The sequence below is a fragment of the Pseudomonas sp. 3MAES_34.3B genome, from assembly GCF_058145875.1.
Window position 1 is genome coordinate 4323748 of sequence record NZ_CM176960.1, and the last position, 114254, is coordinate 4438001.

100 protein-coding genes, 1 tRNA gene and 6 pseudogenes (2 of these 107 only partly in view) are annotated in these 114254 nt (G+C 60.7%); 49 read left to right on the forward strand and 58 right to left on the reverse strand.

Translation table 11 applies throughout. The features are described from left to right. The 5 genes in view from secF to queA are tightly spaced (at most 59 nt apart) and all read right to left on the reverse strand, a layout consistent with a single transcriptional unit that may run on beyond the window. A protein-coding gene (gene secF / locus AC3Z8Y_RS19230) for a protein translocase subunit SecF (protein WP_490087163.1) crosses the window boundary here: on the reverse strand, nt 1-536 show its 5' portion. The gene continues 376 nt to the left of window position 1, outside the view; the window shows 536 of its 912 coding nt (coding positions 1-536); its start codon is at nt 534-536; its stop codon lies off the left edge, out of view. Between the two features lie 10 nt (nt 537-546). Further along, on the reverse strand, nt 547-2415 hold the full coding sequence (secD, locus tag AC3Z8Y_RS19235; protein ID WP_490087164.1) for a protein translocase subunit SecD: 1869 nt from the start codon (nt 2413-2415) through the stop codon (nt 547-549). Between the two features lie 59 nt (nt 2416-2474). Then, the gene (yajC, locus tag AC3Z8Y_RS19240; RefSeq protein WP_181111334.1) at nt 2475-2810 is read right to left on the reverse strand and encodes a preprotein translocase subunit YajC; all 336 of its coding nucleotides are present in this window, start codon (nt 2808-2810) and stop codon (nt 2475-2477) included. Nucleotides 2811-2839: 29 nt separating this feature from the next. Continuing rightward, a complete protein-coding gene (gene tgt / locus AC3Z8Y_RS19245; protein ID WP_181111759.1) occupies nt 2840-3964 on the reverse strand; it encodes a tRNA guanosine(34) transglycosylase Tgt in 1125 nt (374 codons plus the stop codon). A 14-nt stretch (nt 3965-3978) separates the two neighbouring features. Then, nucleotides 3979-5043, reverse strand: coding sequence for a tRNA preQ1(34) S-adenosylmethionine ribosyltransferase-isomerase QueA (gene queA, locus AC3Z8Y_RS19250; protein ID WP_490087165.1), 1065 nt, complete (start codon nt 5041-5043; stop codon nt 3979-3981). A gap of 112 nt (nt 5044-5155) precedes the next feature. Here queA and AC3Z8Y_RS19255 point away from each other — a divergent pair. The 4 genes from AC3Z8Y_RS19255 to AC3Z8Y_RS19270 all read left to right on the forward strand — a co-directional run bounded on the left by AC3Z8Y_RS19255 (nt 5156) and on the right by AC3Z8Y_RS19270 (nt 6691). Next, a tRNA-Leu gene (locus AC3Z8Y_RS19255) sits at nt 5156-5240 on the forward strand. Nucleotides 5241-5457: 217 nt separating this feature from the next. Continuing rightward, on the forward strand, nt 5458-5703 hold the full coding sequence (locus AC3Z8Y_RS19260) for a type II toxin-antitoxin system Phd/YefM family antitoxin (protein ID WP_225772051.1): 246 nt from the start codon (nt 5458-5460) through the stop codon (nt 5701-5703). After that, the gene (locus AC3Z8Y_RS19265; protein ID WP_490087166.1) at nt 5700-6086 is read left to right on the forward strand and encodes a type II toxin-antitoxin system VapC family toxin; all 387 of its coding nucleotides are present in this window, start codon (nt 5700-5702) and stop codon (nt 6084-6086) included. Before AC3Z8Y_RS19260 ends, AC3Z8Y_RS19265 begins: the two co-directional genes overlap by 4 nt. A 155-nt stretch (nt 6087-6241) precedes the next feature. Next, entirely contained in the window at nt 6242-6691 is a 450-nt protein-coding gene (locus tag AC3Z8Y_RS19270) for a globin domain-containing protein (RefSeq protein ID WP_490087167.1), read from the forward strand. 22 nt (nt 6692-6713) lie between these two features. Here AC3Z8Y_RS19270 and AC3Z8Y_RS19275 read toward each other — a convergent pair whose 3' ends face one another. Then, nucleotides 6714-8015, reverse strand: coding sequence for an MFS transporter (locus AC3Z8Y_RS19275; RefSeq protein WP_181111329.1), 1302 nt, complete (start codon nt 8013-8015; stop codon nt 6714-6716). A gap of 164 nt (nt 8016-8179) precedes the next feature. On the opposite strand from AC3Z8Y_RS19275, the gene AC3Z8Y_RS19280 reads away from it, so the two are divergent. The 8 genes from AC3Z8Y_RS19280 (at nt 8180) to csgH (ending at nt 14859) form a co-directional block, all read left to right on the forward strand. Next, entirely contained in the window at nt 8180-9286 is a 1107-nt protein-coding gene (locus AC3Z8Y_RS19280) for a sugar diacid recognition domain-containing protein (RefSeq protein ID WP_490087168.1), read from the forward strand. A gap of 91 nt (nt 9287-9377) precedes the next feature. Then, on the forward strand, nt 9378-10517 hold the full coding sequence (locus AC3Z8Y_RS19285; RefSeq protein WP_490087169.1) for a glycerate kinase: 1140 nt from the start codon (nt 9378-9380) through the stop codon (nt 10515-10517). A 278-nt stretch (nt 10518-10795) separates the two neighbouring features. Next, nucleotides 10796-11239, forward strand: a complete 444-nt coding sequence (locus AC3Z8Y_RS19290; protein WP_490087170.1) for a CsgE family curli-type amyloid fiber assembly protein — start codon at nt 10796-10798, stop codon at nt 11237-11239. 11 nt (nt 11240-11250) lie between these two features. Next, nucleotides 11251-11676: a curli assembly protein CsgF gene (locus AC3Z8Y_RS19295; protein ID WP_490087171.1), complete on the forward strand. Its 426-nt coding sequence runs from the start codon at nt 11251-11253 to the stop codon at nt 11674-11676. A gap of 132 nt (nt 11677-11808) precedes the next feature. Continuing rightward, a complete protein-coding gene (locus AC3Z8Y_RS19300; protein ID WP_490087172.1) occupies nt 11809-13107 on the forward strand; it encodes a beta strand repeat-containing protein in 1299 nt (432 codons plus the stop codon). Nucleotides 13108-13158: 51 nt separating this feature from the next. Next, nucleotides 13159-14058: a CsgG/HfaB family protein gene (locus AC3Z8Y_RS19305; RefSeq protein WP_490087173.1), complete on the forward strand. Its 900-nt coding sequence runs from the start codon at nt 13159-13161 to the stop codon at nt 14056-14058. Then, nucleotides 14042-14557: a curlin-associated protein gene (locus tag AC3Z8Y_RS19310; RefSeq protein ID WP_490087174.1), complete on the forward strand. Its 516-nt coding sequence runs from the start codon at nt 14042-14044 to the stop codon at nt 14555-14557. The genes AC3Z8Y_RS19305 and AC3Z8Y_RS19310 overlap by 17 nt, the downstream gene beginning before the upstream one ends. Nucleotides 14558-14562: 5 nt before the next feature. Beyond that, nucleotides 14563-14859, forward strand: coding sequence for a curli-like amyloid fiber formation chaperone CsgH (gene csgH / locus AC3Z8Y_RS19315; RefSeq protein ID WP_490087175.1), 297 nt, complete (start codon nt 14563-14565; stop codon nt 14857-14859). Nucleotides 14860-14941: 82 nt separating this feature from the next. Here csgH and AC3Z8Y_RS19320 read toward each other — a convergent pair whose 3' ends face one another. From AC3Z8Y_RS19320 to AC3Z8Y_RS19345, 6 genes are all read right to left on the reverse strand, one after another. Beyond that, on the reverse strand, nt 14942-16003 hold the full coding sequence (locus AC3Z8Y_RS19320) for an SDR family oxidoreductase (protein ID WP_490087176.1): 1062 nt from the start codon (nt 16001-16003) through the stop codon (nt 14942-14944). A 69-nt stretch (nt 16004-16072) separates the two neighbouring features. Beyond that, on the reverse strand, nt 16073-18394 hold the full coding sequence (locus AC3Z8Y_RS19325; RefSeq protein ID WP_490087177.1) for a glycosyl hydrolase family 65 domain-containing protein: 2322 nt from the start codon (nt 18392-18394) through the stop codon (nt 16073-16075). Next, entirely contained in the window at nt 18387-19343 is a 957-nt protein-coding gene (locus AC3Z8Y_RS19330; RefSeq protein ID WP_490087178.1) for a PfkB family carbohydrate kinase, read from the reverse strand. Before AC3Z8Y_RS19330 ends, AC3Z8Y_RS19325 begins: the two co-directional genes overlap by 8 nt. 67 nt (nt 19344-19410) lie before the next feature. After that, entirely contained in the window at nt 19411-20340 is a 930-nt protein-coding gene (locus AC3Z8Y_RS19335) for a DMT family transporter (protein WP_490087179.1), read from the reverse strand. 102 nt (nt 20341-20442) lie between these two features. Next, complete coding sequence (locus AC3Z8Y_RS19340; RefSeq protein WP_181111316.1) at nt 20443-20871, reverse strand: hypothetical protein; 429 nt, start codon at nt 20869-20871, stop codon at nt 20443-20445. A gap of 140 nt (nt 20872-21011) precedes the next feature. Next, nucleotides 21012-23822 carry a patatin-like phospholipase family protein gene (locus AC3Z8Y_RS19345; RefSeq protein WP_490087180.1) on the reverse strand — a complete coding sequence of 937 codons (2811 nt, stop codon included), beginning with the start codon at nt 23820-23822 and terminating at the stop codon, nt 21012-21014. 317 nt (nt 23823-24139) lie between these two features. Between AC3Z8Y_RS19345 and AC3Z8Y_RS19350 the strand changes: the two genes are divergently transcribed. Further along, on the forward strand, nt 24140-24793 hold the full coding sequence (locus tag AC3Z8Y_RS19350) for a polysaccharide lyase family 7 protein (protein WP_490087181.1): 654 nt from the start codon (nt 24140-24142) through the stop codon (nt 24791-24793). 48 nt (nt 24794-24841) lie between these two features. On the opposite strand, the gene AC3Z8Y_RS19355 is transcribed toward AC3Z8Y_RS19350, so the two are convergent. After that, nucleotides 24842-25681 carry a copper resistance protein B gene (locus AC3Z8Y_RS19355; RefSeq protein ID WP_490087182.1) on the reverse strand — a complete coding sequence of 280 codons (840 nt, stop codon included), beginning with the start codon at nt 25679-25681 and terminating at the stop codon, nt 24842-24844. Continuing rightward, nucleotides 25671-27377, reverse strand: coding sequence for a copper resistance system multicopper oxidase (locus AC3Z8Y_RS19360; protein WP_490087183.1), 1707 nt, complete (start codon nt 27375-27377; stop codon nt 25671-25673). The genes AC3Z8Y_RS19355 and AC3Z8Y_RS19360 overlap by 11 nt, the downstream gene beginning before the upstream one ends. 219 nt (nt 27378-27596) lie before the next feature. Here AC3Z8Y_RS19360 and AC3Z8Y_RS19365 point away from each other — a divergent pair, with 219 nt between their 5' ends. The 8 genes from AC3Z8Y_RS19365 (at nt 27597) to AC3Z8Y_RS19400 (ending at nt 34080) form a co-directional block, all read left to right on the forward strand. Further along, nucleotides 27597-28508 carry a TauD/TfdA dioxygenase family protein gene (locus tag AC3Z8Y_RS19365; protein ID WP_490087184.1) on the forward strand — a complete coding sequence of 304 codons (912 nt, stop codon included), beginning with the start codon at nt 27597-27599 and terminating at the stop codon, nt 28506-28508. Between the two features lie 22 nt (nt 28509-28530). Continuing rightward, nucleotides 28531-29655 (forward strand): ABC transporter substrate-binding protein, encoded by a 1125-nt coding sequence (locus AC3Z8Y_RS19370; RefSeq protein ID WP_490087185.1) that lies wholly within the window; start codon nt 28531-28533, stop codon nt 29653-29655. Continuing rightward, nucleotides 29642-30472 (forward strand): ABC transporter permease, encoded by an 831-nt coding sequence (locus tag AC3Z8Y_RS19375; protein ID WP_490087186.1) that lies wholly within the window; start codon nt 29642-29644, stop codon nt 30470-30472. Before AC3Z8Y_RS19370 ends, AC3Z8Y_RS19375 begins: the two co-directional genes overlap by 14 nt. After that, nucleotides 30469-31251 (forward strand): ABC transporter permease, encoded by a 783-nt coding sequence (locus AC3Z8Y_RS19380; protein ID WP_490087187.1) that lies wholly within the window; start codon nt 30469-30471, stop codon nt 31249-31251. Before AC3Z8Y_RS19375 ends, AC3Z8Y_RS19380 begins: the two co-directional genes overlap by 4 nt. Nucleotides 31252-31271: 20 nt before the next feature. Next, nucleotides 31272-32042, forward strand: coding sequence for an ABC transporter ATP-binding protein (locus tag AC3Z8Y_RS19385; RefSeq protein WP_490087188.1), 771 nt, complete (start codon nt 31272-31274; stop codon nt 32040-32042). A gap of 109 nt (nt 32043-32151) precedes the next feature. Then, on the forward strand, nt 32152-32850 hold the full coding sequence (locus tag AC3Z8Y_RS19390) for an AzlC family ABC transporter permease (protein ID WP_490087189.1): 699 nt from the start codon (nt 32152-32154) through the stop codon (nt 32848-32850). Continuing rightward, nucleotides 32850-33161, forward strand: a complete 312-nt coding sequence (locus tag AC3Z8Y_RS19395) for an AzlD domain-containing protein (RefSeq protein ID WP_490090049.1) — start codon at nt 32850-32852, stop codon at nt 33159-33161. The genes AC3Z8Y_RS19390 and AC3Z8Y_RS19395 overlap by 1 nt, the downstream gene beginning before the upstream one ends. A gap of 94 nt (nt 33162-33255) precedes the next feature. Next, nucleotides 33256-34080 carry an HDOD domain-containing protein gene (locus AC3Z8Y_RS19400; protein ID WP_490087190.1) on the forward strand — a complete coding sequence of 275 codons (825 nt, stop codon included), beginning with the start codon at nt 33256-33258 and terminating at the stop codon, nt 34078-34080. Between the two features lie 6 nt (nt 34081-34086). Here AC3Z8Y_RS19400 and AC3Z8Y_RS19405 read toward each other — a convergent pair whose 3' ends face one another. Both AC3Z8Y_RS19405 and AC3Z8Y_RS19410 read right to left on the reverse strand, forming a co-directional pair. Beyond that, entirely contained in the window at nt 34087-35013 is a 927-nt protein-coding gene (locus AC3Z8Y_RS19405; protein ID WP_490087191.1) for an iron-sulfur-binding ferredoxin reductase, read from the reverse strand. Beyond that, entirely contained in the window at nt 35006-36112 is a 1107-nt protein-coding gene (locus AC3Z8Y_RS19410) for a GGDEF domain-containing protein (RefSeq protein ID WP_490087192.1), read from the reverse strand. Before AC3Z8Y_RS19410 ends, AC3Z8Y_RS19405 begins: the two co-directional genes overlap by 8 nt. Before the next feature lie 331 nt (nt 36113-36443). Here AC3Z8Y_RS19410 and AC3Z8Y_RS19415 point away from each other — a divergent pair, with 331 nt between their 5' ends. Both AC3Z8Y_RS19415 and ilvA read left to right on the forward strand, forming a co-directional pair. Further along, complete coding sequence (locus AC3Z8Y_RS19415; protein WP_490087193.1) at nt 36444-37967, forward strand: fumarate hydratase; 1524 nt, start codon at nt 36444-36446, stop codon at nt 37965-37967. Nucleotides 37968-38284: 317 nt separating this feature from the next. Then, nucleotides 38285-39787, forward strand: a complete 1503-nt coding sequence (gene ilvA, locus AC3Z8Y_RS19420) for a threonine ammonia-lyase, biosynthetic (protein WP_490090050.1) — start codon at nt 38285-38287, stop codon at nt 39785-39787. A gap of 160 nt (nt 39788-39947) precedes the next feature. Here ilvA and AC3Z8Y_RS19425 read toward each other — a convergent pair whose 3' ends face one another. The 3 genes from AC3Z8Y_RS19425 to AC3Z8Y_RS19435 form a co-directional block, all read right to left on the reverse strand. Then, complete coding sequence (locus AC3Z8Y_RS19425; RefSeq protein WP_490087194.1) at nt 39948-44075, reverse strand: CheR family methyltransferase; 4128 nt, start codon at nt 44073-44075, stop codon at nt 39948-39950. A gap of 256 nt (nt 44076-44331) precedes the next feature. Next, nucleotides 44332-45483 carry a lactonase family protein gene (locus AC3Z8Y_RS19430; RefSeq protein ID WP_490087195.1) on the reverse strand — a complete coding sequence of 384 codons (1152 nt, stop codon included), beginning with the start codon at nt 45481-45483 and terminating at the stop codon, nt 44332-44334. A 213-nt stretch (nt 45484-45696) separates the two neighbouring features. After that, nucleotides 45697-47001, reverse strand: coding sequence for an MFS transporter (locus tag AC3Z8Y_RS19435; protein WP_490087196.1), 1305 nt, complete (start codon nt 46999-47001; stop codon nt 45697-45699). A 367-nt stretch (nt 47002-47368) separates the two neighbouring features. Here AC3Z8Y_RS19435 and AC3Z8Y_RS19440 point away from each other — a divergent pair, with 367 nt between their 5' ends. Beyond that, complete coding sequence (locus tag AC3Z8Y_RS19440) at nt 47369-48289, forward strand: helix-turn-helix domain-containing protein (RefSeq protein ID WP_490087197.1); 921 nt, start codon at nt 47369-47371, stop codon at nt 48287-48289. Between the two features lie 504 nt (nt 48290-48793). Continuing rightward, nucleotides 48794-49783, forward strand: a complete 990-nt coding sequence (locus AC3Z8Y_RS19445; protein ID WP_490087198.1) for a hypothetical protein — start codon at nt 48794-48796, stop codon at nt 49781-49783. A gap of 192 nt (nt 49784-49975) precedes the next feature. On the opposite strand, the gene AC3Z8Y_RS19450 is transcribed toward AC3Z8Y_RS19445, so the two are convergent. From AC3Z8Y_RS19450 to AC3Z8Y_RS19495, 10 genes are all read right to left on the reverse strand, one after another. After that, nucleotides 49976-51862 carry a hypothetical protein gene (locus tag AC3Z8Y_RS19450; RefSeq protein WP_490087199.1) on the reverse strand — a complete coding sequence of 629 codons (1887 nt, stop codon included), beginning with the start codon at nt 51860-51862 and terminating at the stop codon, nt 49976-49978. A gap of 193 nt (nt 51863-52055) precedes the next feature. Beyond that, nucleotides 52056-53042, reverse strand: a complete 987-nt coding sequence (locus AC3Z8Y_RS19455; protein WP_490087200.1) for a DODA-type extradiol aromatic ring-opening family dioxygenase — start codon at nt 53040-53042, stop codon at nt 52056-52058. 73 nt (nt 53043-53115) lie between these two features. Next, nucleotides 53116-54381 carry an MFS transporter gene (locus AC3Z8Y_RS19460; RefSeq protein ID WP_490087201.1) on the reverse strand — a complete coding sequence of 422 codons (1266 nt, stop codon included), beginning with the start codon at nt 54379-54381 and terminating at the stop codon, nt 53116-53118. A gap of 337 nt (nt 54382-54718) precedes the next feature. Then, the gene (locus AC3Z8Y_RS19465) at nt 54719-56284 is read right to left on the reverse strand and encodes a phosphoenolpyruvate carboxykinase (RefSeq protein ID WP_490087202.1); all 1566 of its coding nucleotides are present in this window, start codon (nt 56282-56284) and stop codon (nt 54719-54721) included. 58 nt (nt 56285-56342) lie between these two features. Next, on the reverse strand, nt 56343-57221 hold the full coding sequence (locus tag AC3Z8Y_RS19470) for a substrate-binding domain-containing protein (protein WP_490087203.1): 879 nt from the start codon (nt 57219-57221) through the stop codon (nt 56343-56345). Between the two features lie 28 nt (nt 57222-57249). After that, nucleotides 57250-58800, reverse strand: a complete 1551-nt coding sequence (locus tag AC3Z8Y_RS19475) for an acetolactate synthase large subunit (RefSeq protein ID WP_490087204.1) — start codon at nt 58798-58800, stop codon at nt 57250-57252. 4 nt (nt 58801-58804) lie between these two features. Continuing rightward, nucleotides 58805-59662: an HpcH/HpaI aldolase family protein gene (locus AC3Z8Y_RS19480; protein WP_490087205.1), complete on the reverse strand. Its 858-nt coding sequence runs from the start codon at nt 59660-59662 to the stop codon at nt 58805-58807. Nucleotides 59663-59691: 29 nt separating this feature from the next. Next, nucleotides 59692-60537: an amidohydrolase family protein gene (locus AC3Z8Y_RS19485; RefSeq protein WP_490087206.1), complete on the reverse strand. Its 846-nt coding sequence runs from the start codon at nt 60535-60537 to the stop codon at nt 59692-59694. 14 nt (nt 60538-60551) lie between these two features. Further along, on the reverse strand, nt 60552-61577 hold the full coding sequence (locus tag AC3Z8Y_RS19490; RefSeq protein ID WP_490087207.1) for an amidohydrolase family protein: 1026 nt from the start codon (nt 61575-61577) through the stop codon (nt 60552-60554). Between the two features lie 17 nt (nt 61578-61594). Beyond that, entirely contained in the window at nt 61595-62554 is a 960-nt protein-coding gene (locus AC3Z8Y_RS19495) for an ABC transporter substrate-binding protein (RefSeq protein WP_490087208.1), read from the reverse strand. Between the two features lie 246 nt (nt 62555-62800). Between AC3Z8Y_RS19495 and AC3Z8Y_RS19500 the strand changes: the two genes are divergently transcribed. Then, nucleotides 62801-63760 carry a LysR substrate-binding domain-containing protein gene (locus tag AC3Z8Y_RS19500; protein ID WP_490087209.1) on the forward strand — a complete coding sequence of 320 codons (960 nt, stop codon included), beginning with the start codon at nt 62801-62803 and terminating at the stop codon, nt 63758-63760. Nucleotides 63761-63897: 137 nt separating this feature from the next. Here AC3Z8Y_RS19500 and AC3Z8Y_RS19505 read toward each other — a convergent pair whose 3' ends face one another. The 3 genes and pseudogenes from AC3Z8Y_RS19505 to AC3Z8Y_RS19515 all read right to left on the reverse strand — a co-directional run. Beyond that, nucleotides 63898-64893, reverse strand: coding sequence for a LysR substrate-binding domain-containing protein (locus tag AC3Z8Y_RS19505; RefSeq protein WP_490087210.1), 996 nt, complete (start codon nt 64891-64893; stop codon nt 63898-63900). Nucleotides 64894-65240: 347 nt separating this feature from the next. Next, nucleotides 65241-65636, reverse strand: a complete 396-nt coding sequence (locus AC3Z8Y_RS19510) for a hemagglutinin repeat-containing protein (protein WP_490090051.1) — start codon at nt 65634-65636, stop codon at nt 65241-65243. 7 nt (nt 65637-65643) lie between these two features. Then, nucleotides 65644-66102 (reverse strand): annotated as a pseudogene (locus AC3Z8Y_RS19515) (hemagglutinin repeat-containing protein); the annotation flags it as partial. Nucleotides 66103-66610: 508 nt separating this feature from the next. On the opposite strand from AC3Z8Y_RS19515, the gene AC3Z8Y_RS19520 reads away from it, so the two are divergent. Both AC3Z8Y_RS19520 and AC3Z8Y_RS19525 read left to right on the forward strand, forming a co-directional pair. Next, nucleotides 66611-66904 carry a DUF1484 family protein gene (locus AC3Z8Y_RS19520; protein ID WP_490087211.1) on the forward strand — a complete coding sequence of 98 codons (294 nt, stop codon included), beginning with the start codon at nt 66611-66613 and terminating at the stop codon, nt 66902-66904. A gap of 106 nt (nt 66905-67010) precedes the next feature. Further along, nucleotides 67011-67136: pseudogene (locus AC3Z8Y_RS19525) on the forward strand (IS30 family transposase); the annotation flags it as partial. Between the two features lie 295 nt (nt 67137-67431). Here AC3Z8Y_RS19525 and AC3Z8Y_RS19530 read toward each other — a convergent pair. Beyond that, entirely contained in the window at nt 67432-67788 is a 357-nt protein-coding gene (locus AC3Z8Y_RS19530) for an immunity 8 family protein (protein WP_490087212.1), read from the reverse strand. Beyond that, nucleotides 67788-70661: pseudogene (locus AC3Z8Y_RS19535) on the reverse strand (DUF637 domain-containing protein); the annotation flags it as partial. The pseudogene AC3Z8Y_RS19535 and the gene AC3Z8Y_RS19530, both read right to left, overlap by 1 nt. A gap of 14 nt (nt 70662-70675) precedes the next feature. Here AC3Z8Y_RS19535 and AC3Z8Y_RS19540 point away from each other — a divergent pair. Beyond that, nucleotides 70676-71079, forward strand: a pseudogene (locus AC3Z8Y_RS19540) (DDE-type integrase/transposase/recombinase); the annotation flags it as partial. A 94-nt stretch (nt 71080-71173) separates the two neighbouring features. Here AC3Z8Y_RS19540 and AC3Z8Y_RS19545 read toward each other — a convergent pair. The 10 genes and pseudogenes from AC3Z8Y_RS19545 to AC3Z8Y_RS19590 all read right to left on the reverse strand — a co-directional run. After that, nucleotides 71174-71650, reverse strand: a complete 477-nt coding sequence (locus AC3Z8Y_RS19545) for an Imm42 family immunity protein (protein WP_490087213.1) — start codon at nt 71648-71650, stop codon at nt 71174-71176. After that, nucleotides 71647-74277 (reverse strand): annotated as a pseudogene (locus AC3Z8Y_RS19550) (DUF637 domain-containing protein); the annotation flags it as partial. The pseudogene AC3Z8Y_RS19550 and the gene AC3Z8Y_RS19545, both read right to left, overlap by 4 nt. Nucleotides 74278-74485: 208 nt before the next feature. Next, entirely contained in the window at nt 74486-74944 is a 459-nt protein-coding gene (locus AC3Z8Y_RS19555; protein ID WP_490087214.1) for a DUF4279 domain-containing protein, read from the reverse strand. A 351-nt stretch (nt 74945-75295) separates the two neighbouring features. Continuing rightward, nucleotides 75296-75553 (reverse strand): hypothetical protein, encoded by a 258-nt coding sequence (locus AC3Z8Y_RS19560; protein WP_490087215.1) that lies wholly within the window; start codon nt 75551-75553, stop codon nt 75296-75298. Nucleotides 75554-75915: 362 nt separating this feature from the next. Beyond that, complete coding sequence (locus AC3Z8Y_RS19565; RefSeq protein ID WP_490087216.1) at nt 75916-76305, reverse strand: hypothetical protein; 390 nt, start codon at nt 76303-76305, stop codon at nt 75916-75918. 372 nt (nt 76306-76677) lie between these two features. After that, nucleotides 76678-76905: a hypothetical protein gene (locus AC3Z8Y_RS19570; protein ID WP_490087217.1), complete on the reverse strand. Its 228-nt coding sequence runs from the start codon at nt 76903-76905 to the stop codon at nt 76678-76680. Continuing rightward, nucleotides 76889-78025: a hypothetical protein gene (locus AC3Z8Y_RS19575; protein ID WP_490087218.1), complete on the reverse strand. Its 1137-nt coding sequence runs from the start codon at nt 78023-78025 to the stop codon at nt 76889-76891. The genes AC3Z8Y_RS19570 and AC3Z8Y_RS19575 overlap by 17 nt, the downstream gene beginning before the upstream one ends. Nucleotides 78026-78137: 112 nt before the next feature. Continuing rightward, complete coding sequence (locus AC3Z8Y_RS19580; RefSeq protein ID WP_225771987.1) at nt 78138-78653, reverse strand: hypothetical protein; 516 nt, start codon at nt 78651-78653, stop codon at nt 78138-78140. Beyond that, entirely contained in the window at nt 78650-80020 is a 1371-nt protein-coding gene (locus AC3Z8Y_RS19585; RefSeq protein WP_490090052.1) for a polymorphic toxin type 43 domain-containing protein, read from the reverse strand. The genes AC3Z8Y_RS19580 and AC3Z8Y_RS19585 overlap by 4 nt, the downstream gene beginning before the upstream one ends. A 230-nt stretch (nt 80021-80250) precedes the next feature. Then, nucleotides 80251-80690, reverse strand: a pseudogene (locus AC3Z8Y_RS19590) (POTRA domain-containing protein); the annotation flags it as partial. 238 nt (nt 80691-80928) lie between these two features. On the opposite strand from AC3Z8Y_RS19590, the gene AC3Z8Y_RS19595 reads away from it, so the two are divergent. Genes AC3Z8Y_RS19595 through AC3Z8Y_RS19625 form a run of 7 tightly spaced genes read left to right on the forward strand, consistent with a single transcriptional unit; the run spans nt 80929 to nt 87005 of the window. Then, nucleotides 80929-81669, forward strand: a complete 741-nt coding sequence (locus AC3Z8Y_RS19595; RefSeq protein WP_490087219.1) for an SDR family NAD(P)-dependent oxidoreductase — start codon at nt 80929-80931, stop codon at nt 81667-81669. Nucleotides 81670-81674: 5 nt separating this feature from the next. Continuing rightward, on the forward strand, nt 81675-82871 hold the full coding sequence (locus AC3Z8Y_RS19600; protein WP_490087220.1) for a hypothetical protein: 1197 nt from the start codon (nt 81675-81677) through the stop codon (nt 82869-82871). Beyond that, nucleotides 82871-84109 (forward strand): hypothetical protein, encoded by a 1239-nt coding sequence (locus tag AC3Z8Y_RS19605; RefSeq protein WP_490087221.1) that lies wholly within the window; start codon nt 82871-82873, stop codon nt 84107-84109. The genes AC3Z8Y_RS19600 and AC3Z8Y_RS19605 overlap by 1 nt, the downstream gene beginning before the upstream one ends. A 1-nt stretch (nt 84110) precedes the next feature. Then, on the forward strand, nt 84111-84827 hold the full coding sequence (locus AC3Z8Y_RS19610; RefSeq protein WP_490087222.1) for a 2OG-Fe(II) oxygenase: 717 nt from the start codon (nt 84111-84113) through the stop codon (nt 84825-84827). Nucleotides 84828-84882: 55 nt separating this feature from the next. Further along, nucleotides 84883-85794 carry a DMT family transporter gene (locus tag AC3Z8Y_RS19615; RefSeq protein WP_490087223.1) on the forward strand — a complete coding sequence of 304 codons (912 nt, stop codon included), beginning with the start codon at nt 84883-84885 and terminating at the stop codon, nt 85792-85794. A gap of 55 nt (nt 85795-85849) precedes the next feature. After that, a complete protein-coding gene (locus tag AC3Z8Y_RS19620) occupies nt 85850-86644 on the forward strand; it encodes a class I SAM-dependent methyltransferase (RefSeq protein ID WP_490087224.1) in 795 nt (264 codons plus the stop codon). Between the two features lie 25 nt (nt 86645-86669). Next, nucleotides 86670-87005 (forward strand): hypothetical protein, encoded by a 336-nt coding sequence (locus AC3Z8Y_RS19625; protein WP_490087225.1) that lies wholly within the window; start codon nt 86670-86672, stop codon nt 87003-87005. Between the two features lie 10 nt (nt 87006-87015). Here AC3Z8Y_RS19625 and AC3Z8Y_RS19630 read toward each other — a convergent pair whose 3' ends face one another. Next, nucleotides 87016-88431 carry an aminotransferase-like domain-containing protein gene (locus AC3Z8Y_RS19630; RefSeq protein WP_490087226.1) on the reverse strand — a complete coding sequence of 472 codons (1416 nt, stop codon included), beginning with the start codon at nt 88429-88431 and terminating at the stop codon, nt 87016-87018. A 217-nt stretch (nt 88432-88648) separates the two neighbouring features. On the opposite strand from AC3Z8Y_RS19630, the gene AC3Z8Y_RS19635 reads away from it, so the two are divergent. From AC3Z8Y_RS19635 to AC3Z8Y_RS19645, 3 genes are all read left to right on the forward strand, one after another. Continuing rightward, nucleotides 88649-89575: a LysR substrate-binding domain-containing protein gene (locus AC3Z8Y_RS19635; RefSeq protein ID WP_490087227.1), complete on the forward strand. Its 927-nt coding sequence runs from the start codon at nt 88649-88651 to the stop codon at nt 89573-89575. Nucleotides 89576-89679: 104 nt separating this feature from the next. Continuing rightward, on the forward strand, nt 89680-91044 hold the full coding sequence (locus AC3Z8Y_RS19640; RefSeq protein ID WP_490087228.1) for a metal-dependent hydrolase family protein: 1365 nt from the start codon (nt 89680-89682) through the stop codon (nt 91042-91044). Further along, nucleotides 91041-91478 (forward strand): GlcG/HbpS family heme-binding protein, encoded by a 438-nt coding sequence (locus AC3Z8Y_RS19645; protein ID WP_490087229.1) that lies wholly within the window; start codon nt 91041-91043, stop codon nt 91476-91478. Before AC3Z8Y_RS19640 ends, AC3Z8Y_RS19645 begins: the two co-directional genes overlap by 4 nt. Nucleotides 91479-91568: 90 nt before the next feature. Here the strand turns inward: AC3Z8Y_RS19645 and AC3Z8Y_RS19650 are convergent, their stop codons facing one another. The 5 genes from AC3Z8Y_RS19650 to AC3Z8Y_RS19670 all read right to left on the reverse strand — a co-directional run bounded on the left by AC3Z8Y_RS19650 (nt 91569) and on the right by AC3Z8Y_RS19670 (nt 96218). Then, entirely contained in the window at nt 91569-92495 is a 927-nt protein-coding gene (locus tag AC3Z8Y_RS19650) for a LysR family transcriptional regulator (RefSeq protein ID WP_490087230.1), read from the reverse strand. Between the two features lie 120 nt (nt 92496-92615). Continuing rightward, nucleotides 92616-93197 carry a DJ-1/PfpI family protein gene (locus tag AC3Z8Y_RS19655; RefSeq protein WP_490090053.1) on the reverse strand — a complete coding sequence of 194 codons (582 nt, stop codon included), beginning with the start codon at nt 93195-93197 and terminating at the stop codon, nt 92616-92618. A 60-nt stretch (nt 93198-93257) separates the two neighbouring features. Beyond that, entirely contained in the window at nt 93258-94415 is a 1158-nt protein-coding gene (locus AC3Z8Y_RS19660; protein WP_490087231.1) for a phospholipase D-like domain-containing protein, read from the reverse strand. A gap of 177 nt (nt 94416-94592) precedes the next feature. Continuing rightward, complete coding sequence (locus AC3Z8Y_RS19665; RefSeq protein WP_490087232.1) at nt 94593-95474, reverse strand: acyl-CoA dehydrogenase middle domain-containing protein; 882 nt, start codon at nt 95472-95474, stop codon at nt 94593-94595. A gap of 156 nt (nt 95475-95630) precedes the next feature. Next, a complete protein-coding gene (locus AC3Z8Y_RS19670; RefSeq protein WP_490087233.1) occupies nt 95631-96218 on the reverse strand; it encodes an acyl carrier protein phosphodiesterase in 588 nt (195 codons plus the stop codon). A 143-nt stretch (nt 96219-96361) separates the two neighbouring features. Between AC3Z8Y_RS19670 and AC3Z8Y_RS19675 the strand changes: the two genes are divergently transcribed. The 3 genes from AC3Z8Y_RS19675 to AC3Z8Y_RS19685 are packed head-to-tail and all read left to right on the forward strand — an operon-like array spanning nt 96362 to nt 98907. Then, the gene (locus AC3Z8Y_RS19675; RefSeq protein ID WP_181115284.1) at nt 96362-96664 is read left to right on the forward strand and encodes an ArsR/SmtB family transcription factor; all 303 of its coding nucleotides are present in this window, start codon (nt 96362-96364) and stop codon (nt 96662-96664) included. 13 nt (nt 96665-96677) lie between these two features. Further along, entirely contained in the window at nt 96678-97844 is a 1167-nt protein-coding gene (locus AC3Z8Y_RS19680; protein ID WP_490087234.1) for an MFS transporter, read from the forward strand. A 13-nt stretch (nt 97845-97857) separates the two neighbouring features. Next, a complete protein-coding gene (locus AC3Z8Y_RS19685; protein WP_490087235.1) occupies nt 97858-98907 on the forward strand; it encodes an alkene reductase in 1050 nt (349 codons plus the stop codon). A gap of 27 nt (nt 98908-98934) precedes the next feature. Here the strand turns inward: AC3Z8Y_RS19685 and AC3Z8Y_RS19690 are convergent, their stop codons facing one another. The 3 genes from AC3Z8Y_RS19690 to AC3Z8Y_RS19700 form a co-directional block, all read right to left on the reverse strand. Beyond that, nucleotides 98935-99783, reverse strand: a complete 849-nt coding sequence (locus tag AC3Z8Y_RS19690; protein ID WP_490087236.1) for an ATPase — start codon at nt 99781-99783, stop codon at nt 98935-98937. A gap of 75 nt (nt 99784-99858) precedes the next feature. Next, nucleotides 99859-100863 carry an NAD-dependent epimerase/dehydratase family protein gene (locus tag AC3Z8Y_RS19695; RefSeq protein WP_490087237.1) on the reverse strand — a complete coding sequence of 335 codons (1005 nt, stop codon included), beginning with the start codon at nt 100861-100863 and terminating at the stop codon, nt 99859-99861. A gap of 10 nt (nt 100864-100873) precedes the next feature. Next, the gene (locus AC3Z8Y_RS19700) at nt 100874-101794 is read right to left on the reverse strand and encodes a LysR family transcriptional regulator ArgP (protein WP_490087238.1); all 921 of its coding nucleotides are present in this window, start codon (nt 101792-101794) and stop codon (nt 100874-100876) included. Between the two features lie 87 nt (nt 101795-101881). Here AC3Z8Y_RS19700 and AC3Z8Y_RS19705 point away from each other — a divergent pair, with 87 nt between their 5' ends. From AC3Z8Y_RS19705 to AC3Z8Y_RS19735, 7 genes are all read left to right on the forward strand, one after another. Further along, nucleotides 101882-102478: a LysE/ArgO family amino acid transporter gene (locus AC3Z8Y_RS19705; protein WP_181115296.1), complete on the forward strand. Its 597-nt coding sequence runs from the start codon at nt 101882-101884 to the stop codon at nt 102476-102478. Nucleotides 102479-102648: 170 nt separating this feature from the next. Further along, nucleotides 102649-103245: a superoxide dismutase gene (locus AC3Z8Y_RS19710; RefSeq protein ID WP_181119485.1), complete on the forward strand. Its 597-nt coding sequence runs from the start codon at nt 102649-102651 to the stop codon at nt 103243-103245. A gap of 283 nt (nt 103246-103528) precedes the next feature. Then, nucleotides 103529-105580: a putative bifunctional diguanylate cyclase/phosphodiesterase gene (locus tag AC3Z8Y_RS19715; RefSeq protein ID WP_490087239.1), complete on the forward strand. Its 2052-nt coding sequence runs from the start codon at nt 103529-103531 to the stop codon at nt 105578-105580. A 126-nt stretch (nt 105581-105706) separates the two neighbouring features. Continuing rightward, the gene (locus AC3Z8Y_RS19720; RefSeq protein WP_490087240.1) at nt 105707-107041 is read left to right on the forward strand and encodes an imelysin family protein; all 1335 of its coding nucleotides are present in this window, start codon (nt 105707-105709) and stop codon (nt 107039-107041) included. 110 nt (nt 107042-107151) lie between these two features. Continuing rightward, nucleotides 107152-108585, forward strand: a complete 1434-nt coding sequence (locus tag AC3Z8Y_RS19725) for a di-heme oxidoreductase family protein (protein ID WP_490087241.1) — start codon at nt 107152-107154, stop codon at nt 108583-108585. Nucleotides 108586-108615: 30 nt separating this feature from the next. Continuing rightward, nucleotides 108616-109680: an imelysin family protein gene (locus AC3Z8Y_RS19730; RefSeq protein WP_490087242.1), complete on the forward strand. Its 1065-nt coding sequence runs from the start codon at nt 108616-108618 to the stop codon at nt 109678-109680. A gap of 1 nt (nt 109681) precedes the next feature. Further along, nucleotides 109682-110782 carry a DUF1513 domain-containing protein gene (locus AC3Z8Y_RS19735; protein ID WP_490087243.1) on the forward strand — a complete coding sequence of 367 codons (1101 nt, stop codon included), beginning with the start codon at nt 109682-109684 and terminating at the stop codon, nt 110780-110782. A gap of 61 nt (nt 110783-110843) precedes the next feature. Here the strand turns inward: AC3Z8Y_RS19735 and AC3Z8Y_RS19740 are convergent, their stop codons facing one another. The 5 genes from AC3Z8Y_RS19740 to AC3Z8Y_RS19760 all read right to left on the reverse strand — a co-directional run. After that, a complete protein-coding gene (locus tag AC3Z8Y_RS19740; RefSeq protein WP_490087244.1) occupies nt 110844-111074 on the reverse strand; it encodes a hypothetical protein in 231 nt (76 codons plus the stop codon). After that, the gene (locus AC3Z8Y_RS19745; RefSeq protein WP_490087245.1) at nt 111071-111793 is read right to left on the reverse strand and encodes a lipopolysaccharide kinase InaA family protein; all 723 of its coding nucleotides are present in this window, start codon (nt 111791-111793) and stop codon (nt 111071-111073) included. The genes AC3Z8Y_RS19740 and AC3Z8Y_RS19745 overlap by 4 nt, the downstream gene beginning before the upstream one ends. A gap of 5 nt (nt 111794-111798) precedes the next feature. Further along, nucleotides 111799-112479 (reverse strand): class I SAM-dependent methyltransferase, encoded by a 681-nt coding sequence (locus AC3Z8Y_RS19750; protein ID WP_490087246.1) that lies wholly within the window; start codon nt 112477-112479, stop codon nt 111799-111801. 144 nt (nt 112480-112623) lie between these two features. Further along, the gene (locus AC3Z8Y_RS19755) at nt 112624-113904 is read right to left on the reverse strand and encodes a sensor histidine kinase (RefSeq protein ID WP_490087247.1); all 1281 of its coding nucleotides are present in this window, start codon (nt 113902-113904) and stop codon (nt 112624-112626) included. Beyond that, a protein-coding gene (locus tag AC3Z8Y_RS19760; RefSeq protein ID WP_181115312.1) for a response regulator transcription factor crosses the window boundary here: on the reverse strand, nt 113894-114254 show its 3' portion. It continues 323 nt past the right edge of the window; the window shows 361 of its 684 coding nt (coding positions 324-684); its start codon lies off the right edge, out of view; it ends in the stop codon at nt 113894-113896. Before AC3Z8Y_RS19760 ends, AC3Z8Y_RS19755 begins: the two co-directional genes overlap by 11 nt.

Sequence of the window (114254 nt, forward strand, 5' to 3'; positions counted from 1 at the left end):
AAGGTGATCTGGAAGAACGACAGGATGCCCAGGGTGACCACCACGTCGTGGATCAGGGACACGATCGCACCCACGGCGAACTTCCACTGGAAGCGGAATGCCAGGTAGATCAGTACCCCGCCCAGCGCCAGCAGCATGCCCAGGCCGCCCTGGTCGCGCAGCTCCTCACCTACTTGCGGCCCCACGAACTCGACGCGCTTGACCGTGGCCGGGTTGTCCCCGCTCACCTTGCGCAGCGCATCGGCGACTTCGGTACCCAGTTTCGGGTCTTCGCCAGGCATGCGCACCAGTACGTCGGTGGCCGCGCCGAAGCTTTGCACGATCGCTTCGTGGAAACCGGCGTCGGCCAGTTCCGAGCGCAGCCCGCCCAGTTCCACCGGCTTCTCGTAGGTCAGCTCGATGAGCGTACCCCCGGTGAAGTCCAGGCCGAAATTCAGCCCCTTGTAGAACCAGCTGAACAACGCCAGCACCGTAAGGAACAGCGTGACGGCGAACGCGAGATTGCGAACGCCCATGAAGTTGATGGTCTTTTTCATGGCAGTGGCCTCAAATCCACAGCTTCTTGACGTCACGGCCGCCGTAGATCAGGTTGATCATCGCGCGGGTTACCATGATGGCAGTGAACATCGAAGTAAAGATCCCGAGGGACATGGTCACGGCAAAGCCTTTAACCGGCCCGGTACCCATGGCGAACAGGATCGCGCCTACCAGCAGGCTGGTAAGGTTGGCATCCACAATCGCCGTATAGGCACGGTTGAAACCCTCGTGAATGGCCCGCTGCACGCTCATGCCAGCGGCAATTTCCTCGCGGATACGGGAGAAGATCAGCACGTTGGCGTCCACGGCCATGCCCATGGTGAGCACGATACCGGCGATGCCCGGCAGGGTCAGCGTAGCCCCCAGCAGCGACATCAGCGCCAGCAGCATGACCATGTTGAAGGCCAGCGCCACGGTGGCGATCAACCCGAAGAAGCGGTAGATCGCGATGATGAACAGCGACACGAAGAGCATGCCCCACAACGCAGCATGGATACCCTTGGTGATGTTGTCCGCGCCCAGGCTTGGGCCGATGGTGCGCTCTTCAGCGAAGTACATCGGGGCGGCCAGGCCACCGGCGCGCAGCAGCAGCGCCAGTTCCGAGGATTCGCCCTGGCCATCGAGGCCAGTGATGCGGAACTGGCTGCCCAGCGGCGACTGGATGGTCGCCAGGCTGATGATCTTCTTCTCTTCAGTAAAGGTTGGAACCGCCACTTCCTGCTCGACACCATCCACGGTCTGCTTGACGTATTTGGTGGTCGGCTTCTGCTCGATGAAGATCACCGCCATGCCACGGCCCACGTTACTGCGGGTGGCGCGGCTCATCAGGTCACCGCCATGGCCATCGAGGCGAATGTTCACCTGCGGGCGGCCATGCTCGTCATAGCTGGCCTGAGCGTCCGTCACCTGGTCACCGGTGATGATCAGGCCACGCTCGACCGAGGCTGGAGGGCGGTTGCCTTCGCGGAATTCGAACTGTTCGGTAGTGGCGCGGCTATCGTCGGGGCCAGCAGCCAGGCGGAATTCCAGGTTGGCGGTTTTACCAAGGATACGCTTGGCTTCGGCGGTGTCCTGCACGCCCGGAAGCTCGACCACGATGCGGTTGGCGCCCTGGCGCTGTACCAGCGGCTCGGCAACGCCCAGCTCGTTCACACGGTTGCGAACAGTGGTGAGGTTCTGCTTGATGGCGTAGTCGCGGATTTCCGACACCTTGGCCTGGGTGAGGGCCAGGCGCAGCACGGCCAGCTCGCCACGCTCGGTAGTGGTAAGGTCGAAATCGGTGAAATTCTTGCGCACCAGGTCGCGTGCCTGATCGCGGGTAGCGTCGTCACTGAAGCCAAGCATGATGCCGCCATCCTGCTGTGGCAGGCTGCGATAGCGCACCTTCTCCTTGCGCAGGAGGGTTTTGACTTCGCCTTCGTACACCTTCATGCGGGCGTCGAGGGCTTTGTCCATGTCCACTTCCAGCAGGAAGTGCACACCACCGGAAAGGTCCAGGCCGAGCTTCATCGGGCTCGCGCCCAGGTTACGCAGCCACTGGGGCGTGGTGCGCGCCAGGTTCACCGCCACCACGTAGTCGTCGCCCATGACCTTGCGGACGATGTCCTTGGCCGGCAACTGATCTTCCTGGCGGGTAAGGCGCAGCAGGCCACCCTTGCCGTTATCGGCCAGGCTTGCGGCCTTGACCTGGATACCAGCATCGCTCAGCGCTTTGCTGGCCTTGTCCAGATCGGCCTGGCCGACCTGCAGTGCGGTGCTTGCACCGGACAACTGGACAGCCGGGTCATCCGGGTAGAGGTTGGGTGCGGAATAAATAAAGCCGACCGCGAGTACCGCCACGATCAGAATGTATTTCCACAGAGGGTATTTGTTCAGCATCACGCCGCCCGTTCAAACGCGGGGCACGTTGCGCGCCCCGCCAAGGTAGAAGACTTGGATCAGATCGCTTTCAGCGTGCCCTTGGGCAGGGTTGCGGCAATCGCACCTTTCTGGAACTTCAGTTCGACGGTGTCGGACACTTCCAGCACCACGAAATCATCACTGACTTTGGTGATCTTGCCGGCGATACCGCCAGTGGTGACCACTTCGTCGCCTTTCTGCAGGCCGCCGAGCAGGTTCTTCTGCTCTTTGGCACGCTTGGCCTGTGGCCGCCAGATCATGAAGTAGAAGATGACCAGAAAGCCGACCAGGAAAATCCATTCGAAACCAGAACCGACAGGGCCGGCAGCCGGTGCAGCTGCGTCCGCGTAGGCGGCGGGGATCAGAAAGCTCATTCAGCGCTCCATTCGACGTGAATCGTCAATTATTGAATTGGGTCCAGAGGCGGCACGGGAAGCCCGCGCCGGGCATAGAAGGCGTCGACAAAGGCGGCCAATTTACCCTGTTGGATAGCCTCGCGCAAACCAGCCATCAAGCGCTGATAATGGCGCAAGTTATGGATGGTATTGAGCATGCTACTCAGCATTTCGCCGCACTTGTCCAAGTGGTGGAGGTAAGCGCGGGAGAAGTTTTTGCAGGTGTAGCAATCGCAAGTTGGGTCCAGCGACGAGGTATCGTGACGATGAACCGCGTTGCGGATCTTCAGTACACCAGTATCGATGAACAAGTGCCCGTTGCGCGCATTGCGGGTTGGCATCACGCAGTCGAACATGTCGACGCCTCGGCGCACACCCTCAACGAGGTCCTCGGGTTTGCCAACCCCCATAAGGTAACGAGGTTTGTCTGCTGGCAAATGGCCGGGCAAGTAGTCCAGCACCTTGATCATTTCTTCCTTGGGCTCTCCCACCGACAGGCCACCGATGGCCAGGCCGTCGAAGCCGATTTTCTCGAGGCCTTCGAGGGAGCGCAGGCGAAGGTCCTGGTGCATGCCGCCCTGCACGATACCGAACAGCGCCGCGGTGTTGTCGCCGTGAGCATCCTTGGAACGTTGCGCCCAGCGCAGCGACAGCTCCATGGAAGTGCGGGCCACGTCATGGGTGGCCGGGTAAGGCGTGCACTCGTCGAAGATCATCACGATGTCCGAGCCCAGGTCACGCTGCACCTGCATCGACTCTTCCGGCCCCATGAACACCTTGGAACCGTCCACAGGCGAGGCGAACGTCACGCCTTCTTCCTTGATTTTGCGCATGGCGCCCAGGCTGAACACCTGGAAGCCGCCGGAATCGGTGAGGATCGGGCCTTTCCATTGGGTGAACTCGTGCAGCCCACCGTGCGCCTTGACCACTTCCATGCCGGGGCGCAACCACAGGTGGAAGGTGTTGCCCAGAATGATCTCGGCCCCGGTGGCCTCGATGTCCCGGGGCAGCATGCCCTTGACCGTGCCGTAGGTGCCCACCGGCATGAACGCCGGAGTTTCCACGGTGCCACGGGGGAAAGTCAGGCGGCCGCGACGGGCCTTGCCGTCGGTGGCCAGCAATTCGAACTGCATACGGCAGGTACGGGTCATGGATGATCCTCGACGGCGCTGCCCTGAGGACCTTCCGGCGCCGGATTGCGGGTGATGAACATGGCATCACCGTAACTGAAGAAGCGGTACTCCCCGGCAATGGCGGCGGCATAGGCCGCCATGGTCTGGGGATAACCGGCGAACGCGGAAACCAGCATCAGCAGTGTGGATTCCGGCAAATGGAAATTGGTGACCAGCGCGTCGACCACATGGAACGGCCGGCCGGGGTAAAGGAAGATGTCGGTATCGCCACTGAACGGCTTGAGCTCGCCATCCCGCGCGGCGCTCTCCAGCGAGCGCACGCTGGTTGTACCTACCGCGATCACCCGCCCTCCCCTCGCCTTGCAGGCCTTTACGGCCTCCACCACCTCGGCGCTCACTTGAAGCCACTCTTTATGCATGGTGTGGTCTTCGATCCGCTCCACGCGCACCGGCTGGAACGTACCCGCGCCCACGTGCAGGGTCACAAAGGTAGTTTCTACGCCTTTGGCACGAATCGCCTCCAGCAAGGGCTCATCGAAATGCAGCCCGGCCGTAGGCGCGGCCACAGCACCGGCGTGCTGCGCGTACACGGTTTGATACCGCTCGCGGTCAGCGCTTTCATCCGGGCGGTCGATGTAGGGTGGCAGCGGCATATGCCCTACCTGCTCCAGCAGCGGGAGCACGGGCTGGTCAAATTGCAGCTCGAACAACGTATCGTGCCGGGCCACCATGGTCGCCTGCCCGCCGCCGTCTATAAGGAGGGTGGTGCCAGGCTTGGGCGCCTTGCTGGCGCGCACATGGGCCAGCACTTCGCGCAGGCCGGTTACGCGCTCTACGAGTATCTCGACCTTGCCGCCGCTGGCCTTCTGGCCAAACAGCCGCGCGGGAATCACCCGGGTGTTGTTGAACACCATCAGGTCGCCTGGGCGCACGTATTCCAGCAGATCGGCAAACTGCCGATGGGCCAGGTTACCCGTAGAGCCGTCGAGCACCAGCAACCGGCTGGCACGCCGTTCCGCCAGCGGATGGCGGGCGATCAGGGCATCGGGAAGGTCAAAGGAAAAATCAGCGACACGCATGTTGGGGCACGAAGGATCAGCAGGGCCGGAAAGTCTAGCGGAATTATGCGTTTATGACCATGAAAGCTGATTGACCAACGGTCGAGACGTCTCTATACTTCGCCGCCAGCAAGCCCTGATGGCGGAATTGGTAGACGCGGCGGATTCAAAATCCGTTTTCGAAAGGAGTGGGAGTTCGAGTCTCCCTCGGGGCACCAAACAGCAACACCTCCGAGCGATGAGTCGCTCGGATCGAAAAACCGGCCCTTGAGCCGGTTTTTTTGTGCCTGGAATTGGGTTTAGCGCGCCGTCTCCCGGGCGACGGCAGAATGACCAATTTATCGTTACAGATAGTCGCCACTCTCCCGCATCCATCCCAGCTATAGCTTAGTCGGAAATCCGTCTAAGCTATGGATCTAGCCGAGGAAACGGACTATGCCTGCGGATACCTACGGCATTCATGCCGCCAAAACACATTTGTCACAGCTGGTCGAGGACGCACTCGCCGGGCGCGAAGTCATCATCGCTCGCAATGGCCAACCTTTGATTCGCCTGGAGGTAATCGCCGATGTCCGGCCGAAGAAGCCACGTATCGGCGGATTGAAAGGCCGTACGTTCGATGACGTTGCGTTCGATACGATGAGCGAGGAAATAGCCGACCTGTTCGAGGGGAAAGCGTGAAGTACCTGCTCGACACTCACTTGCTCGCCTGGGCAATGATCGACTCACCCAAACTCTCGAACCGCGCCCGCGCCATCATTATAGAACCCTCGAATACACTTTATTTCAGCGTCGTGAGCCTATGGGAGCTTGCCATCAAAGGCCGTGTTGAACAGGTCGGCATAAGCGCCGCTGAGTTGCGAGAAGAACTGCTCGCAGCCGGCTACGAGGAGCTACCCATAATCGCTGCCCACACCTTGGGAGTCGCAACCCTCCCACCGATACACCGCGACCCCTTCGACCGGCTGTTGATTGCTACAGCCGCCAGCTACATGGGGGGAATGACCTTGCCCACCCATGACGCAACGGTCGCACAATACGCTTCCACGATTGTTCACGTCTGACATTGCGCAGGCAAGGCGAAGCCCTGCCCTCGCGCAAAACGCTCCAAAGCAGAACGTTGCAAACAGTGGGGCCAGGCCAGCCATCCCACACACGCTCGCGCATGGCATGACCCATGCCCTACACTCACAGGGCCGTACTGATAAGGAAGCCCCTGATGAGCGAACCACTCACCCCTCAAACCATAACGATCATCAAATCCACAGCGCCCGCCCTGCAAAAGCATGGGGTAGAGATCACAACCCGCATGTACGAGCGCCTGTTTGTCGATCCCGAGGTAAAAGCCCTGTTCGACGAAGCCGCGCAAAAGTCCGGCGAGCAGCCCAAGCGCCTGGCTGCTGCCATTCTGGCGTTCGCCAATAACGTGGACCGGCTGGACGTGATCCAGAGCGCGGTGGATAACATCTGCTCCCGTCATGTGGCCACGCATGTGAAAGCCGAACATTATCCCGCTGTTGCGAATGCCTTGTTGCCTGCCATCAAGGACGTGCTCGGCGAAGCCGCCACCGACGATATCCTCCAGGCCTGGGGCCAGGCGTATTGGTACCTGGCCAATGTGATGATCGAGCGGGAAAAAGCCCTGTACGAGAAGGCTGGCGAAGCTTGACCGGCCCTGTGCTGAAGGTGCCCTACCGCTGCAACCCCCGCGTCATCCTCAGCGCCAGCACGCTCCCCGCCGCGATCACTGCAGCCAGCAGGTACAACGCCATGTCGGTGGAGCCGGTAGTGTCTTTCACAAAGCCCACGATGTAGGGGCTGAGGAAGCCTGCCATCTGCCCCATGGAGTTGATCAGCGCGAGCCCGCCCGCCGCCGCGCCGGCGCTGAGCATGGCAGTAGGCACGGGCCAGAACATCGGCAGGCCGGTCAGCGCGCCCATGGTGGCAATGGTAAGGCCCAGGATCGCGATGGCTGGCGTGGCAGTGAAGTTCACGGCAATCAGCAAGCCCACAGCGCCCATCAGCATCGGTACCGCCAAGTGCCAGCGGCGCTCCTTGCGCAGGTCCGCGGAACGGCCGACCAGCAGCATGAAGACGGCCGCGAGCAGATACGGGATCGCACTGAGCCAGCCGATGACCAGGTTATCGGCGAAACCGAGGTTCTTGATGATCGAAGGCAGCCAGAAGTTGATCGCGTATACGCCGCTCTGGATACAGAAGTAAATCAGCCCGAACGCCCAGATGGCGGGGTTTCGAAACACTTCCTGGAGGGCGCTCTTCTCGGTTTTCGGCTTGTTCGCCAGATCCAGGGCTTGATCCGCTTCCAGCACGCTGCGCTCGTGAGCGGTAAGCCAGCGGGCGCTGGCGAAGTTGTCACTCAAGAGGAAATACGCCAGTACCCCCAGCACTACCGTAGGGATGCCTTGCAACAGGAACATCCATTGCCAGCCCGAAAGCCCGCCCTGCCCGGCCGCGAAGTGATTGAGAATCCAGCCGGAAAATGGGCTGCCCAACAAGCCCGATACCGGGATTGCGGACATGAACAACGCCATGATCCGCCCACGGCGGAACGTAGGGAACCACTGCGAAAGGTACAGCACCACGCCAGGGAAGAAGCCAGCCTCAGCCGCCCCTGTGAAAAGGCGCAAGGTATAGAAATGGGTAGGCGTAGAAACGAACAGCAGGCAGGTAGACAACGTGCCCCACACGATCATCATCAAGGCGATCCAGCGGCGCGGCCCGAATCGCGTGAGCGCCAGGTTGCTCGGCACACCGCACAGCACGTAACCGATGAAGAAAATCCCGGCGCCCAGGCCGTAGACAGTTTCGCTGAATTTCAAATCGTCGAGCATCTGCAGCTTGGCAAAGCCAACGTTCACCCGGTCGAGGTAGTTGAACAGGTAGCAGATGAAAATAAACGGGATGAGCCGCAAGGTAACGCGCTTGTACACGGCGTTCTTGGTGTCATCGTTGGGGGCGGCGCTCTGTGACATGGCGTTCTCTCTTTATTATGTTTTTTCGCACTGCGAGGGTAACGTTAGTGGCCCCCTGAGTCTCGACCACACCGTACGGGCGTGTCTTTGTGCGTGTGCACAGCGATCGGCGCACCGGGCTGTGCTCTGGAACAATCCACCCTACTCGCTACAAGGGACCTGCCATGTTTGAACTCGATCACGACCTCGCCCAGGAAATCGTCGATCGCACCATGGCCATCCTGCCCTCCAATGTGAACGTAATGGACAGCCAGGGCTTGATCCTGGGCAGTGGTGAAGCCGGCCGCATCAACACCCGGCATGAAGGGGCACAGCTTGTTCTGGCCAATGCTCGTGTGGTGGAGATCGACGAGCAGACCGCCCGGCAGCTCAAGGGTGTACAGCCGGGCATCAACCTGCCGCTGATGCACGACGACCAGTTGATCGGTGTACTCGGCATCACCGGTGAGCCTGAATTATTGCGCACCTACGCGGCGCTGGTACGAATGGCCGCTGAAATGCTGGTGAGCCAGCGGCACCAGCAAGCCGAGCAGCACTGGCGCAAGCGACGCTGTGAGGATGTACTGGCGTTGTTGCTGGCAGAGCAAGGCGACTCGCCGCGCCTGCTGGACGAAGCGCGGCAACTGGGCCTTAAACCGGATCTGGGCCGTACCCCCTACCTGTTCGAACTGGGCGCAGGGCAGACCGCCGATGCGTTGTGCGCTTGGCTCTCGGCGCGTTACCCCGACAGCTGGTGCATCAGCGTGGGGCCATTTTCCCTCCTGTGGTGCCGGCCTGCCGCAGTGGCGGTAGATACCCCACGCCTGCTAGGCAAACTCGCGGGCCAAGGCTGGGCCATTGCGCGGGTCGCGGTGGGCTGCCCTACAGACGGGCTGAACGGTGTGCGCCGGGGCTATCGCCAGGTGAGCGACCTGCTCGGCTATGGCCGAGACGTAATGCCCCATACGCGTGTACTCCCGCTTACCCGTTACCGTTTGCCTGCCATGCTGTGGCGCTATCGCAGCGAGGATGGCCTCGACGATCTGGTGCACCCGTTGCGCAAGCTTTCAGCCGAAGATGCCAGCGGCCAGTTGCTGGCGACGCTGCGCAGTTGGTGCGAGCACGAAGGGCAGAGCCAGGCATGTGCCCAGGCAATGGGCATCCATCGCAACAGCCTGCGGTATCGAATGGACCGCATTGCCGAAGTCAGTGGGATGGACCCGTCAACACTCAGCGGCATGTCCAGCCTGTACCTGGGCCTGCAATTGCTACCTCAGGGTTTGTACAAATGAACAACGCGCCTCACCTCAGGGTTGTGCAACCGACCGGCGTTATCGGGCGGACCAACTGGCAGCATGGGGGGCATAACAACAGGAGACGCCCATGAAAATCATCATCGCCCCAGACTCATTCAAGGACAGCCTGAGCGCCGCGGATGTAGCCGAGGCCATTGCGCAAGGCCTGGCGCAGGTTTGGCCAGAGGCTGACCTGGTTCAGCTGCCCATGGCCGATGGTGGTGAGGGGACGGTGGAGTCGGTGCTCTCGGCCTGCGACGGCCAATGGCGAAGCCAGCCCGTACAAGGCCCGTTGGGCACAACCGTACAGGCACGCTGGGGCTGGCTGGCAGCAAGCCGCACAGCGATCATCGAAATGGCCGAAGCCAGTGGCTTGCAACTGTTGACGCGCGAGCAGCGTGACGCCTGCACCACCAGCACCTACGGTACCGGTGAACTGATCCGCGCCGCACTCGACGCCGGCGCGCACCGCATCATTCTCGCGATCGGTGGCAGCGCTACCAATGATGGCGGCGCCGGGGCGATGCAGGCCCTCGGTGTAAAACTGCTCGATACCCAAGGCGACCCACTGCCGCGTGGCGGGCTGGCGCTGGCGAAACTGGCCCGTATCAATCTGGAACACATGGACACCCGCCTTTCCCAAGTGCGTTTCGAGATCGCGGCCGACGTGAATAACCCGCTGTGCGGGCCTCACGGCGCTTCCGCGATCTTTGGCCCACAAAAAGGCGCCAGTCCTGAACAGGTAGAGCTGCTTGACGCCGCGCTCAGCCACTTCGCCGAACACTGTGCCAAGGTACTTCCCAGAGATGTACGCGACGAGCCCGGCAGCGGCGCCGCCGGTGGCCTGGGGTTCGCGGCAAAGGCGTTCCTGGAGGCGCAGTTTCGGCCTGGTGTTGACGTGGTGGCCGAGCTGGTCGAGCTGGAACAGGCGATAGTAGGGGCGGACCTGGTTATTACCGGCGAGGGCCGCTTCGACACTCAGACCCTTCGTGGCAAAACACCGTTCGGGGTAGCGCAAGTTGCTCAACGGCACCATGTACCGGTTGTGGTAATTGCTGGCACACTTGGCGAGGGTTACGAGCAAATGTACCACCATGGTGTCGATGCGGCGTTCAGCCTGCTGCCCGGGCCAATGACACTTGAACAAGCCTGCCACGAAGCCCCTCGATTATTACGTGAGCGGGCCAGAGATATAGCGCGAACATGGCAACTTGCGGCGCAACGATAAGGCTTCAATCTGTAGCAGCAACGCTTGCGTGCGACAACGCGCTGCACGGTTCTTATATAAGTCAGACGATTATTTGGTATAGCTCGCGAATAAAAATCAAGTTCAGGTTCGCGGGCGTTGCCCGCTCCTACAATTCTCAAAATCCTGCGCTCAGAGGCTCGATTGCCGCACTGATTTCTGACGCCAATAGAATGTCAATAAATATTTTTCACCGATAGTGGCACATCACCACTATTTGTCTGTAGAGTGTATCAACACTTCCACAAACAGCTGCGAACATGAAGTACGCCAACCTGCCATGGACGATGCTGCTGGCCTTTTTTACCGTGGCTACAGCGGTTGCAGATACCAGCGTGAGCACCACTCAAAGCCTTTCCCAGCACCCGGCATTAAACCATGCCGAGGTGGCGGGCCTGGTGGTGGGGCAAACTGTTACCCAGAACGGCCGGGCTTTCTATGACAGTTTCGCCACCGCCTGGGCCGAGAAAGACGAAAGCGGTCGCTTTACCGTCACCGTGATCGAACGGCCCACCGCCCGCCTCGGTAGCCAGATGTTCGTGGACTACGGCAACCGCCGGATCGTACAGGTGTTCCTGCCGCCCAACCGCGCTTTGATACCCGCGCTGGGCGCCGATGCTGCAGCCCAGGTGTTCCAGGCCATTCTTGATTACCAGCTGGCACAATTTTTCGGCGACCCGGACATGGGGCGCGATGAGCTATGAAAGGACTCCCCATGCACCGTTTACCTGCTGTTCTGCTGAGCCTGGCGATAGCGCCGTTTGTATCGAACAGCGTACAAGCCAGCGAGCTGACCTATGTGCCCGTGAACCCTTCGTTCGGCGGCAACCCGTTGAACGGGCCCGTACTGCTCAACCAGGCCACTGCGCAAAACAAGTTCACGGAACACTCTTCTTCGTCGAGTTCAGCAGCCCAAAGCACGCTGTCGCAATTCAACAGCATGCTGCAAAGCGCGATCATGAGCCGGGTATCTTCTGCAGTCACTTCCAGCATTGTTGGTACCGACGGGAAACTTACGCCTGGCGTAGTTGAAACCACCGACTTCACCATTTCGATCACGAATATTTCGGCGGGCGTACTGCAAATTACCACGACCGACAAAACAACCGGCCAAAGTACTTCGTTCCAGATCAATCAGTAAGCCTGCGTCTTTTCTAAAGCGTTTGCTGTAAACCTTGCTGTAGAACCTGTTGCACTTACGTGTGCAACGTGCGGGTGCGTTTGCCTGCGCAAAACCAAAACATATAACTAAACCGGGAAAAGGAATATCTCCATGCTCGCACGTAAATCGCTCATCGCTGTTGCCGTAATGGCTGCTCTGTCGGGTACCGCTTTCGCCGGTAACGGCACCGTCAACACCAACCAGAATGGCTCCAGCAACGCCACCACCATCGGCCAAGCCGGTTCGATCAACTCCACCGTGAACGTGATCCAGAACGGCAAGGGCAACACCGCTGGTACCGCAGGCAAGGCTGTTAGCCAGGCATCGAGCGACAGCACCCTGAGCATCACCCAGCTGAACGACTCCAACACTGCCGCTGCCAGCCAGACTGGCAACCAGAACACCGGCAGCATCGCTCAGACCGGCGGTACTTCGAATGGCGGCTGGGGCGCCCCTCGCGTTGACAACCGCCAGTCGGCCGATCTGAGCCAGGCAGGCGCCTGGAACAACGGCAGCATCTCTCAGATCGCCAACACTGGCGGTACCAGCGCTACCCTGTCCCAGGACGGCACCGGCAACACCGGCGCGGTCGTTCAGGAAGCTTCGGCCAAGAGCGCCGCCAAGCTGACCCAGAAAAACGACCAGAACCAGGGTTACATTACCCAGAAGAACAACACCAACGCCAACGCCACCTTGAGCCAGGCGGGTAACAACAACCTGGGCGCCATCACCCAGACCAACACCACCGACGCTACCGCTACCGTGAGCCAGGCTGGCAACCAGAACAAGGCCTGGGCTACCCAGACCAACCTGGTGGGCACCTCCACCAAGGCCGCAGTCGCCCAGGACGGTACCAGCAACACCGCTACCGTAAACCAGGACTGGAGCTTCTACAGCAACGCTACCGTTACCCAGAGCGGCACCGCCAACTCGGGTACCGTTTACCAGTACAACGCTGACTTCAGCAATGCCGCCCTGACCCAGACCGGTGCCAACAACACCGGCTACCTGAGCCAGAAAGACGCAGTCAGCGGCAAGCTCACCGCCAAGCAGAACGGCAACTACAACACCGTCACTGCCACCCAGAAAGGCGAAAACCTGACCGCCAGCATCAGCCAGACCGGCACCAGCAACACTGTGAGCAGCAGCCAGAACGGCAACCGCCTTGGCGCTGACATCACCCAGAGCGGCAACGACAACACCGTCGCCAGCACCCAGACCGGCAGCTACAACGAAGAAACCCTGCTGCAAACCGCCGGTAGCAACAACCTGATCACCGTCAACCAGAGCGGCGCAGGCACCTACGGCAACGCCAACGCTGCCAACGTGACCCAGACCGGCAGCTTCCTGACCGCCAACGTCGTTCAGACCGGCGGCGCAGGCAACACCGCGACCATCTCCCAGCGTTAATCCAGGTTGTACCCCGCCGGTTCGCCGGCGGGGCTTTTTCGGAGCAAGACCATGCGCGCCCGCTCGCTTTCATTGATGATTTTCGCCGCGGTAATACTGGCTGGCTGTGCCACTTCGCGCCCGGCGGGCACCATTTCTCCGGCGACCCTTTCGCCACCGACACACAGCACGCGCGACCTTGCGCAACTGCCTCCGCCCGCGGGCCTTATTTCCGTTGCGGTATACGGCATGCGTGACCAGACCGGCCAATACAAACCGTCGCCGGACAGTTCGTTTTCTACATCGGTAACCCAAGGCGCCGCGTCGCTGCTGGTTACCGCGCTGCGCGATTCGCACTGGTTCAAACCGGTGGAACGCGAAAACCTGCAAGACCTGCTCACCGAGCGCAAGATCATCCGCGCCCTTGAGCAGCCGCAGGACAAGGCCCAGGTGCAACTGCCACCGCTGCGCCCGGCCAACCTGATCATCGAGGGCGCGATCGTCGCCTACGAAAGCAACGTGCGCACCGGTGGTATCGGCGTGCGTTACCTGGGCATCGGCCCTTCGGACCTCTACCGCCAGGACCAGGTGACCATCAACCTGCGCGCGGTGGACATTCGCAGCGGCGAGATCATCCAGAGCGTCACCACCACCAAAACCGTGTTTTCCATTCAGCTGGATTTCGGCGTGTTCAAGTTCGTGTCGTTGCGCCACTTGCTGGAAGTGGAAACCGGCTTGTCGCGTAACGAACCTGTGCAGCAATGCGTGCGTGAAGCCATCGAAGCGGGCCTGATCCATTTGATCGCCCAGGGCGCGCGGGACGGCAGCTGGCACTTGAAAGACCCGACCCAACTCGATCAGCCACTGCTGCAAGGGTATCTGCGCGCCTATGACGAGCAGACCATGAACCTGCCGATCAGCGCCGCCGATCAAGGCACCTTCAAAGGAATGAATGATGTGCAACGTCCGTAGACCGCGCTGGATGGGGTTGGCTGCCGCGTTACTGCTTGCCAGCGCGCTGGGCAGCCATGCCGCCGACCTGGTACCCGAAGCTCGCTATGCCGGGATCGCGCCGGCGGGCAGCCGCGTCGACCTGTCTCAGATCGGCACCAACAACCGTGCCACTGTGGACCAGAGCGGTACCCGCCAACGGTTGGTGCAGGTTCAAAGCGGCACCGCCAACGTTGCCTCCATCAGCCAGAGCGGTAACTACAACGCCGCCATCGCTCAGCAATCGGGTTACGGCAACGTGCTGGACCTGACCCAGAGCGGCTACAACAACCAGGCCGCCGTGGTGCAGGCCGGCACCGCCAACCAGGCGAACGTGGTACAAAGCGGCGCCTACAACCAGGCGTATGTGGGCCAGTACGGGCAAGGCAACCAGGCCAACGTGAGCCAGAACGGCTTCGGCGGCACGGTGATCGTGAACCAGTACGGCAATAACATGAACGCTACCGTGACCCAGCAGTGAGCCCGATGATCGACTTTTCCCAGCTGGCCGTGTTCATCGATACCCAGCGCGACGGCGCCGCCATGATCATCAGCCCACACATTGAAAACCCCACCCCGCTCAACCTGCGCTATCGCATGACGATCAGCCAGCAAAGCGCTGGCGGCACCTCCAATGTGAACCAGCAGGGCGAGATTGAAACCGGCGTGGTGCCCTCCTCCGTGCGGCTGAGCCTGCCCGCGGGGGCTACCTGCACGGTGCACCTGGAAGTGCTCCAGGGCGATGTGATGGTCAAGGCCCTGGATCAGCGCTGCGACCCGTAGAACGCTCCTTACCTTGTAGGCGCAGGCGCAAGCCTGCGGATTCCCAGGCTCCGCTTGGTCCTACAGGTCTTAGAGGTTCAAGTCAGGGAATGAGCTTCAATTCACGCAAGCGCTCGAACACGTCGAAGAACGCGTCATCACTGGCCTGATAAGCCAGGAAGCCCAGCCGGCGGCTCTTGGACATATCCGTCACCACTTCGATTGGCCGGCCAAGGTCGGCATCGGTGTGCCAGGGCGAGGTCAGCCGGGTGATGTCGGCTTCGGCCAGCCCGTACTGCTGCGCCATGGCCTTCCATACCGGCGCATCGTCAGCCATTTGCTGCTCGAGCGGCTGCACGGTGCCGTCGAACGGCGCGGCCTCGACGCCAAACCACTCTGCCAGCCGGGGCCACATCCATTTCCAGCGGAACACGTCGCCATTGACGATATTGAACGCTTCGTTGGCGGCGGCCGGCGTGGTGGATGCCCATAGCAGTTGGCGGGCCAACTGGCGAGCGTCGGTCATGTCGGTGAGGCTGTTCCACTGCACCTCGGATCCTGGGAAGCGGAAGGGCCGGCCCGTGTGGCGGCAGATGCTGGCGTACACCGCCAACGTGGTTGCCATGTTCATGGCATTGCCCACCGCCACGCCGGTAACGGTATGTGGCCGGTGGACGCTCCAGGTGAAGCCGTCCTTCTCGGCGGCGGCGTACACTTCGTCTTCCTGGGCATAGTAAAAGTTATCGACGTCAAGCCGTGGCTGCTCCTCGCGGAATGGCGTTTGCGGCAGGGTGCCTTTGCCATAGGCCTCGAAGGGCCCGAGGTAATGCTTGAGGCCCGTCACCAGAGCCACATGGCGAACACTGCCCGCCGGACGCAACGCCTCCAGCAGGTTGCGCACCATGGCGGCATTGACCTTGATATTTTCCGCCTCGGTTGCCTGGCGAGACCAGGTGGTAATAAATACGTGAGTAGGCGCCTGGCCTGCGAGGGCGCGGCTGAGGTCGGCGGGGGCCATCAGGTTGGCGGCAACCGGGGTGAACCCATCACGTGCCTGTGGCTGGCGCGCCAGCCCTGCGACATTCCAGCCTTCGCTGATCAACAGATCGGTAATGGCGCTGCCAACGATACCGCTGGCGCCCACCACTAGTGCTTGATTTGCCATGCTAGGTTCCTCTATCAAAATCACGCCACGGCCTTGGCCGTAGCTGTTGAACGATCCGGCTGGCCATGCTCATAGGGGATAGCGCGCGTGCCATACCTGCCCCGGTGCCAGTTGGGTTCGGCCCTGGTGGTGAACGAGCGTAATGGCCTGGCCTGCATCGCGCTGCAGCTGCACCTGCAACCGATCGCCATCCCAGGCAACCTCCAGCCATTGCCCGCGATAACGAAGTTTGAGCGTCACCGGGCCAAGCTCCACAGGAATTGCCGGAAATACATGCAGCCCGTCCAATGCCGGGCGCAGCCCCAGATAGTGGCGCTGCAGTACGTCCAATGCGCCCGCCATGGCCGCCAGGTGCACGCCCTCAAGGGTGCCACTGCTGGCGCTGGATTCCAGGTCAGTTGCCAGGCACTGGCGGAAAAATGCCCAGGATTGCGCCATGTCCACATGCGCCATGGCACCGGCGCACACGGTATGGGACAAGCTGGATTCATGAGAGATTCGCGACAGGTGATACTCCACGGCTTCACGGCCGTTCTCCTCGGGCACGGGGTACCCAAGGTGGGCGATCAGTTCGCGGATTTCCTGAGGCGGGAACAGGTGCAACAGCATCAGGGTGTCCGCCTGCTTGGTGATCTGATAACGGTCGGTGCTGTCGCCCTTGGCCTCAAGCATCCAGTCCAGCCGGGGGTGCTCGCCATCGAACCAGTCAGCCGGCGGCATCAGCAACTGATCGAAGCCTTCGAACTGCCCTATTACCCCCGGTGCCACAATCGGTAAAAAGAGTGTGTGGCTGACCTCATGCCAATGTGCAAGCTCGCCCTCGGTAACCCCCAGCCGCGCGCACAAGTCGGTAGCGGCAGGCTGTTCCAATTCGGCCAGCACCTGCGCGGCACGCCGCAGCGACCAGGCTGCCATCAAGTTGGTGTAGCTGTTGTTATCCAGCCCAGCCTCAGCCGCCTCGGGGTAGCGGTTGTGGTACTCATCAGGGCCGATCACGCCCTCGATCACGTAACGCCCACGGGCTGCGTTCCATCGCGCCATGCTGGCCCAGCAACGCGCCACCTCGAGGATTATTTCCCCCGCCATGCCCGCCAGCAGGTCGCGATCCCCGGTCGCCAGGAACAACAGCCAGGCGTCGTACGCGATGGCAGCACCTATGTGGTACTGCCGCCACGTGGGATCTTCTACCCAATGGCCAGACAGCGGATAAAACAGCCAGGGCGGCGTCTGCTCCTGGCCACTTGAAGCGCTGCGCCAGGGGTACAACGCACCTGAGAGGCCGACTGCCTTTGCACGCTGGCGGGCAGCTTCAAGGCGGCGATAGCGATACATGAGAAGGTTTTGAGCGCGATCTGGAAAATGGCTCGCCAGGAACGGGAAGGCGAACAGTTCGTCCCAGAAAATCTGCCCGTGATAGCCCTCTTGCCAGCCCCTGGCGGGAAAGCCCAGATCCCGCCCCAAGCTGAGCGGCGTCACTGTTTGCAGGATATGGGCCAGCGCAAAATCAAGCGGCCGCTGCAGTTCAGGGTGCGCAACGCACACCCGAGCGGCGTCCCAGGGTTGCTGCCAGGCGTTGCTATGCGCGGCTTGCAACTGGCCGAAATCACCCGTGGGCAAATAGCGGCTGAACGCTTCGAGGTCCGCAGCACCCGGCTGCACGCGTATGTGCTTTTCAATGATCAATGCCCCGCTGGCCGGCCACTCGAGCCACGCCTCACGCACGTCGGGCGGGCCTTGCCAGCGCAGCGGCACGCTGGCACCGGTGTAGCAGGCCAGCGTGACCGCCTCCCCGCTCGCCAGGCGCGCGCGCACTGCACTGTGCCCTGCTTCGCTGACCCAGCGCTCATCGGTGCTCAGCCGCGGGCCTTCATAGGCGTGGTTGCGCTCGATCAATTCATTGGCGCGCAGATGCAAGGTGCTGCGCAGCCATACCCCAGCAGGCGGCGATGGGCAGGTGAGGCTCCAACGCAATGCGATCAGGTCGGGCGCTGCGTGGCTGACGAAACGGCATTCCTCGATGCGTAGCTCATACGCCCCGAGCGAGGCGCTGAACTGGCGGCTGAGTTCACAGGTAGCCATTTCGTAGGCCTGACGATAACTGCCGCATGGATTATCCATCCATTGCTGACGGTCCAGAGAAAGGCTCAAGCCCAAAGGATCTGGCAGGTTTACCAACGCCTCTACCCGGCAGCGCTCGCCATTCACCTCGCGCTCGGCGTTGTCGTAAAAGCCGGCCAGGTACAAACCCGGGTAGCCGGGCGATGGCGCCTGCATGGCTGCGAGCTCCGGAGCAGCGCCGCGCAGGCTCAGCACACCGTTGCTGAGGGTAAACAACGCTTCGCGGCGGCGCTCGTCGGCCGGGTCGTAATGCTCGAAAACGATGTCAGTCATGCAGGCGCCTTATGCGTGGTCGCAGGGTTTGAGCCAATGCCATAACCGCTTCCCTGCCCTGATAGGCCGGTTGCGAACCGAAGGCTGCAACGGCCAGGTTGGCCGCGGCGCTGCCCCACAGTGCCGCCTCGACCGCTGGCTGGCCTTCGAGCAGCGCAATGGCGAAGGTGCCGGTGAACGCATCTCCCGCCCCGGTGGCATCAACGGCGGGCCGGCCAGAAGACGGCACGGCGTAGACGCCCTCGGCGCACGCCAGGAGGCAGCCGCCATCGGGCATTTTCACCACGCCAATCTGCGCGCCCAGGCCTTTCAGCGCCTCGGCTGCGCTGGCAGCGTCCGCCTCGCTATGGATGGAATGGCCCAGCAACGCGGCGGCTTCTTCCAGGTTCGGGGTAAGCGCTGTTACCTGAGGCATGAGCCCCCGCTCCAGGCGCTCAGGGAATGAGGGGTCGACCACTACGGGCATTGCTCGCGCGTGCGCCGCCGTGACGGCCAGGCGAACAATGTGGGCAGGCACTTCGTAATTGAGTACCAGCAAGGCCTGGGAGGGTGCTTCGGCAATGGCTGACAACACACGCTGTTGCGCCATCTCATCCCAGGCGTCGTTGGCTTCGTTCGCCAGAATGATCTGCTTCTTGCCGTTCGCAGGCACCGCAATCATCGATACCGCGGTGCCCGCGCCGGTGGCATGGGTAACCCCGTCCAGCAGCACACCGGCCTTACGCAGCGGGCCGAGGGCCTGATCCGCCAGGTCATCCGCGCCTACCCGCCCGAGCAAAAGGCTGCGATGGCCGAACAAGGCGCCCAGGTACGCCGTATTCGCCGCCTTGCCACCGCTCAGCCGCTGAAGGCCTTCGGCGAGGAGTGTTTCCTGGCTACCCGGTGCCTGCGACAAGCGCACCTGAAAGTCAGCATTGATACTGCCCAGGCTCAACAACGTCCGCGGCATGGGAGAGGCTCCGTTCAGGGGATACATACCTGACTGTCACGGAGCCGCAGCGGTTCGGCCGGGTTTGTTAACGGATGTTTGAGCGCGGGCCCGTCGCCCGGCGGCGCAAGTATTCGTGACCATTCACCAACAGGATGCCGGCCATTACCAGCACCGCCCCGACCACAAAGGCCGGCTCCAGCGGCTCGCCCAGCAGCACCACGCCAAACACCACACCGAACAGGGGGGTCATGAATGACAATACGCCCACCCGGGACGCCAGGTAATTGCCCAGCAACCAGAACCACGCCAGAAAGCTGCCGAAGGACACCACCAGCGTTTGGAACGTGAGGCTGACGACCGCAATCGGGGTGGGGTTGAAGTGGGCTTGCCCGGTGAACAGGCTGGCCGCGAACAGCAGAACAAAGGCCCCGACCAGCTGGTACAGCAACACCAGTGAGACCTTCGCGGTCGCCAGGCGGGTGCAGCGCGCGGTCAGGGTGGTAGCAGCCCATGCAACGGCGCCAAGCAAACCCAAGGCATCGCCCCATAGCTGTTGCCCACCGCCGCTCTCGAAAAGCTTCCCCGAAAAGGCCACGGCCGTGCCGGCGAACGCGACAAGAATCCCCAGCCACTGCACGGCATTGAGCCGCTCATGTGGGAGCAAGTAATGCAAACCAAGGGCAGCGAAGATCGGCGCGGTGTAGAGAAACACCACCATGTGAGAGGCCGTGGTGTAGCGCAGCCCCTCCCCGACCAGCAGAAACTCCAGCGCGAACAACCCGCCCACCGCCAGGCCGGGCCGCCACGACCCAGGCACGGTATGCCGCCATTCACGCCGCAGCGTCATCAGCAGTATCACCAGCAGGGCTGCACCGCCTGAACGCAGCGCCAGTTGAAACAGAGGAGCCACGTCCGGGGCTGCGGCTTTCAAGGTAACCTGCTGGAAGCCCCAGATCGCGCAGAGCACGGCCATTAGCCCAACAGCGCGACCATCGACGGGTTTAGCGGCTTGCATAACAAAACGTTCCAACACAAAAGGGGGAACGATTATGCGGGCCGCCGCGCCGATGTACAGGGCAGAACACGGATGCCGAGGCCCAGTACCTGCTACCAGGGGTCAGAGAGCGGAATACTTGTCGTCGACCTTGCGCTTTTCCAGGGTGTAACGCTTGAGGTCGATCTCTTCCCCAGCCAGCTGGTTATCCAACCGGTTCATGTCCGCCTGACGCAGCGCCCGAACGTGAGCGCGAGTAGCCTGGTAGTTGATGGCTTCGGCGCCATCGTAGCCGCTTACCGGGTCCCACAGCACCGACAGCGGCCAGAACAGCAGGTTGACCACCCCAAACCCATACGAGCGCGCGTAGAAGGAGCCGCCGCCGGGCAGCAGGCCCAACCCGGCGGCGAGCCCCGGGTTCTTTTCTTCAACCACGAGGTTTTCCGCGCGGTAATGGTCCAGCTCAGCTTTTTGCGCCGAGTTCAAGGGTGTGGCACAACCCGCCAGCATTCCCAGCAGCGGTACGGCAGCCCACAGGTAAAACTTTGACATCCGAGACTCCAGTTACGATTCCATGTCCCAGGGCCGTCATGGCCCGGGGCGCGTATCCTAACCAATACAATCGCCTGATGGCCAATCGCCAACACTGTTTTTGTAACTGGATCACATCCCACGCCTGTACTGCTACAGCCTTACCCTCCGTTCGGGTGCGCCCCCAGGTACTCCCACAAGGCCTTGGCCACCGAATGTTGAGTGTCGCTTCGCCCACCGAACAGCGTTTGGCCAATATGCAGGCCCAGTTGCCGATAGCTTTCGAACTGGGCCTCGTCGAAGAACTGGTCAGCGGTGCTTTCGTTGGGGAACGTAGAGCTGAGGGCGGCGTAGTTGTAGACGTCCGCCGGCAAGCCTTCGATCAGCCGAGGCTTGAGCAACAACACCCGTGCCTGGAACCGCCGCTCGCCGTCTTCACCTACATGCCAGGCATTGAGCAGCACCGCACAGCGACGGTCGTGGCCTTCCACAGGCTTTTTGAAGTCGCATGGGTTGGCAAAGTACGGTGCGAGGATGGCGTTGTCGCGTACGCGGCTATCGACTTCAAGCTCCACGGCCTGGTCGATACGCGCCAGGCGGATGAGATTCGCAAGGTCGTCGAAACGGTAATCGGGATCACAGCCATTGTCGCAGCCAACGATCAGCTCGATGTCCCTGCGGGTGCGGAGCAATTCGTACACAGCGGTATTTTCAAAATGGCCGCCATCGGACAGGTATTGGTACTCCCGGCGCAGGCCATGGAAGTGGGCAGTCATTTCGTACATCAGGTAGGTCTGGGTCTTGAAACCTCTGGACAGCCACAGCGAAGCGGTTTGCCGCGCAGGGGCGTCCCCAGGGCGGAGGTTTTCGCCACCAGGGGTGCGCTCGGCGAACGCGCTGGGCCACCAGGTGCCCAGGCGGATATTGGCCAGCCCCAACGCCAGTGATGTGCCCAGGCTGGTCGCGCGGCCCAGGCCCGTGGTGAACGCGGCGCCAGAGGTGCCGATCCAGTAGGACACACTCAACGGCTGGTTCAGCTCGCTGAGTATCGGCCGAGGCGCCAGCCGTTGGCGGTACACACCATCCAGGATAAAGCTGGCACCGCCGCCCTGGCTTGCACCGGGGATGCCGGGCGCCACGCACAGGGGCTTGCCTTTGCGGTCCCGCTGCACCAGTTGTTCGGCAGGGTCCACGGTAATGTTCAAGGTGACGTTGATCAGGTGCAGCGGCGCGCAATGAGCCGCGTAGAACTCGTCCAACTGCAAGTCGTCGCCCTTGATCGCATCGGTCACGCTCAGCAAAGGGTTGCCACGCTGGCCCGCGTATCGAAAGCGCAGGCCGTTGGACGCGCCAAGGTAGGCACGGGCCAGGCGGCTGGAGTAAAAGCTTTGAAGCGACGACAGATTGATGAAACCCATGAACTGCCCGGTGCAAATGGCCAACAGCAGTGCACCCAACGCCAGCGCGGCGAGGCACCACGCCGCAGTGGTATACCCGAAGGGCAGCGCCTCGGCTTGTGCCCAATAAACGATCAGGTCCCAGAGCACTGCAACGAACAACAGGATGGCCACACCCGCCACGCCGGCGATTATCCCCAGTGGCAACTTACTGACCCAGCCAGGCAGCGCCTTGTCGTCGGTGAAGCTGGCGATCTTGCGTACCAGCGCGATCAACGCCGGGCCGATAACGGCCAACGAGAGCTGCCCCAGGTTCAATCCCAGTAGCGCGCGGTACGCGGCTGCGGTGAGGCTGTCCACCGTGGCCAATAACACCAGCCCGAGCACAACAATCAGGTGCTGCGCCAGGCTACGGGTAATCTGGATGCGATAGTTGCGCACGCTGTTGTCGGCGCCATCGTTATGCGCGCGCTTGGGCAGCGTGAGCGCCTGGAATCCAAAGGCGAGCAACGATAACCACAACACACCGCTGATAAGCCCCAAGGCAGAGCCGAAACTGCTAGGCCAACCCAGAGGCGCCGAGCCTGCGGCCACGCCTCCAGTGACTGCGGCAACGATCAGCATGGCCACGCTGCCCCAATTTACCAGGCGCACCGGCTCGCTCACGCTATCACGGGGGCAGGCAAGCCAATAGGCCGCCAGCAACGGCAATACGGCGGCAAAGGCCCATAGCAGCGGCAGCCACCACAGCGCATTCCCCAAGGGCAGCGCATGGCTGGTGGCTATACCCGGGCAGGTCGCCAACGGTACCAATTGGGCCTCAGTGGCCAAGGGGCACAGCGCGAAAGGCCCCGGCAAATCGGCAAGCACCGCCGAGCAGAAGCCGCCATCGGTCGCCAGCGGTACAGCCAGGGATTGGCACAACGGCCCGGCAATGCCCAACTTCAACAGCGCCACCACGGCCAACAGGCACAGCAGCGGCATGCCGATCACAAAGTGCACCGACAGCAAATTGCGCAGGGTGGTGGCGAGCACGTAGAAGATGTCCCCTGCCCCGGCAGGCGACAGGTACCGGCCGTTTTCCCGCAGCCAGCCCAGCGGGCCTCTACCCGCGGGGCCGCGCGCATAGTCGCGGGAGGAATGGATACGCTCTGGCGGTTCGAAGTCGAGCACTTCGTAGGCTTGGTCCGCCGCTGCCCGGGGGGTCTGCGACGGGTGCAGGGTGCTTTCACCTTTGCCCATTTCCCGTTGGCTCAACCGGCCGGGGATGAACAGGCTGGTAAAGAACGCACCGATATAGCCGCCGCCGCTGACGGTCGACAAATAATCGAAGTAGGGCAGCAAGCGGGCGGCCGGCCCCGAGGAAGCTCCGTTGGAGCGGTTAGCCGGTGCGGGTGCGCGGGTCAGCGCCTGAAGTACGCCCAATGAAAAGGTCGCGCTGCGAATACCGCCCCCCGACAGCGCCAATGCCCAGTTGCGACCTTCGGCCGGCAACTCGAGTTGCTCGCGGCGCACATCCACACGTTTCTGTTCGGCATCGTATTGAGGATGCGTGGGCGCGGTTCTGTCGATCATCGTGATCCCTCACAGGCACCCGAAGGCAACCGGTGCCTGGGTTCAAGGGCGAATGATACCTGCCAAGTGCCAGGTAAGTGGCTATTTAGTGGCACTTTTTTCAGGCAGGTGTACCGCGCAACGGCGGCTGTGCCAGAGAGCGTAGCCCCGCCGCCTGGCTTTGCCACAGGCGCGTAACGGCCACGGTTGCGCTAGCTCACCCAGCCGCCGAACGGTCATCAAGCTGGCCGATTAACAGCAGATAGCCAGTTATCGCCTTTCGGATCCTGCGGTATTCGACAAAGGCCCTACTCACTCATTTTATGCGGATGGCCACTATGATCGATCTAAGCGTTTGGGACCTTATCCTGCCTGTTGGCGCCCCGGCTCAGGAGGTCGCGGCGGCCAGGCTCAGCACGTTCAGCAACCCGTATTTTCAGAACACCGGCGGCACGCTTGTATTCTGGGCACCTGTGACGGGTTCGCAATCGGGCAGCAGCCACTATCCCCGCAGTGAAATGCGTGAAGTGAACAAAAGTGGCAGCCAGCGCAACTGGAAGTGGAACAGCGGCACCAATGCCATCAGCGGCAAGGTTGCAGTGACCCAGGTGCCGTCGGAAGGCAAGGTGATCGTGGCGCAGATCCACGCGAAGGATGCAGACTCTCCCCTGCTCAAACTGCAATACCGCTTCGCCAAGGGCGTCGGCAACGTGGACATCACGTGGCGCACCAAACCGGGCGACGACAAATCGCCGATCATTTACACCTTCAAGAATGTGCCGTTGGGCCAGCCTTTCACCTACAACATTCAAATGGCCAACACCGGCGTGCTCACCGCGACCGTCAACGGCGTAGTTACCAAGGTGACCCTGGACAGCAAGTGGAAACCTTATTCGTTCTTCTTCAAGGCCGGCAACTACACCCTGGACCACAGCGGCTACACCACCGAAGGCGGGCGCGTGACCTATTACGAGTTGCAGACGAAGCATTGATCTTCGCCCTTATTTGCGAGCTACGCCTTCGGCTCCCACACGATAAGGTCAGTACCACAGCCTCACGCCTACCACCAGGCGGGCTTCCTGGGCGTCGTCGCCTTCTTCGCGGACATAATCGGCGGTGCGGCCGTAGCTTTTGGTCCAGTTCACACCAATGTACGGCGCCACCTCGGGGATGATTTCGTAGCGAAGGCGCAGCCCGGCTTCCAGTGTGGACAAACCACTGCCCTGCTGGCGCACGGGGTCGTTGCGGCTGAAGAAATTTGCTTCCATACGCGGTTGCAGGATAAGCGAGCTGGTGAGCGGCAGGTCGTAATCGCCCTCCAGGCGCAGCGACGACTGGCTGTTTTCCCCCAGGTACAGGGTGGCTTCGGTGTCCAGGTCTGCCAAGGGCTCGCCCTGAATGCCAAACGCCGCCCAGGTTTGCGGTGATTCGGGTTTGAAATCCTGGCGCACGCCACCGACTACCGTCCACCACGGCGTAACCGCATGGCCATACAAGGCTTGCAGCTCGGCGTTCTCGGTATGGCCGTTGGTGCGTTCCCCCTGGGAGCGCAGCCACAAGCGGTCGGTATCGCCCCCTACCCAGCCTTCGGCATCCCAAGCCAGCGCGGTGCCTTCGTCGGCCTTCTGGTACTCCAGCCGGTCGAACAGCCAATAGGCGTGCAGGTCGCTGTCGTGCAGCGCATGGCCCGTGACCTCGGGAAAAGCGGCCGCGCGCTCCTCGGCGGTCGGGGCTGGCAGAGCGGGCGGGGTAGCTGGCGTGGCGGTCGATGGCGGGCCTTGGTTCATGCTGCCGTGGTCCATCCCGGGCATGTCCTCCATGGCCAGCGCAGGGGCGGCACACAAGCCCAGTATCAGCGCAAACAAGGCCTTATTCATCAACGCGCACCTCGCGGAACATGCCCGCTTCCATGTGATAGAGCATGTGACAGTGATAGGCCCAGCGGCCTAGCGCATCGGCGCTTACCCGGTAGCTGCGGCGCGTGCCGGGGGGTACGTCGATGGTGTGCTTGCGCACCAGAAATTCCCCTTCTTCGTCTTCAAGGTCGCTCCACATGCCATGAAGGTGGATGGGATGCGCCATCATGGTGTCGTTGACCAGTACAATGCGCACGCGCTCGCCGTATGTGAGCCGGATGGGTTCAGCATCACTTGCTTTTACGCCGTCGAATGCCCAAACGAATTTGTCCATGTGCCCGGTGAGGTGCAGCTCCAGTGTGCGGCTGGGCTCACGCCCATCCGGGTCGGCGAAGGTGCTGCGCAGGTCGGCGTAAGTGAGCACACGGCGGCCGTTGTCACGCAGGCCGATACCCGGGTCGGTCAGCCGAGGGGTAGGCGCCATGGCTTGCATATCCACCAGCGGGTTGCCCTGCTCCGTCGCAGGATGCCGTGGTTGCGTAGCCTGAGCCATGTTCATGCCGGCGTGCCCGCCATGCTCCATGCCCGCCATGGCGCCGTGGCCCATGCCCATGTCGGCCATGCCCAGCACCACAGCGGCATCCAGCTCAGGCACTGGCGCCGCCACACCGGGGCGGGTGCCTAGCGTTGCACGGGCATAGCCGCTGCGGTCCATAGCCTGGGCGAACACGGTGTAGGGCCCTTCTGCTTCGGGCTGCACCAGCACATCGAGTGTTTCAGCCACGGCAATGCGGAACTCGTCCACGCTCACCGGCTGCACGGGCTGGCCGTCGGCCGCGACCACGGTCATCTTCAGCCCGGGAATGCGCACGTCGAAGTAGGTCATCGCCGAGCCATTGATAAAGCGCAGCCGCAGCGGCTGGCCGGGAGCGAACAGGGCGGTGAAGTTGTCGTCGGGCGCCCGGCCGTTCACCAGGTAGGTGTAAGCCTGGCCGGTAACGTCCGCGAGGTCTGTAGGGTCCATGCGCATCCGTGCCCACATCCAGCGTTCGCGCAGGGTATTGCCCAGGCCTTGCTCCCCCGCATCGTGAAAGAAATCACCCAGGGTGCGCTGGTTCTGGTTGTAATAGCCGGGCTGTTTTTTCAATCGGGCAAAGATTCGGGCCGGATCCTCGTCGGTCCAGTCGGTGAGCATCATTACCTGTTCCCGAACGCGCGGCTGGGTGGCCTCCCGGGGCTCGATCACCAGCGGCCCGTATACGCCGATCTGCTCCTGAAAGCCGGAATGGCTGTGATACCAGTAGGTGCCGTGCTGGCGGACCTTGAAGCGGTATTCGTACATGCCTCCCGGCGCGATGCCGTGAAAGCTCAACCCGGGCACGCCGTCCATGTTGGCCGGCAGCACGATGCCATGCCAGTGAAGCGACGTGGGTTCATCAAGGCGGTTGTGTACGCGCAGGGTCACGGTGTCCCCTTCGCGCCAGCGCAACAACGGCCCAGGCAAGCCGCCATTGATGGTAAGCGCGCGGCGCTGTTGACCGCCCAGCGTCACCTGCTGCTGCTCGATGAACAGGTCAAAGGTATCGCCGCTGAGCTCTGTGAGGCCGGTAGCGAGGGCCGGTGCCGCCCACCCCGGCGTGCGCCACGCACCGGCATACCCGGCTACGCCCAAGGCCGCGAGGCTTTTAACAAAGGTTCTTCTGTCAGGGCGGTAAGGCATCAAGGGGGTCCTGTGAGCGTTGGTGCACGGCGGCAATCTGGGATCAGCGCTTATCTGAGCATTAAATAGTGCCAAGGTTGCGCCTCGGTGTAACAGCGAATTACTGCTGCCGGGTCTAACGATAGAACCGCCCATGGCCATATGGATATGAACAATCGGCCTTGGAACCCCATCCTGTTATGCACATAACCTAGGGTCACCCACCACAGGAGTGACGAAATGGCTATAAGCATACAACCGGTTGCAGGCAAGCTTGGCGCACAGGTTTCGGGGGTGACCCTCAGCGGCGATCTGGGTGCAGAGGCGTTCAGCGAAATCCACCAGGCCCTGCTCCGTCACAAAGTGCTGTTTTTCCGCGACCAGGCGCTGACTGATAGCGAGCAGGAACGCTTTTCCCGCCTGTTTGGCGAACAGGTACCCCACCCCACCGTGCGCTCCGCTGGCGATACCCACGCGGTACTCAACCTGGATTCGAAGGAAGCCCGCGCCAATTCCTGGCACACCGACGTGACCTTCGTGACGGACTTCCCCAAAATTTCGATCTTGCGGGGCGTGGTGATTCCGCCTTACGGCGGCGATACCGTGTGGGCCAATACGGCCACCGCCTACGAGGCCCTGCCGGCCCCGCTGCGGCAACTGGCAGACACCCTCTGGGCCGTGCACAGCAACCTGTACGACTACGTGGCCCCGCAGCATGCCACCGAGGCAGCCCTCAAGCGGTACCGCGAAGAATTCACTGCGCAAGAATACGAAACCGAGCACCCGCTGGTGCATGTGCACCCCGAAACCGGTGAACGCGCGCTATTGCTCGGGCACTTCGTGAAGCACTTCAAAGGGGTGAGCAAAGCCGACTCCAAACATTTGTTCGAGCTGTTCCATCAACGCATCACCGACCTGAACAACACCGTGCGCTGGCGCTGGCAGGCCGGCGATGTGGCCATCTGGGACAACCGCGCTACCCAGCATATTGCCGTCAATGATTACGGCGATGCCCAGCGCATCGTGCGCCGCACCACCATTGCCGGTGACATCCCCGTCAGCATCGACGGCCAGCACAGCCGCGCGCTCAAGCCGAACCCACACGCACGCTCGCCACGCACCGAAGCCGACAAAAAACACCTGGCAGCCTGATCGCAAGCAAGGAGGAGGCACCATGGCAACGCACACTTCAGGATTATTGTCCCGCTTGACCGCGCTGGCGCTGGCAATGGGGGTGGGCATGGGGATGGCCCACGCCGACGTATTGCGCATCGGTGTGGCCAGCGCGGGGGGCGGCGATCCGGTGACCTTTGGCGCGTCCAGCCTGAGCATCGCTCGCAACCAGCAACTACTGGAAAAAGCCTTCGAAGGCACGGGCACCGAAGTGCAGTGGTTCTTCTTCAAAGGTGCGGGGCCGGCGGTGAACGAGGCATTGTCCAACCAGCAGATCGACTTTGCATACGAAGGCGACCTGCCACAAGTGGTGGCCCGGGCCAATGGCCTGGACACTCGCCTGCTGGCCGCAATCGGGACGCGCTCCAACGTGTACGTGGCCGTGCCCAAGGGCTCGGACATCCATACGCTGGCGGACCTCAAGGGCAAGAAGGTAGCGATTTTCCGCGGAACGAACGGCCATCTGGTAGCGATCAACGTGTTAGCCACCCAGGGCCTCACCGAGCGTGACTTGAAAGTGATCAACCTCGACAACGGCAGCACCCAGGCCGCGCTAGCCGCCAAAGGCGTGGATGCCGCGTTCGGTGGCTTTGAGCTGTTCAAGCTGCGAGACCAGGGCCTGGTGGACATCATTTATGACAATGCCGAGCAAGACCCGCGCTTCACCCGGCAAACCGCCCTGCTGGTACGCGCCGCTTACGAGAAGGAGCACGCCGCCGAAGTACAGAAGGTAGTGGATACATTGGTGGACGCCGCGCGTTGGTCCAGCCAGCCTGAGAATCAGCAAGCGGTGTTCGAGGAGTGGGCCAAATCGGGGGCGCCGCTAGCTTCGTGGGAAGCGGACTACCGTGGGCAGTCAGTGAAAACCCGGCTGTCACCGCTGCTCGATGGGTTTGTAAGGGACCGCTACCAGGCCGTGGCGGACCAGGCCTACAAGGAAAAGCTCATACGCAGGCCGGTAAGCGTAGAGGGCTGGTTCGAGCCCCGTTACCTCGACGCGGCCCTGAAAGCCAAGGGGCTGCAAGGCTTCTGGACGGCCTGGGCGCCAGATGGCAAGCAGGCTGAAAGCACTGCCGCTACCGCGAGCGCCCCGGCGCCCAAGGAGGCCAGCCATGAGCCAGGCTAGCGTTCACACGGCTGAGCTCCCCGCAGCCAGCGCACTGGATCGCCCCACACGCGCCCTGCGCCAATGGCGCGTTGGCCACCACGCATTGCCATGGCTGTTGCCTATTGCCTTGCTGGCGGTATGGCAAATGGGCGTGACGCAGGGGTGGGTGTCCGAACAAGTGCTGCCAGCGCCGCGTTACGTCTGGGAAACCCTGGCCGACCTGGTGCGCAGCGGGGACTTGTGGGTAAACGCCAGTGCCAGCCTGCAGCGCGTGTTGGTCGGCTTTGCTGCAGGAGCGGTGCTTGGGCTGTCGCTGGGCGCGGCGATGGGGCTATGGAAGCCCGCGCGCGACTATCTGCTGCCCACGTTCAACCTGCTGGTGCAGATACCCGTGCTGGGTTGGCTGCCATTCGCACTGCTGCTGTTCGGGATCGGCGAGCCGCTCAAATATGCATTGATCGCCAAGGCCGCGCTGGTACCGGTCACGCTGGCCACGCTGCAAGCCTTCGCTCAGGCACCGCCGCGGCTGCTGGAAGTAGGCCAGGCGTATGGTTTCAGCCGCCGCCAGCTGCTGTTCCATGTGGTGCTGCCGGCGGCTATCAGGCCGCTGTTCACCGGGCTGCGGTTGGGGTTCACCAAAGCCTGGCTGTCGCTGGTGGTGGTTGAGCTTGTGGCGTCCAGCGAAGGCCTGGGTTACCTGATCGTGTACGGCCGCCAGCTGTTCCAGCTGGACCTGGTAATGGCCGCCGTGGTTGTGGTGGGCGCCGTGGGCTTGTTGATCGACCGTGGTTTGGATGTGCTCGAACGCCGTATTACCCGAGGGCAACCGACATGAGCAGCCTGGCGCAGCCATTACCTTCGAACAGCGGCAGGCAGCGCGGCTGGGTAGTGCCTATCGCCGCCATCGGCCTGTGGTGGCTGGCGTGCAGCCAGGGCTGGAGTGATTCGCCCTTGCTGGTATCGCCCGAGCAGGTCGCCAACACGGCGTGGGCCGAACTAAGCAGCGGCCGCCTGGCAAGGGCCTTGGCCGCCAGCCTGGCGCGCGACCTCAGCGGCTTCGCCATCGGTACAGCCGGCGGGCTGGCGCTGGGCGCGCTGCTGGGCCTTTCTGCCTTGGCGCAACGTTTGGTGGGCCCCAGCTTCAACACCTTCAAGCAGGTATCGCTGTTTGCGTGGATACCGCTCATTTCCGTGTGGTTCGGCCTGGGTGATGTGGCCAAAGTGGTGTTCCTGTCCCTTGCTGCGCTGGTACCCGTAGCGGTAAACACCCGGGATGGTTTGCGAAAAGTGTCGCCAGCACTGCTGGAGGTCGCCCGTGTGTACGGCTATACCCGCTGGCAAACTTTGGTGGAGGTCCGCTTGCCCGCGGCGCTGCCCTCCATTTTTACCGGCCTGTATCTGGGCTTGATCTATTCATGGCTTGCAACCATCGGCGCGGAATACCTGCTGGTGTCCGGCGAAGGGATTGGTAACACCCTGATCGATGGCAGCGAGCACTTTCGCATGGACCTGGTGCTGTTCGGCATGGTGGTGATCGGCAGCGTGGGCTGGGCGCTGAATGCCTTGGCCCGGCTGGCCGAACGGCGGTTGAGCCGGCGCTTCGGCAATCTGTGATTCAAACGAGGGAACGCCCGATGCAAAGCAATAGCCTGGTCCTGGACCACGTCAGCAAGCAGTTTGACAATCCGCAACGCCCCGGCGAGGCGCTGCGGGTGCTGGAGAACATCCATCTGGATATCCGCGCCGGCGAATTCGTGAGCATCGTGGGGGCCAGCGGCTGCGGTAAGTCCACCCTCCTGCGCTTGATGCTGGGGCTCGATACCACCTTTGAGGGGCAGATCCTGCTCGATTGCCGCCCGATTCGTGGTACAGGCCTGGAACGCGGCATCGTGTTCCAGGATCACCGCCTGTTCCCCTGGCTAACCGTAAGGGAAAACATCGCGGTGGGGCTGAAGAACTCGCCGCTGTCAGCCGGGGAAAAAGCCGACGCGGTTCGCGAACACCTGGAGTTGGTAGGCCTGGAAGCGTTCGCCGAAGCCTACCCGCAGCAAATTTCCGGCGGCATGGCGCAACGGGTCGCGATTGCCCGGGGGCTGGTAAACCGCCCGTCTGTATTGTTGCTGGACGAACCCTTCGGCGCGCTCGACGCCCTCACTCGCACCCGTTTGCAGAACGAACTGGAAAAGATCTGGGCGAAAGAGCGCATCACCATGGTGCTGGTAACGCACGATGTGGACGAAGCCGTATTCCTGGGTGACCGCGTAGTGGTGATGCAGCCCAACCCGGGGCGCATCCGGCGCGTACTGAACATCGAACTGCCCCGCCCGCGCAACCGCAGCGACAGCGGCTTCATCAGGCTGCGGGATGACCTCCTCAGCGATTTCATCGCCCCGGGCCAGGCCTGAAGGGCTTGCCCGCAGTAAGCGTTAACCCAACGCTTCACTCATCCGGCCGAGACAACCCGCGCGGGAACTGACATCCTTGGCAGCTCATTTTTTTGCATGACTGCCTCGTATGCCAGTGCCCGCCACCCATCGCCCCGCGTTCATGCGCGGCGCCGTTGCTGTCCTTCCTCTTTCCTTGGCCTGCCTGCCCTGGGGGTTGCTGGCCGGTTCGCTGGCAGTGGACGCCGGCCTTACGCCGCTGCAGAGCCAAGGGCTGTCCACCATCGTGTTCGCCGGCGCCGCCCAACTGGTTGCCATCGGTATGTTCAAGGGGGGTGCGGGGGCGCTGTCGATCCTGATCACTACCCTGCTGCTGACCTCGCAGCACCTGCTCTATGGGATGCACATGCGGCCACGGGTGGCGCCCTTGAAGGCGCCGTGGCGCATGGGGCTGGGCTTTCTGCTCACGGACGAACTGTTTGCGCTGACCAGCCAGCAAACACCTGAGCACTTCCAGCGCTGGTACGCCCTGGGTGCGGGGTTGACGTTTTATGTGGCCTGGAACCTCTGCACATTGGCCGGCATCGTGTTGGGCAAGAGCATCCCTGGGCTGGAACACCTGGGCCTGGACTTTTCCATCGCGGCTACTTTCATTGCCCTGATCACACCCGTGGTGCGTTCGATACCGGCCGCGGTCTGTGTGGCGGTAGCACTGGTGTGCTCCGTGCTGTTCAGCCTGTGGCAGCTCGAAAGTGCCTTGGTACTGGCCGGGCTGAGCGCGATGGCGGCCGGCTATACCTGCAAGCAGGTCATGGAGCGTGGGCAATGATGGTATGGATGGTCATCTTCGGCATGGGCGCGGTGCTGTTCTTCAACCGCTATGTGTTTCTTGAGCCCCGCTTGCCGGTGCGCCTGGGCCGCCGTGCGCAGGATTTTCTCGGCTTCGCCGTTCCAGGCATGCTCACCGCCATTTGTGGGCCGATCGTGTTCATGCCCGAGCATCAGCTTAACCTGTCCCTCACCAATCCCTACCTACTGGCCGGGCTGTGTACGGTGGGGCTGATGCTGGTTGCCCGTAGCGTGCTTACCAGCGTAGTACTGGGCATGGCGGTGTTTTATGGGCTGCGCGCCTGGCTGTAAGGTGGATTGAACCCCCACGCGGTGAACAGGACGAACCCAAAGGTGTGAAATATTGCCTATCGTTGTGGGAATCGTCGTAGAAGAGGTGGGTGCCATGGAAATCGAAAAGCTGTTCGCTCAGCTGCACAGTTTGCCCAGTATTCCGAAGGTAGCGCAGGACCTGATCGCTCAGTTCGATAATCCATCGTCGAGCCTTGAAGCCATTGCGCGCAACATCGAGAAGGACCCGGTCATTTCGGCAAAGATCCTCCGGCTGGCCAATACAGCGCGCTTCAAGGGCGCGCGGGAATCCACCAGCATCGAAGACGCCGCCATGCGCCTGGGTTTCAACACCATGCGTACCCTGGTGCTGGCCAGCGCCGTCACCGGTGCGTTCAGCGCGCCGCCGTCGTTCAATCTTAAGGGGTTCTGGCTCAAGAGCTTCCAGGTGGCGAGTATCGCCCGCGTGCTCGCCAGGCAGGGCGGCCAGGATGCGGAGGTCGCCTTCACGTGTGGTTTGATGCACAACATCGGCGAATTGCTGATCCAGACCGGCGCGCCAGAAATGGTCGACCGGCTCAACACGCGCCGCTCAACCACCTCGCCAGCCCATGCCGCAGATGAAACCCTGCAACTGGGCTTCGGCTATCCCGAAGTGGGCGCCGAACTGGCCAAGCGCTGGAACCTTCCCAAGCAGATCCAGGACGGTATCGCCTTCCAGGCGCGGCCGCAGCAGGCCCCTGGCAACGCTCCGCTGCCGCTGCTGGTTGCCCAGGCGGGCGAGGTAAGCGATCAGCTGCAGAAATACGGTGGCCCCACGCCCGAAGCCAAGGCGGAGCTGAACGGCGAGCTGATGAAAGGTGTGGACCTGGACCTGCTGTTCGACGCCCTGCCCGCAGTGCTGGAGGCCGACAAGGCGTTTGCTGAGCTGTTGAACTGACGCCTTCTAGCCCAGGTTTTTCTCGAAGGTGTCGGTGAACAGTTGATTGCGGGGGAGCCCGGCCATGAACAAGCGCCGGCTGATGGCCTGGACCATGGCCGGGGCACCACAGGCCAGCGCGATGGTCTGCCGGGTGGGGCGCAGATCTGTAAGCTGCGCATCGGTGTCGCGTAAATCCACCTTAAGGTTCGGATGCAGCGCGGCCAGTGCGTTCAGCTCGGCCGAAAGGTAGTGGCTGCCCTCGCCCGCCATGTGCACCACGTGAATGGGCCCGCTGTGATGGTGGTTCAGGGCAGACCGCAGCACGGCCCACAGTGGCGCCAAACCGGTACCGCTGCCCACCAACCACAGGGGCCGCATTTCCCACGCGAGGTCGTAATGCAATGGCCCGCCCAGCACTTCTCCCAGCCGCAGGCAGTCGCCTTCTTTGAACTGGCGGGCGCGGTCGGCGAATGCGCCGGGCCGGCTGCATTGGATGTGGAACTCCAGCCACGGTGCCTCTTGGGGCAAGCTGGCGATTGAATAAGGCCGCGCGATGCCGTCTTCGGTCCATAGCACCACATGCTGGCCAGGCTGGTAGCGTACCGCGCGATGCGGCACTACCCGCAGGCGCAACACCAGGTCGCCGTGCCAGCTGACTTCGCTGACTCGAGCCTCTACGCCATCGAGCTTCGGGTCATACGGCACTACCTCGAGATCGCCAACCATCCGGCACTGGCAGGCCAGGCGCCAGCCCATGGCGCGCTCGTGGGCTGGCAGCGCGTCGGGGCGCTGGTCGTCGGGCTGGCCGGCCACGCAACGTACCCGGCATGTGTGGCAATGCCCGGCATGGCAACTGGAGGGCACAGCAACGCCGTTGCGGTTCAAGGCATCCAGCAAGGAGGCCCCCGCCGGGACTTCCCAACGCCGGTTACCCACGGTCAGCTCAGGCATCCACGCACTCCCACGCGGCCACGCACCGGTTACGCCCTGCGCGCTTGGCCTGGTAAAGGGCATTGTCGGCGCGCTGCAAGGCGTCGTCCAACCTGTCGCCCTCGGTGAGCAGGGTCATGCCGGCGCACAGGCTCAAGCTGGTTGCGCCGCCCTCGGCCGGCGGCGTGGCGGCGAACGCCAGGCGCAGGCGTTCACAGCACAGGGTCAGGCGCTCGGCATCTGAATCGAGCATTAGCAACACGAACTCTTCGCCACCGTAGCGTGCCAGCACATCGCCTTCGCGCAGGCAGGCCGCAGCCACCTGGGCAAACCCCTGCAACACAGCGTCACCCGCGGCATGGCCATGTACGTCATTGATGCGTTTGAAATGGTCCAGGTCGATCAGTGCCAGGCCGTGGGTGTGACCAGGGCGCAGGGCCTGCAGCTCCCGGGAGGCGAGGCGCAGGAAATGCCGCCGATTGAACAGGCCCGTCAGTTCGTCTGTCGCTACCAGGTCTTCGAGCTGGCGCATCATTCCACGCAAGGTGTCCTGGTGAGCCTGCAGCGCAAAACGCCGCTGGCGCATGCGTTGCCGGGAGGCTTGAACGTAGTTGGCATATAAGCAAAGCCAGAACAGCACGATAAACAAGACTGCCGCTTGAATGGCCACCAGGCCCGGGTCCAGCGGCCTGCCCTCACCTGCCTCATAAAGGGCCAGGCCGATAAAGCTAAGGAACACCAATGCCGCACATCGCAGGAACACCGCCCGCGGCAAATGGAACAGGCCAAACATCAGCGGCACCACGTAAATCATCATGAACGGCCCGCGGGCATTGTCCAGGTGATAGAGCAGCCAGGTTTGCCAGGCGATACCCAGCCAGATCTGCGCCTCGGTGAGGCTGGGGTCGGCGAAGCGCAGGTTACGGCGAGTAAAGAACACCGCACCCAGCAGCGCCTGGCTCGCCAGCACGAGCACACCGCCCACTACCACCGTCTGGGTAGTGCCCATGAAATAGCCGCCCAGAAAGGCAACGCCCACCAGCACCAGCATCATGAGATAGCTGCTGGCCGCCAGAAGGAACCGCTTCACGAAGAGCTTTTGAAGATTATGTTCGGTCACTCGTTGACTCACCGTACTCATCGGGATCCCATCCCTTACCACAGATATGGCAAGGTGCCACTTTAGTGACCTGAACGGAAAATGACCATCGTAATTTTATCCGCCCGATGATCGACCACGCGTGCACCCTGATCGGTACAGCCGCCGAATACCGCACGGGATCATTCATTCGCGGCTGTACCACCGCCCCGGCCAAGGTATACTGCCGCGCCTTTTATTGGCCCCCGCCTGCCCTTGTCGATACCCGCAGCTGTGGGTAACGCCTGGAGAGGTCGCCCCGCGTGCCCTGCGCGTGGCTATGAATGTTCCCGTGTCAAAGAGGAGCGCGCCCGTGACCGTGATCAAGCAAGACGACCTCATTCAGAGTGTCGCCGATGCCCTGCAGTACATTTCCTATTACCACCCCGTCGATTTCATTCAGGCGATGAACGAAGCCTACCTGCGCGAGGAGTCCCCCGCCGCACGTGACTCCATCGCTCAGATTTTGATCAACTCCCGCATGTGCGCCACCGGCCACCGCCCGATCTGCCAGGACACCGGCATCGTGACGGTGTTCGTGCGCGTGGGCATGGACGTGCGCTGGGATGGCGCCACCATGAGCGTGGACGACATGATCAACGAGGGTGTACGCAGGGCCTACAACCTGCCGGAAAACGTGCTGCGCGCCTCGATCCTGGCCGACCCGGCCGGCAGCCGCAAGAACACCAAGGACAACACCCCGGCGGTGATCCACTACTCCATCGTGCCGGGTAACACCGTTGAAGTGGATGTAGCAGCCAAGGGCGGCGGTTCCGAGAACAAGTCGAAAATGGCCATGCTCAACCCGTCCGACTCGATCGTGGACTGGGTGCTGAAAACCGTTCCCACCATGGGCGCCGGCTGGTGCCCGCCTGGCATGCTGGGCATCGGCATCGGCGGCACGGCTGAAAAAGCCGCGGTCATGGCCAAGGAAGTGTTGATGGACCCCATCGACATCCATGAGCTCAAGGCCCGTGGCCCGCAGAACCGCCTCGAGGAAATGCGCCTGGAGCTGTTCGAGAAGGTTAACCAGCTGGGCATCGGCGCCCAGGGCCTGGGTGGCCTGACCACCGTGCTGGACGTGAAAATCATGGATTACCCCACCCACGCAGCCTCGCTGCCGGTGTGCATGATCCCCAACTGCGCCGCCACCCGCCACGCCCATTTCGTGCTCGACGGCACCGGCCCGGCCTCGCTGGAAGCGCCACCCCTGGACGCCTACCCGGAAATCGTCTGGGAAGCTGGCCCGTCGGCCCGCCGCGTAAACCTGAACACTGTCACTCCCGAAGACGTGCAAAGCTGGAAGCCAGGCGAAACCCTGCTGCTCAACGGCAAGATGCTCACCGGGCGTGACGCAGCGCACAAGCGCATGGTCGACATGCTCAACAAGGGCGAGTCGCTGCCGGTGGACCTCAAGGGCCGCTTCATCTACTACGTGGGCCCGGTCGATCCGGTTCGCGAAGAAGTAGTCGGCCCCGCTGGCCCCACCACCGCCACCCGGATGGACAAGTTCACCCGGCAGATCCTGGACCAGACCGGCCTGCTGGGCATGATCGGCAAATCCGAGCGCGGCCCTACCGCGATCGACGCGATCAAGGACTACAAGGCGGTGTACCTGATGGCCGTGGGCGGCGCTGCCTACCTGGTGGCGCAAGCCATCAAGGGCGCCCGCGTGGTGGCCTTCGAGGAACTGGGCATGGAAGCGATCTACGAGTTCGACGTGAAGGACATGCCTGTCACGGTCGCGGTCGATAGCCAGGGCGAGTCGGTGCACATCACCGGCCCGGCGATCTGGCAGAACAAGATCGCTGAAAGCCTGGCGGTCGAGGTTCGCTGAGGAAGACGAGCCCGGCCATGTGCCGGGCTCGTTCTTTAGCTTGACGGAACATATCGCGGCAGCCTAGATTCCTTGCCATGCAACAATTTCCCCTGAACGCCGCCATTATTATTACCGCCATTCCAGCACTGGCGGGCTAGCGTTCATCTGCACCCCACCCGCCCACGAGGCGGGTTGTTCACTGTCTCCGGGCCCACTTACCGAGAGACAGCATGCCCAGCCACAGCGCCTCCAATCACAGCCCCGCCCGCACACCTGCCGAGCAAGCCGTTGCCGCCGTTACCCAGGGCAGCCTGGATACGCTCCTGCGTGCCTACATGACGCGCATTCTATCGGCGCCGGTGTATGACGTGGCTATCGAAACACCGCTACACGCCGCGCCTGCCCTGTCCGCCGCACTGGGCAATCAGGTGCTGCTCAAGCGCGAAGACCTTCAACCGGTGTTCTCCTTCAAGCTACGGGGGGCTTATACGCGGCTGTCTCGCCTAAGCCCGGAGCAGCGAGCGGCGGGTGTGATTGCTGCGTCAGCCGGTAACCACGCTCAAGGGCTGGCTTTGGCGGCACAGAAGCTGGGGGTAAAATGCCAAGTGGTGATGCCGGTGACCACGCCCGATGTGAAGATCGAGGGCGTTCGTAGCCGTGGCGGCGAGGCCATTCTCCACGGCGATGCGTTCCCTCAGGCCCTCGCCCATGCGTTGAACCTGGCTCAAACCCACGGCTATACCTTTGTGCCGCCGTTCGACGATCCGGATGTGATCGCCGGCCAGGGCACCGTCGCGATGGAAATGCTTCGTCAGCATCAGGGCCGCCTGGACGCCATCTTTGTACCGGTCGGCGGCGGCAGCCTGATCGCTGGCGTGGCAGCGTACGTAAAATATCTACGGCCAGACGTGCGAATCATTGGCGTGGAGCCGCACGATTCGAATTGCCTTCAACAGGCGCTGGCTGCGGGTGAGCCGGTGGTGCTGTCAGAAGTGGGGCTGTTCGCGGATGGCGTAGCGGTGGCGCGGATCGGCGAGCACAACTTCGAGCTCTGCCAGCACTTGGTTGATGAAGTGATCACTGTCAGCGCGGACGAAATCTGCGCGGCGATCAAAGATGTGTATGACGAAACACGTGCCATCTGCGAGCCTGCCGGCGCGCTGGCAGTGGCGGGGCTGAAACGGTATGTAGCGCGCGATGGCTGCCGAGGTGAGGTGTTGGTGGCGATCAACTCCGGTGCCAATATCAACTTCAGCCGCCTGCGCCATGTGGCCGAACGTGCCGCACTTGGGGAAGGGCGCGAGGCGCTGCTGGCGGTCACCCTCGAGGAGCGACCCGGGAGTTTACGAGCGTTCTGCGAGGTACTGGGCAAGCGCCAGATCACCGAATTCAATTACCGCTGCCAGGGGCGTACGCACGGGCAGATTTTCCTTGGCGTACAAACCGACCCAGCCCTGGCGCCCCGCTCGGCCTTGTTGGCCCAGCTGGCAGGGCACGGTTACCCTGTGCTGGACATGACCGATAACGAACTGGCCAAACTTCACCTGCGCCATACCGTGGGCGGCCGCGCCCCAGCCGGGCTGCAAGAGCGGCTGTACCGGCTGACCTTCCCCGAGCGCCCCGGGGCCTTGGGTGCTTTCCTCAATGCGCTCGACCCCCGCCTCAATATCACGCTGTTCCACTACCGCAACCATGGCGCGGACGCTGGCCGTGTGCTGTTGGGGCTGGAACTGGGTGAAGGGTGCGATGCGCAAGCCATTGACCGGCTGTTGAGCGACTGCGGATGCCCCTTTACCGATGAAAGCGACAACCCGGCGTATCGGTTGTTTATTGGGTGAGTCGCCAGCATCGCAGCAATTCGCGACATGCTTGGCTAGAACCTGTAGGAGCGGGCCAAGCCCGCGAACATGCCTGAATCCACCTTGGCCCATCTGCCGGTTCGCCAGCTTCGCTGGCTCCTACACGAAACTGGCCACTGCATCGCGGACCATTACCGGATTACGTCTCCTCGCGCTGCCCCTGGTGAATCTCGCTCAGCAGGCTCAACAACTGGTCGAACGCCACCGGTTTGCCTAACCGGTGGTCGAAGGTCACACCGGCATCGGTATCCGGCACGTGTGCTTCCCCGTATCCGCTCAAGGCAATAGCGACCGTGGATTCCCAGGCAGGCAGGCCACGTAACGCTTTCAGCAGGTCGTAACCCGATAGCCCAGGCATGCCGAGGTCGGAAATGATCACGTGTGCCTGGGCCGTACGGGCCCATTCAAGGGCGGCGGTCGGCTCGCTGAAGGCCTGCACCGTGGCCTCCTCCATTTCAATCAGTTCGCGCATTACATCCAGCACTTCGGCGGAATCGTCCACCAGCAACACATTCAAACCTGCCAGCGAGGCACGTTCGTTAAACGTTGGCTCAGTGGCAGGCCCAAATTCATGCTCAACCAAGGGCAGCGTTACGGTAAACGTGGAACCGTGGCCAAGGCCCGCCGAGTCCACGGCCACCGAGCCTGCGAATGCCTTTGCAAGCTGGCTGACAAGGGACAAGCCGATACCCAGCCCCTGGCGTTCGCGCCAGCCGCGTGGCCCTTTGGCTTGGCCAAACAGGTCGAAAATCTTTTCCTGGCTGGCAGGTTCGATGCCAATGCCATCGTCGATCACTTGCAGCCGAGCGCTGTTGTTATCCCGGGCGAGTACGAGCTTGATAGACCCGTGATCATTGGTGAACTTGAGCGCGTTGCTGATCAGGTTCCAGATGATCTGCTCCAGTCGGGTGATGTCTGCGTTCACGATCAACCGCTCATGCGTACATTCGATCGACACGAAGCGCTTTTCGATTGAGCGCGCCGCCAAGGCGTGGATGTCCTTGAGTACGTGGCAGAGGTCGAGCGGTTTGCAATCAAGGTTGAGCTTGCCCGTTTGTACTCTGGCAACGTCTAGCAGGTCGTCGATGATCCTGGCCTGGCCTTTTACCGCTTCGCGAATCGTGCGAATCGCCCTTACGGTTGCGCTGTTTTCGTTGGCGGCCAGCCGGTGCAGCAAGTCGATATTGAGCTGTATCAAGTTCAGCGGGTGTTTGAGCTCGTGCGACATCACCGCAAAAAACTCGTCCTTGAGCTGATTGCTCAGTTTGGTCTCCTGGAGCATCTGCCGCTGCTCCTCACTGACACGCTGCTGGCCTGTGAGGTCCTTGGCGATTTTCACGAAGCCTTGCAGGCTTTCCCCCTGCAGCAGGGTGACTTCGCCGATGCAGTACATGCGGCTGCCGTCCTTGCGCAAATGCCAGCGCTCATCCTCGCCACGGCCTTCGGCTCTGGCAGCGGCCAGCTCAGCCTGTGGCGCGCCTGCGGCACGGTCCTCAGGGGTGTAGATAAAGTCGAAATAGCGCCCTTCCGCTTCGCTGCGCGCATAGCCGAACATCAGCTCTGCGCCGCGGTACCAGTCGGTGACTACGCCGTTTTCGTCCAGAATGAAAATCGCGTAATCGCGGGTGCTCTCTGCTACCAGGCGAAGGCGTTCCTCACCCGCGCGGAATTGCTGCTCGATGGCGCGGCGCTTGGTGATGTCGATGAAGGTCAGAACCGTGCCGTGAATCTGGTTCTCGCTCGAGCGATATGGCAGCAGCCGCGCAATGTACCAATGATCATCGGAACTGCTGACTTCCCGCTCGATGACAGAGAGCGTACGGAACACTTCTTCTGCGTCCTCGGCCAGGTTCGGGTAATTCAGCCGATGGGTGATATCCAGCAGGGAACGCCCGGTGTCCACCGGGATCATGCTGAAGATATCGGTGGCCCGAGGGGTAAACCATTTGATGCGCATGCCGCGGTCCACGAACACCGTGGCAATATCCGTGGAGGCAATCAGGTTGGTGAGGTAGTCATTGACCTTGTCGGTCTCTTCGACCTTCATCTTCAGTTCATGGTTTACGGTCAGCAATTCCTCGTTGATCGACTGCAGTTCTTCCTTGCTGGTCTCAAGCTCTTCGGTGGCGGAGCGCAATTCTTCGTTGACCGCCTGCATCTCCTCGTTGGAGGCTTTCAATTCCTCGCTCGAAACTTCCGAGTGCTCGATCGTTTCCTGCAACTGGCCCTTGGTGCGTTGCAGCTCGCGCTCCAGGTTGGCAATGATGGTGTTCTCGGCGTAATCCGCGGACGCCAGGTGCAAGGTATCTTCAACCGCCTCGGCGTGGCGGAACTGGATAAACGTGTACTCCGCGTCGGTTTCGTCGTCCCGATAGGGCTCTATCGCGATTTGTATAAGCCGGTCTTCCCCGGCTTCGCTCACTCGAACGGCCCGGGAAACGACGGGCTCCTGATTTTGCTGAACCTGGAACAGCGTTGTGCGCAGTTCGAGACGCAGCGAAGGCAATATCAGCAGCAACAGGCTGCGCGTTGGCTCGCCGCCTACATGGCGCAGGTAGCGCCCGGCGCCTTCGGTCATGTGAAGGATTTCGCCACCGGTGTCCACGATCACGCTGGGCGGCGCGTACTTTTCCACCGCGCGGCGATGAACGTCCTTGAACAGATGCCGGCGCGCTGGAGCTTCTTCGGACGCCTGCATCACGTTGGCGCGCACGTAGGCGGAGCGCGGCATGATGGCTGAGCGACGGAGGCTGCCAGATACTGGCCGAGCCCTGAAAATGCGGTTTTTCTTGTCCACCGGGGTGAACAGCTCCGGGCAGGAATCGGCGGATTCCGACGTGCCGAGGAACAGATAGCCACCGGGGCGCAAAGCGAAGTGGAAGGTTTGAAGGATTTCGCGCTGCACGTCCCGGCTGAGGTAGATCAGCAGGTTACGGCACGTAATGAGGTCGATCTGCGAGAACGGTGGGTCACTGAGCAGGCTGTGGTTGGCAAACAGAATACGCTCGCGTATTTCCTTGCGTACCCGATACCGCTCGCCTTCTTTCAAAAAGTACTGCCGCAACTGAGCGGGTGGTACGTCGGTCACGATGGCTTCCGGATAGGTGGCCCCTCGCGCAATGGAAATGGCGCGTTCGTCGATGTCAGTGGCGAACACTTGCATCTTCCCGCCATGCCCTTCCGTTTCCATCATGTCGGTGATGACCATCGCCAGCGAATACGCTTCTTCGCCAGTGGAGCACCCCGCACTCCATACGCGCAGCTCCTCGGCCGGATCTTTTTCGAGCGACGCTTTGATCATGCCGGGCAACACGTCACGTTCCAGCGCTTCGAACGCTTCCCTGTCCCGGAAGAAATTGGTCACGCCGATCAGCATGTCGCCGAGCAACGCCTTCGCTTCGTCGCCGTGGTTAAGCAAGAAGTTGTAATACGCCTCAAGGTTCGGCTGCGCGGTCACCTGCAAGCGCCGTTCGATACGTCGCAAAATGGTCGCGCGTTTGTAGTGCCTGAAGTCGTGGCCCGTGGCTGCGCGCAAATGAATCAGAATGTCGTGAATGAAGTGCTCATCCACGCGAGCATCCGGACTCTCGCCTTTCACAACAGGTTGGTCGTCCGCGTCTGTACTTGGGGGCAAACGGATCTGCTGGGAGTTCTTCCATATCGAAAGCAGTTTCTCGGGCATCTCGACAACGGGCAGAATGAAGTCCACTGCCCCCGTTTCAATGGCCGCGCGCGGCATGCCGTTGTACTCGGCGTCCTCCGGCGTTTGCGCAAAGGTAACGCCCCCCTCCTCCTTGATGCGCGTAAGCCCCACCGCACCGTCCGACCCTGCTCCAGAGAGCACAATGCAAAAGGCATTTTCCTGGTGGGCTTCGGCCAGGTCTCGGAAGAACAGGTCGATAGCCACATGACCACCGCGCCGGGGCGGAGACGGCAGCACGTCAAGGCAACCATCCACCATGATCAGATGCTGCGCCGGGGCAATCACGTACACGTGGTTCGGCTCGATATGCACACGCCCGGTGACCTGCTGAACCGGCATGCCGGTGGATTCCTGGATAATCCTGTCGGCAATGCTCTGGTGGTGCGGCGATAGGTGCAGTACCACTGCGAACGCCATGCCCGGATCTTTCGGCATTTGCGAGAAAAACGCCTTCACCGCCTGCAAACCGCCAGCGGACGCGCCTATGCCCACCAAGGGAAACGGTAAACCGCTGGCCTTGGTGCGCGGCGTTTTTTCCGAGGTACTTTCCGATTCTGCTGCCATTGCCGGTGCTATCCATTCGAAGGTGCGCCAGCCGTGACACAGCGCAGAAATTCCAGGAACGTCATTATAGTGGACCCAGGCGCGATAGGGTTCGATCCGCTGGGGGTGGTTGTTTTGGTCGGGGGTGGAGGTGCCGCTGGGTTGTGCGGTCGGGGGTGCGCCAAGGGAGGGAGGGATGGCGGAGGGCGAAGGTTAGTGCTCGGGATGTTCTGATATCGCGGCTAGGCTGGCAGATCGCTACGCACCTACCCGCTGACTAGTATTTGCCCGAGCTCACGAAATGGGCAAATACCGGCTCCGGGATAGCTGCTTCGAAACCGCTCGGCGCGAGCTCACCTGTTCGATTATCGATCTTGAAGGAGGTCACATTATCGGACTTGAGGTTGGCAACAATCAGCCAATGACCGTCAGGGCCGATAGACAATTCCCAAGGATACTTACCGCCCGAGCTGATACGTTGGACTGGTTCAAGGCATGAACCTTGAACGATCCGATAAACCACCAGCGTATCCGTGCCTCGATCGGCCACATACAGGAATTTCTCGTTGGGGCCGATTTTCATCGATGCAGCGCTTTTTGGCCCTGTAAATCCAGCAGGGAACGTATCAACCGAGGCGCCGTAACTTACAGTTTTCGTTTCTGGCTGCCAGGTCAGGCATTGCACCTGCGCCGAGAGCTCGGATAGAAGGAACCCGTGCCGTCCATCCTTTTGAAATTCAATCCCTCTAGGCCCGGTGCCTGGTGCCATTTGAACAAATGGCGTTACGCCCTGGGTCAACTGTTTATCCTTGCCGGTCAGCTGGTATATGAAAATCCTGTCAGCCCCTAGATCGGGCACTAGCACGTCGTTTGTATTTTTCACTAACGCGATGCTGTGAGCGTGAGCCTTTGTCTGCCTGGGCGTTGGCCCTTGCCCGAAGTCCGCGAGCACCGAGCTCACTGGCTGAACCTTACCGTCGGCTGAAATAGGTAAAACCGCAACCTGACCGCCGCCATAATTGGCCACAACAAGGCTGTTATGGGATTTATCGTAGACCATGTGGGTAGGGCCACTACCACCGGATGCAACGCGATTGAGTTCCGTTAACGCACCAGACTGTTGATCCATACCGAACGCTACCACCTCGCCATTCGCACCGCCGTCATTTCCAACTTCACTAACACTGTATAAATGATGACCGCCAGGATCTTGAACAAACCAGGTGGGCCGCACCACCTTTGCCGCTTTTCGTGTATTTGAGAAACTGCCATTTCCGAGATTGAAGGCGGCGCTATAAATATAATCTCCATGAGTTCCAAAATAGACCCATGCCGTGCCATTACTTTTAGGGGCCGCAAAAATCAAAGAGTCGCAGAGCGCGAATAAAAACAAGCCAAAAAAAATACCTTTCAGAGCATCCCTACCCATTACCCTTACCTCCTACCAATTATTATAATTATAATTTTAACGCCCAGGCTTTTCGAGCTATCCTCTGCGCCTGACAAGCGTACCCGGATATTGTCGATGCGACACTTGAGTGTCCATTGAAAAAAGCTACCCATGGGTTGAGCGGATGGTTAACCCAAGGCAAAGGCTACCGGTACGGCGCCGCGGAGCATCACGCATGAGCGCGCATCGACCCTATGCCTGGCTACTTTTCAAGGCTGTGCCCATGGGTGATGTTGCTTCGTCAGGCTCATTGATCTTCGGCGCCCACTTGCGCCTCATCAAAACAATCGTGCTGGCTGCACCTAGAAACAGAAAAACGAAAATCGCAAGCATCGGCAGCGTATAGCTGTGGCCGATATACAAAAGCCAGCCCGACAGGCTGGCAGACACGCCGCCCGCGAGGCTTGTCGCAACCTGTTGAAGCCCGGTGTTCAAGCCGGTGGCCTGCTTCGGGATCAGCGTCAACTTCACCAGCGCGAGGTTGTTTGTGGTAACCAGCCCTACCAACGTCAGGGAAAGCACATTCCAGAACAGTGCCATCGATACGGTCGACGCATAAGCGCCACACAGCGTTGTCATACCCCCGATGAAGCCCACCACCATGAAGGACTTGCGCACCGTGACCGCGTCGTATCCGCGCATGATCAACCTGTCAGCCGCCCACCCGCTAAGGCCGGCCGCGATCGCGACGCCACAAAAGCTCAGGGCGGTATAAAGGCCCGCCTGCGTTAACGAAAGCCCACGTTGCTCGACAAGGTAGGCAGGCATCCATGTCATACAGAAGAAAACAAAGTAGGCGTAGCAGAAGTTCGTAATCAGCCCGCCCCACACCACCGGGCTCACAAGCAGGTTGCGCAGTGGCACCGTTGCGGCATATTTCTTTCTTTTTAGTAACTCAGTGCGATCCGGGAAGTCGTTCCGAACCATCAGGAACCAGGGCATCAGCCACACCAGGCCGGCCAGCCCCGTCACGATAAACATGAGTTTCCAGGATGTTCCTGCGATAAGCCATGCCGCCAGGGGCGCACCCAGTGCCGGCCCCGCCTTGCCGCCAACCGCATAGATGGCCAACGCAGAACCCTTCTGCGTTTCCTCGAAGCGATCTGCTATGTATCGATACGTCGCCGGGACCACCACTGCTTCGGCTGCCCCGATGATGACGCGCACTACAAGCAGCGCGCCGAGCGAATCCACCAGGCCGGTGGCCGCCGCCGCTACGCACCAGAGAAAAAAGCATATTGCGTACGGCCACTTCACGCCATAGCGGTCAACCAGCCATCCCATCGGTAGTTGTAAAATGCCGTACACCCAGAAAACAGATGAACCTAACCAGCCCATCTCGATATGGGTTAGCGAAAATTCCCTGACAAACTTAGGGTCCGCTATCGCGGCCGACATGCTTGATCGATCCGTCCACGCAATCATCAATCCGAATGCGAGTAGAACGACCACGCCCCAGCGGTTTTCCGGGCGTACCGCCTTCTGGATAATATCCACTACTGCCTCTCACACCTGCTTTTTAATTGTTGTTATCCCGACTTCCCGTCGCACCCTCTCCGCCAGGTATGAACATCGAGTCGTTTAGGTTTTTGCGGTTTCGTGTGTCAAGCCAAGTACATGGCTGCATGAGGGCTCGGTGAAAATCATCAACCTGCTCTGGCTCGCAGTCCAGTGAGTTTTGCGTAACTTTTGTTAACCAAATGGTAAAACAGCAACGCTTGTCTGCAGGATCTGACGGCCTATCAGCGCGCGGGACCGACTGACGCCATCCGATCGATGAAATAGGTTTACGTTCTGCACAAGGCTGTGATTTGCTAATCGGCCTTCACCGGGTGAACACGTTGATCTTCGCCAAGGGGACTTTATGACGCACAGTTCGAATACAAAATATCGACACGAGTCAAACACCAAAGGCAAGCTCAAAACGGTACCGAAGGTCCGTTTGTATGTGGAGCGGCGCGAGGAAGAAGAGAAATGGTTTGTCAACATCGGCCACGTTACCGAGCGCGGCCGCTGGCGAACCGAACCTCACTCACATCCAGGGTACGGCCAGATTATCTTCGTTCGCAGCGGCCACGGTGTCATGAACCTTGAAGGTTCGAGCGTCCCGTTCGAGGGGCCCTGTGTGCTGCTGCTGCCCACAGAATGTGTGCATGGGCTCGATTATGAAAGCGACGTGGACAGGTGGGTCGTGACAATCGAGGTGTCCTATCTGAGCCAGCTCTATGCTCGCCTCCACGAATTCATTCAACTGTGGTCCCTGCCCCGGATGATCACGTTTCCGTCAATGGCTGGCACCGCAACTGAATTCTTCTCTCTCATCACGCGACTGGCGCAGGAACTGGAGTCCAAGACGTTCGGTCATGTGGTGGCAGCAGAAGCCCTGTTGACGCAGCTTTTTCTGATGCTGGTCCGGCGCACCCGCCTCGATCAGCCTGACGATGGCGGCGCCTCTCGCAATGAGACCTGCCTGGCAGAACGCTATCGAGAACTCATCAATCAGCATTACTCGCAAAACCTGCCACTGCATGACTACGCATCGATGATGGGCGTGTCCCTGGTGCAGTTGCGCGCGGCTTGCGTGGCAGCAACCGGGCAAAGCCCGACGAAGATGATTCACGCGCGCATCATCACCGAAGCGAAACGGAATTTGATTTTTGGCGAAATGTCCATCGAACAGATTGCCTTTGGGCTGGGCTTTTCGGATGCCGCGTACTTCACGCGCTTTTTCCGCAGGGAGGTGGGTGAGACCCCAAGCCAATTCCGCACGACGACTCGAGAATAGCCTCAACCTACCAAACAAGTTGCGAAGCGGGCGTGTCAGCGACAGTTAGCACCTCGACAAACCCACCGCCGTACCCTTGCATCCCGTTCGCGCCCCGCGCGCGAACCCATCTGCAATCGCGAAAGACATCCATCTAGCAACGTCCCGCAAAAAATGCCAGCGAATCTCACTTTTGTGTAAAGGCAGGCGCCTGGGCACCCAATAGTATTCCCTCCACGCACCGTAAAAGAATACCGGATTGATCAGCTAGTTGCCCTCGGTGCGACCGAATCAAGAGTGGAAAACGACCACGCCTGGCCGATGAACATAAGTCCGATCTCGACGGAGGCACAAATAACATTCAACTAACACACAGCGACAAGCTGGCACTTCCTGACCTTCTGCTTCATTGGTGCGCCGGCCGGCTTCACTGCTGCGCACGGGGAATCTGGCTTCCATCACACAGACAAAAAAGTCGAGCGAAACGTGTTCTATAAAAACAAAAAAATCTATACGGATGGAAACATGAAAAAAATTTCTAAACCGTTGCCCAAGCTGTTTCTCGGCATGGCTATGGTCTGTTGCTTTAACGAATGTGGTCACGCTCAGGAGGTTATTGATGCGCCCACGACTTCCGCTTCGCCACAGGCCAAACCGGCCCAACAGGTTCCGGAAAATACCAACGTGCCACACGCTTTTCCGGACCTTGCGAAGGTAGCCGAACAGGTCGGTGCGCCTCCGGTGTCGTGGAACGACACGTTTATCGGCTACCGCGTAGGTCACAACTTCCACTTCCCGGGTGTTCCCGACAAGATCAAGCAGGATATTGGTTACCTCACCACGACCGGTGGCTTCAGGTATGGCAGCTACGCGTTCAACGTTGATTACCGTGTGTCCGACTCGGCGAACCCGGAAGCCGGCGGCCCGAGCAACGGGGGTGCGCAAGAGGTTTATAGCGTGGGTCGCGTTACTGCGAGCGCCAGCAAGATTTTTGGCAAGCAGATAGACTTTGGCGTGATTCGCGATGTAGGCCTGACCGGTGGTTATGAATTCGGGACAAAGAACGATGCCTACGCCCAGCGAGCCCGTATGCTCGTCCTGGGTGCAACAGTCGAGTTCGCACTGCCGCGCGGGTTCTGGAACTTGACCGCTGGGGTGCGGACGGAAAGCAACCATAACGGTATTGTTGGCGTGGACGTGGATTACGACGCCGCCTGGCACATCGAGAGTTCATGGCTCTATCCGTTCCGCGTAGGCCCGGTGCCGATGATATTCCGTGGTTTTGCAACCAGCACAGGGCCTAAAGGCAGAGACGGTTTTGGCGTTAAAACGACGACCGAATACCTCGCGCGCGCTACGTTGTTGGCAGACGTCGGCTCCTTCGCCGGCCATCCGCGGACGTTCTATGCGGGCGTCGGTTACGAATACTGGAAGAACATGTTCGGCACGCCGAGTGATGAAGCGGTCAACACCAGGACGTCGACGCCGATGTTGCAGTTTGAAGCCCATTTTTAATCGATCGGTGCCGTAAGCCAGCCTATTGGCGACGCCTTGAGTGGGTCGCCAATAGTCGTTTTAGAGATAGCATTTTCCTCTTGCCATTACCGTCAAGCGTGTTGCGTTTGCGCTCAGCGCCCCATCCCCGACGCAGCAAAAAGGCGCCATGCTTTCGCACGGCGCCTTGATTACATCCCACTGAAAACAGGCCTACTCATTCGGCACGTACAGCGGCATCGAATCTTCCCACAGCGTATCGGAAATCCCATGCTGGTCGGAGCCATCGGCATTCATCACCCAGTTCTGGCCATCAGGCTGGAACGTGTTGTCGTACAGCGCGAGTTCATCGCGAAAACCATACACACCCGAGCTATAGGCGATACGACCGTCATACAGCCACACCGCGTGCCCCTGGTTCGCACCCGGTGTGGTAAGGCGCGTTACGCCCGTGCCATCCGGTTTGATCGTGTACACGTCGTAATGGAACTTGTTCGGATCGGTCGGGTTGATTTCCTTGCGCGTAAAGACAATTTTGCTGCCATCCGGCGACCAGTCCGGCAGGTTGTCCGCTTCGGTCGTCAGCTCCGTTGTCTGGCGGGTATCCACATCCAGAATGCGCAGGCCTTGTACCTTCGGGCTCCATACGCGGTACACGATCTTCTTGCCGTCCGGCGAGTAGCTGGGGAAGCCCGCATTGATCGAATCATCCGTCAGGATTTCTGGCTTGCCGTCCATGCTGCCGTCGGCCTTGATACGTGCAATGCGGCCCGGCCCCATGCCACGCGTGAAGAACCAGTCGCCAAGGCCGAACGCCACCCACTCGCGATTCGGCGACCACGTTGGCTGGAACGCGCCTGCCAGGCCCTTCTGGACCATGTCCGGAGCCAAGCCGCTGTTAGCCGGATCGTAAATGCGCTGGTAACCGCTGAAATCAGGATTGATGATGGCAATCGAGGAGCCCATCGCTTTTTCCGTGTACACCAACTTCTTGCGATCGGCCGACAATTGGGGGAACACGTCGATGTAACGGTAGTTCCACGCAGGGTCGAAGCTGAACAGCGGCGTGCCATTGGGATGTGCCGGCCGCATCGTGATCTTTTCGTAGACTACCTGGGTACCGTCGGCCGAATAGTGCGGCGAGCGGATGCCAGTATTTGCGGTCGAGCGGGACGTACCTGCGGTGGTGTATAAGCCTTCCGCTTCGCCCCCCTTCACATGATAGGCGACGTTGGTGTCCGAGATATATTGCGGGAACACCTTGAGGCCTGGCGTGGAGGTGAGCGAGGTGCGCGACAGATTGGACAGATCAACCGACTGGATCTGCGAGTCGACCTTGTTGATCAACTCCGGGCGGTGCGCGCCCCAGGTGGATTCCACCGGAGTTTCATAAAACGCGACGCGTTTGCCATCGGGCGACCATGTCGGCGAGCCCTCGTCAAAGCCGGGGTTGCTGGCAATCTTCTTCCAGCCCGAGCCATCGGGATGAATGATATAAATGCTGCTTTCCTGCGTGCGCTCCCAGCCAACCGGTAGATTGTGACCGCGCCATTCGGACCCGATATCGGAAGACAGCGCGATCCACTTGCCATCCGGCGACCACGTTGGCCGGAAGAAGCTGTGCGGTTTGTTCGGATCGAACTTGATATCGCCGGTAACGTTCTTCAGTGCGCCGGTCGCGATGTTGAGCGTCCAGATGTTGGTGGTGCCAAACGCGTCTTTGCCGCGGCGCGACGAGACGAATGCAATCACGTCAGGATCGGTCGGCGAAAAGACGGCCGCGTCGTCAACGGCGATGTGATCGGTCAGCCTTTTCAGGTCGGTGCCGTCCACTTTCACGCGATATAGGTTGGCTTCGCCGAGGCCGTCCCGCTCTGACGTGAAAACGACCCACTGGCCATTTTTCGAGAAAGACGCGTGATAATCGAAGCCCGGCGTTTGCAGCAGCTTGTGCTCGCCGGTACCGTCGGCATTCGACACATACAAGTCGGAAGTCACAGGGCCCAAGCGGTTTACCAATGCCGTGCCTTGCGTCGCAGTTGCAGCGTGTGCGCTTGCCGAAATGACAATCCAGGTGCCCCAAATGGCTGAATAAGCCATGACCCTTTTTATAGGCGAGTTCAAATACACAGCCAATGCCTCCGTTATTATGCTTGGTTGAGCGGGGTACAACACCCGCTCAACGGCCACCTGCGTCGCTGTCCAGCCAACGCGTTGTATGTTCCTTTCCTTATTGCGACGCTTTGCCCAATACCACTTTTGCTGAGCCACTGCGGTAGTTGGCCGAGGCTGTTTAGCGGTCGGGCTGCCAGTACATGAAGCCCATGCCTTCGCCCGTTCCTGCCGGCGTTCGCCAGCACGGTACGTAATCGACCAGCGTCATCTGCGCGCCGGTCTCCTGCACGGCCTTCATCACGCTCACATACAACTTGATTTCCGAAGTGCCCGACTGATATGAACGTTCGTCCACCGACGCCAGCCCTTCGTAGTCGTACTCGGCCAGCATTTTCATGATGCGCTGGTCGAACTCTTCGTCGTTGACGAAGTGCGACAGGCCGCCAGACGCAAAGATGCCCACACGAACGTCATCGGGCCACGCGGTGATGGCGTCGCGCAAAACTCGGCCAAATTCGATGCAGCGCGACATCGACGGCTGCGTCGGCGGGTAGAAGCAGTTCATGATGATGGGCACATGCGGCGGTGGGTTGTCCGACATGATCTGGTGGTACACAAAACTGTAGGCATGCGGCACTACCGGATACTCCGGCGGCGGCTTCATCCACACGTTGGTGGGCCATGCAAACAGATCGGTAAGGTCAAAGTTCTCGCGCTGGAAATACTCGATCAGATACTTCGCCAACCCCGGGTGACAGTAATGGGTAACGTGGTGATCGGGGGCGTAGACCGAACGCTGCGGCGGACCGTTATGCACCTCTTCGCCGCTATAGATGGCGATCGATGGCGAAAAATCAGTGAAGATTTCCTTCTGGTCCTTGCCCAGGATGATGGCCACGTCGATCTTCGCATCGCGATAAGCCTGCGCCATGACGTCCAGCGCCTTGCGGCAGCGACCGGCGCGCTCGGTACGTTCTTCCAAGGTGAGGTATGGCGCAAAAGCCGCGCCGCGATGGTCCTCCAGTTCCGGGTAGGTCCAGGTGCGATTGCGGAACCACAGTTCGGGGTTATTGCGATCGCGCTCCCCATTTGTCAACCAGTCCTCTGGGGCCTGTCCAAGCATGCCGCTATGCGGCACAGCCATTCCGAATACAATCTTTGCCATTAAATTAATGCCCCGTTCTTTATTTGTTCTGGCCAGCCCCGGCCAGTGTTGAATTCGCCAGCGATGCTGTGTGCTACGCGCTGCGCAGCTGCCCACGTGGCTCGCTGATTTTGGGTGCCCATTCGGGGCGATACAGGACGATGGTCGCGAACGCGCCTATCAGCAGAAACACCAGAATGACTTTCATCGGCAGGTCATAGCTGCCACTGGACTGCAATAGCCATCCCGAAAGGCCAGCCGCCACGCCGCCGGCAAGGCTTGTCGCGAGCTGCTGCACGCCAGTCACCAGCCCGACCATCTGCTTGGGGATCAACGTCATGCGCGACAAAACAAGGTTATTGGCCGTGGTCAGGCCCAGGCACGAAAGGGAAAAGATGTTCCAGAAAAGTGCCATGTTCTGCGTGGGCGCATAGGCGCCGAGCAACACGGTACAGGCGAGCGTAAAACCGGAAACAACGAAGGCCTTGCGTACCCGCACGGCGTTGTAGCCCCGTGCAATGATCCGGTCTGCTGCCCAGCCCGCCAGCACCGCAAACACGGCAATGCCGACGAAGCTGAGGAACGTGTATAGCCCCGACTTGGATATCGACAAGCCACGTTGTTCGACCAGATACGCTGGCATCCAGGTCATGCAGTAGAATGCGAAGTAGCCATAGCAGAAGTTGGTAATCAGCCCGCCCCAGATTACCGGGCTGCTTAGAATTCCGTGAAGGCTCACTGTGCGCGCCTGCTCCATTGATTTGGACAGTTGGCTCCTGGACGGAAAGTCATTGCGTACGGTCAAAAACCAAGGGATAAGCCACAACAAGCCGACCATGCCGGTGGCGATGAACATCACTTTCCAGGAATAACTCACAATCAACAAAGCGGCTACAGGGGCACCAATGGCTGGGCCCAGCTTGTTGCCCATGGCGAGCAGGCCGGCAGCGAGGCCGTGGCGGCTCTCATCAAAATTATTGCGTATCCAGCGGTAACTGGCGGGAATAACGATAGCCTCGGACACCCCGATAAGTAACCGCAGCGCGATCAGGCTTTCCAGTGTATGTACGGCGCCCAACAACATCGTAAAAATGCACCACGATCCGAAGGACACCGCATACGGCCATTTCACGCCATAGCGATCGGCCACCCAGCCCATCGGGACCTGGAACAGCCCGTATGACCAGAAGAAGGCCGAGTTGAGCCAGCCGCGATCCAGGCTGTTCAATTGAAAGTATTCGACGAAGGCGGGATCCGCCATCGCAGAAGAAATACTGGTGCGGTCAACGTAGGAAATAAGGACGCCCAGCGCAAGCAGTGCGAGCACGGCCCAGCGGGATCTACTTGTCAGGATTTGCATTGTTTTTATTAACCTGTGAGCGATTGTGTCCACCTCCTGTGCGCTGTAGCGCGCCGACCGGAGGCCCCTTAGCCCGGCTTATGCAAGGGCGGGATATAACGCTTCTTTCCTTAACACCCTATTCTCCTGAATGATTGAAAGGGGGGCGCCGACGTATCACGTCATGGCTTACCGGCATGGTTTGCATTATTTCTGGAATCGACAGGCATGGCCCTACACAAAAATCACTTTCACCGGTACTTTTCCATTCGCCGCAGCAGGTCATGAAAGTGAGTAAAAACGCACCAGGATCACGCCCCAAGGATGCCTGAGCCTGGTGGTATTGACGGTCTGGACCTTAGTACTCAGGCCACCCCGACAGGCTCGGCCCCGCCGCAGTAATACGTTCATCAACACCGCTGAACTGGGTGAAATTATTGATGAACTGCCGGGCCAGATTCCTGGCAGTGGCGTCGAACGCGTTCTTGTCTGCCCAGGTATTGCGCGGATTGAGCAGCCGGGTGTCGACACCAGGAACCGCCTTCGGAACCGACAGGTTAAGGCCCGGCAGATGCTCGGTCTCAACCTCTGCCAGGGCCCCGCTCTGAATCGCAGCGATGATCCGGCGCGTTGTCGGAATACTGAAGCGTTCGCCAGTGCCATAGGGGCCGCCGGTCCAGCCAGTGTTGACCAGATAGATCCGCGAGCCGAATGCTTCAATGCGTTTGATCAGCAAGTCGGCGTATTCACGCGCTGGGCGCGGCAAAAACGCTGCACCAAAGCAGGTGGAGAACGTGGACTTGATACCACCGCCTGAACCCATTTCGGTGGAACCCACCAGCGCCGTATAACCCGATAGGTAGTGATACGCCGCCGCGTCCTTGCTCAGGATCGATACAGGCGGCAGCACGCCGGACAGGTCGCAGGTGAGGAAAATGATCGCCTGTGGTTCGCCAGCCAGGTTTGCCTTGGTACGTTTTCCGACGTGCTCCAGCGGGTAAGCGCACCGGCCATTTTCCGTCAGGCTGGTATCGGCGTAATCGGCGGTTCGGGTATCACTCAACACCACGTTCTCGACGAGGGCCCCAAAACGTATGGCATCCCAAATGATCGGTTCGTTCTTGCGGCTCAGGTCGATGGTCTTCGCGTAGCACCCGCCTTCCAGGTTGAACACCACCCCCTCGCCCCAGCCATGCTCGTCGTCACCGATCAGGTAGCGGTCAGGGTCTGCCGATAGCGTGGTTTTGCCGGTACCGGACAAACCGAAGAACAGGGTGGTGCTGCCATCGTCACCCACGTTGGCGGAGCAATGCATCGGCAGCACTTCATTTCTCGGCAGCAGGAAGTTCTGCACCGAGAACATGGCTTTCTTCATTTCACCGGCGTACTGCATGCCGGCGATCAGCACTTTGCGCTTGGCAAAGTTGAGGATCACACAACCTTCGCTTCGGGTGCCGTCCCGCTCAGGAACGCATTGGAAACCCGCAACGTTGAGGATCTGCCACTCGTCCTTGGCCTTGGGGTTATAGACCTCAGGGTGAATGAACAGGTTTTGCCCGAAGAGGTTCTGCCAGGCGGTCTGCGTGGTCATGACCACCGGCAGGTAGTGGTCCGGATCCGCGCCCACATGAACCCTCGAGACAAACTGCTCGCAACCGGCCAGGTAGCCCTCCACCCGGTCCCAGAGCGCATCGAACGTGTCCGCATCAAAAGAGCGGTTGATGGTGCCCCAATCGATTTCATCGCTTGTGCCCGGTTCCTTCACGATGAAACGGTCCTGCGGCGAACGCCCGGTGCGCTCGCCTGTGGTTACGACCAGGGCCCCGGAGTCGGCGAGCTGGCCTTCACCACGCTCGATCGCTTTTTCAATCAGTAGAGCGCGGCTCAGATTGATGTGTACAGCACACTTATTTACTGCGGTCATTTCGGCATCCCTTGGCACTACGCTTTGCTCTATCGACTGATGGATCGCCCGGCAGCGTTTATCCCAAGCTGCCGGTCACGTCGTCGAACAGTTCGTCAACCGACATGGCGCGTGGAATGATCTTCTGGTCGAGTGCCCAGTCGATGGCGGTTTGCAGCCCCTTGCGGTTGGCCTCAAGGCCCAGCGGCGGGAACACCGCAGGAACACCGCCTTCGGTAAGCGCGCGGCTCTCGGCGATCATCCGGTAGATCTCCTTCACGGCCTCGGGGTGTTGCCTGGAGACTTCCTGGTGAATGGCAAACATATGGTTGATTGGCACAAAGCCTTCGCGTTCGTACCAGGCCTTGGCGGCGTTATGCGCATCGGGTACCAGTGTGCGTACGCGTGGATCCTTGGGCATGTCTTCGCCGAGCAACGCCGCGTCGAGTTCACCGTCGAGCATCATCTGCGGAATGTTGGAACCCGCCGGCAGGCGAACGCAGTTGGCCGGATCATGGTACTCAGCCAGGTGGCCGTCGCCGAGGGTCATCCAGGTGACCTTGTCGAGGTCCACGCCGTACTCATGGCGCAGCACGCCGCGAATCCATAAGGCGGTAGTTTGCGAATAGGTGCGCACCCCTACTCGCTTGCCTTCGATGTCCTTCGGGTCAAGGTGCCCGAAATCGATGTTGAACCCGGCACAGTGGTGCTGGAAGCGCCCCGATATCGGCGCGGGTAACAGGACGTAAGGTTTGCCGTAGGCCTTGGCCTGCAGGAACGTAACGATGGCCAGCTCACCGGCATCGAACGTGTTCTCGCGCACCATGGCCTTGAAGCCGTTGTGCGCCGGGGTGGGGCCGCAGTAGTCGAGCGTGACGAGGTCGGACGTCACCCGTCCATCTTTCATCGCCTTGGTGACCGGATAATCAGCCAGGTTTGTGCGCAGGGTCAGCGCCATGGGAAGCTCCTTCGAATTCTGGACGGGTTCAGAGTTTGACTTCGATCAGGCAAGGGCCCGGCTCTCGGGTCGAATTGGCCATGGCCTTGTAGAAACCTTCGGCGGTGTCCACGGCGATGCTGGGCACCCCCATGCTTTTGGCCATGGCCTGCCAATCGATGCTCGGGCGGTCGATGTCGATCATCGATAACGCGCGCTCCCCAGGCGTTCCGGCACCCATGTTGGCGTACTCGGCCTTGAGAATGGCGTAGGTGTTGTTGGCGAAGATGATCGTCGTGACGTTCAGGTTTTCGCGAGCTTGGGTCCACAGCGACTGGATCGTGTACATCGCGCTGCCATCGCCGACCATGCAGAACACCCGGCGCTCCGGGCAGGCCAGCGCCGCGCCGGTAGCCACAGGCGTGGCGTAGCCGATGGACCCGCCCATGTTATTGATGAGGTCGTGCGGCTGCGCCCCGATGGTCAGCCCGATGGACTCGCGGCCCGTGGTCAGCGACTCGTCCACCAGGATGCAATGCTCGGGCATGGCAGCTGCCAGTGCGTGGGCAATGCTCGTGGGGTTGAGCGCGCCGGTTGGCACTGCAGTCTGGATACGCGGCTGCAGAATCGGGGACACATTGCTGGCCCCCAGCGCCTGAAGCAACATGTCAAAAGCGAGTTCGCTGTCCTCGTCCGCTTCGACGAGTTCATGTACCAGCGTACCTTGCGCCTTGAGCAGGCTCGGCTTGTCGGGGTAAGCGAAGAAAGCCACAGGCTCCCGCGTCTCGACCGTGACAATGTGCTTGAAGTCCTTGAGGAACGCCATGGCCTGTGAAACGGCGTAAGGAATGCGCGAGATGGGCACGAAACCCGCGCCGCGCTCGATACGTGCGGTGAAGAACTGCGAGCCCAATTGAGCCCCGGTGGCCGCGGCTACACGACCGGCCTTCTCCAGCGCCCCGCCCCGCGTGGCCTTGTTGGCGAGGATGATCAGTGTCGGCTCACCCGAGCGCAGTACGCGAGCGATATGCTCGACGCGTTCGGCGCTCGGTGCCTTGCGCCTGGTTTCCACAGATGGTGGTAGCACAGGGGCTGCGCCGGCCTGCTGCCACGACGCGTCGCCTGGCAGGATCAGGGTGGCAATCTGCCCGGGATGCTCGCTGGCCTTGGCCACGGCCTGGGCGGTGTCCCAGGCGATGGAATCGGCCGACCCTGCACGCCGCACCCAGTGACTCAGCGGGCGCGCCAGGCCTTCGATGTCGGAGGTCAACGGCGGGTCGTACTTGAGATGCGACGCGGAATGTTCGCCGATGATGTTGACCATGCCCGACGAGGCGCGCTTGGCGTTGTGGATGTTAGCCAGGCCGTTGGCCAGGCCAGGCCCCAGATGCAGAAGCGTGGAGGCTGGCGTGTCCTTCATCCGGTACCAGCCGTCGGCAGCGCCGGTGGCTACACCTTCGAACAGGCACAGCACGCTGCGCATCTGCGGGTTTCCACCGAGCGCTGCAAGGAAATGCATCTCCGACGTACCCGGGTTGGCAAAGCAAATGTCCACGCCCTGATCGATCAGGGTCGCGACGAGGCTTTCAGCGCCGTTCATCGCATCAGTACCCCGCCAGTTCGCGAGCCTGGCCAACCACACCGTAGGAGCGTTTGGGTGCCGACAGCAGCACGCGGTAGCCCTCGTCGAGCAGGCGGCGATGGTTGTTGGCCGTCACATGCGGGTTGCCGACGATAACGTCGTGCTTGCGGCAGGTTTCGACGATACGACGCATCGCGTCCTGGACTTCCGGGTGCTCGTACTGGCGTGGGAAGCCCAGTTCCTGGCTGAGGTCGCCTTCGCCGATCAGGATGAAACCGATGCCCGGTACGTTGGCAAGAATATCGTCTAGGTTTTCGATGGCCTGAGTGCTCTCGCACATCAGGCCCACCACGATTTCGCCCTGTGGCGCCAGCGGCCAGACGTCGGCCTTCTCGTAATACTCGGCCATCGTCAGGCCCCAATAACGCGCTGCGTTGGCCGGGCCGTCGCCGCGTACGCCCTTTGGCTCGTAAAGCGCCGCGCCCTTGGGCCGGGCATAACGGCAGGAGGCGACAGCGTTGTAGGCCTGCTCGACGGTGGCCACGTGCGGCCAGATCACGCCATAGCAGCCGCGATCCAATACCTGCTTGGCAAAGGTCTGGTTCATCTCGATGCCGTTCGCCGGGATGCGCGCGATCGGCGTCACCCGTGGCGCCACCGAGCCTGATTCGGCGATCTGCTTGCGGTTCAGCATGTATTGCAAGGCGTCGCCCAGGGCGCTGACATCGTACGGGTTGTGCTCCATCTCGTAGACGATGCCGTCGTACGGGGCGTCGCTCATTTCTATGGCGGTCTGCTTGTCCAGCTTGGCGAAGGCCATGTAGGCGGGCTGGCCAGCCTCGAATGCGCGGATGATGCTGTTCAGACGTGTGTTGCTCATGTTCACTTCCTCATGAAAGGGGGTCAGCCTCAGCGCAATGCCGGGTACAGCGTTTGCGCGGTCTTGCCGAAGATCCAGTTGCGATCTTCGTCGGTGAGGCACGCCAGCCCCTTCTGAGCAGTCGCTAGAATTTCCTTGAGGGTGCCGGGCGAGGTGGGGAAGTTTGAGCCCCAGGCCATGCGCTGTGCCCCGAACGCTTCAACGACCCGGGGGAAGAAGGTCTCGGCGCTGGCCTTGTCCTTTTCCACATCGCCGAAGATGCGCGGCGTCAGCTTCAGGTAGATGTTGGGCAGGTCGGCGAGCGCGAACAGGCCGGCGGCGTTGGCATAGGGCGGGCCGTCGAGTACGTCCGGGCGGCCCAGGTGGTCGAGGATGATGTTTACCCCGGGGAATTTCTCGGCAAGCATGCGCACATACGGCAAGCCGGTCGGGCCGGTCTGGATGCACATCGGCACGTTCAGCTCCGCGAGCATTTCCCAGGCCTTGAACGACCTGGGATCATCGAGCTCGCTGGGGTCGAAGTCCTTGGTGGAGCCGCCGGTGAAGATGCGCAGGCCGGCGAGGCCCTTGTCGACCCAGGATCTGATTACCGCTGGCACGTCGTCGGCCAGCATATCCACGGAGCCAACGGCGACGAGCCGATCCTTGTACTGGTTGCAGCCATCGACCACGTAGCTATTGTCGAACCCGTAGGTCGTCGACGAGTGCACCACGGCGGCTTTGGCCACGCCAGCTTCGTCCATGGCCTGGACCAGCGTTTCGACGGTGCTCGGCCGCTCTTGCGACCAGTCTGAACGCTTGCCGAACAGCGGTGCGGGCCGGTAGCGCGTCTCGTCGTCCGAGATGATGTGAGGGTGGATATCGATAATGTTCATAGTCTGCCCCTGCCTTACTTGCCTTTGGCCTTCAGATGCTTGTCGAGGCGCGGGTACACGCGCCGAACGTTGCCTTCAAAGATGGCGTGACGGTCCGCATCGGAGAGCGCCGTGCAGGCATCCAGATACCGCTTGGTATCGTCGAAGTACTGATCGGTGTCCGGGTCCCTGCCGCGTACGGCACCGACCATTTCCGAGCCGAACAGCACATTGCTGGTGGGCACGACCTTGGTCAGCAACTCGACGCCCGGGTGGTGGTAAACACAGGTGTCGAAGAAGATGTTATCCAGCAGGCCTTCGAGCGGCCGCTTGGCGATTTCCAGCGACATGCCGCGATAGCGACCCCAGTGGTAGGGCACGGCGCCGCCGCCATGCGGGATCACCAAGCGCAGGGTCGGAAAATCCTTGAACAGGTCGCTTTGCAGCAGCTGCATGAAAACCGAGGTGTCGGCATTGAGGTAATGCGCACCGGTGCCGTGGTGGCAGGGGTTGCAGGAGGCAGCGACGTGGACCATGGCAGGTACATCCAGGTCGCACATTGCCTCGTAAAGCGGGTACCACTCGCGATCGGTAATAGGCGTGCCGGTCCAGTAGCCGCCGCTCGGATCAGGGTTCAGGTTGCAGCCCACGAAGCCCATCTCCTCTACGCAGCGACGCAGCTCGGCAATGGAGTTCTTCGGGGGCGCGAGTGGCGACTGCGGCAACTGGCAGACCGGCACGAAGTTGTCGGGATAGATGTCGCAGACACGGCGCACAAGATCGTTGGAGACCTCTGCCCATTCCAGGCTAGTGCGTTCGTTGCCCAGGTGGTGACTCATCAGGCCGGCGATCGGTGAGAACAGTGTGAGGTCGCCGCCGCGTTCTTTTTGCAGGCGCAACTGACCGTTGCCGACGCCCTCGCGGATCTGGTCGTCGGTCACATGGGCGCCAGACAGCGGCGGCGCGTTGAGCGGGTTGTCGGCGGCCTCGATCTGTTTGGCGCGCCAGTCACGGAACGAAGCGGGTACGGTCGTGAAATGACCGTGGCAATCAATGATCATAATCTGCTCCGGAAAATTCAGGCCTGGGGATCTACGAACAGCTCGTCCATGGACATGCGACGCGGTGTCAGGCCCTGCTCAAAGGCTGTCGACTCCAGTGCCTCGATGGTCTTGCGGTTGGCTTCGATGCCGTAAGGGAGCGGGTCGTGGCCGACAACTTTGCGCAGTTCGAGATACTTCTTATCGGTCTCGCTGGTGGCATCGCCGCTATCGAGCCGGGCGAGGTAGGCCTGCTTGGCTTTCTCGAAGGCGTCATAAATGGACTTGGCCACCCACGGGTGCTCGGCAAGGATCGAGTCCTTGACCACGATGGTGCCGTGCATGGGGTACACGCCGGTGCGTGCGTAGTATTCAGCTTCGATTTCAGCTGCATTCGGGAAGAGATCGGGATAGTCGGCCTCCACTTCCTTCCAGCCGTCTGTAGGGTTGCCGGTGCGGCCGATACCGGCCGCGGCGCCAAACCCTGCAGCCAGTTCGCCATCAGCCATCATGTCGGCCAGTGGGCGGGTGGCGTGGATAACGTTGGAGGGCAGCTTGAGCTGCGTCACATGCTCTTCGTCGTCGACGACCCAGGTAACCTTGCTCGAATCGAGGCCGAACTCGTCCATCAGCACCTGACGGGTCCACACGCCGGTGGTCACGGAGTAGGCACGCACGCCGACCTTCTTGCCTTCAAGATCCTTCGGTACCTTGATACCGGCATCCGGGCGGACCAGCAGGCCTGAATGGTGGAAGCGACGCACGACGAAAATCGGCAGGGCTACGAAGGGTGCACCATAGGCGCGGGCGATAATGTAGGTGGTGGGGGCGATTTCGCAGACATCGAATTCGACATCGCGGACCATGCGACGGAAAGCGGCAATCTGCGGCTTCACCGTTATAAATTCGGCATCCACGCCCTCGATCTTGATGGCGCCGCTGCGGATCGCTGCAGTGTGTGGATGGTCGGCGATAGCAATCTTGAGATGAACTGACATTGATCTTTCCCGAGTGGTGATTTTTGTAAAACGACTACTTGCAGAGGTACGGTTCAGCCGCTGCAGGGGAGTAGCGCCAAGGTCTCTGCGGGCCTTGAAGGGCAACTGGGTATCTACCGGGTTTTACATCATGGAAATCTGGATCACCGGTGGACGCATTCGTAGGGTGCACGCGAGTTGCTCACCGGTCGATTGAGTAAAAATGGGTTAGGCTTAACGAAACGGTAAAGCCACTGAGGAGCACGCATGGCGGAGTTCGACTGGTACCTGCAGGTCAACCTGAAGGCGCGGCACTTGCGCCTGCTGGTGGCGATCGACACGTACCGCAACCTGACCCAGGTGGCCGAGGTCACTCATGTGAGCGTACCTGCCGTGTCGAAGTCATTGACCGAGCTCGAACGAGGCCTCGGGCTCGCCCTGTTTTCACGCACCACGCAGGGCTTGATGCCCACACCCTATGGCGACTGCCTGATTCGGCACGCGCGATCCATGTTGACGGTGCTGCATGACGCCCGCGACCAGCTCAAGGCTTTGAGTTCGGGGGCCGAGGGCAAGATCCGCATCGGCATGCTGCCCGCCTCGGCCTCGGTGCTGCTGCCCCAGGCGCTGAACCTGCTAAAGCAACGCTCGCCCAGTACCAATGTGACGATCATCGAGGGTACGTCAGAGTCGTTGCTGCCCGAGCTGTGGCAGGGCCGCCTCGATCTGGTGGTAGGCCGCCTGCCACCCCCGGATACGCTCGGCAGCTTCGAGGAAAAAGAACTGCTCGAGGAGCCGGTGGTGCTGATGACGGGCCGTCACCATCCGCTTGCCCGAAAGAACACCCTGCAATGGCTCGACCTTTGCGCCTATCCCTGGATCCTGCCGCCGCCCGGCTCACTGCTACGCGATCCGCTGGAGCGGGTGTTGGAAGCGAATGACGTACCACTGAGCAGCAACTACATCGAGACGCTCTCGATTCACGTCGTCCGCGAGCACCTGCGAGTTTCTGATTCCATCGCAATAATGGCGGTGTCGATCGCCAGTGATCCCGTGCAACCACTTCATGTGCTGCCGTTGAGCCTGCCTCGATTGGTTCGCCCGGTCGGCGTGCTGTGGAATCGCAACCGCGGCCTCACACCCAGTGCTCAACTGATGGTCCAGTACCTGGAAGAAACTGCCCGGCAGCAGTTGGCGCGTCTCGGCGAGCTTTCACACGCGCAGTAGCGCCCTGCTAGATCGGAGCCACAGCGCCCTGCTCCGGTTAACGTGGGAATCACTTGGCCAAATGTCGGTATTGCACCGACGCCATGTTGTTAACCAGGCGCTTAAACCTAGGTAGCTTCAGCGAAAAAAAGGAGCGCTCAGCTTGCGTCAGTTGGTAGCCGGGTGCGCCTGGCTTTGGTCGAGGATGACGTAGCGGCGAGGCCCGGGAGCAGTTGCTCTGCGGCCCCTTGTAGACACGAAACCATGAGTTGAGCACTGGGTGTGAGGCCACGGTTACGGTTCCACAACACGCCGGTCGGGCGCAGTAGCCTGGGAAGGCTTAATGGAAGTTTATGGAAAGGTTGTACAGGATCATTGGCCAGTGACTCGGCCATGACCGCGATGAAATCCGATACTTGGAGATGTGCACGCACAACGTGAATCGAGAGCGTCTCGATATAGTTGTTGCTGAGGGGTACATCATTCGCTTCAAGCGCGCGCTCCAGCGGATCGCGCAGAATCGAACCCGGTGGTGGCAAAATCCAGGGGTAGGCGCAAAGGTCCAGCCAGTCCAGGGTTTTCTTTCGAGCAAGTGGATGATGACGGCCCGTCATCAGTACCACCGGCTCCTCGAGCAGTTCCTGCTCCTCGAAGCTACCAAGGGTATCCGGGGGCGGCAAGCGACCTACAACCAGATCGAGACGGCCCTGCCACAGCTCTGGCAGCAACGACTCGGTCGTGCCTTCGACCACCGTCACATTGGTGCCCGGCGATTGCTGCTTGAGCAAACTCAACGCCTGCGGCACCAGCACCGAAGCGGAAGCAGGCAACATGCCGATGCGCACTTTGCCTTCGGCTCCCGAGGTCAGGCCCTTCAGTTCATCGCGGGCCTGGTGCAGGATCCCTAACATTGTTCGCGCATGCCGAATGAGACATTCGCCGTACGGCGTGGGCATCAAGCCCCGTGTAGTGCGTGAAAACAAAGCCAGCCCGAGCCCCCGCTCGAGTTCCGCCAGTGACTTCGACACGGCAGGCACGGTGACATGGGTGACCTCCGCCACTTGAGTCAGATTGCGGTACGTGTCGATAGCCATGAGAAGGCGCAAGTGTCGCGCCTTCAGGTTGATCTGCAAATACCAGTCGAGACGTTTCACCTTGTGTACCTCAGCCGTTTGAGCTTTCTTCAAATCAGCGCATGAATGGGCCCGGCAGGAGCCGCCAGCTTTTTTCAGCGAGGAGGCATGGCAACGAAGTATCGAGCGCCGGGTACGGCTGGGCTGCGCAAGGAAAGGTTGGTGTTGAAGGTGTTGGTGGCGATGGTTGGCCTCCTCTTCTTGGCGCTTTCCGCAAGAGGGCGCGTTGGAATTTTGCGCAGGTATCGCTGCCGTATCCATTGAGAAAAAAGTAAATACGCTTGAGTGAATGGTTAAGGGCAACCATTTCATCAGCCGGGTTGGTGGTAGTGAGCGTTATGAAAATTTTTGCCGACACCTCGCGCGGTTCAGTACGCACACCCTGCCCTTGCCTGTATAGCTCGGCTACTGCCGCCGCCACTGCTGTTTTTGCCGCTAAGCGTTGGCGTATCGGCAGATGCAAGTAGCAGGACGTCACGCTTCGCATCCAGCGAAATATCGCGCCCTGCTTTCACTTGCGTGCCTTGCAGCAGGATATCGCCCTCAGCCCCCTGGTTGCCCGTGGCGGTAATGCCCACATCGCGCCCGGCGGTCAACGTCCCCGCTTGGTTGGTCGTCTGCTTCTGAAGCTGCTGGGATTGGGAATGCTGCGAGCCCAGCGAAAGGCTGACGCCCCAATAGCTGCCGTCTCCGCCAATGGCGCCGTTGGCATCGGCCAATTGAGCCGCCTGCCAGGCCTGGTAGCTGCTAAGGCCCGCCTTGATTACCGTCATCGCGCTTGGCTTCACGCTGGCTGGCAATAACATTGAGGCTGCGGCCGGCCTGTACGCTCAGATCACGGCCTGCGGTTACCGTGGAGCCAAGCTGGATGATGTCGCTGCTGTTGTGTTTGCTATTGAGGTACAGGCTGTTGGCGACCTCCGTGGACGCGATGTTCACGTCGCGGCCCGCGCTGAGCGTGAGGTCCCGGCCGGTTTGCAGCACGATGCCAAGGTTGCTGATGTCACGCCCGGCCGACACGCTCAGGTCGTTGGCGGCCTCGATGCGGGCAGCGCTGTCGGCGTAATCCTTGTGCAACTGGCCGCGCGCGGTACTGTCGAGCGCAACGTTGCTGCGTTCGTTGATCACATCCCCACTGACCGCCGTGGCGCTGACATCCCGCCCGGCGATAATCCCGCCGGCCTTGTTGGTAATCGTGTTACCTGCGAGCAGGCCCAGCCGGTTGCCGACTTGCTGGATACTTGAACTGATCCTCGCTAGTGGACGGCCGAGGACCCACCTGTGCCGCGACTGCAGGAGTCGCTTGCGAGGCAAAGCCTGAGCCAGTACCCTTCGCCTGTCGCTGTCAATCCAGCGACCGGGTTTGGCGACCCGGACATGCAAAGGCGCACCAGCGCCCACCGACCGTGAACACAGGCGCTTTTTTTGTGCCCGGCGTTATACGTTATGGCGGCTGTGCGCGGGAGACCTTCAGGTCTGCCGGGTTCCTTTGCCCCGGTTCGCCAACCTGCGTACAGCTGCCACCCTCTCGTTTGGCGACGAGCTGTGGCAGCTCTAATAGCAAAGGAGCTTTATCCATGCACGCCCTTAATCCGCCTACGCTTCGCCCAGCCGAATTTCATCGCACGACGCTTGCTGGCATATACGCAAACTTCTCGTCCAAGTCGGGGATGAACGGATACACCACCAGCCCTCAAGGCGTTTACAACAGGTTCCCTGCGAACGCCGAGGACGCGAAATGACGCCGCTCTCGCAGATTCAAAACACCATGACGGACGTACTACACATTGCTCCTTCGCTTTTGAAAGATGCCATTGGTGCAGAGGTTGGGCCCATGCGTGAATCCGTCAGCCAGGTAGAGCAAGCGAGGCAGCAGCTGAACGCCATCGAATGCGCAATGAAGCTGGTACTTCAACTGCTGGAGGCCGCAGACAACAAGCCCTTGATGAGCGATGACCTGCACTGCCTGTTATCACCGCTGGGGGAAAACCTTTCAAAAGTGATTGCCGGACTGGACACTGTCTTGGGATGACGGCCGTTTTAATCGGAGTGCTTACTTAACGGTTGCCCTGAGAGAGCAGCGACCGCGCAGGGTGCCGGCGGTGGTCGGGCCCTGCTGGCGGTGAGCGTTTCCCACAGATCTGGACGTTGTTGCGTATCGACTGAACATTCGCCCTCGCAAGCGCTTCGATTTCAAATGCCCGATCAAGGTAATCACCGAGGTGATGGGCATGTATCATGATTCACCCCCATTAACTCAGTGACAGTGTTGCACTCGGTTTCTGCAACCGCCCTGCATTGCTGGCGGCTGAGGTAAGCGCTGCGGCAGCTGCAGCTGCAGCATTAGCCCAGCCCGCCGATACGCCTGCCGACGCTGCTGCCCAGACTGAAATCGGTTATCAAGGCATTGCTCGATGGCATGATCCTCAAGTACCTGGCATCGCGGATTATGGGAACAGCCAGCAACAGCCAAGCGAGTAGCTAAGTGGAAAGGCTAACGCAGATAAAATAACACCCGCTCAGGACCGGTGCCAGGCGTGCATATCTTATATATGTTAACTATGGTTCGTAATCTTCAAACTCCCACGCCCCAATACGAGATAGTTTCTGAGCTACATCCCAAAACTCCTTTCCCGAGCAACCATCAACGTAGTTTGAAATCTCTTTAACTATCAGATCCTTGTCGTATTCAAAAATAATCAACATATGCCGCCCCCATACAGCTTCCCGGGAGCAGTACTTGCTTTTAATCCAATCGGGAGTACATACCAGTATCTGAAATAGATGCCCCCCCTCTTGATCATCAGGCCCAATTTGAACCGTCAGCCAGATTCCAAAGCATTGTTCGTCATCGGGCCAGTATTGGTCAAAAGCAATGGCATCGTTTAGATCGATTGATTTTATGACTGCTTTCATTAGTCCGTAACACTCAAGTGGCCATTACCAATAACTTTTCCATCTTGCAACGTCTGAAAGTTAGCCTGCACCCCTGTTGGATTATATTGAGCAGGGGTATTAGGTTTTGCCGTTGGGGGTCTGTACACACGGGCTCCGTCGGCACTAATTAAGCCTCCAGGAACGCCCGAAATAGGTCTAGCACCGGCACCCACCCATATCTGACCGAGGCTGTCAGCCTCAGCGGCGGAGCCAGTACCTATCGAGAAATTCGGATTTCTCGTTCCGCTGCCGTTCACAGCAGCAGCTAATCTTGAGTCCTGGGCCGCAATATTGCTCAGATTTTCTTGTATCAGTTGATCCTTCAGCTTTGGATACAAGGCCGCATTTTCAGCGCCAGAGCTAGTAGCTGCCTCTTTTGCACCCTGTCCCTCCAACCAGTAAGCATACGCCTTCTCAGCCCCGCTCGCCTCAACCGCAGCCGCCGCTTCTTTTACTGCCCCGGCAACGACCCCAACGGGAGCCATCAGGCCGCCAAGAAGAATGCCCGTTCCCTGCTGGTAAGTCTGCTCCAGTGTAGCTCTTGCGGTAAGCGCCCGGTCAATGAGGGTGAACTTGTAGCTGTCACACACGGAGGTTGGACACTGCAGCTCGCCCAAGACAGACAAACCTGCCTGAACCTGCACCAGCAGGTCCTTCGCTCGAATGGGACCTACAGTTTCCAGAGCATCTGTCAAATTGTGCTGGCTGAGCTGGTCATAGCTCGTATCACCATATTTCGCCGTCCAGGTATTCCGGAAGCATTCGTCGCTTTTGCAGGCGTTCATATCGCCTACAAAATCCTTCATGTCCGAATGGTTGAGGAAGTTGTACTGAGTGGCATTTTTGGCTATCCAGGCGCCGGCTTCCACCGCTTTGGCGTCACCGCCAACCACTGCCGCCGAGAGCAGCCCAACCAGCTGCGATGCGGAGGTCAACAGGAGGTCGCGCTGTTCCGGTGAAAGTTGCGTGACACCACGGCGCAGTTGAGTAGCGAGTGCCTCATTCGCGCCTGCCGCTACTGCTCCAGACAAGAAATCGCTCCCAGACGCCTCGGCCAATACACCGCCTATCAAGGCGTGCAGAGCGATTTTGCCGACACCTCCGTCAGCCAAATTCAGCCCGCCAGCGGCATTGAAGCTGGTAGCCGCTGCGGTGTTCAGAAGCGAGGTGGTAAGGGCATCGCCAAAGCTCGCGTTCATGCCCAGCGCTTTGCTTAAGGCGGCCGACGTGGTGTTTTGCAACATCTGACTCGCAGCGAATCGGCCTACGTTTTCCACGCTGCTAAGGTCGATCGTTATCTTCCCAGTCAGCGGGTCGGTGTGCGTTGCGGTCAGCCCATCGAACACGCCTGCGGTCAGGCCTGCCGTGATGGCACTGACCGCATAGCCTTTGAGCGCGTCACTGGAAGTCGTGTCCTTGAACACCGCACCCAAGTCACCCTTGTTGCTGATGAAGCTGCTAGCCGCGTTGGTCGCCGCGCCAGTTGCAACGGCCGCACCACCGGCGGCGACCACGGTCCCTGCACCCGACAGCGCACTCATGGCTGCAGGCCCAACGAATACGGCCATCACAATCGCCAACGCCAACTGCGCACCCGCCCCTAACCCCGACTGGCTGTACTTGAAGGAGTCGTGAATCTCCTTCACCTGCCGCCAATCCACATCCCCCCGCTTCTCAGCGTCCTTCAGCCACGCCAGCTGCGGGTCGGCCTTCACCATCGCATCGATCGCCTGGCTCACCGTCTGCTGGTTCACCTGCTTCACGTCGATGTGCAGCCCGTTCACCGCATTGATCGCCACGTCCCCTTTGGCCACCAGCTCACTCTGGCGCAGGGTTTCGTCGGTGTTGCCTTTGCCCTTGGCGCTGGTCCAGGCCAGGCTGCTGTTGCTCTTCTCGTGGCTCTCCTGATGCAGGTCTTTCACGCCTTCGAAGGCAATGGCGCCGCCGCTGTTGAGGGTCAGGTCCTTGCCGCTGTCGAGCTTGGCGGCCTGGTAGGTCTGGTTGCCGCCGCTGACCAGCAGCAGGTCGGCGCCGGTCTTGATCGCGCTACCGATGTTAGTGACTTGGGTCACTTCGTCGCGCTTGGTTTTCTTCGCGCCGAAGTGGCCTTTTTTCTTCTTGCTGTAAAGCGAGTAGTCGCTGTCCTGGGCGGCGAGCAGGTCCAGTTTGCCCCCGGCCACAAGGTAAGCTTCGTCATTCGCGGCGAGGCGGCTGGAGGTGATGGTTATGTCCTGGCCGACACTCGCTGCCAACGAGCCGCCCGCTGTGATCGTGCTTCCTACTTGGCTTACATGGTCTTCCTGTCGGGTGACCTTTTTGCTCTTGGAAAGCGAGTGCTCCTCATCCGCCGCCGAGCTGATCGCGAGATTCCCGGTTGCCGCCAGCGCGATATCGCGCTTGGCCTCCAGCTGGCTGGCAATAACATTGAGGCTGCGGCCGGCCTGTACGCTCAGATCACGACCTGCGGTTACCGTCGAGCCAAGCTGGGTGATGTCGCTGCTGTTGTGTTTGCTATTGAGGTACAGGCTGTTGGCTACCTCGGTGGACGCGATGATCACGTCACGGCCTGCGCTGAGCGTGAGGTCCCGCCCGGTTTCCAGCACGCTGCCACGGTTGCTGATGTCACGCCCGGCCGACACGCTCAGGTCATTGGCGGCCTCGATGCGAGCGGCGCTGTCGGCAAAATCGCGTTGTTCGGTCCTGGTCCCAACACCGCTCTGGTGCGTAGTGACAGTGCGCTCGTTAAGCACGTCACCATTGACTGCGCTCACGCTGACGTCTCGCCCGGCAATGATGCCGCCGGCCTTGTTGGTAATGGTGTTCACAGCCAGCAGGTCCAGGCGAGTGCCGGCCTAGATCAGGCCGGTTAGGCTGGGCGTTCTCAGCCAAGCCTGACGCTGACCTGGTGATCAAGGTATTGGATATGGCCTATGAGCAGCGTGGCCGGCCTCAAAGTGTGCTGTTTCACAGCGATCAGGGCAGCCAATACGGGAGCCGGAGTTTCCGCCAGAGACTATGGCGATACCGCTTCACACAGAGCATGAGTCGGCGCGGCAACTGCCATGATAATGCTCCGATGGAGCGGCTGTTTCGCAGCCTAAAAACTGAATGGATACCGATGGTGGGCTACATGAGGCTGCGCCGGCGAAGCAGGGTATCGGTCGGTTCCTGATGGAACGGTACAACTGGCGGCGACCGCATCAGTTCAACGAAGGCTTGGCGCCTGCCATTGCCGAGGAAAAACTTAACATAGTGTCCGGGATCAGGTGACCACTACATAAATTCCTGATCTGTCCGCTGACAGTAGAAGCTATTTAATCGTTAACTTAAAAAGGATATTTCTCAAATGCTTTTTAAAATAAAGCTATAGCCAGCCCAAATCTTTTTCAAGTATTTTTTTTAAGCTTGAAGCTACTGCATAGAGTGTTCCGCCGGGAAGTGAAACACTCTCTATGCTTTCGCCATTATTCATGGTCCATACAAAAATCTCCGAATCAGCGCACCCCATCCAGTAAGCATGACATCCCACATCCGACATCGAAGTAGATGTCAGATCATAGACCCCGTCGATATAATTCAAACCATCCCCAAATAAGTAGTCATTAGTGGTTTTATAGATATATTCGGCGCTCAATTTTTTCTCACTACTTGAAGCGACAATATTCTCCAGCTTTACATAACAAGCCAAAGTCACCCTAAGCTCTGTTACATCAATAAGTTCAGGCAGTCTTATTCCATTTATGTAGATTGAAAAGACACCATTTCTCCAAAAATCGTCAGAATTCCATTCGTTAACCGCATCAAACTGAATTGCGAATTTAAATGGATCGCCAATAATCACTTTATTTTTACCCCTAGAGCCTTTTGGATAGAGTTCGGAACCTGGACAGCTTTCAATGGGTTATTTATGTCGCCGGAGCTACCGTTCCAATGATACTCGCCATTCGTGCCTGTAAAACGGTGGATATCGCCATTAGAGTCAACAGCGAACCTGACGTCCTTATTAGCATAAGCCTGGCCGCTAGGGATAGAATTTTCGAAAAGCGAAACCGAATTCAGGGGCTCTATCCCTGCATTTGGTCGATTACCCGGCTGACCAAGAGTATGTTTGGGGTTGGATTTGTAGTTTAAGCCATTTGATGCTATTACTGGCTCAAGACTTGGTACCTTACCAGTTCCTGGTACTACCTTCTGGCGTACTATCCCAAATCCCATGGTTGCTAGCGTGACTGCTTCTTTGGTCAGAGAAGCAGCATGCTCTGGCGACATACCAAATTCAGATACGAGATAGTCTGCCACGGTATCTGCCTGATGCCCTGCAGCTACCTGAGCAAGCGCATTCTGGAGGCCATCATTCTCAGCAATCAGCTGATTCAACATGTTCCGAATCGCGGGTGAAGCATTATCCATCTCTGCTCGGAATAGTTGCGTATCGGCTTGGGCTTTGGCGACCATTTCAGATACAGATGCGCAGGCATTTGGATCTTTACTACAGTTGATAAAAGCCTGCTCTGTTTGTTTGCTGCTTAGCTCATGATAACTCTCATACTTAATTTGAGCGCATGCTTGATCACTGCCACAATTAAGCAGGTCCCTGGCGGCTCGATCAAGATCTGAATGGCTGAGGTAGTTGTACTGTGTTGCGCTTGCCGCAATGTTGGCCGCAATTACCGGATCGCCGCCGGTGACCACGGCGGATAGCACGCCCACCAGCTGAGACATCGCTAATAGATTGGCTTGTGCTTGCTGAGATCCTTGTGCCTGTGGGTCATAGTTCGCAGGCAATACCAAGCTCGCAAGATACTGCACCATGGCCTCGTTGGCGCCACCTGCCACTGCGCCAGTCTGGAAATCCCCACCCATTGCCATGGACTTTAGGCCGCCGAGCAGTGCATGAGCTGCTACCTTGGTTGGGCTGCCGTCAGCCAAGGTGGTATTCCCGAGCTTATTAGCCGCAATAGCACCGCCAATATCGATCGCCGCCCCTAGCAGGCTGTCCGCAAGATTCTTCTGTAGGCTCCCTCCATTGATAGCTGTTTGGACCAGACTATCGGCTCCTGCCTTGACAATCACTTGACCGGCGCTATTCAAATCAAATTTAAGCGCAGTGGGGTCATAACCAAGGGTACCGGCTATCCCTCCTGTCAGGCCGGATACGAGGTAACCCCTCAAGCTCGATGAGCTTGTGGTGTCTTTTAGGATAGTTCCGAGATCACCTTTGTTGCTGATCGTGCTATTTGCAGCCGTTGTCTCGACCGCGACAAGTGCTGCATTAGCAAAACTTGCAGTGAAACTGCTGGTTGCGCCAACCAGGCTGGCACCAGCACCTCCAGTCAGTGCCGCTAGCGCAATCGCCAACGCCAACTGCGCACCAGCCCCTAACCCTGACTGGCTGTACTTGAAGGAGTCATGAATCTCCTTCACCTGCCGCCAATCCACATCCCCCCGCTTCTCGGCGTCCTTCAACCAGGCCAGCTGCGGGTCGGCCTTCACCATCGCATCGATCGCCTGGCTTACCGTCTGCTGGTTCACCTGCTTCACGTCGATGTGCAGCCCGTTCACCGCATTGATCGCCACGTCCCCTTTGGCCACCAACTCACTCTGGCGCAGGGTTTCGTCGGTGTTGCCTTTGCCCTTGGCGCTGGTCCAAGCCAGGCTGCTGTTGCTCTTCTCGTGGCTCTCCTGATGCAGGTCTTTCACACCTTCAAAGGCAATGGCGCCGCCGCTGTTGAGGGTCAGGTCCTTGCCGCTGTCGAGCTTGGCGGCCTGGTAGGTCTGGTTGCCGCCGCTGACCAGCAGCAGGTCGGCGCCGGTCTTGATCGCGCTACCGATGTTAGTGACTTGGGTCACTTCGTCGCGCTTGGTTTTCTTCGCGCCGAAGTGGCCTTTTTTCTTCTTGCTGTAAAGCGAGTAGTCGCTGTCCTGGGCGGCGAGCAGGTCCAGTTTGCCCCCGGCCACAAGGTAAGCTTCGTCATTCGCGGCGAGGCGGCTGGAGGTGATGGTTATGTCCTGGCCGGCACTCGCCGCCAGGCTGCCACCGGCAGTGACCGTGCTGCCCACCTGGCTTACATGATCTTCCTGGCGGGTGACCTTTTTGCTCTTCGAAAGCGAGTGCTCCTCATCCGCCGCAGAGCTGATCGCGAGATTCCCGGTTGCCGCCAGCGTGATATCGCGCTTGGCCTCCAGCTGGCTGGCAATAACGTTGAGGTCGCGGCCGGCCTGTACGCTCAGACCACGACCTGCGGTTACCGTCGAGCCAAGCTGGGTAATGTCGCTGCTGTTGTGTTTGCTATTGAGGTACAGGCTGTTGGCGACCTCGGTGGACGCGATGATCACGTCTCGGCCCGCGCTGAGCGTCAGGTCCCGGCCGGTTTGCAGCACGCTGCCAAGGTTGCTGATGTCACGCCCGGCCGACACGCTCAGGTCGTTGGCGGCCTCGAGGCGGGCAGCGCTGTCGGCGTAGTCCTTGTGCAACTGGCCGCGCGCGGTACTCTTCGGAAGATGTACCCCGACCCATAGAAGTTGGGATTTTCGTTCCACTGCCGTCCACAGCAGCAGCTAATGTTGAGTCCTGACCCGCGATATTGCTCAGGCTTTCTTGTATTAGGTGATCCTTCAGCTGGAAATACAAAGCCGCATTTTCGCCGCCGGAGCTAACACCTCCCTTTTGAACCCTCTAATTTTCGGCAAAATAAACATCAAAGGACAACTCTAAATCCAGATCCGCCAAGGCGCGCATTTGCTCCGGCCAAAGTACCGGGCCGCCGTGCCCTAACAAAGAAAACCATACACATTTCAAGGTAACTTTAACATCATCCATCTCTTGAATTTTACTTAGTGATTCACGGTGCGGATAAATAGTTTCGACCAGCCAATCGATATGCTCTCTGATATCTTTAGAGGATATGTGACCTTCAGTAGACAAGAACCACATCGAGTTTTTTACTTCCCTGGTAACCCCCCGACTATTTGTAACCTTTTCCCCAGCAACATTTGCGACTGTAGGCTGAATCTGCAAAAGCTTAGTAATTTTGTCCGGATGACATTCTCCGGAAAAAATCATTAGCCTGACATAGCACTCAGCGCAGGTTTCATAATCTGATGCTACAGGTGTAATTCTGGCTTTCACACTCATGGCAGATAATCCCTAATATTCCCGATAACCTCGCCAGTCTTACCTACATAATCACCATTATCTAGTATTCAACCGTGAAAATTGTTAGGCAGTTTGCCGGCATCGGCTTTTAGTGCCTCAAGCGCTCTACCCCATTCACACGGAGTTAGGCTCTCACCAAAATATTCATTCAAGCCGTTGGCTGTGCTTTTGTTTAGGGTGTTGCCCCCTGTTTGCAAAACATTAGGTACTCGGCCGGACGCACCCACACTGGAAGGAACAGGTAATGGTAGCCCTTAATCGTCAACCCATCTCCCATTAATGAGCTGATTACCTTTTGCACCAACCAAAGAGCCAAAAAATTACGAAGCTCTAACGACCTTGACCACGACCTCTGTTGACCGCATCCAGAAGCAGTTCTAGCTCAAGGCCATAACCATTCGGCTCGAAGCTTTCCTCTATTCCATTTATCAAAAATTCATTAGAAATCAACTCACAAAGCTCATCCACCTCACTTGATGATAATGAACTATTAAGTAATTTCTCAGCCAGTGCCAGTTGGTACTCTCCTGCCATAAAGCACAACGCCAATAAAAGCTGTAATTGGGCGCTTGTTAAGAGGCTACTCATTTACCGATCCCCGTAGCTGATTTTCCCAAACCGGTGACAACTTTACCTTCAGCATTGACCACTATGACTGCATCCGTCCCCGTATACCTAAATGCTGGACCGTACTTTGAAGGGACATATTCAATCTTTAGAGGACTAAACCAAGCTCCATTGAGTGCTGACTGGCTTACACCAATGCCACCATCCCTTCCTGCAAATTGCTCAAATGCGTGATTTGAATAGCTAGTGATCTGTGTAGGTGCCCTTGCTCCGGCCGCCTGCTCAGCAACCATTTGCGTTTTGAGTCTAGCAGCATTAGCTGCACTGCTTGCTCCTGAGTCAGGAATAGAGGGAATGCCTTTTGCACCAAGCTGACTGACCCTTTATTTTTCATAACCTCGCCACATATCATTTAAAACAATTAACACCCTAGAATAAATCAGCAACTGAACTTCAAAAACCACAACACTCTCCGAAAGATGAATTCCCAAAGGAATTGAAATATTCAAATTCTGGTTCGCCGAAGCCTGCGAAAACACCGCCGCAGATAGATGACTAGTAATTTTTAATATATCAGAATAAAGAGCACCAACATTTTTTCCTTTAAACTTTATAGCTACGCCTTTTTCAAAAATCTTTAAGGTACAGCCATCTAAATAAATTTCATATACCCCCTGACCCAGTTCGGGGTCACTACTAAGATATATATAGCCTCCATAACCAGACACATTGAGGCTTTTCAGAAGCTTGCTCACCGAATTTGGATGGCTCACTACTTTAGCCCCTTCAAAAAATCTCTAAGTCCTTCTTTGGTAGCCGGAAAACTAAAAGAGAATTTCTCGCCCACTTTCCCGGCCCCTAATGCTGCGCCTTCCTCTGACGCATAATAACCTTTAAGGGTGACTGTCTTGGCTCCTCGAGACTGAGTGTATTCTAGGAGTTTTTTAAGCGGCCCAACTAATTCTGAAGCTCCGTCCGGACCATAGCCCATAAAACCTTTCGATGTACCTACAGCAAGTCGTCAAATATAACCTCACCGGCCTTCATCGTCACTTTCGGGGAGTATATGGTTCCGACCCCGTTAGCAGCATCAAATGAAACCTTCCCAAGATCGGTCGCCACAGGCAAGGTTGCTTTTGCACCATCTAAATGTTCAAAACCTTAACATACAGTTCATCAGTACCTACAAAACAGATAGCTCCTTGCTTTTCGAGACCAGTTAACTGCTGCATTACATAACTACTATTTGCGATCTCTTTGCTTGGAAATAACAAGACAAATTTATCTTTAGACCACAAAGTCATTCCCTCATCAAAGAATCGCTCTAACCCTCTGAAGGCAACCTCCCAATCATGTTTATTTTCCACGGTCATAAAGCACCTTCCCGGTATTGGTATCAATCACCTTATTCACGAGGATCGGTTTTGTGGTAACCGCCTGAGTTGCTCCGCCAGGTCCAAATTGCGGAAAATCTGTAGTGATAGGTTCAAGATGATCAGCTTTGCCCCATTGCCCTTGAGGAATCTTAACGTCATCCAATATTTGTTTTGTATCAAATTCAATTTTAATCGCAGCATCATGCGGAACCTGCAATTTTCCAGCGGCCCCCGAGCCAAGGTTATCAAAAGAAATATAAGTGCCTCGGCCGTTCGCGGGGATTGTGCCCGAGGAGAGCAAGTCTTGGAGGTACGGGGCATCAGACGAAACATACCTATATCCTGTTGAGGGAATAGTCTCCCCAGATGCTTTGGTGTAAAAATCAGGGAGCTCCTTAGCACCTTTTGCACCATTACCGCCAATATACCCAGGAGCGTCCTCAGAAAAGGGCTTGTTGGAGGTCACCGCGTTACCGCTGGATATTTTTCCCCAGCCTCCAGTAAGAATGACATTCCCTAAGCTGACAAGCATATCTGCTTTTTCAGCAACGCTCAAAATTCGACCTGCCGCGCGATCCATCCAGGACGTTTGCTCGTTCCACTCAGCTATGTACGCTTGCTGGGCTGGCGTCAGTGTGCCATCTCGAATGCTGAGTGCCAGGCTAATCTGAGCGTCCGTGGCGAACGTAGCACCCCACTGGTCTACTCCGGCTGCAGGTATTGCTTTCTTGCTTGGGTCACCCGTCAGCAGGCCAACCATGTCATGGGAAATGGAACGTTTAAATACTTTCAACAACTCCTGCGCGGTGGGGTCGTCCATCGCAATGGTATTAGCTGTTATACCATCCCTACACTCCTGGGTAGGGCAAGCGACAAGCAACGCAGACCTCTGCGTGGATAGGGTTTCATACTCCGAAATCAAACCTCTGACTTTGCTTTCAGAACATTCACCGCTAGCCCGGCACGCCTTCAGGTCAGAAAGCAATTTCTCAGCAGTCGGATGATCCAAACTGTTGAATTTAGTCGCTTGGCTGGAAACCCATCCTGCAATCGCCTGATCTTTGGTCGACCCTCCCGCGGCCGCAGCCACCGATAAGCCTATCAATTGTGACGTCATGGCCAAAAGCTGATCGTGGGCGTCGCCGGCGAAAATCTTGTCCCCTACAGAAGCGACAAATGCTTCGTTAGCACCCGCCGCCGGGGCCCCAGTTCTGAAGTCACCGCCTATATCACAAAGCTTTTAGCTGCTTAACTATTTTTCTGGCCGAATGACGTATTTGCTGAGTCTCTCCAGCTTTACTCAACACCTCTAACTCCGCTTCTAAATCATTAGATCTCTGGACGAATAAAGCCCATTTTAATGCCAAGCCAGACCAGTACTCACTCTGACTTTTAAGACCTTCTAGAACAATATTCTCAAATGGAAATAAATCTATGAATACCTCGGAAAGCCCATAAACCTTAAGCCCTTCAATCATCTTGCAGCGAACGACTTCAGGAAGATCCTCCAATACTGGTAGAAAAAATACATACTCATTGTGGCCGACTGCCTGAACACCAGATTCTGTCGATCTAGCCCAAAGCCCTTGGGAAGTAAGCCCCAAATTAAAACGCCCCCCACACAATTTTGCTACAGGAAACCAACTCAAATTAGCCCCTTCAGAATTGTGCTCAATATATTTTCCCCATGGGGCATCTAGCTTACCGAGTTCCATCAATAGCTTTTTTTTCAGTTCATCCATCATCTAGATATCCCCGGGGTATGGGTAACATCCACGCCATGGCTGCTCATAAAGGACTTGAACTGCTCACGAAGCTCGGGAGTCCAGTTCATCCCATAATGTCCGCTCCACTCATAGGTTCGAAGAATTCCATTTTCCTTCCAAATCCCACCGCCGACGATAGAGTCAGATGAAGGGATTTTTCCAGCATCCAATATCCCATCATGCCCAAATTGATTTCGCCCCATAATGAATCGTTGACTAGCCGGATCGTAAATGAAATCAATAGGTTTTGAATTACTCAACCCTTGTACAGCTTTGGAGGAAGAATATGCATCACTGACTTCTAAGAAGCCCTTCGCTGGCCCGCTGCCATTTGCTGCAGCTTTTGCACCTATTCGCGGCGTCCCACCCAGCATGCTAGCAATGAGTGAAGCGACAATACCTGATTGAGTTTCAGTCAGTCCATACTGCTTCTGCAGTTGCAGCGACACTGTACTTGTTGCGACAACCCCGTCAACCTCCGACTGCTGAAGGAAAAGCACCCCCATGTCGTATGCCATCTTGAGGGAAACGCCTTCCTTTTCAACGCTTTCTATCGCTTTCTTAACAACCATGCTATTGCCAAGCACATCGCCGTATTTTTCCTTGCAAATCTCCGGATTGGCATTGCAGTCGCTGATCAATTGAAGCTGCTGGGCGGTGCTCAGTGCCTCGTACTTTTTGATGACGAGATCGCAGTCGTTTCTGCCTTCGCAGCCCTTCATATCCGCCGCCCAAGCGTAAATCTGAGGAGGGCTCAGGTTGTTGTTCTCGACGGCGATCTGACCCGCCTGGGCGCCAGCTATCCCGGCGGCTGCGCCTCCGCCCACCAAGCCGCTGACCAGACCCGCTGCAAGTGTCGAGAGCATGGAAACGATCTGCCGCTCACCCTCTGTTAGGTCTTGATGATTGGTGTTCGGGTACAAGGCGGCAGCGATCAACTCACCGACCGCGGCGCCCGCCGCCCCTGCCGCTGGTGAGTTACCTTGCACCTTGGCGACCACGGCACCGAGTACGGCTTGCGCCATGATCCGGGCTTCGTCGTTATCACCCGCCAATTGCTTGATGGTGTTAGCCAGATAAGGCGCCGCTGCACCGCTGATGGCCGCCTGCAGGTTACCGCCAGCCAGGCCCTGAACCGCTGCTGTAACAGCCTGGGCAGCGCGTTGCAAGCTGCTCCCTGTCCCGTATTGCTGCATGGCGGTGTTGCCCGCTTTTGCAGCGATCTGATCCGCCGTGGGTTCGTCGTTACCGCCTTTAATCAGGGCCTGGCGCGCAGCCTCCAGTGCCACCGGGTCTTTCCGCGCATTAGCCGCCTCGATAGCGCCCTGCGTGCGAATCACGTCCATCACCTGATTGCCGATGTCGGCGATCTGCTGGACTTGTTGCAGGCGCTGCTGTTCTTTCTCCTTATCGAAAATGGGGCTCAGCGCATTGGCAGCGTGTGCCACATCGGTGTTGAGCGTTGCGACATTCTGGGTTTGCTGCGCCGGTTTGGTGAGTAGCAAGGCACCAGGCGATACCGCAGCATGGGTAGTGCTGCTGTCGTGGCCGCTGTGGTTCGCGGCCGCGAGCAGGTTAAGGTTTTCCAGCTTGCCTTCGATCACCAACACCTGCAGCTGGCCCTTGGAAAGGTCCTGCTGGGGCAGATAGGCGCGGCTGGTGACCAGCCCCCTCCAGGTAAAGGTTGGTGACCGCTTTCAGTAATTCGTTGAGCCGGGCAACGCCCAGGCACTGCTTCAGGTAAGGCGCCTGCAGGCGTGCACGCTCACCCTCGGTAAGGGCGTCTGCACCTTTGAGCCCGATCGTATCAATGGGGAAACAACGGCTATCGGCGGGGGCATTCGAGGTTTGCGGCTCAGCCTGTTTGCCGGGCAATGTTTTGAGCTCTTCGAGCCGGCGCTGCTGTTCTTCGAGCAGCCGTTGCTGGCGGTCACGGAGAAGATCCTGCTCCCCGGGCGTGGGCGCTGCAAAGGCGACGGAGGAAGTAGTTGAAAGTGGATGAATGGATCCACCGATTGCCGCCCCTTAAGCTATCGGTAGCACCTTCATTCCCTTGAGCCCCCTCTGCGCTACCCATTCCCTCGCCACTGTCATGGTCCGCCAACAGTACAGTTCGGCCCCGCTTCGCCTCACCGTACCGGTACGGCCCGTCCCGCTTCTCGTAGCCTGAATGCGTTGTCCCGGTGCTGAAGTACCCCTCCTGTCGGTTTGCCCCCGGGTTGTCCCCCGCAATCGCGATACGCAAGGAGTTCCAATGGTGACTGAGGATACGGTTGTGGTAACCGGCGCCACTGCCGGGGTGGGCCTGGCCTGCGCCCGGCTGCTGATCGAGCGTGGCAGCAAGGTGATTGGCATCGGCCGGCGCGAGGCGCGGCTGGCGGCACTGCAGAACGAACTGGGGCCGCAGTTTCTGCCGCTGCCGTGCGACCTGCGCGATGCCGATGAAGTGAATGGCTTGTTGCTGGACCTTCCGCCGCCGTTCCAGGCGGTAACCACCCTGATCAACAACGCCGGGCTGCTACAGGGCCGCGGGCCGTTGCTGGAGGTAACCCCTTCCCAGATCACCACCATGGTGGACACCAATATCGCCGCGTTGGTGAACGTGACCCACACCCTCCTCCCCAAGCTGATCGAAAGCGGGCGTGGGCATATCGTGAACCTCAGTTCCATCGCCGCGAGCCACCATTACATCGGTGGCCATGTGTACGCGGCGAGCAAGGCCTTCGTGGAGCATTTCAGCCGCTGCCTGCGCGCTGAACTGGTAGGCGCCAGGGTACGGATGACGAACGTGGCGCCCGGCAAAACCCGCTCCGAGTTCGCCTTGGTGCAGCACGACGGCGACCAGGCCCGGGCGGATCAGGTGTACAGCACCCTTACCCCGCTGGAACCCGAGGACGTTGCGCGTTCGGTGTTGTGGGCGCTGGCCCAGCCGCTGCACGTGAACATCAGCCATATCGAGCTGGTGCCCGCCGATCAATCGCTGTCCTACCGGTGACCGCCATGAACGCCCTTGCCCACTATTACGTGCGTAACAAACTCACCAACAAGCTGATCAGCAAACGGGTGCTGTCACCGATTTCCCGGTCGCTGCCGCCGCCAGCCGACCTGGTGAAAGCCTTGAGCATCGAGGCCGAAGTGGCCGAGCTGCTGGCGGTGTTCAACCAGTACCAGGCCCATGACGACGAGCAGGTCGGGCTGCCCCGCTACATGCCGTTCTACCGGTTCATCCAGTCCAAATTCCCCGGTTTCCAGTGGCAGGAACGCACCCACGAAGGCCGCAGAACGCTGGTGCTGGACAAGCCTTACATCAACCAGAGCCGGCCATCGCTGCTCAACCTGTTGCTGTGCGCGGTGAACGACAACACCTCCACCACGCCTGCGATGAAAGTGCGCTACCCCGCCACCCAGGCGTTGCCGGATGGGCTGGTGCAAGATTTGGAGCTGGCCTTTGAAGCGCTGTCGTTCGCGCAACCGGCGCCGCACTTCATGGCGCGCTTCACCGACGCCTTGCTGCGCGGGCTGGCAGGCGAAACCGTGACGCTGATATCGCCGGTGTGCCCCGATTATGGCTACGAGGCAAAGAACGGGCGCTTCCGTTACACCTTTGAGCAACTCGGCGAAGGCATTGGGCTGGTGGCCGGCCGCGTGGTGAAAACCCTGCCGGTGATCCGGCAAGTGCTGGAGAAGCACGGCATTCGCAGCCAGCTGGCCGTCGCACCAGGGGACTTCGAAGGCTTCGACCCGGGCACGCTCGCCCGGCTGAAAGAAACCCGCGAGGGCTTCGCCCGCAAGCTGTGCATCAGCCAGGGCAAGATCCTCGAACAGTTGGGCGCCGATACCGAAACCCTGTTCATCGCTGAAGCGGCCGGGGGCGAGGCTGCGTGGAACGCGCTCACCGCCGATGCCTGCGCACGGCTGGCCGCTGGCGATAACGGCCATATCGTGGAGGGCGACCTCGACTACGCGTCCATCTTCAATGCCCGCCTGCCGCTGTATCAGGCTTGGCACCAGCACCGCAGCAACGATCAATTGATGCAGGTGCTGTATTCTCAGGGCGCGGAGTATGCCGCCATGGGCCAGGTGTTCGCCCGGCAGTGGGAGAACCCCATCGTGATCGGCGCCGATCACAACCGCATGCAACCGTTTTACTGGCTGTACACGCCGATCCCGGTGCTGTACCTCACCCGGGTGTACTGATGAACGCCCCCCACGCGCCGGGGCGCGTACTTCATAGCCAGCACGGGCCCGCCGAGGACATCCGCGCCAGCTACACCCACCTGCCCTGCCAGCCCTTCTGGACCTGGCTCACCGGCAAGGGGTTGCCGCTCACCGATGCCGAACTCAAGGCGGCCCAGGCGGACCACAGCGAAGGTTTTCTGCTGGCACACCTGGCCTTCACCTGGGCGGTAATCGGTGGGCTGGTGGTGCTGGGGCACTACATATTGGCGGGCAGTTTCGGTGTGGCGGGTGGCGCGCTGTTGCTGGGCCTGGGCTGGCTGCTGATGGTCAACCGCCTGCGCAGCATGCAGGCGACCTTCCATTACCTGACCCATGGCGCGGTACTCAAGGATCGCCAGCGGGCCCGGCGATATGCCCGCTGGTTGCTCACCACGCCATTGCTGTACCCCGACTGGGATACCTACAACCGCACCCATGTGCGCGAACACCACAACATCCATGTGCTGTGCACTGACGTAGACCCCGATCAGGTGTTCATTCAGCGCCAGGGGTTTTATCCCGGCATGCCTGAACGGGCGTACTGGTGGCGGGTATGCACCACGCCCTTCACCCCCCGCTACCTGCTGCGCCAGTGGCACGATGCGCTGCTGGATACCTTCGTGCGCCCCGCGCCCGCCGAGCGCCAGGCCGCTTGGGTGTTCTGGGCGGCGGCACTTAGCCTGCTGTGGGCGGTGGATGGCCTGGGGGCCTTTGCGCTGATGTACCTGGCGGCGCGGGCCGTCTGGTTCGAGCACGCCATGTGGCTGCAGCTGTTCACCGAGCACCTGTGGTTTTACCCGCGCCAATCAGGCCGCGACGACAAAACCCATTACGGCCGGCTTACCTGGGGCCGCTTTCAGGGGCGCCGCCCGCCACGTCACGGGTTGTGGACAAAAAGCCTGTGGGCGCTGCAGTGCCTGGTGTGCGACGTGCCGGTGCGCTTGTACGTGTACCCCCAGGATTTGCCCAACCACGACTGCCATCACCGGCGCCCGAACGTGCATTACCGGCACATCGCCAACTACCGCGCCACGGTAGAGCGAGCGCCTTCCGCCTACGGCCCTTTTCTTGAAGTGTGGGGCTTTACCGCCGGGCTGCGGGTGATCCGCGATCACCTGTGCCGCGGCGTTCACGAACCCTTTGCAGCTTACCCATCGGCCTCGGCCGTCAGCGCCACTACCGCCCCGTGTTCGCGGGTCGACATTCAAGGAGCATGACATGCAAGACGCTATCCGTACCGCCCAGCAAGACCTGCCAGCCACTGCCTGCGCCGCGTTTGCCGCTGACGAAGTATTAGTGGCCGAGCATGACCTGGCGCAGGCGATCGACACCGCCAAACATCAACTTGATACCTACGCTTATGCGTCCTTGAAAGCCTCGCTGCTGTTCACTGAAGACGAGCTGCGCTACATGGACGACGCCTGCCAGGTGATCCCCAAGACCATCATCGAAATCGGTGACGTGGGCGAGGAAAACTTCCTGTCCGTAGGGCGCTTCATGGAGGACCAGAAAGGCCAGCTGCCGGTGTACCGCAACGATCCTTATGGCCGCCAGGTAGTGGATATCCTCTCCTCGGGCAAGGCACGGGCGTTCTTCGACGGCGTAATGGAAAACACCTGCTACATCCGCCGCTGCCAAGCCAACACGCTGGAAGCCGGCAACTTCATCGGCAAGCACATCGACACCTACAGCAACCTGGAATACCGCTATTCGGTGGTGATCCAGTTCGGCAAACAGTACGACGGGGGTGAGTTCTTCGTGGAGTACCAGGGCGGGGAACTGGAAACCAAGACCGGCTACGCCGATGTGCTGATCAACCGCTGCGAGATCCCTCACGGGGTACGCAAGGTAGAGAGCGGCAAACGTTCTTCGCTGGTGTTTTTCCTCAGCACCAGCCCGCTGGACAAGCCCAACCTGCACAACAAGCAGATCTGAGAAAACCGCGCGGCGCCTCCACGCGCCGCGCCGCCGTAAACAAGGAAACCACAGCATGACGCAAGCCAACGTAGCGAACCTTCCACATACCCAGCCCGAGGCCAAGAACCAGGACGTGCAGGCGTACCTGCTGGGCCTGATTTCCGTGGCGGCCTTCGCCATGACACTGCCCGCGGCGAAGATGCTCACGGGCGAACTGAGCGCCGTGCAGGTGGGGATATTCCGCTCGGTGCTGGCGGCCTTCGCTGCGATTCCCTTCCTGGTGATCGGCCGGGCACGGCTGCCCAACCGTTCCCAGGTCAAACGTATGCTGCTTACCTCCACCGGGATCGTGTATGGCTTTCCGATCCTTACGGCATTGGGCATGCATTACGTGCCCGTAAGCCATGGCGGCGTGGTACTGGCCGCGCTGCCGCTGTCCACGGCGATTTTCGGCACGCTGATCACCGGCACCCGGCCCTCCAAGGCCTTTTGGGTGGTGTCCTGCCTGGGTTTCCTGGTGGTGATGAGTTACACGGTGTTCATGACCGGCGCCTCGGACCTGTACCTGGGTGACCTTGCCCTGCTGGGTGCGGTAGTGCTGGCCGGGTTTGGCTATGCCCAAGGCGGCGCGCTGTCCAAGGAACTGCCGGGCTGGCAGGTCATGTGCTGGACCCTGGTGATCAGCCTGCCGGTGCTGCTGCCCGCCAGCCTGTGGCTGTATGACGGAAACACCCTTTCCCACCTCAGCGGCCAGGGCCTTGGCGCGCTGCTGTTCCTGGCACTGATCAACTCGTTGCTGGGTTTCTTCTCCTGGAACCGGGCGCTGGCATTGGGCGGCATCCAGCGCATCAGCCAACTGCAACTGCTTCAGCCCTTCTTCACCTTCGGCTTCTCGATCTTCCTGATGGGCGAAGCCTGGAACTGGCTCACGCCGGTGGTGTGCGCGGCGGTCATTGTGCTGGTGTGGCAGGCCAAGCGCTGCTGATCCCACCCGGCGGCTGGGCCGTTGCCGGGCCGCCCCACTTCGCGGGAGATCCACTATGTCATCCGTCAGCTTTTTCAGGCCTACCTCGGAGTTGCAGCAGTGGGATGCCAACCAGTATCACGTCAATGCGCGTTTCGTCGCGCACTTGGCCAGCGACGCGCTCGACCTGCTGGCGGTACAGCCGGGCGAACGGGTGCTGGACATCGGCTGTGGCGACGGCTACCTCTCCGAGCGCTTGTGCCGCGCGGGCGCAGAGCTGGTGGGCTTTGATTACAGCCCCGAACTGGTGGCCGCCGCCCGGGCGCGCGGGCTGGATGTGCGCCTGGGGAACGCCGAGCGGCTGTATTTTCATCGGGAATTCGACGCGGTATTCAGCAATGCCGCGCTGGAATGGATGCGCCTGGCCGACCGTGTGGCGCTGGGGGCTTTTGAAGCGCTCAAGCCAGGCGGGCGCTTCGTGGGCGAATTTGCCGGCGCTCATAATATTGCCAGCATCCGCCTGGCCGTGAACAAGGCGCTGGTGCGCCGGGGGATCAACCCTGAAGACGTGGACCCGTGGTACCTGCCCACGGCGGGCGAATACCAGCATGTCTTGGAAAACGCAGGTTTTCAGCTTAGCTACATCAGCTGGTACGAGCGGCCAATAGTGATCGACTACCCCCTCGGCGAATGGCTGGAAACCTTCGCCAGCCCCTATCTCACCGTGTTGCCGGTGGAAGCCCGAGCAGATTTTATCGCCGAGATCACCGAGGAGCTGGCCGCTACGCTGCAAAGGCCAGACGGCCGCTGGACAGTGGATTACACCCTGCTGCGCTTTCGCGCGGTAAAACCCTTGCGCCCGGCGGGCTGATTGCCGCTCAACAGGAGTTTGCAAAATGACACTCAAAACCACGGGCCTGGAGCTCAAGACCTTCTACACCGACCCAACCCTGTGGAATGGCCGTGATGGCCAACCACTGTACTGGATCGACGACATCGGGCTGGTGGTGAACGACGGCGATGTGCTGGACAACGCCGACATCCCTACCCTGGGCGACAGCGACCGTATCGATATCCTCAGTGGCTTTGTGTATGCGTATGAGCACCTGGGAGAGGTGGCAACCCTGGAGGATTACTTCCAGATGTGGCGCAACGGCCTGGGCCGCAGTGCCGCGCCGGATCGGCGATACCGCGCGGCAGTGGGGTTGCAGGGGAGCCTGTTGGGCGGGTAACCGTTACTGCCTACGATTCCACCGCCCGGGCAATGGCCAGCTGTGCGCGGATGAACGCCTTGAACTGCGGGTCGTTGCAGTAGGTGACATTGAAACGCAGGTGCTGGTCGTACTGGCGGCCATTGCTGAACAACGAGCCCGGCGCCAGGAAAATCCGTGCGTCGTGGGCCTGCTCGATCAGCCGGCGCAGGTCGATGTAGTCTGGCATGCGCCCCCAGAGGAAAATCCCGTCGGCGCTGTGATCGTCGAAGGTGACGCCCGCCGCGCTGAGCCACTCCCGCGCCGTGGCCCTGGCCTGCATCACCCGCTGCGCAAGCGTATCAAGGTGATGCTGGTAGCGCCCTGATTGCAGGGTATCGGTCACGATGGTTTCGTCGATGGCCGAGCCGCACAGCAGGCTGGACATTTTCTCTTCCACCAACCGCTCCACGAACGGCAGCGGCGCAACCGCATAGCCCAGGCGCAGCGCGGGGCTGAGCACCTTGCTGAAGCCGCCCAGGTAGAAACTGCGGGTGAAGCCATTGAGGCTGGCCAGGCGAAGGGTTTGCTGGGAAGAGAGCGAGCCGTACACGTCGTCCTCTACCACGTGGAAATCGTACTTCTCGGCCAGCGACAGAATTTTGTACCCCTTGGCCGGCGATGTGCTACCGCCCGTGGGGTTATGCACCAGTGTCTGCGTGAGGAACAGCCGCGGCCGATAGCGCGCCACCATGGTTTCGAACACCGCCATGTCCGGCCCGTCGTTGAGCCTGGGCACGGTGATGATGTTGAAGTCCCGCTGCTTGATCAGCTTGAGCTGCAACAACAGGTAGCTTGGATCTTCCACCAGAAGGTAATCGCCCTCCTGCAGCATCAGCTTGCGGATCATGGAAAAGGCGTGGGTGGCGCCCATGGTGACCACAATCTGCTGGCTGCTGGCGGCGATGTGCACTTCGCGCAACTTGCGCGAGATCGCCTGGCGCAGATCCTGGCTACCTGCCGCTGGCGCCGGCACACTGCATGAAAGGGCATTGCGGATCAGCCGGCCGGTGACCGAAGGCGGTACGGCATCGGCCAGCCAGGTGGGCGGCAGATAGCCGGAGCTCACCGGCAGGTCGTAAAGGGAAGGGTCCAGCGCGCGGTAAAGAAAACCACCATGCAAGCTACTGGGCACCACGGCCTCGTCGCTGTCACTGGCCGCGCTGGCCTGCTTCACCGGCAGCACGAAATAACCCGCGCCAGGGCGCGATTCCACCACGTGCTGTGCAACGAGGTCTTCATAAGCGCTGGTGACTGTAAATATGCTTACGCCCAACTGGCGCGACAGGGCACGCACGGAGGGCAAGCGAGCACCTTGCACCCACTGGAACGCCTCGATGCGCTCAAGCACGCCGCGGCGAATCTGGTCCACGAGCAGCACTTTGCTGTTGCGGTCGATCTGGAACATGTCCCTATCCTCGCTGGATGCCCAGCGGCTGCCGCGCGATGGCAGCTTCCCTGTGAAGCCTGTCCACAATGCCGCGCCAGACGTATTGGAGCAGCAAAACAACCAAGGCGCCAGCCCTGTTCGCGCAACGCCCGCCGACATACAGCCCCTTGACGGAACGGCAACAACACCCCAACGTATCGGCAAAATAACTACAACATCCCGCAGGGACCGTGCCATGCGATTCCACCACCTGGACCTGAACCTCCTGGTCGCTCTCGACGTATTGCTCGAAGAGTGCAACATCACCCGCTCTGCCGAGCGCCTGCACATGACCCAGTCCGCAACCAGCGGCGTGCTGGGGCGTTTGCGCGAGTACTTTGACGACGAGCTGCTGGTGCAGGTGGGGCGCAAGATGCAGCCCACACCGTATGCGCTCCAGCTGGCCGAACCGGTACGCGAGGTGCTGCTGAAAATCCGCTCGTCCATCACCAGTAAACCGGTGTTCGACCCGGCCACCAGCAAGCGGCATTTCCGCCTCATTACATCCGACTACCTGATCAGCGTGCTCTTCTCGAACGTACTGCAGAAGATTCACCGCTACGCGCCGCATATCACGTTCGAAATGCTCAGCCCCGGGGATAACTCCGGCGAGTTGCTGTCACGGGGCGAAATCGACCTGATGATCGTGCCCGAGCGCTACATCCTGCCTGACCATCCCTCCCGGTTGCTGTTCGAGGAAGAACACGTGTGCGTGGTATGGGCCGGCAACGACCAGGTCGGCGATAGCATCACCCTTGAGCAGTACCTGAGCCTGGGGCATGTGTCGGTAGGCTTCGGCCGCAGCCGCCACATGAGCATCGAGGACTGGTTCATGGCCCAGTACGGCGTGAGCCGGCGCATGGAAGTGATCACCAATGACTTCAACACCCTGGCCCGGCTGGTGGTGGGTACCAACCGCGTGGCCACCATGCACAGCCGCCTGGCGCGCCTGCAGGCCGACCACCTTCCGCTTCGGCTGCTTCCGCCGCCGGTGAAAATCCCGGTGATGGGCGAGTACATGCTGTGGCATCGCACCCTCGAAGGCGACCCGATGCACGCCTGGCTGCGCGACCAGATCAGCCTCACCATCGGTGACCTGGAGGAGGAAGCCCGCGCGGCGTGAGGTATCGACAGCGTCGATAGCCGGCCATCAAGGCGTTCTGCTGTTGGCGTGACGCCACCCCCGGTAGGGTGAGCGTTACGTTAACAACAAGAATGGATCAGCCCATGTCCGCCCTTCATCTGCGCTGCCAGACCCTCTTCGACAGTGTCGACCTCACACCACAGCAAGACCAGACCCTGGTAGTTGAAAACGGCCTGTTTACCTACGTTGGCCCTACGGCCAACGCACCGGCGGCACGGCCCGGCGACCAGCGCGTGGAAGGCGTGGCGCCCTTCGTGATGCCGGGGCTGGTGGATGTGCATACCCACCTGGCCTTCGGGAATGCCCAGAGCGAGGAAGACATCGACCTGTGGACCAGCGACGAATTTCGCGCCCTGCGGGGCATGTTCTTCGCCCGGCATATCCTCGCGGCCGGGGTCACCAGCATGGTGTGCCCAGGTGACAGCGGGCAGCTCAGTATCTCGGTTCGCAACGCCATCAATGCCGGCCTGTTCGAAGGCCCGCGCGTGGCCGCCAGCAGCCGAGTGATCACCAACCGGCAAAGCCTTAACGACTGGTTCCCCAGCCGCGTAGGGGCGCCGGAGTATTTCACCGCCCGCCTGGTCACCAGCCGCAGCGAGGCCATCGCCGAAATCCGCACCCAGGCCAAGGACGGTGTGGACCTGATCAAGATCGCCATGGACGGCACCCACCGTCGCCCGAACGGCGAAATCATCGCGGCCTTTACCGCTGACGAAACCTTCGAGATGGTCGAAGAAGCCCACCGCCTGGGTTGCAAAGTGGCCACCCATGCGTATGGCCGGGAGGCGGTGATGTACGCCGCAAAAGCCGGCGTGGACCTGATTTTCCATGCGTTCTACATGGACGACGCCTGCATCGAGGCGATCCTGGAAAGCGGCAGCATCCTGGCCCCTACCATGACCTTCCCGCAGAACACCGTGGACTTCTGCCAACCTCACGACCCTGCCATCACCACCGGCTACGCCGGATACTGCAAACGCACGCTGGAAGTAGGCACGCAGGTGCTGCGCCGCGCCAAGGCCGCGGGCATTCCTTTCGCGTGCGGCAGTGACAGCGGCTTTGCCGTTACCCCCTACGGCGAATGGCACGGCCGCGAGGCAGAACTGCTGGTCACCCGCCTGGGCTTCACCCCCGCCGAGGCGTTGCACGCTGCCACTGCGGTGGGCGCACGCTGCATGCCGCGTGGTGAAAGCCTGGGCACGCTCAAGGCCGGCCAGCAGGCAGACTTCCTGGTGTTCGACGCCTCGCCGCTGGAGGACATTCGCCGGCTGATCGACCGCGATTGCCTGCGCGCCGTGTACAAGGCAGGCAAACCGGTGAGCCTGGAACGCACCGCCTACAACCCCAAACAAGTGTCGGATTTCAACTCGCTGAAATGGACCGACCTCTATACCCGTGACCGGGTACAGGCCCTGGCTGCCACCCGTACTGGGGAGGTGCGCGCATGAGCCGGCTGGACCTGAACACCGCAGTAACCTTGGCCCAGCGCGCCATCGCTGAAGGTATCGAACGGGGCTTTCACCCGCTCGGTGCCGCCGTGCTGGACCCCCACGGCCACCCTTTGGCGGTACTGCGCCATCCCGATGCCAGCTTCCTGCGCCCGCAGATTGCCAGCGCCAAGGCGAAAGGCTGTGTAGGCATGGGCTTCGGCGGCCGCGAACTCGCCCGCCGCGCCCAGGGCGTACCGACCTTCTTCGACGCCCTTAACAGCCTTACCGGCGGGCAGGTGATTCCAGTGGCAGGCGGCGTGCTGATCCGTAACGCCGAAGGCACCCTCCTCGGCGCCCTGGGCATCAGCGGCGACACCTCGGACAACGACGAAATCTGTGCCGTGGCGGCAATTCAAGCGGCTGGGCTGGTGGCGGATACAGGGGATAAATAAAGGCCTTTTTCGCGAGCTCCGCGGCGGCCTGTGGGAGCTGGGAGGCCGGCCGTCCGGCGAGCCGAAGGCGAAGCTCGCGAATAAGGGTGTCTATTTTGATAGAGACGCCACAATCTCCAACAGCTCTCCCCGCAGCCATGCCAGCGCGGGGTCGCTGTCCTGATAAGGGTGCCACTGCATTACCTGTACCGCCCGGGGGAAGTCCACCGGCGCCGGCCACAGGGCAAGGGGATAGCGCTGGGCCATTTGTTCGGCATGCCGGCGGAACAGCGTAGCGATGCGCTCGGTGCCAACGATGAATTCCGGTATCAGCCCAAAGCTCTCCACCCGAATGGCAGCATTGCGCGCCAGCCCGATCTCGTTCAGGTGCATGGCGTCCATGCCCAGGCTGCGACCATCGGCAAACGCCCGCACCACATGCTCGGCGTTGCGGTACTGATCGAGGCCGATCCCGCTGCTGTACGCCTGCGCACCTTGCCAGGCCACGCAGCACCATTGGTCTTCCAACAGCGTCGACTGCGCAAAGCCTGCGTTGCAGCGCCGCTCCGGCACCACCACCAGATCGCAGCGGCGATACTCCAGCGCTTCGCTCACCACATCCTGCTCACGCGGCACCGGCAAGTCCCGCAGGCTGAGCCGGGCCTTCGGCGCCCTCTCGGCCAGCACGCGCGCGAGTGACGGCATCAGCACCGCAATCACATAATCCGACGCCGCCACCGTGAACGTGCGCTCGCAGGTGGCCGGGTCGAACGCCGCAGGCCCCTCCACCAACTCCCGAGCCAGCGCGAGGGTTTGCTGCACCTTGGGCAACAGGGCCAGGGCCTTGGCAGTGGGCTCCAGCCGACGCCCCACCTGCACCAGCAACGGGTCATCGAAATGCTCACGCAACCGCCCCAACGCCGCGCTTGTGGCCGACTGCCCCAAATGCAAACGCTCGGCCGCGCGGCTCACGTTGCACTCAGTGAGGAGTGCTTCGAGGGCAATCAGCAGGTTCAGGTCCAGGCGACGCAGGCGCATCGGGCGCGGTTCCAGGCAATGGGGCTAGCGAGCATAGCGGATTTCAAGCTGCAAGCTGCAAGCTGCAAGCTGCAAGCTGCAAGGAGTATTGGCCGCGCGCCACCGCAATCACCAACCCCCTTACAACTCAATCTTCGTCCCCAGCACCTCCAGGAACGCAGCCAGCCATGCCGGGTGCGCGGGCCAGGCCGGGGCGGTAACAAGATTGCGGTCTACGTGGGCGCTGGTGACGTCGATGTAGACGAATTTGCCGCCGGCCAGCCTCACCTCCGGCGCGCAGGCGGGGTAGGCGCTGCAGGTGGGGTCATCGAGCACGCCCGCCGCAGCGAGCAGTTGCGGGCCGTGGCAGATGGCGGCGATGGGTTTGTTGGCGTTGGCGAAGCTGCGCACCAAGGCCAGCACTAGTTCGTTCAGGCGCAGGTATTCCGGGGCGCGGCCGCCGGGCACTACCAGAGCGTCGTACATATCGTGATGCACTTCTTCAAAACTGTAGTTCAGGCTGAAGCCGTGGCCGGGCTTTTCGCTGTAGGTCTGGTCGCCTTCGAAATCGTGGATGGCGGTCTTGATCTTGTCGCCGGCCTTTTTATCCGGGCAGACGGCGTGTACCTGATGCCCCACCATCGTGAGGGCCTGGAACGGCACCATCACTTCGTAATCTTCGACGAAATCGCCTACCAGCATAAGGATCTTTTTCTTGGCCAGGAGCGGGGTTCCTTGAGGGATCAATGGTCCCTCAAGGCTAGCCGCTCCTGCCGCAGGTGCTCAGTCGCGGCTGTCCAGCAGGTTGGCCACGATGCGATCCAGCCAACCCCACAGCCGCTGCTGCGCCCGGCGCCACAGCGGTCGCGCCTTCCATTGCTCCAACGTAATCTCCCGGCTATTAGCGAAATCTGTCTGAAAACTTGATGCCACCGCCGTGGTAAATGTAGGGTCCAGCGCTTCGAGGTTGGCTTCGAGGTTGAAGCGCAGGTTCCAGTGATCGAAGTTGCATGAGCCAACGCTGACCCAGTCGTCCACGATCACCATCTTCAGGTGAAGGAAGCACGGCTGGTACTCGTAAATCTTCACCCCGGCGCGAAGCAAGCGTGGGTAGTAGCGATGCCCGGCGTAGCGCACCGACGGGTGATCGGTACGCGGGCCGGTGAGCAGCAAGCGCACGTCAATGCCGCGCTGAGCGGCGCGGCGCAGTGACCGCCGCACGCTGAAGGTCGGGAGAAAATACGGCGTGGCCAGCCAGATACGCTGCTGGCCGGCATGAATCGCCCGCACCAGTGAACGCAGGATGTCCCGGTGCTGGCGCGCGTCGCAGTACGCGACCCGGGCGAGCCCGGCGCCGCTGGGCGGCATGCGCGGCAATCGAGGTAGCCCAAAGTGTGTGGCGGGACGCCAGGCGCTGCGCCGCAGATTCGCACGCCACTGGCGGTCGAAGAGCATTTGCCAGTCGGCCACCACCGGGCCATGCATCTCCACCATCACCTCGTGCCATTCGCTTTGGCTTTCATCCGGCTGCCAGAACTGGTCGGTAACGCCAGTACCGCCCACCACCGCCAGCGCCTGATCGACCACTAACAGCTTGCGGTGATCGCGAAACAGGTTACGCCCCCCGCGCCGCCACGAGACCGGGTTGTACAGCCGCAGCTCCACGCCCGCAGCCTGCAATTGTTCACGGGACGGCGCGCCGAAGGCCAGGCTGCCGTAACCGTCGAACAGGCACCGCACCCGCACGCCACGTTCGGCGGCAGCCACCAGCGCGGCCACCACCGCATCCGCGCAGTGGCCGGCCTCTACCAGATACAGCTCCAGGTCCACCTGCTCGCGGGCGTCGCCGATAGCCGCCAACATGCGCGGGAAGAACGAAGGCCCGTCGATCAGCAGCTCGAAGCGGTTGTGGTTACGCCATGGAAAGATCGGCCCAGCCATAGGTCAGGCTACCCGGCTGGAAGGAAGGGATTGCACGCACACACCACTGAACATGTAAGGCGCCCACAGGAAAGACCGGCTCACATTAACTGCGCGGAAAGAAATTTCCTACAGGGCGGCGCGAGTTGCTCTCGCCTTGCTTGTGCACGCTGCCCCCACGAGGCCTTTCGACCCACCCTACCCCAACACTGCCAACGCACGCGCCAGGCGCTTTTCCCTTGCTCCACGCGCCAGCTCGAACAAGGCCCGATCGCGACGCCAGACCGGCCCGAGCGCACGGGGCGAAATGTCGAAGGCATGCTCCACTTCAGGCGCCAGGGCCTCGAACTGAGCAAACAGGCCGGCCAGCAACAGATGTGTCGCCGGGGCCAGCGGCGGTTGCCGAGCGGCTTCGGCGCAACCGCCAAGTACGGCGAGCAGGCGCAGCTGGAGGGTTTGCGGCCACGGGTCTTCGATGGCGATCCCCAGCAGCCAGGCCACCAGTGCCGCCAAGATGTAGAGGTCTTCCACGCTGCGGAATGGCTTGACGTAATCGTCCCAGCCATCGCCGGGTAACAACGCGCACAGCGCATGCTCGAACCACGCGCGGGCATGGCCGGTCTCGGGCATGATCGGTGCTGGCGGCAGCGCTTCGAGCCGCACCCCAGGCTCGCCCGGGTACACCACGGTCATGGATAACCGGGGCGGCAAACCTTCGCCTTCGCAACGGGCGGCCACCATCAACCATTCGGCCTGATCGCCCGCGGTCACGAAATCCTTGCGCCCGGTAAGCCGTGTTCCCTGTACTCGCGTTCCCAGGTCGGCAGGGCGGATGCTGCGGTTTTCAGTCACGCAGATTGCGCCCAGCCCCGCCGGCGCGCTCGGCCACAGCACACGCAGCGCAGCCTGATACCCGATGGCGAAGGCCAGGCCCGGCAAGGGCACGGCGCGCGCAGCGAACACCGCCAGGTCGAAAGGTGAAGCGCCCGGCCAGCGGCGCAGCGCTTCGGCCCACAACTCCGTCAGGCTTTCGCCCGGAGTAAAAGGCTCGCGTTGTTGCATCACCTTGAGCCATCCCATGCGCCGCGCCTCCGGTTTGCCTGGCCGTCATCTGAGCATCATCGAAGCGTAACGGTGGTGACACCGTCGCTGCCTAGCCTGAGCTTGCCGAACAAAGCCCCTTGCTCGCAACCCCGGCAAGGCGGCTGCGATTGCCAATAGCTGCGGCGCCTCCGCTCAAGCCTGGCGCGTGCCGTCCCACTCTGCGGCGAACACCTGCAATTGCGGATAAAACGCCCGGAAATCGTCCAGCAGGGCCGGATATAGCTCACGCAGCTCGGGAAGCGCACCCAGCAAACCCTCCGGGCGAGACAAGCGCCGCGATATACCCTGCAGCACGCGCCCCAGTACCTCGAATTCCTGATAGGAGCCCAACCAGTCGTGCTCGATCATCGAGGGCGCGATGTTTGCCAGCCTGCCGGGAAGGTCCGGTGTGCGGCGCAATACGCTGTACACACGGCTGGTGAATTCGGGCAACGGCTGCGGGTGGTAGTGCTCCCAGTGGAGCGCCAGGCAGTGATCGAAAAACACATCGAGGATGATCCCTGCATAGCGGCGCCGTTCCCGGGGAAACCGCGCCAACGCGGCCAGCACCAGCGGGTGGCTGTCGGTGTAGCGGTCGATCGCCCGGTGAAGGCGAATGCCCGCCTCCAGTTGCGGCGGGAAGCGGCCGTCCAGCGACCCTTTGACGAAGTCGCCATAGAGGCTACCGAGCATTTGCTGCGGTGAAGGGCCGCCGAGGTGAAGGTGTGCCAGAAAGTTCATGAGGCCAGCGTAGCATTCACATAGCCTGGGCATATACCTCCACTTCACAAGCTCATCGCCAGAACGTATTTGTATATCGCGATACGCCGATATATATTTCGCTCTATCGCGATATACCGTTATCCCACTCGAGCACCGCCAGCATGCCTCTCGACCTCGACGACATAATAAAAGCCCTGTCCCACCCCGTGCGCCGCGACATCCTGCACTGGCTCAAAGACCCCAAGGGCGAGTTTCCCGACCAGAACCACAACCATGACTACGGCGTGTGTGCGGGGCAGATCGACCAGCGCTGCGGCTTGTCGCAGTCCACGGTGTCGGCCCACCTGGCGACCTTGCAGCGTGCCGGGCTGGTCACCAGCCGCAAGGTTGGCCAGTGGCACTACTTCCAACGAAACGAGGAACAGCTGCGGCTGTTTCTCGAGCAATTGAGCAACCAGCTCTGAAAGGACACCTCCAATGCCGCTTTCCTTGTTAATCCTGGCGCTGAGTTCGTTCGCCATCGGCACCACCGAGTTCGTCATCATGGGGCTGCTGCCCAATGTGGCGCAGGACCTTGGTGTTTCCATCCCCGGCGCCGGATGGCTCGTCACCGGCTATGCCCTGGGCGTGGCGCTGGGCGCGCCGTTCATGGCCATGGCCACGGCCCACCTGCCGCGCAAGCTGGCGCTGGTGGTGCTGATGGGCGTGTTTATCGTGGGCAACCTGTTGTGCGCGGTGGCGGCCGATTACAACGTGCTGATGTTCGCCCGGGTAGTGACCGCGCTGTGTCACGGCGCATTCTTCGGTATCGGCTCTGTGGTGGCTGCCAACCTGGTGGCGCCGAACAAGCGGGCATCGGCAGTAGCGCTGATGTTCACCGGCCTCACGCTGGCCAACGTGCTAGGTGTACCGCTGGGTACTGCGCTTGGCCAGGCCGCTGGCTGGCGGGCAACGTTCTGGGGCGTCACGTTCATTGGCGTGGTGGCTTTCATCGGCCTGTTGCGCTACTTGCCGAACCGCCACGACGAACAAAAGCTCAACATGGCTGCCGAACTCGCCGGCCTCAAGGGCGCAGGAATCTGGCTATCGCTGAGCATGACGGTGATGTTCTCCGCCTCCATGTTTGCCCTGTTCACCTACATCGCGCCCTTGCTGGGTGAGGTTACGGGTGTTTCAGACCGCGGCATTACCTTCACCCTGCTGCTGATCGGCCTTGGGCTGACCCTGGGCAATATCGTGGGCGGCAAGCTGGCCGATCGCCAACTGGCCGGTACGCTCGCCGGGGCCTTTATCGCCATGGCGCTGGTGTGCACCGCGCTGGCCTGGACCAGCGCAGCACTGATACCCACCGAAGTCACGCTGTTCATCTGGGCAATGGCCGCCTTCGCCGCCGTACCAGCGCTGCAGGTGAACGTGGTCAGCTTCGGCAAGGCCGCGCCCAACCTTGTGTCCACGCTGAACATCAGCGCCTTCAATATCGGCAACGCGCTCGGCGCCTGGGTTGGTGGCGCGGTGATCGGCCATGGCCTGGGCCTCACCCGTGTGCCACTGGCCGCAGCCGCCCTCGCTGGCGTGGCGCTGGTTATCACCCTGATTACCTTCTCCCGGGGCGGCAAGGCTGACCTTGCCCCCGCTACCTACTGAAAGAGGCTATTCGATGACTACGCTTTTCGACCCTATCCGCATCGGCGACCTGGAGCTGCCTAACCGCATCGTGATGGCGCCGCTTACCCGTTGCCGCGCGAGCGCTGGCCGCGTGCCCAATGCCTTGATGGCCGAGTACTACGTACAGCGCGCCAGCGCCGGCCTGATCCTTTCCGAAGCCACGTCCGTGACCCCGATGGGCGTGGGCTACCCCAACACCCCGGGTATCTGGAGCGACGAACAGGTAGCGGGCTGGGCCAACATCACCAAGGCCGTGCACGCCGCCGGTGGCCGCATCTCCCTGCAGCTGTGGCACGTAGGCCGTATTTCACACCCCAGCTACCTCGACGGTGAACTGCCCGTTGCGCCAAGCGCCATCCAGCCCAAGGGCCATGTGAGCCTGGTGCGCCCGATCACTGAATTCCCCACGCCCCGCGCGCTGGAAACCGCCGAGATCGCCGGCATCGTGGAGGCGTATCGCCAAGGCGCCGAGAACGCGAAGAAAGCCGGTTTCGATGGCGTGGAGATTCACGGCGCCAATGGTTACCTGCTGGACCAGTTCCTGCAAAGCAGCACCAACCAGCGCACCGACCAATACGGCGGCTCGCTGGAAAACCGCGCACGCCTGTTGCTGGAAGTCACCGACGCCGCGATCAGTGTGTGGGGCGCGGGACGCGTGGGTGTACATTTGGCACCGCGTGCCGATTCCCACGACATGGGCGACGCCAACCGGGCCGAGACCTTCACCTATGTGGCGAGCGAGTTGGGCAAACGAGGGATTGCGTTTATCTGCGCCCGGGAGAAGGAAGCGGACGACAGCCTCGGCCCGCAGCTGAAGAAGGCCTTTGGCGGCGTGTACATCGCCAACGAACGCTTCACCAAGGCCAGCGCCAACGCCGCTATCGCCCGTGGTGATGCAGACGCCATTGCCTTTGGTGTGCCCTTTATCGCCAACCCGGACCTGCCAGCCCGACTGGCCGCCGATGCGCCGCTCAATGAAGCGCACCCCGAAACCTTCTATGCCGAAGGCGCGGTGGGTTACCTCGACTACCCACGGCTGTAATACCGGCCAGCCGTCGCGCCCTGCCGGTCAGGGCGCCTTGCGGTCGAGCTGTTGCTGAAGGTTCTGGATCTGCGCCTGCAGCCCATTGATGTTGCGGGTGGTCTGGCCCCGGAATGCATCGAATTCGGTGTTGGTAGGGCCACTGTTGGCTTGAGCGGCCGGGCGGTTATCCTGCTCGCTCTTGAGCACGATCAGGTCCTGCTCCAGGCGTTCGAGGCGGCCATTGAGGTCGCCTTGCTTCTTCAGCGCCGCCACGTCGTTACCCAAAGCCTTGAGTTGAGCATCCATCGCCGCTTGCGCGGCTTGCGCCCCTTTGAGTGTGGCCAGGTCGCCACTCAATGCCTTCAACTGGTTCTGCAGTTGTTCAGCGGCAGCCACTTGGGCGGCGAGCTGGGTATTGAGCTGCTCCACGCGCTTGTCGGTAGCCCCCTGCTGCCCCGCCACGCCCTGCTGTTGCCGGCCCTGGTCGTCCAGCCGCGCCTGCAACTGGCGTACCTGCAGCTTCAACGCTTCGGTATCGCTGGTCACGCTGCTCTCGCCATCCGCCACCTTGCCGCTGATCGCCTGCAACCGCCCGGCGGCTTCTTCACTGACCTTGGCAAAACTGTCCTGGGTGGCGACCAGTTGCTGCTCCATCAGCGAAATCTGCTGGAAGCTCCACCAGCCCAGCCCCGTCAGCGCGATCACCAGTGCCGCCACCAACGCCCACAATCCGCCCAGCCCAGGCGCCTTGACCGTGACCACCGGCGTGGTGCGCGAATACACCGGCTCGTGCCGAGCACTGGAGTGACCGTCGAGCAATGGCTCGTCATCATCCAGGTCATTGGCCCTGAGGCTTGGCAGGTTGTCAAAATCGTCAGCAGCGTCTTTGCGCATGGCAAGCGTTCCGGAGCGGTTCAGGGGAATGAAGGGGTGCGAGTCTAACATTGCGAAGCGGCGGCACACATGGCCTCAGCGGTACTTGCCGGAAGTGTCCTGGGCACGCCATCCGTGGCACAGCGCATCCATGCCGGCCCATACAGAAGCCTGAGGCTGGTAGCCCAGATAGTGCCGTGCGCGGTTGACGTCGAGGATGAAATCTTCGGTCATCCAGGCAATGTCCGCCGGCAGCAACGACGGGCGCGGTTGGCCGGGCCAATACACCCGGGCGAAGGCCGAAAGCCCGGCCATGAAGGCCGCCGGGGCCACGCCTCGATACGTACGCAAGGGGGGCAACTGGAGCTGGCGCAGGGCGTAATTAAGCACGTCCCAGAACGGCACCGGCGCGCCATTGGCGATGTTGTACACCCGGCCCAAAGCATCGTCATCGGCGTACAGCGCACACAGCAGGGCGTGGTCCAGGTTGGCTTGTGTGGTGAAATCCACCTTGTTCAGGCCGTTGCCCAGGATCTTCAAACGGTTGCGCGCACACAAGCGGAGCAGGCCGGGCCATACCGTGGGCTCGCCCTCGCCCAGCACGGGCGCCGGCCGCAACGCCAACACCTGCAGCCCGAACTCCTCCGCGCCGAACACTCGCTGCTCTGCACGGAAGCGCGTTTGCGCCTGCAACGTGCGCTTACGCGGGGCAAGCTGGTCCTCACGCACCGGCTGTGCGCTGCGCGGCCGCTCATACACCTGAGCGCTGGACAGGTACACCAGCCGGCGCACCTGTTCCTTGATACAGGCCTCGACCACGTTCTCGGTTGTGCCAAGGTTGGCCAGCTGGAAGTCCGCCAGGCGCCCCCAGTGGCCACCGCGGCCGGCGCAATGCACCACGGCATCCACGCCGCGGCACACGCGGCGGGCAAAATCCGGATCGGCCAGGTCGCCTTCCACCGCTTCGGCGCCCAAACGTTCCAGCCACGCCAGGCGCTCCACGCGCCGGCCCGTGGCACGCACCGCCAGCCCTTGCCCCAGGGCGTAGCGCACGAAGCTGGCGCCGATGAATCCCGTTGCGCCAGTGACCAGTATGTTCATGTGCCTCCCACTACTTATCGCCAATGCCATTGCGGACGTTCGACAAAGGCACCAAGGCACGGGCCGCTTGTTTTACCAGCTCCGCGCCGAGATCACTCAACAGCTTGCCGCCGCTGCGCCAATGGTGCCAATACAGCGGAACGTCGCTGACGTGCCCTGGCAGCAACTGATGGAGTGATCCCTTGGCCAGCTGCTCGCGAACCTGTTGCTCCGGCACCAGCCCCCAGCCCAGGCCTGCTTCGGCCATGCGTACAAAGCCTTCGGAGGACGGCACCAGATGGTGAGCGAAGCCCCCGCCCAGCCCCAGCGATGCCATGAATCGATGTTGCAGCAGGTCGTCTGGCCCAAACACCAGCGCAGGCACCCGTGCCAGCGCGGCCGTGGTAAAGCCCGTGGGGAAGTGGCGGTCGATAAACGCCTGGCTGGCCACCGCGCGATATCGCATGGCCCCGAGCGGTTCGCTGCGCGCGCCGGCCACCGGCCGCGGCTCACCACATAAGCAGGCCGCCACGTCGCCCGCGCGCATGCGGCGCAGGCCTACGTCCTGATCTTCCACTACCAGGTCGAGCAATACCTGGCGCTGTTGGCAAAAGCTGGCAACCGCGGCGGGCCACCAGGTGGCCAGGCTATCGGCGTTGATGGCTACACGCAGCCTTTCGGGCGCCCGGCTTTCATCCAGGCTGGGGACCACCTCCTGCAGGTCCCGCTCCAGCAAGCGCACCTGCTGCACATGGTTGAGCAATTGGCGGCCAACCGGCGTAGGGCTGGGAGGGGATTCGCGCACCAGTACAGGTTGCCCGAGGCGGGCTTCGAGCAGCTTCACGCGCTGGGACACTGCCGACTGTGACAGCCCAAGCGCTTGAGCCGCTCGCTCAAAACCGCCCTGCTCGATCACTGAAGCCAACGCAACCAAGAGTTTGTAATCGAACATCAGTTCTCCTAATGCCACATGAGCAGGATCTGTTTTTCTTATAGCCCGATGCGCGCAACACTGTCATGCATTTCCAGGGAGAACATCATGCTGCAGAGCTATCTGAACGGGCTGCTCATCGCCATAGGGCTGATCATGGCCATCGGCGCGCAAAATGCGTTTGTGTTGGCCCAGAGCCTGCGCCGGGAACACCATCTACCGGTAGCTGCGCTGTGTGTGTTGTGCGATGTGGTGTTGGTGGCTGCGGGCGTGTTCGGGCTGGCGACGCTGCTCGCACAAAGCCCGACCCTGCTGGGCATCGCGCGCTGGGGAGGCGCGGCTTTCCTGCTATGGTATGGCTGCAGTGCACTGCGCCGGGCCTTTTCCCGGCAGGCATTGTCAGCCGAGGGGCAAGCGCCCCGGTCGCGCCAGGCAGTGCTGCTCAGCGCATTGGCGGTGACCTTGCTAAACCCCCATGTTTACCTCGACACCGTGCTGCTGATTGGTAGCTTTGGTGCGCGCCAGACCGTACCCGGCGCGTATGTGGCCGGCGCTGCGAGTGCCTCGGCAGTGTGGTTTTTCACGCTGGCGCTGGGGGCTGCCTGGCTGGCGCCGTGGCTGGCGCGCCCCGCCACATGGAGGGTGCTGGACCTTGCCGTGGCCTTGATGATGTTCACTGTAGCCGGGCAGCTGATCCTGGGCTGAATGCCGTTGCGCTTAACCTGGCGCGCAGCGTCTATTCCACACAGTTGCCGCGTGGTTAAGCCTTGGCCCCAGTGCTATGATCCCGGGCTTGTGCCCGCCCTGCGGGCGCAGCCACGGCCGCCCGTGATCGGCCTTGCGCATAATGCACCAGACCTGATTAGGAGAATCACATGGCTTTTGAACTGCCGCCGCTGCCCTACGCACACGATGCCCTGCAGCCGCACATTTCCAAGGAAACCCTGGAATTCCACCACGACAAGCACCACAACACCTACGTCGTGAACCTGAACAACCTGATTCCGGGCACCGAATTCGAAGGCAAAACCCTCGAAGAGATCGTCAAGTCGTCGTCCGGTGGCATCTTCAACAATGCCGCGCAGGTCTGGAACCACACCTTCTACTGGAACTGCCTGTCGCCCAACGGCGGCGGCGAGCCTACCGGCAAGCTGGCCGAGGCCATCACTCAGGCCTTCGGTTCCTTCGAGAAGTTCAAGGAAGAGTTCAGCAAAACTTCGATCGGCACCTTCGGTTCCGGCTGGGGCTGGCTGGTGAAGAAGGCCGACGGTTCCCTGGCCCTGGCCAGCACCATCGGCGCGGGCAATCCCATCACCAACGGTGACACCCCGCTGCTTACCTGCGACGTGTGGGAACACGCCTACTACATCGACTACCGCAACGTACGTCCCAAATACGTCGAGGCGTTCTGGAACGTCGTGAACTGGGACTTCGTGGCCCAGCAGTTCGAAGGCAGCGCCTTCAAGGCCTGACGCGCTTTGCTGTAACGCCATCCGCGAGCTGCCCCCGCAGCTCCGTCCGGCTCCCACAGGGCACATTCATCCTGTGGGAACGGGCCAACTGGCCCGGCTCAGCCACCGCCGAGCGCCTCGATTCAAGTTCCTTCCCGCAGCTCCGATATAAAGGCAATCCATATTTTTTTCGAGCCGATGGCCTGCTTGGGCCTTGAATCTGCTCGAACCCTTTGACGGTCATTCAGGGTTTGCCAATACTCGGGCAACCGGTTACCGCGTGCTCGGAACAAGGAATTTTCCTTTGAAGGTGGAACTCAAGCACAGCTTGTCGCTGAGATTGCTGAGGATTGTGCTGCTCTCCACGCTGGTGGTGGGCGTGGTGCTCAGCTGTGGGCAAATCATTCTCGACGGCTACAAGACCCGACATACGATCGCCCGCGATGCCGAGCGCATCCTTGATATGTTCCAGGACCCGTCCACCCAGGCCGTCTATAGCCTGGACAAGGAAATGGCCATGCAGGTGATCGGAGGGCTGTTCCAGGACCCTGCCGTGCGCGCCGCCTCCATTGGCCACCCTGGCGAGGAGATGCTCGCCGAGCGCGAGCGCCCACTGGCTAATACCTCCACCCGCTGGCTCACCGATCCTGTACTGGACAAGGAACGCACCTTCAGCATCCGCTTGATTGGCCGCCCGCCCTACAACGAATACTACGGCGACCTGAATATCACGCTGGATACCGCGACCTACGGGGAAGAGTTCGTGCGCAACTCCTGGGTGCTGTTCGTCTCCGGGGTACTGCGCGCCATGCTCATGGGCCTGGTGCTGTACATGGTGTATCACTGGCTGCTGACCAAGCCGCTGTCGCGCATGCTCGAACACCTGAGCGAGATCACGCCGGACCGGCCCGGTCAGCACCAGCTGCCGCTTCCCAAGGGCCATGAAAAGAACGAACTGGGCTTGTGGGTGCGCACCGCGAACCAGTTGCTGGCGTCCATCGAGCGCAATACCTCACTGCGCCGTGAGGCCGAGGACAGTTTATTGCGCATGTCCCAGTACGACTTCCTCACCGGCTTGCCCAACCGTCTGCAACTGCAGCAGCAACTGGACCAGATCCTGATCGACGCGGCTCGCATGCAGCGGCGCGTAGCGGTCATCTGTGTGGGCCTGGATGACTTCAAGGGCGTGAACGAGCAGTACAGCTATCAGGCAGGCGACCAATTGCTGTTGGCCACCGCCGACCGGCTTCGCGCCCACAGCGGCCGCCTCGGTGCCTTGGCCCGCCTGGGAGGCGACCAGTTCGCACTGGTGCAGGCCAATATCGAGGAGCCCTACAAGGCCGCCGAGCTGGCCCAGCAGATCCTTGACGACCTTGCCGCGCCCTTCGCCCTGGATGCCCGCGAGATCCGCCTGCGCGCCACTATCGGCATCACCCTCTTCCCCGAAGACGGCGACAGCACCGAGAAGCTGCTGCAAAAGGCCGAGCAAACGATGACACTGGCCAAGACCCGGTCACGCAACCGCTATCAGTTTTATGTCGCCAGCGTGGACAGCGAGATGCGCCGCCGCCGTGAGCTGGAAAAAGCCCTGCGCGAAGCCCTGGCACACAACCAGCTGTTCCTGGTGTATCAACCCCAGATCAGCTACCGCGACCACCGTATCGTGGGCGTGGAGGCACTGTTGCGCTGGCAGCACCCGGAGTTCGGGTTTATCCCGCCGGATCAGTTCATTCCCTTGGCGGAACAGAACGGCACCATCGTTTCGATCGGTGAATGGGTACTCGACCAGGCCTGCGCGCAGCTGCGCGAATGGCATGACCAGGGCTTCACCCATTTGCGTATGGCGGTAAACCTGTCCACGGTGCAGCTGCACCACAGCGAACTGCCTCGGGTGGTGAGCAACATCTTGCAGATGTACAGCTTGCCACCGCGCAGCCTCGAACTGGAAGTCACCGAAACCGGCCTGATGGAAGACATCAGCACCGCCGCCCAGCACTTGCTGAGCTTGCGCCAGTCCGGCGCCTTGATCGCCATCGATGACTTCGGTACCGGGTACTCGTCCCTGGGCTATCTGCGCTCGCTTCCGCTGGACAAGATCAAGATCGATAAAAGCTTCGTGAAAGACCTGCTCGACGACGAAGATGACGCAACCATCGTTCGTGCCGTGATTCAGCTGGGCAAGAGCCTGGGCATGCAGGTGATTGCCGAAGGCGTGGAAACGGCCGAACAGGAGGCCTACATCATTGCCGAGGGATGTCACGAAGGCCAAGGCTATTACTACTCACGGCCCTTGCCAGCGCGTGACCTGCTGACGTTCCTCAAGCAGGCCGAGCGTGGGCGGGTAATCCATTCCTGAGGGTGTGGCCTGGATGAATTATTTTTCAGCCGGGCCTTTACATCAAATGCAAATCCTTCGCATCATGTGGCCCGCTTCGTTCGGCGCCACGGGCGCCTATCGCCACTTCTGATGCAGGAATTGCCCATGATCCGTACGCCGTTGGTTGCCAGTTTGCTGGCCATTGCCATTTCGCTCGCCGGTTGCGGCGACAACGACAAGGAAAAGGCAGCCGCGCAAACGCCTGCGCCGACAGCGGCTAACGCCAGCGCCACCCCTGCGGCGGTCGCCCTGGATCAAGCGGCGGCCAAGGCCGTTGTCGGCCATTACAGCGAAATGGTATACGCGGTATTCAGCGACGCCCTCACCACCGCAACGGCGCTGCAACAAGCTGTGGATGCCTTCCTTGCCAAGCCCGACGCCAATACGCTCAAGGCCGCGCGCGAAGCCTGGCTCGCCGCCCGGCCCTCCTACCTGCAAAGCGAAGTCTTCCGCTTTGGCAACACCATCATCGACGACTGGGAAGGCCAGGTGAACGCCTGGCCCCTGGACGAAGGCCTGATCGACTACGTGGCCAAAGGGTATGAACCTGCCCTGGGTAACCCGGGCGGCAGCGCCAACATCATCGCCAACACGGAAATCCAGGTTGGCGAAGACAAGGTTGACGTGAAAGACATCACTCCGGAGAAGCTCGCCAGCCTCAATGAGCTGGGCGGCTCCGAGGCCAACGTTGCCACCGGTTACCACGCCATCGAGTTCCTGCTGTGGGGCCAGGATCTCAACGGCACGGGCCCGGGGGCCGGCAACCGCCCCGCCAGCGACTACCTGCAGGGCAAGGGCGCCACGGGCGGCCACAACGGTCGCCGCCGCGCCTACCTCAAGGCCTCGACCGACCTGCTGGTCGGCGACCTGAAGGAAATGGTCGGCAACTGGAAGCCGGGCGTGGCCGACAACTACCGCGCCAGCCTGGAAGCCGAGCCTGTAGACAGCGGCCTGCGCAAGATGCTGTTCGGCATGGGCAGCCTATCGCTGGGTGAACTGGCCGGCGAGCGCCTGAAGGTGGCCCTGGAAGCCAATTCGCCTGAAGACGAACATGACTGCTTCAGCGACAACACCCATAACTCGGCCTTCTTCAATGCCAAGGGCATTCGCAACGTTTACCTGGGCGAATACCTGCGCGCCGACGGCACCCGCCTGACCGGTCCGAGCCTGTCGTCGCTGGTGGCGAAGATCGACCCGGCCACCGACGAAGCCCTCAAGGCCGACCTGGCGGACACCGAAGCGAAAATGCAGGTGATCGTGGATCACGCCACCAAGGGCGAGCACTTCGACCAGCTGATTGCCTCGGGCAACACCGCCGGCAACCAGATCGTGCGCGATGCGATCGGTGCGCTGGTGAAGCAGACCGGCGCGATCGAGCAGGCTGCCGGGAAGTTGGGGATCACGGATCTGAATCCGGACAACGCTGAACACGAGTTCTAGGGGAAGGCGCTCGGTGATGCTGCGCTGAGCGACGATTCTTTCATGGCGAGCCCTGCCCTGCAGTGGCTCGCTTTTGCATTTTTGTAGCGCGGGTTATTTCGATGTTTCCAATGGCGGTTCACAGGTCATTCCTTGCCTTGGCCATAGGCCTGGGGCTGGGGCTGGTGGCTTGCGACCAGGCGCCACGCTTCACTGCGGCCGAACCGGGGGAAGCGCTCTCCGGCGGCTCCGCGACTGTGCAGCGCAGCGATGTGAATGCCTATGCCCTGCCCTCGGGCAATCTCGGCGCGGCGCGGCGGGTGGACTTCAGCGTGGGCAACAGCTTCTTTCGCAACCCCTGGGTGATCGCGCCGTCCACCACCACCGCGCGGGATGGGCTGGGGCCGCTGTTCAATACCAATGCGTGCCAGAACTGCCACATTCGGGATGGCCGTGGCCAACCGCCCGAGCCCGGGGCAAGCAATGCGGTGTCCATGCTGGTGAGGCTGTCCGTACCGCCCACCGCTGAAGCGGCCAGCAGCGTGCACCGGCTTGGTTTCGCCCCAGAACCCACCTACGGCATGCAATTGCAGGACATGGCCATCCCGGGCGTGCAACCGGAAGGCCGTGTGCGGGTACGCTATACCCCGGTTCCGGTTACCTTTGCCGACGGGTTCAGGGTAGAGCTGCGCAAGCCGGAACTGCAGATCGATCAGCTGGGCTATGGGCCGCTGCATCCGCAGGTGCGGATGTCCGCCCGGATCGCCCCGCCAATGATCGGCCTGGGCTTGCTCGAGGCCATCCCTGAAAGCGCCATTGTGGCTAACGCCAACGCCCAGGCCACCGCCAACGATGGCGTACGCGGCCGCCCCAACCAAGTGTTCGAAGACGCCAGCGGGCAAAAAGTGCTGGGGCGCTTCGGCTGGAAAGGCGGTCAGCCAAGCCTGGACCAACAGAACGCCCATGCCTTCGCCGGGGACCTGGGGATAACCTCCTCGCTGCACCCCACCGACGATTGCACACCGGCACAGGCCGCGTGCCTGGGTGCAGCCAACGGCAACCAGAGCGCGACCGAGGCCTTTGAAGTCAGCGACAACATTCGCAGGCTGGTGTTGTTCTACAGCCGTAACCTTGGCGTGCCAGCACGGCGCGGCGAAGCAAGTGCGCAGGTGCTCGAAGGTAAAAGCCTGTTCCATCAGGCCGGTTGCCAGGCCTGCCATGTCCCGCATTACGTCACCCGCGCCGATGCCGCTGAACCAGAGCTCGCCAACCAGTCCATCCGACCGTACACGGACCTGCTGCTGCACGACATGGGCCCAGGCCTCGCCGATGGCCATGAGGAGTTCGAAGCGCGTGGCCAGGACTGGCGAACGCCGCCGTTGTGGGGCATCGGCTTGTCCGGAACGGTAAACCCTCGAGGCCGCTACCTGCATGATGGCCGCGCGCGGAACCTGCTCGAAGCCGTGTTGTGGCACGACGGCGAAGCCGCCGGGGCAAAGTTGAAGGTGTTGCGTTTCGACGCAGATCAGCGATCGGCATTGCTGGCCTTTCTCGAATCCCTATAACATTCCCGACCTTTTGCTGTGGAGCCCCTCATGTTCCGTCCCAAGCTGCTGTTCACCAGCCTTGCCGCCCTCGCCCTCGGTGCGTGCGCGCCCCAGGACCCGCAAGCGGTGACCAGCGCCGCATTGGCCAGCCAGGTGATATTACCCACCTACAGCCAGTGGGTAGACGCCGATCGGCAGCTCGCACAAAGCGCCTTGGCGTTCTGTCAGGGCACGGAAAGCCTGGACAAGGCCCGTGCTGACTTCCTCGCCGCGCAAAAAGCCTGGGCGGCCTTGCAGCCATTGCTGATCGGGCCGCTGGCCGAGGGCAACCGTGCCTGGTCCGTGCAATTCTGGCCGGACAAGAAAAACCTGGTCGGGCGCCAGGTGGAACAGCTTGTGGCTACCGGCGGCGCCCTTGATGCCGCCGCACTGGGCAAGGCCAGCGTGGTAGTACAGGGGCTTTCTGCCTATGAGTACATCCTCTTCGACAGCAAGCCCGAGGTTGCCGACGCAGCCCGCAAGGCGAGTTATTGCCCGCTGCTGGTCGCCATCGGCGAGCACCAGAAGGCACTGGCCGAGGGCATCCTGGCCAGCTGGAAGCGCGATGACGGCATGCTGGCGCAGCTCACCAAATTCCCTAACCAGCGGTATGCCGATGCCCACGAAGCCATCGCCGACCTGCTGCGGGCCCAGGTGACCGCGCTCGACAGTTTGAAGAAAAAACTCGGCGCGCCCATGGGCCGGCAAAGCAAAGGCGTTGCCCAGCCGTACCAAGCCGAAGCGTGGCGCAGCCAGTCCTCGCTCAAAAGCCTTCAGGCCAGCCTGAGCGCCGCTCAAGCCGTGTGGAACGGGGTGGACGGAAAAGGCTTGCGCGCGCTTTTGCCAAGCGATCAAAAGCCACTGGCCGACAAGATCGACGCCGCCTATGGCGCTGCCGCCCAGGCCTTGAACGACAATCAGAAAACCCTCACCGAATTGCTGGCCGACCCAGCCGGGCAGCAAACGCTGGACGGGATTTACGACCGTCTCAATACTGTGCATCGCCTCCACGAAGGCGAACTGGCCCGCGCGCTGAACATACAGCTGGGCTTCAACGCCAATGACGGTGACTGACATGCAACGCTCGCTTTCGGCACTGGCTCAACGGTTGGCAGGCTCGCTGAAACTCGGCGGCTGGCGCCTGATCGGCAACCGGAGCCGAAGCGCGCTGCTGTTGTCCGCCCGCGATGACGCCGACGGCGGCCACTATGCCGTGGGTTATCGTATCGACGGTACCGTGGCCTTCAGTACCCAGGTGGCGCAGCGGTGCCATGCCATCATCGAGCACCCTCACCAACCGATAGCGCTGTTCGTGGCCCGCCGCCCGGGCACTGAAAGCTACCTTGTGGACCTACGAGACGGCCGCCTGCTGCAAACCCTGCACTCGCAGCCCGGCCGGCATTTTTACGGCCATGCGGTCGTCCACCACGCTGGGGAATGGTTGTACGCGACGGAGAACGACACCACTCAGCCAGGCCGCGGCCTGCTGGGCGTGTACCGCTTCACCGGCGAGCGGCTGGAGCACTTCGGCGAGTTGCCCACTCACGGCATAGGGCCTCACGAAGTGGCCTGGCTACCGGACCGGGAAACCCTGGTGGTTGCCAACGGCGGTATCCGCACGGAAGCGGAGAGTCGGGTAGACATGAACCTCGATGCCATGGAGCCAAGCCTGGTACTGATGCGCCGGGACGGCACCTTGATCAGCAAGGAAACCCTTGCCCAGCCCATGAACAGCATCCGCCACCTGGCTGTGGCCAGCGACGGCAGCGTGGCGGCGTGCCAGCAGTTCATGGGCAGCGGCGAAGAGGTCGCGCAGTTGTTGGCCATCAAGCGGCCCGGCGAAGCGTTCGCGCCTTTCCCCGTGCGTGATGATCAACTGCTTTCCATGGGCAATTACACCGCCAGCGTGGCCATCAACGACACGCTGCGCCTGGTGGCAATAACGGCCCCTCGGGCCAACCGCTTCTTCGTATGGGACCTGGACACGGCTGAGGTGAAGGTGGACGCGCCCATGCCCGATTGTGCCGGCGTTGCGGCGGTAAAAGGGGGATTTGTGGTCACCTCCGGGCAAGGGCGGTGCCGTTATTACAGCGCCCGCAAGGGGCAATGGCTGGGCACGCCGCTGGCACTGCCATCAGCGCATTGGGATAACCATTTGCACGTGTTGCAGCCATAGTTGCAGCCGCCAGAAACGAAAAATCCCGCCGAAGCGGGATTTTTCGTTGCACAAGGTTTGCTCAAGCGCCGGAACGCAGGCCCTGAGTAAGGCCGAACATAAGCAGCAATGCGTTATGGCCCGGCTGAACCTGATCCGTACTGGCCTTTTGCGCCTTGGGAAAGGGGCAAATACCCTGGCCGTCTTCAGCCCGCAATACACCCGGGCCAGGCTCGTCCCAAGCCGCGACCGCAACGGTGGTCAATGCCAACGAGGCCAACAAAAACAAACTTCGTGCAATTTGTAGGTTCATCGCTCTAACCCTTTGACAACGCTGCCAAACGCCGTCTCGTAAAAGTAGAGCAGTTTCTTCCAGTCCGCATCGCTGAACGACGAATGGCGGCGCAGTTGTTTCATGTCATGTTGCGAGGCTGCCGCTGCGGTAAACCGGCGCCGGCACTTCTCCAGATCCAGCAGTGCCACCTCGGCCTTGGGGCCGCTGGCCGTTTCGGTTACCCGAACGAATACATGCTTGATGTACAGGCAACTGTGCTGCCAACGCCCTTGATGCATCCGCGCCAGGTTGACGGCCAGATCCTTGAGCAACTGGTCGTGCAGCGCTTCACCATAGCGCTCGCGCCCACCTTTCTCGTACCAGTGGGTGATTTCCTCGAAACCGTCCAGCGATGCGGTCACCAGCAAGGCTTTCCAGCCCACTGCCTGGTCGCGCCGGGCGCCGCAGAACAGCAGCCGTGGCACTCGCACCTGAAGCTTGCTCAGGCCCTGCAAGGCATCGCGCTCGCGCAACACGGTGGGCCGGCCAAACGGGTGCAGCGGGGAGCGGTAGATATGCCCCACCTGCCGCTTCACATAAATCATGTTGTGATCAGGCAAAATAACCCGCTGTACGCCGCTTTCGCCGCCGCGGCGCCGGTTGGGCTCTTCCACCCATTCGCCCTGGCTCTGCCAATAGCGTTCAAAGCCAGCCTGGCTACTGTCAAAGCTGGGTTCACCCGCCTGTTCTACCGCCATCAAGGTCACTCCTTACGCAATACATACACTCGCCACATGGCATACAGGGGCAAAAAGTCGAGGCGCTCCTGAATCCGGAAGCCCGCTTTGGCGAACTCGGCCTCCACGGTGTTTACCGGTAACAGGAAACGGTTCTGGTACTTCGGTGCTTCGCCTCGCCTGGCGCGGTTACGCTCCGAACGCTGGCGCTTCCACGCCTTGAAGTTGCCATCCACCCACAAGGAAAGAACGACCGAATCCCGGCTCACACGATGAAACTCGCGAAGCATGGCCACACGGTGGCTCGACTCGCCGATGTGGTGCATCAGGCGCATCGAGAAAATGCAATCGACAGCGCTGTCTGGCAAATCAATGTCAAAGGCCGAGGTCTGCATCGGCCGAACCCGCTCCACCACCTGCGGTGGCTGCATTTTACAGGCCGTGGCAACCATGTCCGGCGAGTTATCGGCACCGATGATCACACGGTTCGCTTTCTCGGCGAGCATGGGCCAGAACCGCCCCGCGCCGCACGGCAGGTCGAGCACCAGGCTGGGATCCCCCGCCAGCTCCAGCGCCTTGCGCGCCAGTTGCACATCCCGCAGGTGCGAAAGGCGGCGCGACAGGCCATTCTGGTGCTTGTGAAAGTAACGCCGTGCATGCGCTTCGTCGTACTTTTCGGAAAACTCGAGCTTGATCGGATTGCTCATCTGAACCTCCTGGAACACGCCGTGCACCTTAGGGTTCAGGAGGTTGTCGCTTGGTCATCTAAACGTGAAAAAACTGTAATGGGACGTTAACAGGCTGATGAGTGCGTTGCCAGATGTTTCAATTTTGCGCAGATGAAACCCTGTTTACGCACCATCGGGTGTTCCTAGCACTACATGGAATACGCACCCCTGTGGCTCATTGGTGGTAAGCGTAACGGTCCAGCCCTGGTCATCGCAGATCCGCTGCACCAGCGACAGGCCCAGGCCAAGCCCCTCGCCACGCTTCTCGTTGCCGCGCACAAATGGCTGGAACATCGCTTCGCGCTTTTCTTCAGGAATGCCCACGCCGGTGTCCTCGACACTGAAGCCCGCCGGGTTGAGGCTCAAGCGAATGAACCCTTGATCCGTGTAATGCAGCGCATTGCGCAACAGGTTGCTCATCACCGTGTGAAGGAAGGTGGCGTTGTAGCGGTGGTCTGTCGCCTGGCCTGGTTCATACAGCAACGCCAGGCCCTTTTGCTCGATAGGCTGGCGCCACTGCGCCAGAAGGTCCTCGGCCACTTCGGCCAACGTGATCTGTGCGGCCATGGTCTCGTTACGCTGGGCGCGCGCGAGCATCAGGAAGGTCTGTACCAGTTCGCGCATCTCTTCGCAGGCACGGGTAATGCGTTCCGCCTGGGCCCTGGCGCGTTCGTCGAGGCGATCATTGGCCAACAACAGCTCGCAGGACGTGGCAAGAACCATCAGCGGTGTGCGCAGCTCATGGCTGACGTCGCTGGTGAACAGCCGCTCACGGGTCAGCGCCTGGCGCAGCCGGCCAAGGGTGGCGTCGAAGGCAACAGCCAACTGCCCCACTTCGTCTTCGGCGTAGTCCGGGGCCAGCGGTGGGGCCAGCCCGAGCAACTGATCGCGATGGCGAACCTGCCGGGCCAGCCGGATGACCGGAGCCATTACGCGCCGTGCCAATACCCAGCCAAGCAACACCGCCAGTGCGAGGCTGAGCACGAAGCCCACCACCACAACGGCAAAAAGAATACGTTCACGCTCTTCGAAATCGCTCTGGTCCTGCAGCAGCACGTAGCGGCGGCCGTCAATGATTTCCACCATTGCGTGGTAGGAAAGGTCGCCACGAAAGACCTCGTGAAAACCCGCCGACAAGTGCCGCAGGTCTTTGGGCAGTGCGAAATCGCCGCGGCCATTGCTGAAGTAGAACAGCTGGTCCGGCTCGGGGCGATGGCTCCAGTCGTCCATGGTGTCCATGAGTAGCAGGCGCTGCAGGTCCCCACCCAGCCCGGCGGAGATGAGCTTTTCTTCTACCAGGTGCACCGTCGCCACGATGCCCACCGCGAAGGCCCCCGCCACCAGCGCGCTCATCAGCGCGAAGGCGATGATGATCCGCTGTGCAAGGCTTTGCTTAAACTCCATCCCTGCCCTCGGTGAGGCGATAGCCTACGCCATGCACCGTTTGCAGCAGGGGCTTGGCGAAGGGCTTGTCGATAACCTGGCGCAACTGATGCACGTGGCTGCGCAAGCTGTCGCTGTCGGGGCAGTCATCACCCCAGAGCGCTTCTTCAAGCACTTCGCGGCGCAGCACGTGAGGGCTTTTCTGCATCAACACCGCCAACAGCTTGAGGCCGACCGGGTTGAGCTTGAGCAGCTTGCCCTCCCGCACCACCTCCAGCGTATCCAGGTCATAGTGCAGGTCGCCCACCTGCAAGGTGCGCTTTCCTCCGCCCTGGGCGCGGCGCATCACTGCCTCGATGCGGGCGGCCAAT

Excerpts from the sequence above, each read along its gene's own strand:
- AC3Z8Y_RS19740 (WP_490087244.1), bottom strand. The coding sequence starts at position 111,074 with ATGAACCTACAAATTGCACGAAGTTTGTTTTTGTTGGCCTCGTTGGCA.
- AC3Z8Y_RS19325 (WP_490087177.1), bottom strand. The coding sequence starts at position 18,394 with ATGACTGACATCGTTTTCGAGCATTACGACCCGGCCGACGAGCGCCGC.
- AC3Z8Y_RS19370 (WP_490087185.1), top strand. The coding sequence starts at position 28,531 with ATGGCAACGCACACTTCAGGATTATTGTCCCGCTTGACCGCGCTGGCG.
- AC3Z8Y_RS19640 (WP_490087228.1), top strand. The coding sequence starts at position 89,680 with ATGTCCGCCCTTCATCTGCGCTGCCAGACCCTCTTCGACAGTGTCGAC.
- AC3Z8Y_RS19690 (WP_490087236.1), bottom strand. The coding sequence starts at position 99,783 with ATGCGCAAAGACGCTGCTGACGATTTTGACAACCTGCCAAGCCTCAGG.
- AC3Z8Y_RS19635 (WP_490087227.1), top strand. The coding sequence starts at position 88,649 with ATGCGATTCCACCACCTGGACCTGAACCTCCTGGTCGCTCTCGACGTA.
- AC3Z8Y_RS19650 (WP_490087230.1), bottom strand. The coding sequence starts at position 92,495 with ATGCGCCTGCGTCGCCTGGACCTGAACCTGCTGATTGCCCTCGAAGCA.
- AC3Z8Y_RS19445 (WP_490087198.1), top strand. The coding sequence starts at position 48,794 with ATGAAAAAAATTTCTAAACCGTTGCCCAAGCTGTTTCTCGGCATGGCT.
- AC3Z8Y_RS19750 (WP_490087246.1), bottom strand. The coding sequence starts at position 112,479 with ATGAGCAATCCGATCAAGCTCGAGTTTTCCGAAAAGTACGACGAAGCG.
- AC3Z8Y_RS19530 (WP_490087212.1), bottom strand. The coding sequence starts at position 67,788 with ATGAAAGCAGTCATAAAATCAATCGATCTAAACGATGCCATTGCTTTT.
- AC3Z8Y_RS19390 (WP_490087189.1), top strand. The coding sequence starts at position 32,152 with ATGCCAGTGCCCGCCACCCATCGCCCCGCGTTCATGCGCGGCGCCGTT.
- AC3Z8Y_RS19475 (WP_490087204.1), bottom strand. The coding sequence starts at position 58,800 with ATGAACGGCGCTGAAAGCCTCGTCGCGACCCTGATCGATCAGGGCGTG.
- AC3Z8Y_RS19595 (WP_490087219.1), top strand. The coding sequence starts at position 80,929 with ATGGTGACTGAGGATACGGTTGTGGTAACCGGCGCCACTGCCGGGGTG.
- AC3Z8Y_RS19660 (WP_490087231.1), bottom strand. The coding sequence starts at position 94,415 with ATGGCTGGGCCGATCTTTCCATGGCGTAACCACAACCGCTTCGAGCTG.
- AC3Z8Y_RS19330 (WP_490087178.1), bottom strand. The coding sequence starts at position 19,343 with ATGCCGCGGACGTTGTTGAGCCTGGGCAGTATCAATGCTGACTTTCAG.
- AC3Z8Y_RS19440 (WP_490087197.1), top strand. The coding sequence starts at position 47,369 with ATGACGCACAGTTCGAATACAAAATATCGACACGAGTCAAACACCAAA.
- AC3Z8Y_RS19570 (WP_490087217.1), bottom strand. The coding sequence starts at position 76,905 with ATGACCGTGGAAAATAAACATGATTGGGAGGTTGCCTTCAGAGGGTTA.
- AC3Z8Y_RS19365 (WP_490087184.1), top strand. The coding sequence starts at position 27,597 with ATGGCTATAAGCATACAACCGGTTGCAGGCAAGCTTGGCGCACAGGTT.
- ilvA (WP_490090050.1), top strand. The coding sequence starts at position 38,285 with ATGACGCGCATTCTATCGGCGCCGGTGTATGACGTGGCTATCGAAACA.
- AC3Z8Y_RS19385 (WP_490087188.1), top strand. The coding sequence starts at position 31,272 with ATGCAAAGCAATAGCCTGGTCCTGGACCACGTCAGCAAGCAGTTTGAC.
- AC3Z8Y_RS19615 (WP_490087223.1), top strand. The coding sequence starts at position 84,883 with ATGACGCAAGCCAACGTAGCGAACCTTCCACATACCCAGCCCGAGGCC.
- AC3Z8Y_RS19480 (WP_490087205.1), bottom strand. The coding sequence starts at position 59,662 with ATGAGCAACACACGTCTGAACAGCATCATCCGCGCATTCGAGGCTGGC.
- AC3Z8Y_RS19425 (WP_490087194.1), bottom strand. The coding sequence starts at position 44,075 with ATGGCAGCAGAATCGGAAAGTACCTCGGAAAAAACGCCGCGCACCAAG.
- AC3Z8Y_RS19575 (WP_490087218.1), bottom strand. The coding sequence starts at position 78,025 with ATGACGTCACAATTGATAGGCTTATCGGTGGCTGCGGCCGCGGGAGGG.
- AC3Z8Y_RS19400 (WP_490087190.1), top strand. The coding sequence starts at position 33,256 with ATGGAAATCGAAAAGCTGTTCGCTCAGCTGCACAGTTTGCCCAGTATT.
- AC3Z8Y_RS19605 (WP_490087221.1), top strand. The coding sequence starts at position 82,871 with ATGAACGCCCCCCACGCGCCGGGGCGCGTACTTCATAGCCAGCACGGG.
- AC3Z8Y_RS19470 (WP_490087203.1), bottom strand. The coding sequence starts at position 57,221 with ATGGCGCTGACCCTGCGCACAAACCTGGCTGATTATCCGGTCACCAAG.
- AC3Z8Y_RS19320 (WP_490087176.1), bottom strand. The coding sequence starts at position 16,003 with ATGGCAAATCAAGCACTAGTGGTGGGCGCCAGCGGTATCGTTGGCAGC.
- csgH (WP_490087175.1), top strand. The coding sequence starts at position 14,563 with ATGATCGACTTTTCCCAGCTGGCCGTGTTCATCGATACCCAGCGCGAC.
- AC3Z8Y_RS19450 (WP_490087199.1), bottom strand. The coding sequence starts at position 51,862 with ATGGCTTATTCAGCCATTTGGGGCACCTGGATTGTCATTTCGGCAAGC.
- AC3Z8Y_RS19430 (WP_490087195.1), bottom strand. The coding sequence starts at position 45,483 with ATGGGTAGGGATGCTCTGAAAGGTATTTTTTTTGGCTTGTTTTTATTC.
- AC3Z8Y_RS19705 (WP_181115296.1), top strand. The coding sequence starts at position 101,882 with ATGCTGCAGAGCTATCTGAACGGGCTGCTCATCGCCATAGGGCTGATC.
- AC3Z8Y_RS19560 (WP_490087215.1), bottom strand. The coding sequence starts at position 75,553 with ATGAGTAGCCTCTTAACAAGCGCCCAATTACAGCTTTTATTGGCGTTG.
- AC3Z8Y_RS19710 (WP_181119485.1), top strand. The coding sequence starts at position 102,649 with ATGGCTTTTGAACTGCCGCCGCTGCCCTACGCACACGATGCCCTGCAG.
- AC3Z8Y_RS19755 (WP_490087247.1), bottom strand. The coding sequence starts at position 113,904 with ATGGAGTTTAAGCAAAGCCTTGCACAGCGGATCATCATCGCCTTCGCG.
- AC3Z8Y_RS19725 (WP_490087241.1), top strand. The coding sequence starts at position 107,152 with ATGGCGGTTCACAGGTCATTCCTTGCCTTGGCCATAGGCCTGGGGCTG.
- AC3Z8Y_RS19295 (WP_490087171.1), top strand. The coding sequence starts at position 11,251 with ATGCACCGTTTACCTGCTGTTCTGCTGAGCCTGGCGATAGCGCCGTTT.
- AC3Z8Y_RS19460 (WP_490087201.1), bottom strand. The coding sequence starts at position 54,381 with ATGCAAATCCTGACAAGTAGATCCCGCTGGGCCGTGCTCGCACTGCTT.
- AC3Z8Y_RS19350 (WP_490087181.1), top strand. The coding sequence starts at position 24,140 with ATGATCGATCTAAGCGTTTGGGACCTTATCCTGCCTGTTGGCGCCCCG.
- AC3Z8Y_RS19730 (WP_490087242.1), top strand. The coding sequence starts at position 108,616 with ATGTTCCGTCCCAAGCTGCTGTTCACCAGCCTTGCCGCCCTCGCCCTC.
- AC3Z8Y_RS19465 (WP_490087202.1), bottom strand. The coding sequence starts at position 56,284 with ATGACCGCAGTAAATAAGTGTGCTGTACACATCAATCTGAGCCGCGCT.
- AC3Z8Y_RS19520 (WP_490087211.1), top strand. The coding sequence starts at position 66,611 with ATGACGCCGCTCTCGCAGATTCAAAACACCATGACGGACGTACTACAC.
- AC3Z8Y_RS19610 (WP_490087222.1), top strand. The coding sequence starts at position 84,111 with ATGCAAGACGCTATCCGTACCGCCCAGCAAGACCTGCCAGCCACTGCC.
- AC3Z8Y_RS19395 (WP_490090049.1), top strand. The coding sequence starts at position 32,850 with ATGGTATGGATGGTCATCTTCGGCATGGGCGCGGTGCTGTTCTTCAAC.
- AC3Z8Y_RS19495 (WP_490087208.1), bottom strand. The coding sequence starts at position 62,554 with ATGTCAGTTCATCTCAAGATTGCTATCGCCGACCATCCACACACTGCA.
- secD (WP_490087164.1), bottom strand. The coding sequence starts at position 2,415 with ATGCTGAACAAATACCCTCTGTGGAAATACATTCTGATCGTGGCGGTA.
- AC3Z8Y_RS19645 (WP_490087229.1), top strand. The coding sequence starts at position 91,041 with ATGAGCCGGCTGGACCTGAACACCGCAGTAACCTTGGCCCAGCGCGCC.
- AC3Z8Y_RS19720 (WP_490087240.1), top strand. The coding sequence starts at position 105,707 with ATGATCCGTACGCCGTTGGTTGCCAGTTTGCTGGCCATTGCCATTTCG.
- AC3Z8Y_RS19500 (WP_490087209.1), top strand. The coding sequence starts at position 62,801 with ATGGCGGAGTTCGACTGGTACCTGCAGGTCAACCTGAAGGCGCGGCAC.
- AC3Z8Y_RS19700 (WP_490087238.1), bottom strand. The coding sequence starts at position 101,794 with ATGTTCGATTACAAACTCTTGGTTGCGTTGGCTTCAGTGATCGAGCAG.
- AC3Z8Y_RS19680 (WP_490087234.1), top strand. The coding sequence starts at position 96,678 with ATGCCGCTTTCCTTGTTAATCCTGGCGCTGAGTTCGTTCGCCATCGGC.
- AC3Z8Y_RS19585 (WP_490090052.1), bottom strand. The coding sequence starts at position 80,020 with ATGGACGTGATTCGCACGCAGGGCGCTATCGAGGCGGCTAATGCGCGG.
- AC3Z8Y_RS19405 (WP_490087191.1), bottom strand. The coding sequence starts at position 35,013 with ATGCCTGAGCTGACCGTGGGTAACCGGCGTTGGGAAGTCCCGGCGGGG.
- AC3Z8Y_RS19630 (WP_490087226.1), bottom strand. The coding sequence starts at position 88,431 with ATGTTCCAGATCGACCGCAACAGCAAAGTGCTGCTCGTGGACCAGATT.
- tgt (WP_181111759.1), bottom strand. The coding sequence starts at position 3,964 with ATGCAGTTCGAATTGCTGGCCACCGACGGCAAGGCCCGTCGCGGCCGC.
- AC3Z8Y_RS19270 (WP_490087167.1), top strand. The coding sequence starts at position 6,242 with ATGAGCGAACCACTCACCCCTCAAACCATAACGATCATCAAATCCACA.
- AC3Z8Y_RS19275 (WP_181111329.1), bottom strand. The coding sequence starts at position 8,015 with ATGTCACAGAGCGCCGCCCCCAACGATGACACCAAGAACGCCGTGTAC.
- AC3Z8Y_RS19580 (WP_225771987.1), bottom strand. The coding sequence starts at position 78,653 with ATGATGGATGAACTGAAAAAAAAGCTATTGATGGAACTCGGTAAGCTA.
- AC3Z8Y_RS19555 (WP_490087214.1), bottom strand. The coding sequence starts at position 74,944 with ATGAGTGTGAAAGCCAGAATTACACCTGTAGCATCAGATTATGAAACC.
- AC3Z8Y_RS19340 (WP_181111316.1), bottom strand. The coding sequence starts at position 20,871 with ATGTCAAAGTTTTACCTGTGGGCTGCCGTACCGCTGCTGGGAATGCTG.
- yajC (WP_181111334.1), bottom strand. The coding sequence starts at position 2,810 with ATGAGCTTTCTGATCCCCGCCGCCTACGCGGACGCAGCTGCACCGGCT.
- AC3Z8Y_RS19670 (WP_490087233.1), bottom strand. The coding sequence starts at position 96,218 with ATGAACTTTCTGGCACACCTTCACCTCGGCGGCCCTTCACCGCAGCAA.
- AC3Z8Y_RS19620 (WP_490087224.1), top strand. The coding sequence starts at position 85,850 with ATGTCATCCGTCAGCTTTTTCAGGCCTACCTCGGAGTTGCAGCAGTGG.
- AC3Z8Y_RS19380 (WP_490087187.1), top strand. The coding sequence starts at position 30,469 with ATGAGCAGCCTGGCGCAGCCATTACCTTCGAACAGCGGCAGGCAGCGC.
- AC3Z8Y_RS19675 (WP_181115284.1), top strand. The coding sequence starts at position 96,362 with ATGCCTCTCGACCTCGACGACATAATAAAAGCCCTGTCCCACCCCGTG.
- AC3Z8Y_RS19485 (WP_490087206.1), bottom strand. The coding sequence starts at position 60,537 with ATGAACATTATCGATATCCACCCTCACATCATCTCGGACGACGAGACG.
- AC3Z8Y_RS19695 (WP_490087237.1), bottom strand. The coding sequence starts at position 100,863 with ATGAACATACTGGTCACTGGCGCAACGGGATTCATCGGCGCCAGCTTC.
- AC3Z8Y_RS19735 (WP_490087243.1), top strand. The coding sequence starts at position 109,682 with ATGCAACGCTCGCTTTCGGCACTGGCTCAACGGTTGGCAGGCTCGCTG.
- AC3Z8Y_RS19375 (WP_490087186.1), top strand. The coding sequence starts at position 29,642 with ATGAGCCAGGCTAGCGTTCACACGGCTGAGCTCCCCGCAGCCAGCGCA.
- AC3Z8Y_RS19600 (WP_490087220.1), top strand. The coding sequence starts at position 81,675 with ATGAACGCCCTTGCCCACTATTACGTGCGTAACAAACTCACCAACAAG.
- AC3Z8Y_RS19260 (WP_225772051.1), top strand. The coding sequence starts at position 5,458 with ATGCCTGCGGATACCTACGGCATTCATGCCGCCAAAACACATTTGTCA.
- AC3Z8Y_RS19305 (WP_490087173.1), top strand. The coding sequence starts at position 13,159 with ATGCGCGCCCGCTCGCTTTCATTGATGATTTTCGCCGCGGTAATACTG.
- AC3Z8Y_RS19665 (WP_490087232.1), bottom strand. The coding sequence starts at position 95,474 with ATGGGATGGCTCAAGGTGATGCAACAACGCGAGCCTTTTACTCCGGGC.
- AC3Z8Y_RS19455 (WP_490087200.1), bottom strand. The coding sequence starts at position 53,042 with ATGGCAAAGATTGTATTCGGAATGGCTGTGCCGCATAGCGGCATGCTT.
- AC3Z8Y_RS19290 (WP_490087170.1), top strand. The coding sequence starts at position 10,796 with ATGAAGTACGCCAACCTGCCATGGACGATGCTGCTGGCCTTTTTTACC.
- AC3Z8Y_RS19335 (WP_490087179.1), bottom strand. The coding sequence starts at position 20,340 with ATGCAAGCCGCTAAACCCGTCGATGGTCGCGCTGTTGGGCTAATGGCC.
- AC3Z8Y_RS19310 (WP_490087174.1), top strand. The coding sequence starts at position 14,042 with ATGTGCAACGTCCGTAGACCGCGCTGGATGGGGTTGGCTGCCGCGTTA.
- AC3Z8Y_RS19490 (WP_490087207.1), bottom strand. The coding sequence starts at position 61,577 with ATGATCATTGATTGCCACGGTCATTTCACGACCGTACCCGCTTCGTTC.
- AC3Z8Y_RS19285 (WP_490087169.1), top strand. The coding sequence starts at position 9,378 with ATGAAAATCATCATCGCCCCAGACTCATTCAAGGACAGCCTGAGCGCC.
- AC3Z8Y_RS19360 (WP_490087183.1), bottom strand. The coding sequence starts at position 27,377 with ATGCCTTACCGCCCTGACAGAAGAACCTTTGTTAAAAGCCTCGCGGCC.
- AC3Z8Y_RS19625 (WP_490087225.1), top strand. The coding sequence starts at position 86,670 with ATGACACTCAAAACCACGGGCCTGGAGCTCAAGACCTTCTACACCGAC.
- AC3Z8Y_RS19280 (WP_490087168.1), top strand. The coding sequence starts at position 8,180 with ATGTTTGAACTCGATCACGACCTCGCCCAGGAAATCGTCGATCGCACC.
- AC3Z8Y_RS19345 (WP_490087180.1), bottom strand. The coding sequence starts at position 23,822 with ATGATCGACAGAACCGCGCCCACGCATCCTCAATACGATGCCGAACAG.
- AC3Z8Y_RS19685 (WP_490087235.1), top strand. The coding sequence starts at position 97,858 with ATGACTACGCTTTTCGACCCTATCCGCATCGGCGACCTGGAGCTGCCT.
- AC3Z8Y_RS19745 (WP_490087245.1), bottom strand. The coding sequence starts at position 111,793 with ATGGCGGTAGAACAGGCGGGTGAACCCAGCTTTGACAGTAGCCAGGCT.
- AC3Z8Y_RS19300 (WP_490087172.1), top strand. The coding sequence starts at position 11,809 with ATGCTCGCACGTAAATCGCTCATCGCTGTTGCCGTAATGGCTGCTCTG.
- queA (WP_490087165.1), bottom strand. The coding sequence starts at position 5,043 with ATGCGTGTCGCTGATTTTTCCTTTGACCTTCCCGATGCCCTGATCGCC.